The 115,343-nt window shown below is 71.7% G+C and carries 88 protein-coding genes, 1 pseudogene and 1 riboswitch; of the genes and pseudogenes, 24 read left to right on the top strand and 65 right to left on the bottom strand.

Annotated elements, in window-relative coordinates; genetic code table 11:
- Nucleotides 1-48: 48 nt before the first annotated feature.
- Nucleotides 49-1,023: a LysR family transcriptional regulator gene (locus IG78_RS0112765; RefSeq protein ID WP_404827723.1), complete on the bottom strand. Its 975-nt coding sequence runs from the start codon at nucleotides 1,021-1,023 to the stop codon at nucleotides 49-51.
- Nucleotides 1,024-1,128: 105 nt separating this feature from the next.
- Here IG78_RS0112765 and IG78_RS0112760 point away from each other — a divergent pair, with 105 nt between their 5' ends.
- A complete protein-coding gene (locus IG78_RS0112760) occupies nucleotides 1,129-2,610 on the top strand; it encodes an MFS transporter (RefSeq protein ID WP_037686029.1) in 1,482 nt (493 codons plus the stop codon).
- On the opposite strand, the gene IG78_RS52150 is transcribed toward IG78_RS0112760, so the two are convergent.
- From IG78_RS52150 to IG78_RS0112715, 9 genes are all read right to left on the bottom strand, one after another.
- Nucleotides 2,607-3,476 (bottom strand): hypothetical protein, encoded by an 870-nt coding sequence (locus IG78_RS52150; protein ID WP_051852581.1) that lies wholly within the window; start codon nucleotides 3,474-3,476, stop codon nucleotides 2,607-2,609. The two genes, IG78_RS0112760 and IG78_RS52150, sit on opposite strands and share 4 nt — an antisense overlap.
- Before the next feature lie 2 nt (nucleotides 3,477-3,478).
- Nucleotides 3,479-3,865 carry a hypothetical protein gene (locus IG78_RS0112750; RefSeq protein WP_051852580.1) on the bottom strand — a complete coding sequence of 129 codons (387 nt, stop codon included), beginning with the start codon at nucleotides 3,863-3,865 and terminating at the stop codon, nucleotides 3,479-3,481.
- A gap of 26 nt (nucleotides 3,866-3,891) precedes the next feature.
- The gene (locus IG78_RS0112745; protein WP_051852579.1) at nucleotides 3,892-5,844 is read right to left on the bottom strand and encodes a hypothetical protein; all 1,953 of its coding nucleotides are present in this window, start codon (nucleotides 5,842-5,844) and stop codon (nucleotides 3,892-3,894) included.
- Between the two features lie 181 nt (nucleotides 5,845-6,025).
- Nucleotides 6,026-7,015, bottom strand: coding sequence for a malate dehydrogenase (locus IG78_RS0112740; protein WP_030562313.1), 990 nt, complete (start codon nucleotides 7,013-7,015; stop codon nucleotides 6,026-6,028).
- Nucleotides 7,016-7,428: 413 nt separating this feature from the next.
- Nucleotides 7,429-8,736, bottom strand: coding sequence for a helix-turn-helix domain-containing protein (locus IG78_RS0112735; protein WP_030562310.1), 1,308 nt, complete (start codon nucleotides 8,734-8,736; stop codon nucleotides 7,429-7,431).
- Between the two features lie 449 nt (nucleotides 8,737-9,185).
- Nucleotides 9,186-9,881, bottom strand: coding sequence for a response regulator (locus tag IG78_RS0112730; protein ID WP_030562309.1), 696 nt, complete (start codon nucleotides 9,879-9,881; stop codon nucleotides 9,186-9,188).
- Nucleotides 9,878-11,047, bottom strand: coding sequence for a sensor histidine kinase (locus IG78_RS0112725; protein WP_030562307.1), 1,170 nt, complete (start codon nucleotides 11,045-11,047; stop codon nucleotides 9,878-9,880). Before IG78_RS0112725 ends, IG78_RS0112730 begins: the two co-directional genes overlap by 4 nt.
- A gap of 458 nt (nucleotides 11,048-11,505) precedes the next feature.
- Nucleotides 11,506-12,042, bottom strand: coding sequence for a DUF3017 domain-containing protein (locus IG78_RS0112720; protein WP_030562305.1), 537 nt, complete (start codon nucleotides 12,040-12,042; stop codon nucleotides 11,506-11,508).
- A gap of 19 nt (nucleotides 12,043-12,061) precedes the next feature.
- On the bottom strand, nucleotides 12,062-12,916 hold the full coding sequence (locus IG78_RS0112715; RefSeq protein WP_030562303.1) for a bifunctional methylenetetrahydrofolate dehydrogenase/methenyltetrahydrofolate cyclohydrolase: 855 nt from the start codon (nucleotides 12,914-12,916) through the stop codon (nucleotides 12,062-12,064).
- Between the two features lie 305 nt (nucleotides 12,917-13,221).
- Between IG78_RS0112715 and IG78_RS0112710 the strand changes: the two genes are divergently transcribed.
- Nucleotides 13,222-13,845, top strand: a complete 624-nt coding sequence (locus IG78_RS0112710; RefSeq protein ID WP_030562301.1) for an RDD family protein — start codon at nucleotides 13,222-13,224, stop codon at nucleotides 13,843-13,845.
- Between the two features lie 97 nt (nucleotides 13,846-13,942).
- Here IG78_RS0112710 and purH read toward each other — a convergent pair whose 3' ends face one another.
- Nucleotides 13,943-15,562 carry a bifunctional phosphoribosylaminoimidazolecarboxamide formyltransferase/IMP cyclohydrolase gene (gene purH, locus IG78_RS0112705; protein ID WP_030562299.1) on the bottom strand — a complete coding sequence of 540 codons (1,620 nt, stop codon included), beginning with the start codon at nucleotides 15,560-15,562 and terminating at the stop codon, nucleotides 13,943-13,945.
- Nucleotides 15,559-16,179, bottom strand: a complete 621-nt coding sequence (gene purN / locus IG78_RS0112700) for a phosphoribosylglycinamide formyltransferase (RefSeq protein ID WP_030562297.1) — start codon at nucleotides 16,177-16,179, stop codon at nucleotides 15,559-15,561. The genes purH and purN overlap by 4 nt, the downstream gene beginning before the upstream one ends.
- Nucleotides 16,180-16,530: 351 nt before the next feature.
- Here purN and IG78_RS0112695 point away from each other — a divergent pair, with 351 nt between their 5' ends.
- Nucleotides 16,531-17,559 (top strand): hypothetical protein, encoded by a 1,029-nt coding sequence (locus IG78_RS0112695; protein ID WP_037686026.1) that lies wholly within the window; start codon nucleotides 16,531-16,533, stop codon nucleotides 17,557-17,559.
- A gap of 280 nt (nucleotides 17,560-17,839) precedes the next feature.
- On the opposite strand, the gene IG78_RS52420 is transcribed toward IG78_RS0112695, so the two are convergent.
- Complete coding sequence (locus tag IG78_RS52420; RefSeq protein WP_211267707.1) at nucleotides 17,840-19,903, bottom strand: cell division protein PerM; 2,064 nt, start codon at nucleotides 19,901-19,903, stop codon at nucleotides 17,840-17,842.
- A gap of 53 nt (nucleotides 19,904-19,956) precedes the next feature.
- Between IG78_RS52420 and IG78_RS51265 the strand changes: the two are divergent.
- Both IG78_RS51265 and IG78_RS51260 read left to right on the top strand, forming a co-directional pair.
- A pseudogene (locus IG78_RS51265) lies at nucleotides 19,957-20,175 on the top strand (helix-turn-helix transcriptional regulator); the annotation flags it as partial.
- 504 nt (nucleotides 20,176-20,679) lie between these two features.
- Nucleotides 20,680-21,711: an RNA polymerase sigma factor gene (locus tag IG78_RS51260; RefSeq protein ID WP_430739014.1), complete on the top strand. Its 1,032-nt coding sequence runs from the start codon at nucleotides 20,680-20,682 to the stop codon at nucleotides 21,709-21,711.
- A 214-nt stretch (nucleotides 21,712-21,925) separates the two neighbouring features.
- On the opposite strand, the gene sucD is transcribed toward IG78_RS51260, so the two are convergent.
- The 5 genes from sucD to IG78_RS0112660 form a co-directional block, all read right to left on the bottom strand.
- Nucleotides 21,926-22,810, bottom strand: coding sequence for a succinate--CoA ligase subunit alpha (sucD, locus tag IG78_RS0112680; protein WP_030562289.1), 885 nt, complete (start codon nucleotides 22,808-22,810; stop codon nucleotides 21,926-21,928).
- Nucleotides 22,811-22,833: 23 nt separating this feature from the next.
- Entirely contained in the window at nucleotides 22,834-24,015 is a 1,182-nt protein-coding gene (gene sucC / locus IG78_RS0112675) for an ADP-forming succinate--CoA ligase subunit beta (RefSeq protein ID WP_030562287.1), read from the bottom strand.
- A 357-nt stretch (nucleotides 24,016-24,372) separates the two neighbouring features.
- Complete coding sequence (locus IG78_RS0112670; protein WP_430739013.1) at nucleotides 24,373-25,575, bottom strand: VWA domain-containing protein; 1,203 nt, start codon at nucleotides 25,573-25,575, stop codon at nucleotides 24,373-24,375.
- Between the two features lie 656 nt (nucleotides 25,576-26,231).
- Nucleotides 26,232-28,709 carry a DUF5682 family protein gene (locus IG78_RS0112665; RefSeq protein ID WP_051852578.1) on the bottom strand — a complete coding sequence of 826 codons (2,478 nt, stop codon included), beginning with the start codon at nucleotides 28,707-28,709 and terminating at the stop codon, nucleotides 26,232-26,234.
- Complete coding sequence (locus tag IG78_RS0112660) at nucleotides 28,706-29,965, bottom strand: ATP-binding protein (protein WP_078965515.1); 1,260 nt, start codon at nucleotides 29,963-29,965, stop codon at nucleotides 28,706-28,708. The genes IG78_RS0112665 and IG78_RS0112660 overlap by 4 nt, the downstream gene beginning before the upstream one ends.
- A gap of 223 nt (nucleotides 29,966-30,188) precedes the next feature.
- Between IG78_RS0112660 and IG78_RS0112655 the strand changes: the two genes are divergently transcribed.
- Nucleotides 30,189-31,574, top strand: coding sequence for an SWIM zinc finger family protein (locus IG78_RS0112655; RefSeq protein WP_030562280.1), 1,386 nt, complete (start codon nucleotides 30,189-30,191; stop codon nucleotides 31,572-31,574).
- A 100-nt stretch (nucleotides 31,575-31,674) separates the two neighbouring features.
- Entirely contained in the window at nucleotides 31,675-33,303 is a 1,629-nt protein-coding gene (locus tag IG78_RS0112650) for a DUF5691 domain-containing protein (protein WP_030562278.1), read from the top strand.
- Nucleotides 33,304-33,448: 145 nt separating this feature from the next.
- On the opposite strand, the gene icmB is transcribed toward IG78_RS0112650, so the two are convergent.
- Nucleotides 33,449-33,865 carry a coenzyme B12-dependent isobutyryl CoA mutase small subunit gene (gene icmB, locus IG78_RS0112645; protein ID WP_030562276.1) on the bottom strand — a complete coding sequence of 139 codons (417 nt, stop codon included), beginning with the start codon at nucleotides 33,863-33,865 and terminating at the stop codon, nucleotides 33,449-33,451.
- A 476-nt stretch (nucleotides 33,866-34,341) separates the two neighbouring features.
- Here icmB and IG78_RS0112640 point away from each other — a divergent pair, with 476 nt between their 5' ends.
- Together IG78_RS0112640 and IG78_RS0112635 are read left to right on the top strand one after the other, a co-directional pair.
- Nucleotides 34,342-35,196, top strand: a complete 855-nt coding sequence (locus tag IG78_RS0112640; protein ID WP_030562274.1) for an esterase/lipase family protein — start codon at nucleotides 34,342-34,344, stop codon at nucleotides 35,194-35,196.
- A 265-nt stretch (nucleotides 35,197-35,461) separates the two neighbouring features.
- A complete protein-coding gene (locus IG78_RS0112635) occupies nucleotides 35,462-37,183 on the top strand; it encodes a M23 family metallopeptidase (protein WP_030562271.1) in 1,722 nt (573 codons plus the stop codon).
- Nucleotides 37,184-37,357: 174 nt separating this feature from the next.
- On the opposite strand, the gene IG78_RS0112630 is transcribed toward IG78_RS0112635, so the two are convergent.
- Nucleotides 37,358-39,916 carry an ATP-dependent DNA helicase gene (locus IG78_RS0112630; RefSeq protein ID WP_030562269.1) on the bottom strand — a complete coding sequence of 853 codons (2,559 nt, stop codon included), beginning with the start codon at nucleotides 39,914-39,916 and terminating at the stop codon, nucleotides 37,358-37,360.
- 245 nt (nucleotides 39,917-40,161) lie between these two features.
- A riboswitch (cyclic di-AMP (ydaO/yuaA leader) is annotated at nucleotides 40,162-40,318 on the top strand.
- An 8-nt stretch (nucleotides 40,319-40,326) separates the two neighbouring features.
- On the opposite strand from IG78_RS0112630, the gene IG78_RS0112625 reads away from it, so the two are divergent.
- Entirely contained in the window at nucleotides 40,327-41,598 is a 1,272-nt protein-coding gene (locus tag IG78_RS0112625; protein WP_030562267.1) for a C40 family peptidase, read from the top strand.
- Between the two features lie 13 nt (nucleotides 41,599-41,611).
- Here the strand turns inward: IG78_RS0112625 and IG78_RS0112620 are convergent, their stop codons facing one another.
- Entirely contained in the window at nucleotides 41,612-41,965 is a 354-nt protein-coding gene (locus IG78_RS0112620; RefSeq protein WP_030562266.1) for a hypothetical protein, read from the bottom strand.
- A 463-nt stretch (nucleotides 41,966-42,428) separates the two neighbouring features.
- Between IG78_RS0112620 and IG78_RS0112615 the strand changes: the two genes are divergently transcribed.
- Nucleotides 42,429-43,505 carry a C40 family peptidase gene (locus IG78_RS0112615; protein ID WP_030562264.1) on the top strand — a complete coding sequence of 359 codons (1,077 nt, stop codon included), beginning with the start codon at nucleotides 42,429-42,431 and terminating at the stop codon, nucleotides 43,503-43,505.
- A 58-nt stretch (nucleotides 43,506-43,563) separates the two neighbouring features.
- Here IG78_RS0112615 and IG78_RS0112610 read toward each other — a convergent pair whose 3' ends face one another.
- The 5 genes from IG78_RS0112610 to IG78_RS0112590 form a co-directional block, all read right to left on the bottom strand.
- Nucleotides 43,564-44,349 carry a M48 family metallopeptidase gene (locus tag IG78_RS0112610; protein ID WP_225882212.1) on the bottom strand — a complete coding sequence of 262 codons (786 nt, stop codon included), beginning with the start codon at nucleotides 44,347-44,349 and terminating at the stop codon, nucleotides 43,564-43,566.
- Nucleotides 44,350-44,354: 5 nt separating this feature from the next.
- Entirely contained in the window at nucleotides 44,355-48,008 is a 3,654-nt protein-coding gene (locus IG78_RS0112605) for a type I restriction endonuclease subunit R (RefSeq protein WP_030562259.1), read from the bottom strand.
- 144 nt (nucleotides 48,009-48,152) lie between these two features.
- Nucleotides 48,153-49,100 (bottom strand): hypothetical protein, encoded by a 948-nt coding sequence (locus IG78_RS0112600; protein WP_030562257.1) that lies wholly within the window; start codon nucleotides 49,098-49,100, stop codon nucleotides 48,153-48,155.
- Nucleotides 49,101-49,338: 238 nt separating this feature from the next.
- The gene (locus tag IG78_RS0112595; RefSeq protein ID WP_030562255.1) at nucleotides 49,339-49,581 is read right to left on the bottom strand and encodes a DUF397 domain-containing protein; all 243 of its coding nucleotides are present in this window, start codon (nucleotides 49,579-49,581) and stop codon (nucleotides 49,339-49,341) included.
- Nucleotides 49,578-50,393: a helix-turn-helix domain-containing protein gene (locus tag IG78_RS0112590; RefSeq protein WP_030562253.1), complete on the bottom strand. Its 816-nt coding sequence runs from the start codon at nucleotides 50,391-50,393 to the stop codon at nucleotides 49,578-49,580. The genes IG78_RS0112595 and IG78_RS0112590 overlap by 4 nt, the downstream gene beginning before the upstream one ends.
- Nucleotides 50,394-50,528: 135 nt before the next feature.
- Here IG78_RS0112590 and IG78_RS0112585 point away from each other — a divergent pair, with 135 nt between their 5' ends.
- Nucleotides 50,529-50,963, top strand: coding sequence for an ATP-binding protein (locus IG78_RS0112585; protein ID WP_037686215.1), 435 nt, complete (start codon nucleotides 50,529-50,531; stop codon nucleotides 50,961-50,963).
- 2 nt (nucleotides 50,964-50,965) lie between these two features.
- Here IG78_RS0112585 and IG78_RS51255 read toward each other — a convergent pair whose 3' ends face one another.
- From IG78_RS51255 to IG78_RS0112550, 6 genes are all read right to left on the bottom strand, one after another.
- The gene (locus IG78_RS51255; protein ID WP_078965517.1) at nucleotides 50,966-52,201 is read right to left on the bottom strand and encodes a restriction endonuclease subunit S; all 1,236 of its coding nucleotides are present in this window, start codon (nucleotides 52,199-52,201) and stop codon (nucleotides 50,966-50,968) included.
- Nucleotides 52,191-54,995, bottom strand: coding sequence for a type I restriction-modification system subunit M (locus IG78_RS0112570; RefSeq protein WP_030562247.1), 2,805 nt, complete (start codon nucleotides 54,993-54,995; stop codon nucleotides 52,191-52,193). Before IG78_RS0112570 ends, IG78_RS51255 begins: the two co-directional genes overlap by 11 nt.
- Before the next feature lie 148 nt (nucleotides 54,996-55,143).
- The gene (locus IG78_RS0112565) at nucleotides 55,144-55,860 is read right to left on the bottom strand and encodes an RloB family protein (protein ID WP_030562245.1); all 717 of its coding nucleotides are present in this window, start codon (nucleotides 55,858-55,860) and stop codon (nucleotides 55,144-55,146) included.
- The gene (locus IG78_RS0112560; RefSeq protein ID WP_030562243.1) at nucleotides 55,860-57,116 is read right to left on the bottom strand and encodes an AAA family ATPase; all 1,257 of its coding nucleotides are present in this window, start codon (nucleotides 57,114-57,116) and stop codon (nucleotides 55,860-55,862) included. Before IG78_RS0112560 ends, IG78_RS0112565 begins: the two co-directional genes overlap by 1 nt.
- 93 nt (nucleotides 57,117-57,209) lie before the next feature.
- On the bottom strand, nucleotides 57,210-58,052 hold the full coding sequence (locus IG78_RS42045; RefSeq protein ID WP_030562241.1) for a LuxR C-terminal-related transcriptional regulator: 843 nt from the start codon (nucleotides 58,050-58,052) through the stop codon (nucleotides 57,210-57,212).
- Nucleotides 58,049-59,338, bottom strand: a complete 1,290-nt coding sequence (locus tag IG78_RS0112550) for an ATP-binding protein (protein ID WP_030562239.1) — start codon at nucleotides 59,336-59,338, stop codon at nucleotides 58,049-58,051. The genes IG78_RS42045 and IG78_RS0112550 overlap by 4 nt, the downstream gene beginning before the upstream one ends.
- A 242-nt stretch (nucleotides 59,339-59,580) precedes the next feature.
- Between IG78_RS0112550 and IG78_RS0112545 the strand changes: the two genes are divergently transcribed.
- Nucleotides 59,581-60,936, top strand: a complete 1,356-nt coding sequence (locus IG78_RS0112545; protein ID WP_030562237.1) for a PspC domain-containing protein — start codon at nucleotides 59,581-59,583, stop codon at nucleotides 60,934-60,936.
- Nucleotides 60,923-61,363: a hypothetical protein gene (locus IG78_RS47960; RefSeq protein ID WP_063760743.1), complete on the top strand. Its 441-nt coding sequence runs from the start codon at nucleotides 60,923-60,925 to the stop codon at nucleotides 61,361-61,363. Before IG78_RS0112545 ends, IG78_RS47960 begins: the two co-directional genes overlap by 14 nt.
- Nucleotides 61,364-61,455: 92 nt before the next feature.
- Here the strand turns inward: IG78_RS47960 and IG78_RS0112535 are convergent, their stop codons facing one another.
- From IG78_RS0112535 to IG78_RS0112525, 3 genes are all read right to left on the bottom strand, one after another.
- The gene (locus IG78_RS0112535; protein ID WP_030562233.1) at nucleotides 61,456-61,983 is read right to left on the bottom strand and encodes a DoxX family protein; all 528 of its coding nucleotides are present in this window, start codon (nucleotides 61,981-61,983) and stop codon (nucleotides 61,456-61,458) included.
- A gap of 210 nt (nucleotides 61,984-62,193) precedes the next feature.
- Entirely contained in the window at nucleotides 62,194-63,465 is a 1,272-nt protein-coding gene (locus IG78_RS0112530; RefSeq protein ID WP_030562231.1) for a hypothetical protein, read from the bottom strand.
- 220 nt (nucleotides 63,466-63,685) lie between these two features.
- Nucleotides 63,686-64,480 (bottom strand): class II aldolase/adducin family protein, encoded by a 795-nt coding sequence (locus tag IG78_RS0112525; protein WP_030562229.1) that lies wholly within the window; start codon nucleotides 64,478-64,480, stop codon nucleotides 63,686-63,688.
- Between the two features lie 187 nt (nucleotides 64,481-64,667).
- Here IG78_RS0112525 and IG78_RS0112520 point away from each other — a divergent pair, with 187 nt between their 5' ends.
- The gene (locus IG78_RS0112520) at nucleotides 64,668-65,147 is read left to right on the top strand and encodes a pyridoxamine 5'-phosphate oxidase family protein (protein ID WP_030562227.1); all 480 of its coding nucleotides are present in this window, start codon (nucleotides 64,668-64,670) and stop codon (nucleotides 65,145-65,147) included.
- Nucleotides 65,148-65,224: 77 nt separating this feature from the next.
- Here the strand turns inward: IG78_RS0112520 and guaA are convergent, their stop codons facing one another.
- A complete protein-coding gene (gene guaA, locus IG78_RS0112515; RefSeq protein WP_030562225.1) occupies nucleotides 65,225-66,805 on the bottom strand; it encodes a glutamine-hydrolyzing GMP synthase in 1,581 nt (526 codons plus the stop codon).
- A gap of 508 nt (nucleotides 66,806-67,313) precedes the next feature.
- On the opposite strand from guaA, the gene IG78_RS0112510 reads away from it, so the two are divergent.
- A complete protein-coding gene (locus IG78_RS0112510) occupies nucleotides 67,314-67,622 on the top strand; it encodes a chorismate mutase (RefSeq protein ID WP_030562223.1) in 309 nt (102 codons plus the stop codon).
- Between the two features lie 1,030 nt (nucleotides 67,623-68,652).
- Here the strand turns inward: IG78_RS0112510 and IG78_RS0112500 are convergent.
- Together IG78_RS0112500 and IG78_RS42035 are read right to left on the bottom strand one after the other, a co-directional pair.
- Complete coding sequence (locus IG78_RS0112500; RefSeq protein ID WP_157855784.1) at nucleotides 68,653-69,486, bottom strand: hypothetical protein; 834 nt, start codon at nucleotides 69,484-69,486, stop codon at nucleotides 68,653-68,655.
- A gap of 240 nt (nucleotides 69,487-69,726) precedes the next feature.
- Nucleotides 69,727-70,116, bottom strand: coding sequence for a hypothetical protein (locus IG78_RS42035; RefSeq protein ID WP_157855783.1), 390 nt, complete (start codon nucleotides 70,114-70,116; stop codon nucleotides 69,727-69,729).
- A gap of 337 nt (nucleotides 70,117-70,453) precedes the next feature.
- Between IG78_RS42035 and IG78_RS0112490 the strand changes: the two genes are divergently transcribed.
- Entirely contained in the window at nucleotides 70,454-71,656 is a 1,203-nt protein-coding gene (locus IG78_RS0112490) for a hypothetical protein (protein WP_030562217.1), read from the top strand.
- A gap of 121 nt (nucleotides 71,657-71,777) precedes the next feature.
- Here IG78_RS0112490 and IG78_RS0112485 read toward each other — a convergent pair whose 3' ends face one another.
- The 8 genes from IG78_RS0112485 to IG78_RS0112445 form a co-directional block, all read right to left on the bottom strand.
- The gene (locus IG78_RS0112485; protein ID WP_030562215.1) at nucleotides 71,778-73,658 is read right to left on the bottom strand and encodes a GMC family oxidoreductase; all 1,881 of its coding nucleotides are present in this window, start codon (nucleotides 73,656-73,658) and stop codon (nucleotides 71,778-71,780) included.
- A 196-nt stretch (nucleotides 73,659-73,854) separates the two neighbouring features.
- Nucleotides 73,855-75,471 carry a succinic semialdehyde dehydrogenase gene (locus IG78_RS0112480; RefSeq protein ID WP_030562214.1) on the bottom strand — a complete coding sequence of 539 codons (1,617 nt, stop codon included), beginning with the start codon at nucleotides 75,469-75,471 and terminating at the stop codon, nucleotides 73,855-73,857.
- Nucleotides 75,472-75,636: 165 nt separating this feature from the next.
- Nucleotides 75,637-77,355 carry a serine/threonine-protein kinase gene (locus tag IG78_RS0112475; RefSeq protein ID WP_030562213.1) on the bottom strand — a complete coding sequence of 573 codons (1,719 nt, stop codon included), beginning with the start codon at nucleotides 77,353-77,355 and terminating at the stop codon, nucleotides 75,637-75,639.
- Nucleotides 77,356-77,532: 177 nt separating this feature from the next.
- Nucleotides 77,533-79,686: a serine/threonine-protein kinase gene (locus IG78_RS44870; RefSeq protein WP_031129224.1), complete on the bottom strand. Its 2,154-nt coding sequence runs from the start codon at nucleotides 79,684-79,686 to the stop codon at nucleotides 77,533-77,535.
- A 92-nt stretch (nucleotides 79,687-79,778) separates the two neighbouring features.
- On the bottom strand, nucleotides 79,779-81,554 hold the full coding sequence (locus tag IG78_RS0112460; RefSeq protein WP_030562211.1) for a serine/threonine-protein kinase: 1,776 nt from the start codon (nucleotides 81,552-81,554) through the stop codon (nucleotides 79,779-79,781).
- Between the two features lie 305 nt (nucleotides 81,555-81,859).
- Entirely contained in the window at nucleotides 81,860-85,111 is a 3,252-nt protein-coding gene (locus tag IG78_RS0112455; RefSeq protein WP_030562209.1) for a protein kinase, read from the bottom strand.
- 144 nt (nucleotides 85,112-85,255) lie between these two features.
- The gene (locus tag IG78_RS0112450; RefSeq protein WP_030562207.1) at nucleotides 85,256-87,541 is read right to left on the bottom strand and encodes a serine/threonine-protein kinase; all 2,286 of its coding nucleotides are present in this window, start codon (nucleotides 87,539-87,541) and stop codon (nucleotides 85,256-85,258) included.
- A 312-nt stretch (nucleotides 87,542-87,853) separates the two neighbouring features.
- Entirely contained in the window at nucleotides 87,854-89,560 is a 1,707-nt protein-coding gene (locus tag IG78_RS0112445) for a glycerol-3-phosphate dehydrogenase/oxidase (protein ID WP_030562205.1), read from the bottom strand.
- A gap of 284 nt (nucleotides 89,561-89,844) precedes the next feature.
- Between IG78_RS0112445 and IG78_RS0112440 the strand changes: the two genes are divergently transcribed.
- Together IG78_RS0112440 and IG78_RS0112435 are read left to right on the top strand one after the other, a co-directional pair.
- On the top strand, nucleotides 89,845-91,098 hold the full coding sequence (locus IG78_RS0112440) for a nucleotide sugar dehydrogenase (RefSeq protein WP_030562203.1): 1,254 nt from the start codon (nucleotides 89,845-89,847) through the stop codon (nucleotides 91,096-91,098).
- A 101-nt stretch (nucleotides 91,099-91,199) separates the two neighbouring features.
- The gene (locus IG78_RS0112435) at nucleotides 91,200-91,820 is read left to right on the top strand and encodes a hypothetical protein (protein ID WP_030562201.1); all 621 of its coding nucleotides are present in this window, start codon (nucleotides 91,200-91,202) and stop codon (nucleotides 91,818-91,820) included.
- Nucleotides 91,821-91,952: 132 nt separating this feature from the next.
- On the opposite strand, the gene IG78_RS0112430 is transcribed toward IG78_RS0112435, so the two are convergent.
- From IG78_RS0112430 to IG78_RS0112415, 4 genes are all read right to left on the bottom strand, one after another.
- On the bottom strand, nucleotides 91,953-93,077 hold the full coding sequence (locus tag IG78_RS0112430) for a GuaB3 family IMP dehydrogenase-related protein (protein WP_030562200.1): 1,125 nt from the start codon (nucleotides 93,075-93,077) through the stop codon (nucleotides 91,953-91,955).
- A 265-nt stretch (nucleotides 93,078-93,342) separates the two neighbouring features.
- Nucleotides 93,343-94,854 (bottom strand): IMP dehydrogenase, encoded by a 1,512-nt coding sequence (guaB, locus tag IG78_RS0112425; RefSeq protein WP_030562198.1) that lies wholly within the window; start codon nucleotides 94,852-94,854, stop codon nucleotides 93,343-93,345.
- Nucleotides 94,855-95,781: 927 nt separating this feature from the next.
- On the bottom strand, nucleotides 95,782-96,357 hold the full coding sequence (locus tag IG78_RS0112420; RefSeq protein WP_030562196.1) for a sigma-70 family RNA polymerase sigma factor: 576 nt from the start codon (nucleotides 96,355-96,357) through the stop codon (nucleotides 95,782-95,784).
- Between the two features lie 266 nt (nucleotides 96,358-96,623).
- Nucleotides 96,624-97,235 carry a response regulator transcription factor gene (locus tag IG78_RS0112415; RefSeq protein WP_003948568.1) on the bottom strand — a complete coding sequence of 204 codons (612 nt, stop codon included), beginning with the start codon at nucleotides 97,233-97,235 and terminating at the stop codon, nucleotides 96,624-96,626.
- Between the two features lie 435 nt (nucleotides 97,236-97,670).
- On the opposite strand from IG78_RS0112415, the gene IG78_RS0112410 reads away from it, so the two are divergent.
- Nucleotides 97,671-97,985 carry a WhiB family transcriptional regulator gene (locus IG78_RS0112410; protein ID WP_030562194.1) on the top strand — a complete coding sequence of 105 codons (315 nt, stop codon included), beginning with the start codon at nucleotides 97,671-97,673 and terminating at the stop codon, nucleotides 97,983-97,985.
- A gap of 136 nt (nucleotides 97,986-98,121) precedes the next feature.
- Here the strand turns inward: IG78_RS0112410 and IG78_RS0112405 are convergent, their stop codons facing one another.
- Nucleotides 98,122-99,018 carry a LysR family transcriptional regulator gene (locus tag IG78_RS0112405; RefSeq protein WP_030562193.1) on the bottom strand — a complete coding sequence of 299 codons (897 nt, stop codon included), beginning with the start codon at nucleotides 99,016-99,018 and terminating at the stop codon, nucleotides 98,122-98,124.
- 90 nt (nucleotides 99,019-99,108) lie between these two features.
- Here IG78_RS0112405 and IG78_RS0112400 point away from each other — a divergent pair, with 90 nt between their 5' ends.
- Nucleotides 99,109-99,786 (top strand): MOSC domain-containing protein, encoded by a 678-nt coding sequence (locus tag IG78_RS0112400; protein WP_030562191.1) that lies wholly within the window; start codon nucleotides 99,109-99,111, stop codon nucleotides 99,784-99,786.
- An 89-nt stretch (nucleotides 99,787-99,875) separates the two neighbouring features.
- Nucleotides 99,876-100,649 carry an SDR family NAD(P)-dependent oxidoreductase gene (locus IG78_RS0112395; protein ID WP_030562189.1) on the top strand — a complete coding sequence of 258 codons (774 nt, stop codon included), beginning with the start codon at nucleotides 99,876-99,878 and terminating at the stop codon, nucleotides 100,647-100,649.
- A gap of 236 nt (nucleotides 100,650-100,885) precedes the next feature.
- Here IG78_RS0112395 and groL read toward each other — a convergent pair whose 3' ends face one another.
- The 3 genes from groL to IG78_RS0112380 all read right to left on the bottom strand — a co-directional run bounded on the left by groL (nucleotide 100,886) and on the right by IG78_RS0112380 (nucleotide 104,730).
- Nucleotides 100,886-102,514, bottom strand: coding sequence for a chaperonin GroEL (groL, locus tag IG78_RS0112390; RefSeq protein WP_030562186.1), 1,629 nt, complete (start codon nucleotides 102,512-102,514; stop codon nucleotides 100,886-100,888).
- Nucleotides 102,515-102,631: 117 nt separating this feature from the next.
- Nucleotides 102,632-102,940, bottom strand: coding sequence for a co-chaperone GroES (groES, locus tag IG78_RS0112385; protein WP_004955293.1), 309 nt, complete (start codon nucleotides 102,938-102,940; stop codon nucleotides 102,632-102,634).
- A gap of 788 nt (nucleotides 102,941-103,728) precedes the next feature.
- Nucleotides 103,729-104,730 carry a polysaccharide deacetylase family protein gene (locus IG78_RS0112380; RefSeq protein WP_078965520.1) on the bottom strand — a complete coding sequence of 334 codons (1,002 nt, stop codon included), beginning with the start codon at nucleotides 104,728-104,730 and terminating at the stop codon, nucleotides 103,729-103,731.
- 82 nt (nucleotides 104,731-104,812) lie between these two features.
- On the opposite strand from IG78_RS0112380, the gene IG78_RS0112375 reads away from it, so the two are divergent.
- On the top strand, nucleotides 104,813-106,030 hold the full coding sequence (locus tag IG78_RS0112375; RefSeq protein WP_030562181.1) for a class I SAM-dependent methyltransferase: 1,218 nt from the start codon (nucleotides 104,813-104,815) through the stop codon (nucleotides 106,028-106,030).
- 81 nt (nucleotides 106,031-106,111) lie between these two features.
- Here the strand turns inward: IG78_RS0112375 and IG78_RS0112370 are convergent, their stop codons facing one another.
- From IG78_RS0112370 to IG78_RS52145, 7 genes are all read right to left on the bottom strand, one after another.
- The gene (locus tag IG78_RS0112370) at nucleotides 106,112-107,416 is read right to left on the bottom strand and encodes an RNA polymerase sigma factor (RefSeq protein ID WP_030562179.1); all 1,305 of its coding nucleotides are present in this window, start codon (nucleotides 107,414-107,416) and stop codon (nucleotides 106,112-106,114) included.
- A 65-nt stretch (nucleotides 107,417-107,481) separates the two neighbouring features.
- Nucleotides 107,482-107,865 (bottom strand): YciI family protein, encoded by a 384-nt coding sequence (locus IG78_RS0112365; protein ID WP_030562177.1) that lies wholly within the window; start codon nucleotides 107,863-107,865, stop codon nucleotides 107,482-107,484.
- A gap of 347 nt (nucleotides 107,866-108,212) precedes the next feature.
- On the bottom strand, nucleotides 108,213-108,464 hold the full coding sequence (locus tag IG78_RS0112360; RefSeq protein ID WP_030562175.1) for a hypothetical protein: 252 nt from the start codon (nucleotides 108,462-108,464) through the stop codon (nucleotides 108,213-108,215).
- Nucleotides 108,461-109,576, bottom strand: coding sequence for a tRNA (adenosine(37)-N6)-threonylcarbamoyltransferase complex transferase subunit TsaD (gene tsaD, locus IG78_RS0112355; RefSeq protein WP_030562173.1), 1,116 nt, complete (start codon nucleotides 109,574-109,576; stop codon nucleotides 108,461-108,463). Before tsaD ends, IG78_RS0112360 begins: the two co-directional genes overlap by 4 nt.
- The gene (rimI, locus tag IG78_RS0112350) at nucleotides 109,569-110,165 is read right to left on the bottom strand and encodes a ribosomal protein S18-alanine N-acetyltransferase (protein ID WP_037686242.1); all 597 of its coding nucleotides are present in this window, start codon (nucleotides 110,163-110,165) and stop codon (nucleotides 109,569-109,571) included. The genes tsaD and rimI overlap by 8 nt, the downstream gene beginning before the upstream one ends.
- A gap of 74 nt (nucleotides 110,166-110,239) precedes the next feature.
- The gene (tsaB, locus tag IG78_RS0112345) at nucleotides 110,240-110,896 is read right to left on the bottom strand and encodes a tRNA (adenosine(37)-N6)-threonylcarbamoyltransferase complex dimerization subunit type 1 TsaB (protein WP_030562168.1); all 657 of its coding nucleotides are present in this window, start codon (nucleotides 110,894-110,896) and stop codon (nucleotides 110,240-110,242) included.
- A 9-nt stretch (nucleotides 110,897-110,905) separates the two neighbouring features.
- A complete protein-coding gene (locus IG78_RS52145; protein WP_263972734.1) occupies nucleotides 110,906-111,037 on the bottom strand; it encodes a hypothetical protein in 132 nt (43 codons plus the stop codon).
- Here IG78_RS52145 and IG78_RS0112340 point away from each other — a divergent pair.
- Entirely contained in the window at nucleotides 111,000-111,548 is a 549-nt protein-coding gene (locus IG78_RS0112340) for a hypothetical protein (protein ID WP_078965524.1), read from the top strand. The genes IG78_RS52145 and IG78_RS0112340 overlap by 38 nt on opposite strands.
- A 58-nt stretch (nucleotides 111,549-111,606) precedes the next feature.
- Here IG78_RS0112340 and IG78_RS0112335 read toward each other — a convergent pair whose 3' ends face one another.
- The 4 genes from IG78_RS0112335 to alr form a co-directional block, all read right to left on the bottom strand.
- The gene (locus IG78_RS0112335) at nucleotides 111,607-111,795 is read right to left on the bottom strand and encodes a hypothetical protein (RefSeq protein ID WP_030562164.1); all 189 of its coding nucleotides are present in this window, start codon (nucleotides 111,793-111,795) and stop codon (nucleotides 111,607-111,609) included.
- Between the two features lie 197 nt (nucleotides 111,796-111,992).
- Nucleotides 111,993-112,505, bottom strand: coding sequence for a tRNA (adenosine(37)-N6)-threonylcarbamoyltransferase complex ATPase subunit type 1 TsaE (tsaE, locus tag IG78_RS0112330; protein WP_030562162.1), 513 nt, complete (start codon nucleotides 112,503-112,505; stop codon nucleotides 111,993-111,995).
- A 71-nt stretch (nucleotides 112,506-112,576) separates the two neighbouring features.
- Complete coding sequence (locus tag IG78_RS0112325; protein WP_030562160.1) at nucleotides 112,577-113,836, bottom strand: alpha/beta fold hydrolase; 1,260 nt, start codon at nucleotides 113,834-113,836, stop codon at nucleotides 112,577-112,579.
- 13 nt (nucleotides 113,837-113,849) lie between these two features.
- Nucleotides 113,850-115,010, bottom strand: a complete 1,161-nt coding sequence (alr, locus tag IG78_RS0112320; protein WP_030562158.1) for an alanine racemase — start codon at nucleotides 115,008-115,010, stop codon at nucleotides 113,850-113,852.
- Between the last annotated feature and the right edge of the window lie 333 nt (nucleotides 115,011-115,343).

The following is a 115,343-nucleotide window of genomic DNA, read 5'->3' as shown; positions in this document are numbered from 1 at the left end:
GCATGCACGTTCGATGGCCGAAAGTGCGCTGTGTCACTCGACCCGCGGTTACGTGTCGTCACTCGGCTCGCGCGTATGTGTCGCCCCCGTCCGTGAACCCAGGTCCCGCACACACCCCCGCAGCCACGCGTGCGCCGGGTCCGCGTCGTTGCGGGGGTGCCAGGCCATGCCGAGGGTGAGCGGTGGCAGGTCGAGGGGCAGCGGGAAGGTCACAAGACCGAGGGTGTCCGTCAGGGGGCGCGCCCAGGACATGAAGAGGCCGACGAGGTCGGTGTGCAGCAGGATGAAGAGGGACGAGGGGTACGTCCCCACGCTCCCCACCACCTTGCGGCGCAGTCCGAGTTCCGTGAGGGCCGCGTCGACGGGACCGGACATCCGCCCCTTGCGCGACACCGCCAGGTGGTCCGCGGCGGCGAACCGCTCCGGCGTCACCTCGCCGTCGAGGAGCGGGTGCCCGGGGCGTACGACGCCCATCATCACGTCGTCGTGGAGGTGCTCGACCCGCACCTCGGGCGCGACCGTGTCGATCACGCCGACCTCCAGGTCCGCGGTGCCCTCGCGGAGCACGGGCGCGGCCAGATGGCTCTCCTGGAGGAAGCGCACCCGTACTCCCGGGGCCTCGGCCGCCGCACGGGCGAAGAGCTGGGGCGCCCACGCCGCGGCGAACGCGTCCTGGCCGACCACGGTGAGCGTGCGCGCGACCGTCCGCAGGTCCTGGGCGCCGGGACCGGCGAACACGGCCCGCGCCCGCTCCACCACCGCGCCCACCTCCGCCTGCACGGCGAGGGCGTACGGCGTCGGCACCATCCGGCGGCCCGCACGTACCAGGACCGGGTCGCCGAGTGCCTTGCGGAGCCTGCCGAGCGTGCGGCTCATCGCGGGCTCCGACAGATGCAGCCGGGCGGCGGCCCCGCGCACACTGCGCTCGTCGAGCAGCACATCGAGGGCGAGCAGCAGATTGAGGTCGACGCCGCCCCTGTCACCGGGAAGCTCCACCGGAAGCTGTCCTTGCGTCACACGCAATCACCTCTTGCACAAGTTGCACTGGAAAGCAGGTACGGGCTGAGCCTACGGTGACGGCATCCCCCTTCCGGACACTCCTGAGCCCGACGCTCCCCAGGAGGAGCCATGCCTGCGCCTGCCCACTCCCCGTCCACCACCCGCGCCACCGTGCCGCCCTCCCCCACGTCCCCGGGGCCGCCGGGGCCCCCGGGGCCGGGGCCCCTCAGACGCTCCACCCTCCTCGTCCTGTGCGTCTGCGTCCTCGTCGCCCAGAGCATGGTCGCCGCCATCAACCTGCTGCTCCCCCAGCTCAGCGCGTCCGGTCTGCACCTCACGGCCAGCGAACTCCTGTGGACCGTCGACGCCTACGTCATCGTCTTCGCGGGCCTGCTCATCCCGGCGGGCGCGCTCGGTGACCGGTACGGGCGCAAGGGCGCGCTGCTCGCGGGGCTCGGCCTGTTCGCCGCGGGCGCCACGCTGAGCGCGCTCGCCGTGTCCCCGGCCCTGCTCGTCGCGGGCCGCGGAGTCTCCGGCGCGGGCGCGGCGCTGATCATGCCCGCGACCATGTCGATCCTGGTGCGCGTGGCGCCGCCCGAGCAGCGGCCCCGCGCCCTGGCCTCCTGGACCCTCGCGCTCGGCCTCGGCGGCTTCGTGGGGAACGCCGGGGGCGGCCTGGTCGGCGAGTACCTTTCGTGGCGGGCGCTGTTCTGGGTGATGGTGCCGCTCGCCGCGGTCCTCGCGCTCGCCGTGGCCCGCGCGGTGCCCCGCACCGGCCACTCGGCGGGCACCCCCGCCGCGCCGTCCCTGGACCCCCTCGGCACGCTCCTGCTCACGGCGGGTCTCGTCGCCGTGCTCTTCGGCGTCATCGAGAGCCCGATGTACGGCTGGACCTCTCCCCGGATCCTGGGCGCCTTCGCGGCAGGTTCCGCCCTGCTCGCCCTGTTCACGGTGCACGCGCTGCGCTCCGCCGCCCCGCTGTTCGACCCGCGGGTCTTCCGCTCCGCGCAACTGCGCGCGGCGACCCTCGGCACGGCGGCCGGGTTCTTCGGCCTGTTCGCGCTGTTCTACGTCAACTCCCAGTACCTGCAGTACGTGCAGGGGTACGGGGCCGCGCGCGCCGGATTCGCCATCCTGCCGCTCACGGTGGGCATGGCCCTGGTGCCCCGGTTCGCGGCGCGCTGGGCCGCGTCGCCCCGGCCGGTGGTGGGCGCGGGCCTGCTGCTCATCGGGGCGGGACTGCTCGCCACCGCCACGGTCGACGCGGGCACCCCGTACGCGGTGTACGCCTGCTGGCTGCTCGTCATCTCCGCCGGTACGGGTCTGTGCATGCCCGCGCTGACGATGAGCGTGGTGTCCGCGCTGCCCCCGCACCAGGCGGGCCTCGGCTCCGGACTCGGCACCTCCGCACGGGAGATCGGCGCCGCCCTCGGCGTGGCCGTCACCGGCACGGTGCTCGCCGCCCACACCGGCACGGGACACGCGGGCGGCACGGCGGACTTCACGTCCGGGATGGCGGCGGCGCTGCGGGTGGTCGGGATCGTGGTGATCGTCGCGGCGGCCGTGGTGACGGCGGGGTTCCCTGGGCGGGACCGGGACGGCGAGGGCTAGGGCCTGTCGACTCCGGTGCCCCCGTCGGCTCCATCGGGCCCGGCAGCCCCGCCGGTCCCGGCAGCCCCATCCGCCCCGCCCGGCTCCGGGCAGTATGTGAGCGGCGGGCAGAACCACTTCAGGGCGGTCGCGACCAGCTCGCGTTCGTCCTGGGTGCCGTCCGCCTCCGCCCCGTAAGCGGCGATGGCGTAGATCTTGCCGTCCTCCGCCTCGAAGCGGTGGTCGACCACGTACCAGGTGCCGATCTCCGGCTCGTCCGTGATCCTGTCCGTGCGGTAGGCGAGCCGGGCTGCGGGGCGCGGGGCGGCCGGGTTCGTCAGGGAGAGCTGCTTGAAGCCCGCGGACTTCGGGACCTTGGTGTCGTCGAGGAACACTTGCAGCGAGGCCATCGGGGACGGCTCGCTCACCTCGTACACCTGGAGCCGTCGACTCCCGTCGGAGCTGCGGTAGTTGACGATGTCGATGGCCGTGCCGGTCTGGGCGCCCTGCCGGCCGCGGCTCCAGCCCCGCGGCACCGCGGTCCGGAAGCCCTCGTCGTCGAGGACGGACTCGTAGCCGGACGGCGGGCCGCCGTCGGGGGACGGCTGCGCGGCGTCCTCCGTGCCCGTCGTGTCCGTGCCCCCCGCGGCGCCCTCCGTGCCGGTGCGCTGCTCGGGCTGCCGGTGCGTCAGATACACGCTCGGCTTCGGCTCGTCCTTCCAGCCGAGCGCCCAGGTGCCGAAGGCGAGCCCGCACACCGCGAGCACCGCGACCGCCCCGCGCAGGGCGGTGCGCTGGCGCCCGGCGTCCCGGTCGTGGAGCGCCGCGATCGCCCGCTCCTGTTCCGGTCCGACCCACTCCTGCCGGTCACTGTCGTAGATCCGCACGTTCAGCCCAGGACCCCGGCCACGGCCTGGAGGAAGGCCGTCACGGACGCGGCCGTCGTGGCGGCGGGCGCGCACTCCGTGAGGGAGTCGCGCAGCCGTACGAGGACGCCGCGCTCCACGCGGCCGCCGCCCGTGATCTCGCCCTCGACCTCGTCGAGCTGGGCGGTGATCTCGTCGTCGGCGGGTGTGCGCTCGCCCTCGCCCTCGCCCAGCTCCCGGCGGAGCGTGCGGACGGCGCTCAGGAGGTCGCCGCGCGCCCGGTCGGCGACCACCGTCGTGTAGTTGGTGGACTCGGCCCTGCCGTGGTCGCCGAAGGCCAGGGAGCCGCCGTGGACGGCGCCGATGTGCACGCTCGCTCCGCCGCCCGGGGCCTTGTCGTCACTGCTCATGGGGTGTTCCTCCCGTAAAGGGCCGCTCACGCGGGGCTCTTGTCCATGTGGGTGGCCCGGCCGTGGGTGCCGGTGGCGAGGGCGCCGCCGGACATCTCCTTGATGTAGACACCGCTGTTGATCTGCGTGATGTGCTGCTCCAGGCGGTCGGTGCGGTAACCGCCCTCCCTGAGCGCGTCGCGCACGCCCTCGCCGATGCGGTCCTGGAGGGTGCGGGTGTAGCGGGCGACGTCCATCTCCTGGAACAGCGAGAGCTCGTCGGTGGCGGCGAGCTGGCGCAGCGAGACCAGCGGGGCATCGGGGGCGCGGCCGGGCTCCGGCCACAGTTGGGCGGCGCCGTGCCGCAGGAGACGGCCGAGGCTCCGCAGGGCACCGGCGGCTCCGGCGGGCACCCGCGCGGGGTCCGGGTCGGCCTCCGGCACCGTCAGCCACAGCCGCAGCGCGGTCCCGAGCGAGGGCAGCCAGCGCAGGGCGGTGATGCCGATGGCCACCGAGTGCGCGGGGGCGGCGACACAGGCGCGGGCCGCGGCGCGCAGCGGTCCTTCCGGCTCACCGCCCACGAGCCCGTCCACGGCGCGGAACTCGGCCCTGACCGGGCCGAGTACGTGCGGCACCACTTCCAGGACGAGCATGCCTCCTTGCGTGTGCACCCGGACCAGGAGCGAGACGACGACCTGCTCGTTCCAGGCGCCGACGCGGATGCGCAGGAAGTGGCGGCGCGCCTCGCCGCCCTCGCCCGCGGACTCGTCGAGGTGCCGGTCCGCCTGGTCCCGCGCGTACACGAGGGCCTGTCGCGCGCCCTCGCCCGTGTACACCTCCTCGTCGCGGCCGACGCCCGCCGGGAGATAGACGAACTCCTCGATCTCCAGTTGCCGCAGCCGGTCCCTGCTGGTGGCCGCCGCCGATGTGCGCAGGTCCTCCAGGCGGGGCTCGATCATCGTGATGACGTCGTTCGCGGTGAGCGCGACGGGAGCGGTCTGCTGCCGGGGCACACCGCCGTTCGCCCCGGGCGGGCCCGGCGCGGCACCGGCGGCCGGGGCGGCGTCGCCCTCGTCGGCGGCACGCTTCAGTTCCAGGACGACGGACCAGGGCTTGCGGGGCGTTCCGGCGCCGACGAAGGGGCGGTTGACGTCATACAGGGTGAGGGAGGCGTCCTGCTCGCGGCGGATGCACCGCTCGATGCGGCCGTACCGGGCGGGCAGGCGCGGCTGCTCGGTCTCGGCGAAGGTCTGCCGGGCCAACTGCGAGCGCAGTATCCGGGCGCGCAGGGAGGTGTGGCGCCAGACGACGGCCGCGATCAGGAGCGGGAAGATCACGGGGTACGGGGTGTCGGCGACCCCGTCGATCGCGGCCACCGCGTACGCGAGCGCCGCCGACCAGGCCGTGTACGTGAGCAGCCAGCCGAAGCGCCGCCGCAGCCAGGCGAGGGGCGCGGGCAGCGGCACCGGCCGCAGCGGCGCACCGACGCCCGTGTCCCGGCCCGCCACCATCCGCGCGCACCACAGCAGCAGCACCACGAGGGCGTACGCGAGGGCCCAGCCGCCGGGCACCATGCCGCCGAGCCCGCCGCCGGGCTCCGCGTCGCTTACGCCCGCGGCCTCGGTGCCGAACGGGAGCCAGGCGATGTCGGCGGCGGAGAGCCCCGCGTCGCCGCCCGCGCGGTCCTCCAGGGCGTCCCAGAGCAGCACGGCGTCCGTGATCAGGAACCCGGCCCAGACGGCGAGCAGCAGCAGCGCCGTCACCAGTTCGTCGCGCCGGGCGCGCAGCGCGTGCGCGAGCACCGGCAGCACATCGGCGCCGAGCGGAGGCGCCACCGGGCGCTCCGCGTGCCCGACGAGCTCTTCGACGACGCGTCTGCGGAACGCCGCGTTGAGGTGGGTGCCCGCGCTGAGCAGCCGGGTGGCCTCGGTGTGCGCGTACTGGCGGGGCGCCCGGCGTCGCTGCCGTCGGGACGGCCGCCGCGGCGGATCGGCTCGCATGCGGCGCAAGTTAGCGGAGGGGGCGGTGGGTGTCCGGCGAATGGGACAACTGTCCCCCGAAGGAATTCCGCGTACGCGAAAGCCCCCCGGGCCTTGGCTACGGCGTCGGGGGGCTTCGTCGTGCGCGCTCGCGTACGCGCGAACTCAGGTACGCGTACTACGGCGTGGTACTGCCGTGGTGCTAGATGAGGCCGAGGCCGCGGACCGCCTCGCGCTCCTCCTCCAGCTCCTTGACGGAGGCGTCGATGCGGGCGCGGGAGAAGTCGTTGACGTCCAGGCCCTGGACGATCTCGTACTTGCCGTCCTTGGCGGTGACGGGGAAGGAGGAGATGAGGCCCTCCGGCACACCGTACGAACCGTCGGACGGGATGCCCATGGAGGTCCAGTCACCGGCGGCCGTGCCGTTGACCCACGTGTGCACGTGGTCGATGGCGGCGTTGGCGGCCGAGGCGGCGGAGGACGCGCCGCGGGCCTCGATGATCGCGGCGCCGCGCTTGGCGACGGTCGGGATGAAGGTGTCGGCGAGCCACTGCTCGTCGTTCACGACCTCGGCGGCGTTCTTGCCGGCGATCTCCGCGTGGAAGATGTCCGGGTACTGGGTGGCGGAGTGGTTGCCCCAGATGGTGAGCCGCTTGATGTCGGCGACGGACGCGCCGGTCTTCTTCGCGAGCTGCGAGAGCGCGCGGTTGTGGTCCAGGCGCGTCATGGCGGTGAAGCGCTCGGCCGGTACGTCCGGGGCGGCGGCCTGCGCGATGAGCGCGTTGGTGTTGGCCGGGTTGCCGACGACGAGGACCTTGATGTCGTCCGCGGCGTGGTCGTTGATGGCCTTGCCCTGCGGCTTGAAGATGCCGCCGTTGGCCTCCAGGAGGTCACCGCGCTCCATGCCCTTGGTGCGGGGGCGGGCGCCGACGAGGAGGGCGACGTTGGCGCCGTCGAAGGCGACGTTCGGGTCGTCGCTGATCTCGATGCCCTTGAGCAGCGGGAAGGCGCAGTCGTCGAGCTCCATGGCGGTGCCCTCGGCGGCCTTGAGGGCGGGCGTGATCTCCAGGAGGCGCAGATTGACCGGCACGTCCGGGCCGAGCAGGTGGCCGGAGGCGATGCGGAAGAGCAGCGCGTAGCCGATCTGGCCGGCTGCGCCGGTGACGGTGACATTCACGGGAGTGCGGGTCATGGCGATCTCCGTAAGACGGCTGGCGGTGGGGGATTCCTGCCCCATGTGCTGGATCCCCACCGACGCCCTCGATGATCGATCTCTTGGCATCAAGAGAGATCCGGCGTCAGGTTACCGCGCCGTCGCCCGCCCGGAACGGTGGGGCCGTGTGGGCCACCCCACAAGCCCTGGCCCCTGGGCCTCGAACGGACACGGGTGGGCGGCCGCCACCTCGGGGGGACAAGGCGGCAGCCGCCGGGGGGTGTGACCACTCCCGTGGGGGTACGTACCGCCTGCCCCCGGATCGCCCCCGCATGCGCGCCCGCTGCCTTTTCTGTGGGCAACTGGTCCGCCAGGGGCGGAACGGGTGGGCACAGCGCACCCCTACGGCAGGCAAATGTGGGCAGAGGGGCACCCCTGCAAGCCGACGCCAGTCACTTCGTGCAGCCGGTCTCCCCGGTGGCGAGCGTCACGCACGCCTTGGCGGCGGCGGCGTCCCGCACGGCGACCATGGGCGTGTAGCCGTCGACCCCGTCGACGGTCCCCCGCTGCTGCGCCCCGGCCCCCGCACCGGACCCGGTGATCCGCACCTCGTCCCCCGGCGCGGCCAGGGTGACCCGGGCCCAGGCGGCCCCGCACGTCTTGCTGTACCGCACCTCGACGAGCGTCTTCGTCCCGATGGTCGCCCGGGACGTGGTCCTGGCGAACTCCCGGCCGCACCCCATGTTCTCGGGGTCCTTCCCGGCACAGTCGGCCCCACCGCACTCGACCCCCGCGGGCAGCTTCGCCGTGGACCTCGACGGCGCGGCGGACGGCTTCGCCTTCTCGTCGCCGTCGCCCTTGCCCACGTCCGTGAGGAACACCGCCGCCGCGATCACCACGAGCGCCCCCACCACACCGGCGAGGAACATCGTCAGCTTCCGCTTGCGCCGCTGCCCGTCGGGGGACTTCCCGTCGGACCCGGGCCCCCCGCCCGGGCGCACCGGCGCCACCGACGCCGTCGGGACCACCGATCCTGGCGGCGCCGACGCCTCGTACGAACGCGAGGCAGGCGTGGCCGGCGCCCCGCCCGACCCCGCCGGGGCCTGCGCCTGCGCCCCCTGCCGCACGGCCTCTGGCTCCCGTTCGGCGGGCTGCTGCCGCGGCACCGGCGGCACCGTCGGAGAGACCCCGGCGGGTCCGGCCACACCGGTCACGGTCCCGATGCCGCCCCGGGCCGCCCGCCCGGAACCACTGTTGTCCTTGGAGAGGTTGGGGGTCTGGGGTGCCTGGGGAGTCTGCGGAGTCTGTGGAGCCTTGACGGTCTTGGGAGCCTTGGAGGGCTTGCCCGCCCTGCCCGCCGCTGCGTCCCTGGACTCCTTGGACTCCTTGGACTCCTTGGAACTCCCCGGCGGGTTCGAGGCGAGCCCGCCGAGCGCGGCGCGGGCCTGGGAGATGCGTATGGCCTGCATCGTCATGTCGTGCCGCATCTCGGAGCGGCTCCAGGCGCGCTCCGCGAGCTCCCACATGGTGATGAGGTGCACCGGCGGTGTGCCGGTGACTTCGGCGAGCGCGACGATCGCACCCTTGGGGGCGAGCAGCCGACCGTTCAGATAGCGCTCCCACGACGTCTTGCTGTAGCCGGTCCTGTCCGACACCGCGGCGATGCTGAGCCCGCTGCGGTCGACCAGCGTGCGCAACTGACTCGCGAACTCCCTGACCTGTGGGTCGAGATCGTCCGGTAGCGCCTTCCAACGAGGCATTGCTCCCCCTGTTCCCCCCATACGTGCCTGTGCGCCCCCGCGCGTGAACTACCCAGAGGGATGCGCGGAACCGGGGCGTCAGTTCCCGGTGTGGGGGCGCACTGGAGCATTTGGGACAGAGTGTGCCCTGCCGTGCGCCCCGCGGTCCACGGCTCAGTGTCCCACCGCCGCTCCACCGCGCGTCACGGAACTCCCGCTCTCGCTCCCGCACGCCCCACGATCTTCCTGAATATGCCCTTTGACCAGGTCGTTTCTCATCCGTAGCGGGCCCAGAACACCGTTGCGGAATGGTCACTTCCGTGCCACAGGGGGCGGTCCCGACTTGTCGCCGCCATGGCGCGTCCATGACGCTTGACCACGGCGAGCACGGGGGCTCGCCCCACAGAGCGACGGCGCCCGTCCTCCCACGGGGGAGAGGACGGGCGCCGTCCCTGTGCGGCTCCACGAACTCAGATATTCGTTCCGCCCGGGATCACCAGACCCGTCTCGTACGCGATCACCACGGCCTGGGCCCTGGTGTCCAGGTCCAGTTTGTTCATGGTGCGGTTGAGGTGGGTCTTGACGGTCGCCTCGCTGATGTACAGACGGTCGGCTATCTCCGCGTTGGAGAGGCCCTGCGCGATCAGCTTCAGGACCTCCAGCTCGCGCCCGGTGAGCGCGGCGAGGTCGGCGGGCGGCGCGCCGGCCGGGGCGGGGGCGGCACCGGAACGCACCGCGAAGGCCTCCACCAGACGCCGTGTGACGCTCGGCGCGAACAGCGCGTCGCCGCTGGCCACCGCGGCCACGGCGGCCAGGAGCCGTTCGGGCCCCGAGTCCTTGAGCAGAAAACCGGCCGCGCCCGCGCGCAGCGCCCCGTACACGTACTCGTCGAGATCGAAGGTGGTGAGGACCAGGACGCGGGGCTGCGGCTCGGAGGCCGCGGCGAGGATGCGCTCGGTGGCCGTGATGCCGTTCATGCCGGGCATGCGGATGTCCATGAGGATCACGTCGGGGCGGGTCTCGGCGGCGAGCTCCACGGCTTCCGCGCCGTCACCGGCCTCGCCGACGACCTCGATCCCGGGCGCCGCCCGCAGCACACCGACGAGCCCGGCGCGGATGAGGAACTGGTCGTCCACGACGAGCACCTTGGTGTGGCTCTCGGTCATTCGGTGACATCGTCTCCCGCCGGTGCGGCCCGCGCCGATGTGGGCAGGGTCAGCCTGACGGCGAACCCTCCCGCGCTGCGCGGCCCGATGCTGATCGTTCCGCCGTAGAGCTTCGCTCGTTCACGCATACCAATCAACCCATGTCCACCACCACTCCTCACTCTGTCCGGAATCACCCCCTCCCCATCGTCGGTGACCGAGACCTCGATGCGGTCGCGGTGGTAGTGGAGTTCCACGGTCGCGCTGGCGTGGCGGGCGTGTTTGAGGACGTTGGTGAGGGCTTCCTGGACCACGCGGTACGCGCACAGTTCGACGCCGGGCGCGATCGGCCGCGGCGTCCCCGTGACCCGGAACTCCACGGGCACCCCGCCCGCCCTGACCCGGTCCGTCATGTCCTCGATGCGGGCGAGCCCCGGCATCGGCGCGTCCGGGACCACCCCGTCGTCCTCCTGGGCCCGCAGCACCCGCAGCATGCGCCGCATCTCCTCCAGGGCCTCGGTGCTGGTGGCGGAGATGGTGCCGAGCGCGGTGCGCGCGGTCTTGGCGTCGGAGTCGAAGACGAACTTGGCGAGCCCCGCCTGGACGGAGATCACCGACATGTGGTGGGCGACGACGTCGTGCAGCTCCCTGGCTATCCGGCCGCGCTCCTGAGCGACCGCGTGCCGGGCCCTCTCGTGCTGTTCGGCGTGGGTCTTGCGGGCGAGTTCCGCGGAGCGGCGGGCCAGGTACCCCATCCGCCACACCAGGGCGTTGATGCCGATGGCCTGTGAAGCGACCGTCGGCACCGACGGCATCGCGACGTTGTCCTGCCCCACGAGCCCGCCGTAGACCCAGATGGCCGCGAGCAGTCCCGCGCACCAGCCGGTGGCCTTCGTGGACTTCTGCAGGGCCACTGTGTAGAGACACAGCATCGGCCCGAAGGACGTCACCACGGGCCAGTAGCCGACGGCGACGTACAGGGTCCACAGCGAGTAGGTGAGCAGGCACGCCACCATGGGTGCCTTCCAGCGGAACATGGTCGGCAGGATCACCAGGGTGGCGAGCAGATAGCCGCGCGTATCGAGGGTGGACCAGCCCACCACATGGGCCTCCGGCCCCAGCAACGCGATCAGTGCTGCTTGCCCCAGTGCGAGCAGCACGTCGACTGCGAACGGGGGGAGGCGCATCGCCGCAGCGTAGCCCGCGTGCGGACGGGGGCACGTCCATCGGCTGCCGTACCGCGGAAGTTGTAGACGTCTCCCACGTACTCCGAAGGTGGTATACGAACGTCAACCCGGCACAGGACGACGGGGCACACCGGCGCCGCGTAGGTTCTTGCTCAGCACCACCACCCGCGCCGCCTTGAGAACACGGCGCGCCGGGGGAAGGGGGCGCGGGCCGCAAACGGGGGTTTGCACGGGGGACCAGGCCTGCGCCCCACCGCCCCCGGACACACAGACCACTGAGGTACGCGGCTTCGTGCGGGGGCGCACGAAGGAACGGGCCCGCGGCCGTCGGCACCACCCCCTGCCCCCACGGCCAACGGCCCGTACTCTCCTGGCGAGTACGGGCCGTTGGTGTGTGCCGTGGCCACCCGGCCGCGGTGCCATGGTCACCCGGCCGCGGTGGCCGCCGGGCCGCCCGGCTAGCTGCTGATCGTGAAGTGCAGCGCGTCGTCGAGGAACGGGATCTTCAGCCAGGGATTCGGCTGCGCCATCAACGCGAGCAGCACGATCACCAGGCCGAGACTGCCGTACGTCACCATGTCCGTGAACCGTGAGCGCACCGCCAGCATGCCGACGCCCGGCAGCCACCAGCGCAGCACGGCGCCCGCGAGCAGCGCGAGCCCGATCAGTATCGTGCCGACGCGGAACACGTCGAAGGCGGTCAGGAGCAGCCCGAGCCCCACCAGGGACACGACGCCGAGCAGCGGCCACTGGCGCGCGGGCGCGGGCGCGTCCCCGGACGCCGCGCGGCCGCCACCCTCGGGCCGTGCGGTGTCCCGGGTGAACAGCGGGAACCGCCGCGACACCTTGCGGGGTTCGCCGTCGGGCCCGGGGGCACTGACGGCACCCTTGGCGGTGGGCTCACCGTCGTCAGCCCCGCCGGTGTCGGCGGGCGCTGTGGCCGTGTGGGTGTCGGCGCGCGTGTCCGCGGGGTCACCCTTCGCCTCTGCGTTCATGGGCCAGCCCTTCCCTTGCTCAGCCGGCGCGGCGTTCCGCGGCCTCGACGACGTTGACCAGGAGCTGGGCGCGCGTCATCGGGCCCACCCCGCCGGGGTTGGGCGAGATCCACCCGGCGACCTCGGCGACTCCCGGGTGCACATCGCCGACGATCTTCCCGCTGTCGTCCCTGGAGACACCGACGTCGAGCACCGCGGCGCCCGGCTTCACGTCCTCGGGCTTGATGAGGTGCGGTACGCCGGCCGCCGCCACGATGATGTCGGCGCGCCGCAGGTGGGAGGAGAGGTCACGGGTGCCGGTGTGGCACTGGGTGACCGTCGCGTTCTCGGACTTGCGGGTGAGCAGCAGCGGCATCGGCCGCCCGATGGTCACCCCGCGCCCGACGACCACGACCTCCGCGCCCTTGATCTCGACGTCGTGCCGGCGCAGCAGCCGGATGATGCCGTACGGGGTGCAGGGCAGCGGCCCCGGCTCGTTCAGGACCAGGCGGCCCAGGTTGGTCGGGTGCAGGCCGTCCGCGTCCTTGGCCGGGTCCATCAGCTCCAGGATGCGGTTCTCGTCGATGCCCTTGGGGAGCGGCAGTTGCACGATGTAGCCGGTGCACGCCGGGTCGTCGTTCAGCTCCCGCACGACGGCCTCGATCTCCTCCTGCGAGGCGGTCGCGGGCAGTTCGCGCTGGATGGAGGCGATGCCGACCTGCGCGCAGTCGCGGTGCTTGCCCGCGACGTACTTCTGGCTGCCGGGGTCGTCGCCGACCAGGACAGTGCCGAGGCCGGGCGTGACGCCCTTCTCCTTCAGAGCCGCCACGCGGGCGGTCAGTTCGGACTTGATCGCTGCTGCGGTGGCCTTGCCATCGAGAATCTGGGCGGTCATGGCCCCATCCTCCCGGATGAGGGCGTCCGCGTACCAATCCGGGGCACCCGGGGTACAGGAGACACGCGCGGTAACACGGGGCGCACGGTCGGCCGGGACGACCCGTGGTGATTGCACTCGCACAACGCCAGGGGGGCGCGGCTGGACAAACACCGCAGCGCTGAAGAACGATATGGGCCACAGTGCCGCGGCCGGTGTCGGGGGGAACCGACGCATCTGTGAACGTTTTCTCCTCCGCGTGTGCCGCGTCGTCCCCGACAGTCCCCACACAGTCCCCGCACAGTCCCCGACGGAGGATCCCCGCCATGAGCAACCCCTACGGGCCGCCACCCCAGCAGCCCGGCCAGCCCGAACAAGCCGGTCAGCCCGGTTACGGCTACCCGCAGCAGGCCCCCCAGGGCGTACCGCCGCAGCAGGGCGGCTACCCGGGCCAGCACTACCCCTCCTACCCGCAGCAGCAGGGCGGCCAGTCCCCCTACGGCGCACCGCAGCAGGGGTACGACCCAAACGGCTACGGTGCCGCCCGGCCCGAGCTGGCGCACTGGGGTCTGCGCGTCGGCGCGTTCGCCGTGGACATGCTGGTGTTCGTCGGGATCTACATAGTGATGGTCGTCGGTCTCGTCATCGACGTGGCCGCCGTGCGGGCCGTCATCGTCGTGCTCGGCGTCGCCGCCCTGATCGGCATGGTGATCTACCAGCTCATCCAGGAGGGCCGTACGGGTCAGACCATCGGCAAGAAGGCGGTCGGCATCCGGCTGCTGCGTGAGCTGGACGGGCGTCCGGTCGGCGTCGGCATGGCGTTCGTGCGCCGCCTCGCCCACTTCCTGGACAGCCTGCCCTTCTACATCGGCTGGCTGTGGCCGCTGTGGGACTCCAAGAAGCAGACCTTCGCCGACAAGGTGTGCAGCACGGTCGTCATCAAGGGCTGACGTGACGGTTCATCAAGAACGACCATGACGGTCCATCGAGGCTGACGTGACGGTGGGGCGCACCCGGATCCGGGTGCGCCCCACCGTCACGTACCGCTCAGTGGAAGAAGTGCCGCGTCCCCGTGAGGTACATCGTCACGCCCGCCTTCTTCGCGGCCTCGACGACGAGTTCGTCGCGGACCGAACCGCCGGGCTGGACGACGGCCTTGACGCCCGCGGCGGTCAGGACCTCCAGACCGTCGGGGAAGGGGAAGAACGCGTCGGAGGCGGCGAAAGCACCGCGGGCCCGCTCCTCGCCGGCCCGTTCGACCGCGAGCTTCGCGGAGTCCACGCGGTTGACCTGGCCCATGCCGACGCCGACGGACGCCCCGTCCTTGGCGAGCAGGATCGCGTTGGACTTCACGGCACGGCAGGCGCGCCAGGCGAAGGACAGCTCGGCGAGCTCGCCCGCGGAGAGGGCGTCACCGGTGGCGAGGGTCCAGTTGGCCGGGTTGTCGCCCTCGGCCTGGAGCCTGTCGGTGACCTGGAGCAGCGCGCCGCCGTCGATGGGCTTGACCTCGACGGGGGCGGCGGGCGCCCGCGGGACGCGCAGGACCCGGATGTTCTTCTTCTTGGTGAGGGCTTCGAGCGCGCCGTCCTCGTAGTCGGGCGCGACGATGACCTCGGTGAAGATCTCGGCTACCTGCTCCGCCATCTCCGTGGTGACCGGCCGGTTCACGGCGATGACACCGCCGAACGCGGACAGCGGGTCACAGGCGTGCGCCTTGCGGTGCGCCTCGGCGACATTGCCGCCGATGGCGATGCCGCACGGGTTGGCGTGCTTGATGATCGCCACGCACGGGTCGTCGTGGTCGTACGCGGCACGGCGCGCGGCGTCCGTGTCCGTGAAGTTGTTGTACGACATCTCCTTGCCGTGCAACTGCTCGGCCTCGGCGAGGCCGCCCGTGCCGTCGACGTAGAGAGCGGCGCCCTGGTGCGGGTTCTCGCCGTAGCGGAGCACGTTCTTGCGGGTGTGCGTCGAACCGATGAACTCGGGGAGCCCGGAGTCGTCCGCGGTCGCGCCGTGCCCGTCAGCTCCGCCGTGGGTCTGCGCGAACCAGCTCGCCACGGCGACGTCGTACGCGGCCGTGTGCTGGAACGCCTCGCCCGCGAGCCGCTTGCGCGCCGCCAGGTCGAAGCCGCCCGCACGGACCGCGGCGAGCACGGCGTCGTACCGCGCGGGGCTGGTGACGACCGCCACGGAGGGGTGGTTCTTGGCGGCGGCGCGGACCATCGAGGGGCCGCCGATGTCGATCTGCTCCACGCACTCGTCGGGCGTCGCACCGGAGGCGACGGTCTCCTTGAACGGGTAGAGGTTCACGACGACGAGCTGGAACGGCTCCACGCCCAGCTCGGCGAGCTGCCGCCGGTGGTCCTCCAGGCGCAGGTCGGCGAGGATGCCGGCGTGCACGCGCGGGTGCAGCGTCTTGACCCGGCCGTCCAGGCACTCGGGGAAGCCGGTCAGCTCCTCGACCTTGGTGACCGGCACGCCCGTGGCGGCGATCCGCCCCGCGGTGGAGCCGGTCGACACCAGCTCCACGCCGGCCTCGTGCAGGCCGCGCGCGAGTTCTTCGAGCCCGGTCTTGTCGTAGACGCTGATGAGCGCGCGCCTGACGGGGCGCTGCGTACCCTCGGCGGTGGCCGTACCTGCTGCGGTGGCCGTACCTTCGGCGGTCACGGGATAACTACCTTTCGTCCCTCGATCGAGAAGCCGTCCCGGGCCAGGCGCCCGACGACTTCGACGAGCAGTCCTCGCTCGACTTCCTTGATGCGCTCGTGCAGCGCGCTCTCGTCGTCCTCGGCCCTGATCTCCACCACGCCCTGCGCGATGATCGGGCCGGTGTCGACGCCGTCGTCGACGAAGTGGACGGTGCAGCCGGTGACCTTCGCGCCGTACGCGAGTGCGTCGCGCACGCCGTGGGCCCCCGGAAAACTGGGCAGCAGGGCCGGGTGGGTGTTCACCGTGCGCCCGCCGAACCGGGCCAGGAACTCCTTCCCGACGATCTTCATGAACCCGGCGGACACGACCAGGTCCGGTTGGTACGCCGCGGTGGCGTCCGCGAGCGCGCGGTCCCACTCCTCGCGGCTCGCGTAGTCCTGCACGCGGCACACGAACGACGGCAGCCCCGCGCGCTCGGCGCGCTCCAGGCCCACGATGCCGGTGCGGTCGGCACCCACGGCCACGACCTCGGCGCCGTACGCGGCCGCCCCGTGCTCCGCGACGGCGTCGAGCAGTGCCTGCAAATTCGTACCTGATCCGGAGACCAGCACGACGAGGCGCTTGGCCTTGGCCACGGCGGGGCCCTTTCTCGGGTTCTTCTCGGGTTCTTCTGGGGTTGCTTCTCGGGTTCTCAGAAGTTCTCTTTGTACGACCATACGAAGGCTTCGCACTCCCCGATACGGGGAACTCTACGAAGCGGCCGACCGTCAGCAACGATACCGGCACACCGGGCCGCCCCTCACGGGACGGGGGCGCGGCCGGAAGGTAGCGTCTGTGGGGGCAGCCGCCCGAACAGCCGGTTGCCGAGCTCCACCACAGCCAGTCGCCAAGCTCCACCGCCGAGTTGCCGGCTCCGCCGAGTCGGCGGGTTCCACCAGCCGGGCTCTACCAAGGCCGAGCTCTACCAAGGGGAAGACGCACACCTGATGCCGGACCGCAGCCTCCGCCTCCCATCGACGCTCGCGCATGCCGCGCCCGGCCCGTCCCGCGCTCCCGGCGCGGGCGCCCCGACACGCGCCGGGCGGGACGGGACGACACTGCTGCGGGACGGCGGACGGTCCTCTTCGCCGCCTCGGGGGGCCGATGGGGCCGACGGGGCGGGTGGGTCCAGGGGCTCTGGGGGTTCCGGTGGGTCCGGGGGTTCCGGTGGTTCCGGGAGCTCCGGTGGTTCCGGTGGGTCCGGGGGCTCCGGGGGCCGGTCCGAGGACAATCCCTTCGCGCCGCCGCCCGAGGGCGCGCCCGAGCAGCCCTGGCGGCCGCGGCGGCCCAACGGCGGCCCCGGCTCCGACGCAGGCAACGGCCAGGACGGGTCCGGCGGTCACGGCGAATCGCCCTGGGGCAGCCAGTGGAGCGACCAGCAGCCGGGACGGTCGTCGGACGGCGGCTTCGGCGAGCGGCCGCGCGGCCAGGGGCAGGGGTCCGACAACTCCGGCTCCGGCGGATCGGGCGGCGGGACGCGCTGGGACCCGACCGACCCGGCCCAGCGCCGCGCGCGCTACGCCCTGCTCTCCGGCATGTGGGCGTTCTTCTTCGCACTCTTCGGCTGGCGGTACGTGGCACTGCTGCTCGGCGCGCTCGGCCTCCACTGGGCGATCAGCGCGCTGCGGGCCAAGCCGCGGGTGCCGGACCCGACGGCTCCGGCGGCTGCCCCGGCGACGTCAGGGGGGACGGCGGGTGCCGCCGGGGCGGGTGGCTCCGGTGGGCCAGGCGGCTCCGGGACCGCCGTCGCCCCGAAGGGCTCCGGGAGCGGATCGCGGCCGCAGACCACGGCGGCGATCAGCGGCCTCGTGACGGCCTCGCTCGCGCTGGTCATGGTGCTCGCGACGTTCGCCGCGCAGTTGATCTACCGGGACTACTACACGTGCCGTGACGACGCCCTGACCAACGCGTCCCAGGAGTCCTGCGAGGATCTGCTGCCCAAGGAGCTGCGGCCGCTCCTCACCGACCGCGACTGACGCCCGCGACCGCGACCGTGCGGCGTGCCTGACCCCGGTACCCGGGGGCGGGGGCGCCGCACAGCTCGTACACCTCGTACGACTCGTACAACGACGAAGGTCCCCTCACCCGTGAGTGAGGGGACCTTCGTTCTTGGAGCGCCCGGCAGGCCTTGCACCTACATTTCCCATCGGATGATGGGCGTCTTTCCTTGGACCACAGACGCGCGACTTCCGTGCTGTGCACCGAAGTTACGTCATGATCGTACACGAGGAGGCGGCGCTCTTTGAACCGCGTCGGCTATGCGTGCCGCTCAGGTTTTCCGTCCTGCCCGGGGCCGTTGTCGTCCTCCGGCCGGAAGAGGAAGTCGTACGGGTCGAGTTCGGGGGCGCGGGTGGGGGGCGGGGGTACGACCGGGGGTGTGGCCGGGGGTGTGGACGGGGGTGTGGGGGGAAGCTGGGGCGGGGGCGCGTCGCGCTTCCGCCATGGCCAGGCCCGGCTCCAGTCCCGGCTCCAGTCCCGGCTCCAGTCCCGGGGCTGGGACCTGGATCGGGCCCAGGACCAGGGGCGGGACCAGGGCCGGGTACGGGGCCGGGTACGGGGCTCGGGCCCGGACTCGGACTCTGGGCGGGGCTCGGACTCCGGGCGGGGCTCAGACCCCGGGCAGGGCTTGGGCGCGGGGCGGGGCTCGGACCCCGGGCGGGGCTTGGGCGCGGGGCGCGGCTCAGACCCCGAGCGCGGCTCGGACGCGGGGCGCGGCTCAGACCCCGGGCGCGGCTCAGACCCCGGGCGCGGCTCAGACCCCGGGCGCGGCTCAGACCCCGGGCGCGGCTCGGACGCGGGGCGCGGCTCGGACGCGGGGCGCAGTCGTGCCGCGGGGCGGGGCCAACGTCTGCTTCCTGCCTCGGGGGCCGCGGCTCCAGGGGGCGCCGGGCTGCCGGCCGCCGGGCTCGCCGGAGCCGTTGGACGCGCCGGACCCGCCGGACCCGACGGTCTCCCCGGCCCCGCCACCTGAAGCGCCTGCACCACCGCCGCCTCAAGTTGTGCCGCCTTCGCCCGGATCCGTGCCCGCGTACGCCACCAGCGCACCACCAGTGCCACCGGCACCCCCACCACCAGCGTCCAGCCCGTCGCCACCGCGCCCGTGAGCCACCACACCGGCCCGAAGTCGGCGAGCACCCGCACTCCCATCGGCCCCCCGGACAGCCCCGCGAGCACCGCGCTCAAGGCCCCGCACAGCACCGCCGCGAGGGTGGCGCCGAGTGCTGTCCGCCCCACCGGCCAGGACGCGTCCCCCGTCGACGAATCCCCTGCCGACGAATCCCCCGCCGTAGCCGCCCGCGCCACGAACCACCCGAGCGTCCACCCCGCGAGGACCGGCACCACCCCCGCCGCCCAGGTGAGCGGCGACCCGGGCCCCGCCTCCGGGACCGCCGCGAGCAGCGGGAACGGCGGCAGCAGCGGTGCCGCAGACGCGCCGAGGGGCGACACCACCGTCCCGGTCCCGAGTACGAAGCCGGGGCCGAGGCCGTACGCCGCGCCCCACACCGCCGCGTTCGGCACCAGCGCGAGTGCCAGCAGGAGCACCGCGAACCGTCCCGACCACACCGTGGTGACATCCAGGAACGACTCCCGTACGAGCCCCCCGTGCAGCACCACCGACAGCGCCACCAGCAGCGCTCCCCCGGCCACCAGGACGGCCGCCCCCGCGGCGGCGGCCCGCCCCACGGCGAGCGAGCGCTCGGGATCGAAGAAGCGACGCAGCACACCGGGTACCGGCAGCGCGCCCGCCGCCCGGCGCAGCGACCCCGGCAGCGGTCCGTACGGCCGCCCCTGTGCCGTCCACACGCCGAACCCGGCCGCCGCCACCGCGAGGAGCGGCACGTGCGCCGCCGCGCTCAGCCACGAGGGGCGCAGGCCGCCGCCCGCCGCGTACACCGTGGCCGCCGTCCCCACGAACACATAGCCGAGCACCACACCCGTCCACGCGGTGCGCACCCCGAGCGCCCGCTCCTCGGGGTCGGCCGCGTCCCGCGCCGCCCGGTGCACCAGCCAGGCGGGCAGCGCGAGCAGCAGCAACGGGGTGACGCCCACCGGCGCGGGCACGCCGGACAGCGTGTCGGTGCGGACGAGTTCCGTGCCGTGCGCCAGGAGCCACAGGGTGGCCGCTACGTGCAGCGCGCCGTCGGGTCCGCTGTCCGGGTACGGCGAGCTGATCCACAGTCCCATCACCAGGACCGCGAACACGCCGAGCCCGAGCCCCGCGGCGAGCGCGCCGCCGATCACACAGGTGCCGAGGCCCGGCGCCGTCTGCTTCCGGTAGAGCGTCAGAGAACCGGTGTCGGTCGTAGTCGGATGAGTCACACGGTCATGCTGCCAACGACACGCGCTTTCTTCGCGTAACGGGCGAATGCCGGATGTGTCGCCCAATATACGTTTATGTACTTTTTCGAAGGGTGGATCGGCTAGTCATGTCCCAGACTCCCCCGGCCCCCAAGCGCTCGGCCTCGTCCGGGCCAGGGGGAGCCCCCTCGCTGCCGTCCCCCAAGGAACGCCGCAGACTGCGCGAGGCGAAGTCGCTGAGCCAGGCCGAGGTCGCCGCGAAGCTGGGGGTCTCCCGCGCCACCGTCCGCGGCTGGGAGACGGGCCGCACCCAGCCCAGCGGCCGCCGCCGCGTGGCGTATGCCCGCTTTCTGGCGGGCATCGCGGCGGAGGCCGGGGCCCCGGGGGTCCCGGGGTCCGGCGCCGGTGCCCTCCGGGAGGGGGGCGTCCCGGACGGGGGCACCGCCCGGGGCGCCTCCCCGGGCGGGGGCGACGGCCAGGACGCCGTCCCGGGCGGGGGCGTCATCCCGGGCGGGGGCGCCCCGGACGCCGTCCCGGACCAGGATGGGAACACCCCGGGCACTGTCCCGGACCAGGGTGGGGGCGCCCTGGAGGCCGCCCGCGGGCAGGACGCCGATACCGCGGACACCGTCCGCCGGGAGGGCACGGGCACTCCGGACAAGGACGCCACCGAGGGGGGCCGCGACGCGGTGGGCGAGAGGGCGGCCCGCCACGCGGTGAGCGAAGCGGCTGTCCGCGACGCGGTGAGCCAGGAGGCCGCCCGCCACGCGGTGGACCAAGAGGCGGCCCGCCACGCGGTGGGCCAAGAGGCGACCCACGACGCGGTGGGCGAAGTGGCCGTCCGGGACGCGGTGAGCCAGGAGGCCGCCCGCCACGCGGTGGACCAGGAGGCGGCCCGCCACGCGGTGGGCGAAGTGGCCGTCCGGGACGCGGTGGGCCAGGAGGCGGTCCGCGACGCGGTTGGCCAGGAGGCCGCCCGTGACGTGGGCGAGGAGGTCGAGGGGCCCGGTGTCGGGGCCTCGGGACCGCCCCGTGGGCCCGAGGACGCCTTTGACGCGCTCTGTGCCGGCACGGCCCCCGCCCTGGTACGGCAGGCGTTCGCCCTGACGGGGCGCCGCGCCCTGGCCGAGGAGTCCGTCGAGCGCGCCTTCCAGCAGGCCTGGCAGCGCTGGCCGGAGGTGGCCGTGGACCGGGACCCGGCGGGCTGGGTACGCGCGGTCGCGCACGAGTACGCGCTGTCCCCCTGGCACCGGTTCCGTCCCGCCTACCGCCGTCCCGACGTACCGCCCGCCGAGGAAGCGGACCGCGCGCTGCTCCGCGTACTCCTCAGCCTGACGCCCGCGCAGCGCCGCACGCTGCTGCTCTACGACGGCGTCGGCCTCGACCTGCCGGAGACGGCGGCGGAGACGGAGGCGAGCACGCCCACCGCCGCCTACCGCCTCCTGAACGCCCGCGACGCCGTCGCCGAGCAGTTGCCCGCCACGGCGGGCCGCCCCGACGAACTGCACCGGGGCCTCGACGCCCTCGGCCGCACCGAGCGGCTGCGGCTGCCGCGTCCGGCGCGGGTACGGATCGGCAGCGAGCGCCGGGCCCGCGTCTGGACCCGGGCCGCCATCGCCTTCACCGCCCTGATCATCGGCGCCACGGCCCTCACCGTCCGCACCGCCCCCACCCGCTACGAGCCTCCCCAGTCCCCCGGCAGAGCCATCAGCGGCGTCCCCCCGCACATGGGCCCGGGCCCGCTCTCGTACGACGAGGAGTCCCTGCGCCAAAAACTCCGCGAGGAACCGGGCAACACCCCGGCAAGACTGACGCCACTGCCCCGCTAGCCACTTCGGGCAATCGTGCCGCGGGGCGGCACGGGTGGGCGCAGCACCCCGGTGCCGGGCGCCATGCCGGTACGCGCCAACCCCGCCGCCCCGGACGGGGCAACCGGCCGGTTCGGCCCGCCCCACCCCCGGCGGCCGGGGCAACAAGAACGCGGGCCCACACCCCTGGCGGAGGGGTGCGGGCCCGCGTTCGAGCGAACCGGACGTGCAGGCGCTAGCCGGCGAGAATCGCGCGGGCCAGCTTCGCCGTCTCGGTGGGCGTCTTGCCGACCTTCACACCGGCGGCCTCAAGGGCCTCCTTCTTCGCGGCAGCCGTGCCGGAGGAGCCGGAGACGATGGCACCGGCGTGGCCCATCGTCTTGCCCTCGGGCGCGGTGAAGCCCGCGACGTAACCGACGACCGGCTTCGTCACGTTCTCCTTGATGAAGTCCGCGGCACGCTCCTCGGCGTCACCACCGATCTCACCGATCATCACGATCAGGTCGGTCTCGGGGTCGGCCTCGAACGCGGCGAGCGCGTCGATGTGCGTCGTACCGATGACCGGGTCGCCACCGATGCCGACGGCCGACGAGAAGCCGATGTCACGGAGCTCGTACATCATCTGGTACGTCAGCGTGCCCGACTTCGAGACCAGACCGATGCGGCCCGGCTTCGTGATGTCGCCCGGGATGATGCCGGCGTTCGACTGACCCGGCGTGATCAGACCGGGGCAGTTCGGGCCGATGATGCGGGTCTTGTTGCCCTTGGACTTCGCGTACGCCCAGAAGGCGGCGGAGTCGTGGACGGCGATGCCCTCGGTGATGACGACCGCGAGCGGGATCTCGGCGTCGATGGCCTCGACGACGGCGGCCTTGGCGAAGGCCGGCGGCACGAAGAGGACGGAGACGTTGGCGCCCGTCTTCTCCATCGCCTCGGCGACCGTGCCGAAGACCGGGATGTCGTTGCCGTCGATGTCGACGGAGGTGCCCGCCTTGCGGGGGTTCACGCCACCGACGATGTTGGTGCCGTCACCCAGCATGAGCTTGGTGTGCTTCATGCCCGTGGCACCGGTCATGCCCTGGACGATGACCTTGCTGTCCTTGTTGAGGAAGATAGCCATGGTGGTCTGAGTCCCTTTATCCCTTACTTCGCAGCCGCGGCGAGCTCGGCGGCCTTGTCGGCCGCGCCGTCCATGGTGTCCACACGCTGCACGAGCGGGTGGTTGGCGTCGGACAGGATCTTGCGACCCAGCTCCGCGTTGTTGCCGTCGAGGCGCACGACCAGCGGCTTGGTGACCTCTTCACCCTTGGACTTCAGGAGCTCCAGGGCCTGCACGATGCCATTGGCGACCTCGTCGCAGGCGGTGATGCCGCCGAAGACGTTGACGAAGACGGACTTGACGTCCGGGTCGCCGAGGATGATCTCCAGGCCGTTCGCCATGACCTCGGCGGAGGCGCCGCCACCGATGTCGAGGAAGTTGGCGGGCTTCACGCTGCCGTGGTTCTCACCGGCGTACGCGACGACGTCCAGGGTGCTCATGACGAGACCCGCGCCGTTGCCGATGATGCCGACCTCGCCGTCGAGCTTGACGTAGTTGAGGTTCTTGGCCTTGGCGGCAGCCTCGAGCGGGTTGGCTGCGTCCTTGTCCTCAAGGGCCTCGTGCTCCAACTGGCGGAAGTCGGCGTTGGCGTCCAGGGACACCTTGCCGTCCAGCGCCAGGATGTCGCCGGAAGCGACCTTGGCCAGCGGGTTCACCTCGACGAGGAGCGCGTCCTCGGCGACGAAGGTGTCCCACAGGGTCACCATGACCTCGGCGACCTTCTCGGCGACCTCGGCCGGGAACTTCGCCTGCGCGACGATCTCGCGGGCCTTCTCGATCGTGACGCCCTCGTTGGAGTCGACCGGAACCTTGGCCAGCGCCTCGGGGGTCTTCTCCGCGACCTCCTCGATGTCCATGCCGCCCTGCACCGAGGCCATGGCCAGGAAGGTGCGGTTGGTGCGGTCGAGGAGGTACGAGACGTAGTACTCCTCAAGGATCTCGGGGGCCGTCTCGGCGATCATCACCTTGTGGACCGTGTGGCCCTTGATGTCCATGCCGAGGATGTCCGTCGCGCGGGCGACGGCCTCGTCCGGCGTCGCCGCCAGCTTCACACCGCCGGCCTTGCCGCGGCCTCCGACCTTCACCTGCGCCTTCACTACCGACTTGCCGCCAAGGCGATCAGTCGCCGCGCGCGCCGCCTCAGGCGTGTCGATGACTTCACCGGCCAGCACCGGTACACCGTGCTTGGCGAAGAGGTCCCTCGCCTGGTACTCGAACAGGTCCACGCGCGTCCGTCCCTTTTCAGTGATCTCGCGCCGCTGACGCTAGGCAGCGGCTTCAGTCTCTGCGTGCTCTGCGTGGGCGTGCCGCGAAGGGCAACGTGACTGCGCTGTCACAAGGGAGGCGTAGCCGAAAGTCCGGTACGCGGCATGTCCGTCTCGCAGGTTATCGCCGTGGGACGTGCGTCCCTAAATCGCAGGTCACATTTGCGCGGTGATGACGGTCACAGATCGTGGGGCCGGCCCGTTTGCTCGCGTGTGCTCACGTGATCAGTCGGTGTACGCGACCCGACGCGACGGCGCCCGCGGACGGGTGCTCCGGTGAACCGGCGAACCGGCGAACCGGTGAACCGATGGCCCCTGTCACCGAACCGCGGGCATGTCCGGTATGGGCAGGGGCCTCCGTTCGATCGCCGCCGCCATCACGTCCGGGAACAGGTCCGGCGTACACGCGAAGGCCGCCGCGTCCAGGGCGGAGAGCGCCGCCGCGTGCTCCCGGTCGTAGGCGGGTGCCCCTTCGTCGGACAGCGCGAGCAGCGTCACGAACTGCACGCCGGACGCCTTCATCGCCGCGACCCGCTTCAGCATCTCGTTCCGTATGCCGCCTTCGTAGAGGTCGGATATCAGCACGACGACGGTGTCCGCGGGACGGCTGATCCGCGCCTGGCAGTACGCGAGCGCCCGGTTGATGTCGGTGCCGCCGCCGAGCTGCGTACCGAAGAGGACGTCCACGGGATCGTCGATCTGGTCCGTCAGGTCCACGATGTTCGTGTCGAACACGACGAGCCGCGTGCTGATGGAGCGCATCGAGGCGAGCACCGCGCCGAAGACGGAGGCGTACACGACGGACGCCGCCATCGAACCGGACTGGTCGATGCAGAGGATGACGTCCTTCTTCACCGACTGCGCCGCCCTGCCGTACCCGATGAGCCGCTCGGGAACCACCGTCCTGTACTCGGGCAGGTAGTTCTTGAGGTTGGCCGCGATGGTGCGGTTCCAGTCGATGTCGCGGTGGCGCGGCCTGCTGACGCGTGCGCTGCGGTCGAGCGCCCCGGTGAGCGTGGCCCGGGTACGGGTCGCGAGCCGCTTCTCCAGGTCCTCGACCACCTTGCGTACGACGGCCCGCGCGGTCTCCTTCGTCGTCTCGGGCATCGCCTTGTTGAGGGAGAGCAGGGTGCCGACGAGGTGGACGTCCGCCTCGACGGCCGCCAGCATCTCGGGCTCCAGGAGCAGCGCGGAGAGGCCGAGCCGGTCGATGGCGTCACGCTGCATGACCTGGACCACGGACGTCGGGAAGTACGTCCGGATGTCCCCGAGCCACCGTGCGACCGACGGCGCCGAGACCCCGAGCCCGGCAGACCGTCCCTGCCCGCGCTCCTTCTTCCCCCCTCCCCCGTACAGCGCGGCGAGCGCCCCGTCCATCGCCACATCCCGCCCACCCAACGCACACCCGGTCCCGTCCGCCCCATCCCCCCCAAGCACCAACCGCCACCGCCGCAACCGCTCATCCCCGACCTCAGCCCCACTCACGCCCCCACCCTCACTCAGCCCCCCGCCCCCACTCACACCCTCAGCCCCGCTGCTCACACCCTCAACCCCGCTGCCGCCCCCGAGCCCACTCACACTCTCAGCCCTGCTGCCACCCGCTGCACCGTCGGCGCCCACCGCTGCGCTGACACCCTCAGCCCCGCTGCCGCCCCCGACCCCGCTCACACCCTCAGCCCCACGGCCACCCGCCGCACCACCGGCGCCCACCGCTGCGCTGGCACCCACCGCACCGCCCGCCTCCATCGCCCCACCCATATCTACGGCCCCCTTCACACCCGCCACCCCGCACACGTCGCCCCCAGCACTGACACCCGCGGCACCACTGACGCCCACCGCTCCGCTCACGCCCGCCGCACCACCGACACCCGCCGCCCCGCTCACGCCCGCCACCCCACTCGCCTCCGTCGAGAACGCCGGATCTGCCGGATCTGCCGGATCTGCCGGACCGGCTGCCGTCGCAGCGCAGGCCCCAGTCGCCCCAGTTGCCCCAGAAGTCACGGAACCCGCGGAGGAGACCGCGCAGGCGCTCAGGCCGCTCGCCTCCGCCACACCAGTCACGCCCGCAGCCCCACTCGCCTCCGCCGCCCCACCCATACCCGCCGGAGCGCTGACACCCGCCACACCACCGACACCCGCCGCCCCGCTCACGCCCTCCACACCCCTCACCCCCACCATCACGCCACCCCCACCAGCCAGTTCCCGCTCTGTCCGGCGCCGCCGCCCCGCCCGATCGGCCCGCCCCCGTCGGCACCGCCCCGCTCGGGCACCTCGTCGAGGTCGAGGGCGAGCAGCAGGCCGAGGACCGGGAGGACCGCGTCCGCACGGTCGCGGTCCAGCTCCGCCGCGAACCCCGGCGCGCCCTCGGTCGGCGATGTCGCGCCCGGCCGCCCCGGGCCCCTGCGCACCAGCTCGCCCAAGGACCGGCGCACGCCGGGCTCATACGCGGCGAACGTGCGCCGCAGCAGCGGCAGTACGTCGACGAAGGCGTCCCCCGGCACCCGCGTCAGCCACTGGTCGACGAGCCCGAGGAGGCGTTCGTCGTGCACGAGCAGCATCCCGCCCCCGGCGCCGCCCCCGACGAACCCCTCGATCCACGCTGCGGCCTCGGCCGGTTCGGTCCCGGGTGACAGGGCGAGCCCCATGAACCGCGCGGCCTCCCCCTCCTCCAGGCTCCCGTCGTCCATCAGAAGACGGGCGCACCGGCCGCGCACGACCCCGGCGACCCGCTCCCCCTCGACGAGCCCCCGCAGCACCCGCGCCCACCGAGGCCTGCCACCCCACCCGGTGTCCCCGTCGTCGGAACCGGGGCCCCCGGGCCCGTCCCCCTCGCCCCGGGCGATGAGGTCACCCAGCAGGCCCACGGCCAGGTGCACCGTGTCGATGTGCCCCCGCATGGCCGCCGCGGCGTCCGCGTCAAGGCCCGCGCACGCGGGCGGCAACCCGACGAACACCCGCTCGGCGAGCCCGCGCGCCACCTCCCCCAGCGCACCGGTGTCCGTGCCCCGCACATCCCCGTACCGCATCGAGCGCACGAGCGCGGGCAGTGCCTGCGCCAGATGACCGACGTCGGCGTCGAGCGCGGCACGGTCGGCGAGCACCCGCATCACCACCGGCAGCGCGTCGGGCAGCTCGGCCAGCAGGCACCGCTCGGCCAGCGCGGTGACCTCGGCGAGCGCCGGCGCCTCCACCGCGTCGGCCGCCGCCCTGGCGGTGGCCGCGCCCAGGACCGTCGTACCCCACACCCCGGCCTCGGCGACCCGCACCGAAAGCTCGGGCTCCCACCGCAGCCGCCAGGTCTCCCGGAACGTACCCGTGCTCCCGCGCGACTCGACCGGCTCCCCCCAGGCCACTCCGAGCAGCCGCAGTCGGTGCAGCAACCGGCTGCGGGCCGCGTCCGTGTCCTTGCGGAGGTCGAGTTCGACCTCCCGCTCCAGCGCCTCCGGCTTGAGCCGGAGCTTGCGCTGGATTCGGGTGAGGTCGCGCTGGAGCGGCACGGCCGGCGCGGACTCCGGCACCTCGCCGAGCACGTCCCCGACGACGAGCCGGTCGTGTACGAGCGCGAGCGGCACGTCCGAGCCCTCGCACAGCACGGCCCGCACCGCGTCCATCGTCTCGGTGAGCCCGGGCAGCGGCCGCCCGCGCATCACGGCGAGCGTGTCGGCGAGCCGCACCGCCTCGATGACGTGCGCGGACGACACGATCCGGTCCTCCTCCCTGAGCAGCCGCGCGACCTTCGTCAGCCAGCGTTCGACGGGCCGGTCGGGCGCGCCGAACAGATGGCCGTACCAGCCGGGTGAGTCGATGCCCGCCCCGTAACCGCTGTGCCGCGAGAGGCGGCGGTGCGTCCACGGCACCCACGTCATGTCGACCTTGACCTTCGGCAGCCCCTTCAGGAGGGCCCGGTCGGCGGTCACGGAGGCCTTCTGCCGCAGCGCGGGCACATGCCAGGCCCCGCACACCACGGCGACCCCCGCGGCCCCGAACTCCCGCTGGGCCGCCCGCACCTGGAGCCGCATGTACGCCTCGCGCACCAGATCCCGGTCGTGCCCGCCGCTGCCGTACGTCTCGCGCAGCGCTCCCATGGCCTCACCGAGCGCCTCGAAGGGCGCGTACGCGTCGCCACCGCCCGCGCGGTGTTCGACGACGTCCTCCCACCAGCGCTCCGGGTCGTCGTACCCGGCCGCTTCGGCGAGCGCCCCCAGCGGATCGATCCGCACGGTCTCCCCGGTACCGGTACCGGCGCCGGGCTCCTCGGCCCCCGTTTCCTCGTCCCCCGGCTCCTCGCGGCCCTGTGCCAACGTGTGCGCGGCCGGCAGGTCCATGAAGCGCACCGGCACCCCGTGCCGTACCGCCCACCGGATCGCCACCCACTCGGGCGAGAACTCGGCGAGCGGCCAGAACGCCGAGCGGCCCGGCTCGTCCACCACGTGTGCGAGCAGCGCGACCGGCGGCCGCATCCCGGCCTCGGCGGCGAGCCCCACCAGGCCGTCCGCCTCCGGCGGCCCTTCGACGAGGAGCACCTGCGGCCGCGCCGCGTCGAGCGCCGCGCGCACGGCCCGCGCGGACCCCGGGCCGTGATGCCGCACGCCGAGCAGCAGCGGCCCGTCCGCCCGGGCCCCGGTGCCCGCCGTCACCTGCGTGGCCGTCGTCATGCGCTCACCTCGCGGCACGCGCGGTAGAAGTCCTTCCACCCGTCGCGCTCGCGCACGACCGCCTCCAGATACTCCTGCCAGATCACCCGGTCCGCCGCGGGATCCCGCACCACCGCGCCGAGGATGCCCGCGGCCACGTCACCGGGGCGCAGCACTCCGTCCCCGAAGTGCGTGGCCAGGGCAAGGCCGTTGGTGACCACGGAGATCGCCTCGGCCGTCGACAGCGTCCCGCTCGGCGACTTCACCTTCGTACGGCCGTCCGCGGTCACGCCTGCGCGCAGCTCGCGGAACACGGTGACGACGCGACGGATCTCGTCGATGCCCTCGGGCCCGGTCGGCAGGTCGAGGGAGCGGCCGATCTGGTCGACGCGGCGCGAGACGATGTCGACCTCGGCCTCGGCGCTCTCGGGCAGCGGAAGGACGACGGTGTTGAAGCGGCGGCGCAGGGCGCTGGACAGGTCGTTGACGCCGCGGTCGCGGTCGTTGGCCGTGGCGATGAGGTTGAAGCCGCTCACGGCCTGCACCTCTTGGCCGAGCTCCGGTATGGGCAGGGTCTTCTCGGACAGGATCGTGATGAGCGTGTCCTGTACGTCGGCCGGGATGCGGGTCAGCTCCTCGACGCGTGCCGTCATGCCCTCGGACATGGCCCGCATCACCGGGCTCGGCACCAGCGCGTCGCGGCTCGGCCCGTGCGCGAGCAACCGCGCGTAGTTCCACCCGTACCGGATGGCCTCCTCGGGCGTGCCCGCCGTGCCCTGCACAAGGAGCGTCGAGTCGCCGCTGACCGCGGCGGCCAGGTGCTCGGACACCCAGGTCTTGGCGGTGCCCGGCACCCCGAGGAGGAGCAGGGCCCGGTCGGTGGCGAGCGTGGTGACGGCGACCTCGACGATGCGGCGCGGTCCCACGTACTTCGGTGTGATCACGGTGCCGTCGGGCAGCGTGCCACCCAGCAGATATGTCGCCACGGCCCAGGGCGAGAGCAGCCAGCGGGCGGGGCGTGGCCGGTCGTCGTGCGCGGCGAGCGCGGCCAGTTCGGCGGCGAAGGCGTCCTCGGCGTGCGGCCTGAGCGCCTGCGCGGTCTCCTCTGCGGCTTCCGTGACTTCTGGGGCGTCCGGGGCGTCCGGGGCATCTACGGCGGCTGGGGCCTGCGCGGCGACGGCAGCCGGACCGGCCGGTCCGACAGGTCCGGCAGGACTGGCAGATCCGGCAGGACCGGCAGGACTGGCAGATCCGGCGTTCTCGACGGAAACAGACATGGTGATCCCCCTCCAGCTCATGCATGCGCCGGCGTCACGGCAGGGCCGCGACGCGGGAATGCGGCAGCAACGATCAACAGCACGAGTCCTCGTGACGACGGTCTCGGCCGCGATGTGTTCCACCGTGCACCAAGCCACTGACAATCGACCCCGGAACGGATCTGACCTGCACCGATTGCTTGAGCGCGGGGGATTGTCAGTGCCGGGACCTACCTTCGGACTCATGACTCAGCAGGGGGTTCGCTGGACGGCGGACCAGGTGCTGGCACTGGCACCTGACGCGTCGTCGCAGAAGGCGGGAAGCAGGCTCGGCGTCGCCGGGCCGTGGTCGGAGACGGGCAGTTCGGGAGAGGGGGCCGTGTGGGGTCTGTGCAAGGGCAGCGGCAGCAAGCCGTACCGAACGGTGATCGCCACCGCGGACACCGCGGGCCCGGCGTACAAGTGCAGTTGCCCGAGCCGCAAGTTCCCGTGCAAACACGCGCTCGGCCTGCTGTTGCTGTGGGCCGAGGACCCGGGGGCGGGGAGCGGCGGGGCGGCGGTGCCGGACGGGGCCGCGCCACCGGACTGGGCGCGGGAGTGGCTGGACGCGCGGGGCAAGAGGTCCGAGGCGAAGCGGAGTTCGTCCGCCGAGGCAGGGGTGGTTACGGCCCCCGCCGACCCGGACGCGGCCCGCAGACGCGCCGAGCGCAGGGCGGAGCGGGTGACGGCGGGCACGACGGAACTGGAGCGGCGCCTCTCCGACCTGCTGCGCGGCGGCATGGCGGCCGCCGAGCAGGCGGGGTACGGACAGTGGGACGAGACGGCGGCCCGCATGGTGGACGCCCAGGCCCCCGGTCTCGCCGCCCGGGTACGGGAGTTGGGCGCCGTACCGGCCTCGGGCCCCGGCTGGCCCGCCCGCCTCCTGGAGGAGTGCGCGCTGCTGCATCTGCTCACCTCGGGCTGGCTGCGCCGCGACACCCTGCCGGACGCCCTGGCGGCGACGGTCCGTTCCCGCACTGGCCTGCCCGCCCCGGCTCAGGGTGCGCCGCTCCGCGACCACTGGCAGGTCCTCGCGCAGTACGACACGGCGGACAGCAAGCTGACCACACGCCGCATATGGGTGCACGGCGAGCGGTCCGGGCACACGGCCCTGCTCCTGTCGTACGGCGCGGCCGGCCGTGCCCCCGCCCTGTCCCTGCCGGTGGGCCTGACCCTGGACGCCGAGCTGACCCCGTACGCCGCCGATCCCGCGTCCCGGCAGCTCCGCGCGGACCTGGGTGAACAGTTCGCGGCCCCCGCGCCCAGCACGGGCCACCCGCGCGGGATACGCCCCGAGGAGGCGGCAGCCCGGTACGGCGACGCGCTGCGCGACGACCCCTGGCTCGACTCGTGGCCCGTCACGCTGAGCCGGGTCGTCCCGGTACCGCACGCCACCAACTGGCAACTGGCCGACGCCGACGGCGAGCTGGCCCTGCCCGTCGCCCCGTCCGCCGCGTCCCGCTCCGGCCTGTGGCGCCTGGTGTCCCTCTCCGGAGGTGCCCCACTCACGGTCTTCGGCGAATGCGGGCACCGCGGCTTCACCCCCCTCGCGGCGTGGGCGCACGACGGGGCGGAAACGGTCCGGCTGTGACCTCGGGCCTCAGGCAAGTACCGACGCACGCATGAGGCTGAAGGAAAAAGAAGAGCAAGAAAAGCAAGAAGCACAAGAAGAGACAGAGGAAGGAGGGGAGATGGCCTCGTCCACCGCCCCCGCGGAAGCAGCCGCACGGCACGCCCGTACCTCCTGGGAGGAGCTGGTCACGGCGGCGCTCCTGGGCACGGACCGGCGCACCCCGCCGGTCACCGTCCCCGGCCGGGAGGCCCCCGCGGCCCTCCTGGACGCCGCCGCCGTGCAGACCGTGCGGCGCCGGGCAGGCCTGCGCGCCGCCCCCGCGGCCGAGCGCCCCGCCCCCGCGCCCGCCGACCCCCGCCCCCCGGTGCCCGCGGCGGCCCGGCACCGCCTCGCGGCCCTGCTCGCCGACCACCCCCACGCGGGCGGCGGCCGCCGCGGCACTTCACCCGACCTGATGGAGCTGCTCCCCCAGTGGCTCGCCCTGGCCAACGACCGGGGCTACGCACCACCCCCGGAACTCCTGCCCGCCCTCCTGAACGCGGCCCGGGGACGCACCGACCTGCGCCCCCAGGCCCTGGCCTTCGCGGGCCCGCGCGCCCAGTGGCTGGCCCGGCTCAACCCGGACTGGAAGTTCGCGCTGCGCACAGCACAGGGCGGCGCCCGGGCGGCAGGCCTGCGGGACGCCGACCGGGCCGAGCGGGAACGGCGCTGGCAGGAGGGTTTGTTCGCCGAGCGCGTCGCGCTCCTCTCCGCACTCCGTGCCCATGACCCGCAGATGGCACGCGAGTTGCTCACGAGCACCTGGCCGACGGAGCGGGCCGAGGACCGGCTGATGTTCCTGGATTCGCTGCGCACGGGCCTGTCAGCGGCCGACGAGCCGTTCCTGGAGCAGGCGCTCGGCGACCGCAGTCGCAACGTCCGGGCGACGGCGGCCGAGCTGTTGTCCGCCCTGCCGCACTCGGCGCTCGCCGCCCGCATGGCCGACCGCGCATCCTCCTGCGTGGCCCTGGACCGGACCTCGGGCATACCGGCGCTCACCGTCGAGGCACCGCACGAGTGCGACGCGGGCATGGAGCGGGACGGCGTGGCGCCCAAGCCGCCCGCGGGACGGGGCGAACGCTCCTGGTGGCTGGGTCAGCTCGTGGAGGCCGCTCCCCTGGCCGCCTGGCGCGCCTGCCTCGGCGACCGTCCGCCCGCTGAGATCGTGGCGCTTCCCGTGGCCGACGGCTGGCGGGGCGAGCTGCACGCGGCCTGGTGCCGCGCCGCCGTCCGCCAGCGGGACGCGACCTGGGCGAGGGCGCTGCTCGGTGTCCCGTCGTCACCGGACGCCGCGGGGCCCGGCGCGGTGTCCCTCGCGGAGCGCGCCAAGCTCCTCACCACGCTGCCGGGGGTGGAACGGGCCGAGTGGGTCGCGGGCTTCATCGACGCGCACGGCCTGTCGGAGGCGTTCCAGTTGCTCGGCGTGTGCGCGGTGCCGTGGGCTCCCGCGCTGGGGCGCGCGGTGGTGGACGCGCTCAACATCGCCCGTGACGCGGGCAGCTACCCGTGGAGTTTCAGCGGCGTGATGGGCCTGGCGGAACGCTGCCTCGACCCGGCGGAGGCAGTACGCCTGGACGCGCTGACGGCCGTCCCTGACGAACGCGAGGACGCCGCCCCCGGGGCGGGCGGCTACTGGTCGGAGGCGTTCCAGCGCCTGGTCACCACGTTGCGGCTGCGCGCGGCCATGCGGGAGGAACTGAGAGGGTGAGGCGGGGCGGGCCAGGGCCCGCAGCCGCAACCCGCAGCCCGCAGCCCGCAGCCCGCAGCCCGCAGCCCGCGAGAACCCTCAAGCGCCCCCAAGCGCCCCCAAGCATGCTCAAGCATGCTCAAGCATGCTCAAGATCCGCCGAAGGCTACGCCTCCGTCGGCTGCCGCACGTTGTCCCGTACCCACTCCACGATCTCCGTCGTCGTCGCCCCCGGCGTGAAGAGCTCGGCGACACCCTTCTCCTTCAGAAGGGGAATGTCCTCCTCGGGGATGATCCCGCCGCCGAAGACCTTGATGTCCGCCGCGTCGCGCTCCTTGAGGAGTTCGATGACCCGGGCGAAGAGGGTGTTGTGCGCGCCGGACAGGATGGAGAGGCCGATCGCGTCGGCGTCCTCCTGGATCGCGGTGTCGACGACCTGCTCCGGCGTTTGGTGCAGGCCGGTGTAGATGACCTCCATGCCGGCGTCACGCAGTGCCCGCGCGATCACCTTGGCCCCGCGATCGTGGCCGTCGAGCCCCGGCTTGGCGACCACCACGCGGATCGGACCGGCTGCCACACCCATCACTGCCTCCATGTACAGAAAGCCGACTGCGGAATCCCACGCGCCCGGCCGGCCGGCGGCGCCGGCCCGGACACCCCGCGCCGCACCGGCCGGGTAGGTGAACGAACGTTATCTCCAGGATCGCTCAGCCCGCAGTTTCGTGGTGGAGAGCGAGGGGGAAATCACACGGTGGGACACGTTCACTGCGCGCCGCTCCCGTGATCACCCGGCACAGGGGCCGGATCAGCCCAGGCACCCGGGCCGCATCCGCCGCCTCGCCGCCGGGCCGCGGTCGGGGGTTGCGCAAGGGGAGCCGCCTCGAGGTCGCCGTACCACCGCGTCGTCAGCCGCACGACGCGGTGGCGTCGGCGCGTCGCCCACAAGCGCGCCGACGGGCGGCGCGCCGCACCACGGGAAGGACACGCCTCACTTCCGGTTTCCCATGAGAGGCACACGGGGGACAGAGGTGTCTTCCGCGTGCCGACCGGGAGGTCGACATGACGGACACGAGGGTCCAGCCCTTTCGTCGCTGCAGCACCCTGCTCCCCGCAAGGCTCGCGGGCCTGCCACTGGCACTGCTGAAGGCGACCGCGCTCGAACTCGCCATCCTCGCCGGACACCTCCTCCTGTATCCCTCGGGCATCACCCAGGAACGCCGCGCCGTACCCCCACCACCGCCACCGGACGCCCCGCGACTGCCCGCGCAGGACAAACCACCGGTCCTGCTCCTGCACGGTTTCATCGACAACCGTTCCGTGTTCGTGCTGCTGCGCCGCAATCTCGCCCAGCACGGCAGGCAGCATCTGGAATCCCTCAACTACTCGCCGCTGACCTGCGACATCCGCAGGGCCGCCGAGTTGCTCGGCCGCCATGTGGAGGAGATATGCGAACGCACGGGGCACTCCCGTGTCGACATCGTCGGCCACAGCCTCGGCGGCCTCATCGCCCGCTATTACGCGCAGCGGCTCGGCGGTGACGCCCGCGTACGCACTCTCGTCACGCTCGGCACGCCGCACGGGGGCACCCGGGCCGTGCCGCTCGCGGACGCACACCCGATCGTGCGCCAGATGCGCCCCGGCTCGGACGTGGTGCGGGAGCTGTGCGAGCCCGCGCCGGACTGTCGTACGCAGTTCGTGAGCTTCTGGAGCGAATTGGACCAGCTCATGGACCCGGTGAACACGGCCTGCGTCGACCACCCCGACCTGATCGCACAGAACGTACGCGTCTCGGGCATCGGTCATCTCGCCCTGCCGGTGCACCCCGCGGTGGCGAGCGCCATCCGTCAGGCCCTGGACCTCGCCGAGCCTGCCGTCGACACCGCCGCGTCCTCCGGCGGACTGACGGTCGCGTGACGGCGGCCTGACGAATCCCCTCCCGCCAGCCTGGATCACGACCCGGATCACGTTTTCGCGCGGCCCCGACTCCGGATTCCGCTTCTCGCAGTCGAACGAACCTCGAACACAAAACCAAAGCTGCGCCCGGGGACCGCCGAAAGGCGGCCGAATGCCCGTTTCCTGCGAGCGGGAAACCCAGCGAAGATTGTCGCGCCTGCGTACCGCCGGGTACAGTCGCGGCACTGCTCTGCCAGCCCATGCTGTCGAGGCGAAAGAGAAGTTGGTGAACGACCGTCACCCGCCGGGGCCCCCCACTCCGGTTCCGGCACCCGACGCCGACTACGCCCCCTTCGGGTCCTACGACCAGCAGGCCGGCTACACCGGGCACGACGGCTATGCCACCGGTACCTTCTCCGCCACCGGTTTCAACGCGCCCGGCGACTATGACGCAACGGGCGGTTTCGACACTTCCGGTTCCGGTTTCTCCGTGCCCACCTCGGGTTTCCCCGCCGATCCGCTCTTTGGCGCCCTGCCGGGCGACCACGACACGGGCCAGTGGGCCACGACGGGCCCGCAGCAGACCCTCACGTACGACGCGTACGCCGCCGACGCCGGATACGACACCGGCAGCCACGACACCACGGCCGTATGGGACGGCGGGTACCAGCCGCTCGCGGACATCCCGTCCCAGCCAGGCACCCCTTCCGGTGCCACCTGGGACGCCACCGCCTGGAACGAGGGCCCCGCCACCGGCCAGTGGGCCACCCAGGTCTTCGACAGCGGCGCCTACGACGCCACCGCGTGGAACTCCGGCGGCCACGAGACCTACGAAGGACCGCAGCAGGAGACGTACGAGGCCACACAGGAGCACGACGCCTACGAAGCCCCGCAGCAGCACGACGCGTACGAGGCCCCCGACTCCGCTTACGAGCTGCAGAACGGATACGCCACGCAGGATCCGTACGAGGCCGGGGCGTCCGCGGACTCCGACGGGTACGGGTCCGACGGGACCGCGTACGAAGGTGACGCCCGCGAGGGTGACGCCTACGAAGGCGACGCCTATGACAAGGGTGCGTACGACAAGGGCGCGTACGACAAGGGCACGTACGGATCCGAAGAGGCCGCGCACGCCTCCGCTCCCGAGGAGGGGCCCGCCGACCAGCTCGGCGGAATCGCCCCGGGCGCCGCTGACGCCGACGTCGCGGAGCACGCGCCGACAAGTCGCCAGGAACGTTCCCGCTCCGCCCGGCCCACCGCCTCCCGGGGTCGTGGCCGTTCGCGCCGCTCCCCCGCCAAGCGGTCCGCGCTGTTCACCGTCGCCGTGCCGTCGGCCTGCGTGATGGGCGTCGCCGGAGTGGCCGCCGCGTCCGTCGGTGACCTCGGCGGGGGCGACGACAAGGACGCGCGGGCCTCCGCCCCGGACCCGGCGACCGTGCAGCCGTCCACCGCCAACAACAAGCTGGACACCCAGCTCGCCAACCTCTCCGCGGACGCGGGCGACTTCGCCGACCGCGCGAGCCGCACGCAGGAGCGCATCGACCTCAAGGCCCAAAAGGTGGCGGCGCAGAAGAAGGCCGCCGCGGACGCCGCGCGCAAGGAACGGCTGCGGCCGAAGTTCGCGCTGCCGGTCGCCCAGCACGGTCTGAGCGCCTACTACGGGCAGGCGGGCATCAACTGGATGTCGGCGCACTCCGGCATCGACTTCCCGGTGTCGTACGGCTCGGAGGTCCGGGCCGCGACCGACGGCACGGTCTCCACGAAGTACAACAGCGCCTACGGCAACATGGCGATCGTCACCGCCAAGGACGGCACGGAGACCTGGTACTGCCACCTCTCCACGCACAAGATCGCGAGCGGCCCCGTGCGGGCCGGTGACACCATCGCCTTCTCGGGCAACTCCGGCAACTCCACCGGGCCGCACCTGCACTTCGAGGTCCGCCCGGGCGGCGGCTCCGCCATCGACCCCCTGCCGTGGCTGCGCAGCCACGGGCTCGACCCGACGTAGGCACAGCTCCCACCGCAGCGCGCGCACAGCTCCCAGCGCCGGGTGGGCACAGCTCCGATCGCCGCGTAGGCGCAGCCCGCCGCCGAGCCGCACCGGCGACCCCGAAAGATGCAACTCCAGCCCCCGTCGCTGGAGTTGCACCTGCCGAGTGTCCCCCGTGCCCCGGGGTGAGTGCTACAGCTTTTCCACCGGCGCGTACCTCAGCAGCAGCCGCTTCGGCTTCTCCTCGCCGAAGTCCACCGTCGCCTCGGCGTTCGCCCCCGTGCCCTTCACGCCGACCACCGTGCCGAGGCCGAACTGGTCGTGCGTCACACGGTCGCCGACCGCGAGCGCGACCACCGGCTTCTCCGTGGCCCTGCGGGTGGCGAAGCCCTGTGCGCCGCCCGCGCGCGAGCGCGACGACGACAGCGCGGCGGCCACCCCGCCCGCGGGACCCGACGAGGCGGGCGCGCCGACGGAGCCGGTCCGCTTCCAGTCCAGATGGGCCTCCGGGATCTCCTCCAGGAAGCGCGACGGCGGGTTGTACGAGGGCTGGCCCCAGGCGCTGCGCATGGAGGACCGGGTCAGATACAGCCGCTCCCGCGCGCGCGTGATCCCCACATAGGCCAGGCGCCGCTCCTCCTCCAGCTCCTTGACCTGCCCGAGGGCGCGCATGTGCGGGAAGACGCCGTCCTCCATGCCGGTCAGGAACACGACGGGGAACTCCAGGCCCTTGGCGGTGTGCAGCGTCATGAGCGTGATGACGCCGGAACCGTCGTCCTCCTCGTCGGGGATCTGGTCGGAGTCCGCGACGAGCGCGACCTGCTCCAGGAAGTCCGAGAGGGTGCCTGTGGGAGCCGGTGCCGCGTCGTCCGCGGGAGTGGCGTCGGGGGCGGCACCGGGTGCGGCCTCCGCAGCGGGAGCGGCTTCGGAGGCGGTGTCGGCGGCGGGGGCGGCACCGGCGGCCGTGCCGCGGTCCTGCTCGAACTCCAGGGCCACGGCGGCCAGCTCCTGGAGGTTCTCGATGCGCGTCTCGTCCTGCGGGTCGGTGGAGGACTGCAGCTCCGCGAGGTACCCGGTCCGCTCGAGCACGGCCTCCAGGACGACGGCGGGGCCCGCGCCGGACTCGACGATCGTGCGCAGCTCCTCCATGAGCGTGTTGAAGCGCTTCACGGCGTTCGCCGAGCGGGCCGCCATGCCGTACGCCTCGTCGACGCGGCGCAGTGCCTGCGGGAAGGAGATCTTCTCGCGCTGCGCGAGCGCGTCGATCATCGCTTCGGCGCGGTCCCCGATGCCGCGCTTGGGCACGTTCAGGATGCGGCGCAGCGGGACGGAGTCCTCGGGGTTGGCGAGGACCCGCAGATACGCGAGGACGTCGCGGACTTCCTTGCGCTCGTAGAAGCGGACTCCGCCGACGACCTTGTAGGGCAGGCCGACGCGGATGAAGATCTCTTCGAAGACACGGGACTGGGCGTTCGTGCGGTAGAAGATCGCCACGTCGCCGGCCTTGGCGTCACCGGCGTCGGTCAGGCGGTCGATCTCGTCGGCGACGAACTGGGCCTCGTCGTGCTCGGTGTCGGCGACGTACCCGGTGATGCGCGCGCCCGCGCCCGCGTTGGTCCACAGGTTCTTGGGGCGGCGGCTCTCGTTGCGCTCGATGACCGCGTTGGCGGCGGTCAGGATCGTCTGGGTGGAGCGGTAGTTCTGCTCCAGGAGGATGGTGGTCGCGTTCGGGTAGTCCTCCTCGAACTGGAGGATGTTGCGGATGGTGGCGCCGCGGAAGGCGTAGATGGACTGGTCGGCGTCACCGACGACGCACAGCTCGCCCGGCTCGTCGCCCTCTCCGGAGGGACCGACCAGCTCGCGTACGAGGGCGTACTGCGCGTGGTTGGTGTCCTGGTACTCGTCGACCATCACGTGGCGGAAGCGGCGGCGGTAGTGCTCGGCGACGTCCGGGAAGGCGCGCAGCAGATTCACCGTGGTCATGATCAGGTCGTCGAAGTCGAGGGCGTTGGCCTCGCGCAGCCGCGACTGGTACATCGCGTACGCCTGGGCGAGGGTCTTCTCGAAGCCGTCGGCGGCCTGGGCGGCGAAGTCCTCCTCGTCGATCAGCTCGTTCTTCAGGTTCGAGATCTTGGCGCTGAAGGACTTCGGCGGGAACTTCTTCGGGTCCAGGTCCAGGTCGCGGCAGACCAGGGCCATGAGGCGCTTGGAGTCCGCGGCGTCGTAGATCGAGAACGAGGACGTGAAGCCCAGCTTCTTGTACTCGCGGCGGAGGATGCGCACGCACGCGCTGTGGAACGTCGACACCCACATGGCGCCCGCGCGCGGGCCGACGAGCTGCTCGACGCGCTCCCTCATCTCGCCGGCGGCCTTGTTCGTGAACGTGATCGCGAGGATCTGGCCCGGGTGGGCACCGCGCTCCGCGAGGAGGTACGCGATGCGGTGCGTGAGCACGCGCGTCTTGCCGGAGCCGGCGCCGGCGACGATGAGCAGGGGTGCTCCGGCGTGCACGACGGCCGCGCGCTGGTTCTCGTTCAGGCCGTCGAGCAGCGCCGCAGGGTCGATCGCGGGGCGGTGCGCGCCGTCCCTGTAGTACGCGTCCCGGGGTGCGGGCGCGTCGAACCTCCCGTGGAACAGGTCGTCCGGAATGGGCTCCGGGGCACTGTCCTCGGGCGGCGGCGGGGGTTCCTCCTCGTGGCCCTGCGAGGGCTTGAGGTCCGCCAGGAAGCTGTCGTCAAAGAGGCTGCTCATCGCCTCCCGAGTCTAGGCGGCCCCACTGACAACCCGCGCCGGGTTCCGCGAGGCCGTCCTTGATCCGGCCACTCCGTACGCACCTCGCGACGTCGCGGACACGCCTCGTGAAGCCACGGGCACGCCTCGTCAAGACACGAAAATGTATCGGGCATATCGAACATCAACCTTCCCTCGCGCCACACCGGTTGGCTAGCGTGCTGCGCGGGCCGCACGTCCCCCCACCGGCGAACCCCGCCGGGCACGCGCGGCCTCCGCCGAGTCCGACGCGTTCGGAGCCGGGGACCCACCACGATCTCTGGGGTGAATCGGCCCCGTACCCAGTACGGAACCGTAGGGCAGCCTTCCGGATCATCCGCCCGAACCCGACAGCTAACCCGGTAGGCGGTCCACGGAAGGAGTCGCCAGTCTTGGCGTCGCACCGCAAGCCGCGCAGCCGACCGGCCCGCGTCCGCACGACCCCCGCACTCGGCATCACCACGGCCGCCCTGACGTCGGTGGCCCTGCTCTCGCAGAGCGCGCACGCCGCGCCGTCCGCCCCCACCGAGCCCGGCAAGCCGAGCCTCGAAGAGGTACAGAAGAAGGTCGACGACCTCTACCACCAGGCCGGGGTGGCCACACAGAAGTACAATTCCGCCAAGGAAAACACCGACAAACAGCGCAAAAAGGCCGACCGTCTCCTGGACGACGTGGCCAGGCGCACGGACCGCCTGAACGAGGCCCGCCAGGAACTCGGCTCCTTCGCCGCCGCGCAGTACCGGACCGGAGCCGTCTCCGAGACCGCCACGATGCTGCTCGCCGACGACCCGAAGGGCTTCTTCGACCAGAACCACCTCGCGGACCGGCTCACCAGCCGCCAGAAGAAGGCGGTCGACGACTACCAGACGCAGCAGGTCGCGGCGACCAAGCAGCGCGCGAAGGCCGCCAGGAGCCTGCGGACGCTGCAGGACTCGCGCGACGACCTCAGGACGAGCAAGCAGACCGTCCAGACCAAGCTCACCGCGGCGCGCTCGCTCCTGTCGAAGCTGACCGCCGAGGAGAAGGCGCGGCTTGCCGCGATCGAGAAGCGGAAGAAGGAGGCCGCCAACCGCAAGGCGGCCGAGGTCGCGCGCAAGCAGGCGGAGGCGGAGCGGAAGCGGAAGGCGGAGGAGGCCGCGGAGCGGCGCGAGCGGGAACATGAGCAGGGGCAGGAGCGGGACCAGGACCAGGGGTCCGGCGCGGGTTCGGGCTCCGGCTCCGACCCGGGCACCGGCTCAGGTGGGGGCTCGGGGGCGGGCTCCGGTTCGGGCTCGGGCTCCGGTTCGGGCTCGGGGAGCGCCGGCGGCAGCTACGCGGCGAAGGCCGAGAAGGTGATCGGCTTCGCCGAGAAGCAGATGGGCAAGCCCTACGTGTGGGGCGCCACAGGCCCCGACTCCTTCGACTGCTCCGGCCTCACCCAGGCCGCCTGGAAGACCGCGGGCATCTCCCTGCCGCGCACCACCTGGGACCAGGTGAAGACGGGCACGACCGTCTCGACGGCGAACGCCGAGCGGGGTGATCTCGTCTTCTTCTACGACGACATCAGCCACGTCGGCATCTACATGGGCGACGGCAAGATGATCCACGCCCCCAAGCCCGGCGCGAACGTCCGGGTCGAGTCGATCTACTACATGCCGATCCACAGCGTGGTGCGTCCGGCGTAGAGCTCCCCTACGTCTACGTCCACAGGACGGCGATGAAGATGTTCGCCACCGTCAATGCGCCGACGGTGGCGAACACGGCCTTGTCCACCTTCCCCTCGTCACGCTTCACGTACACAAGGCCGAGAATCACGATCAACAGTGCCAGTTTGACGCCGATCTTGACGTTATTGATCGTGTTGTCGTCGGCTTGATTCAGACCGACGAGAACGACGCCAGTGATCAACATGGTCAATGCGCCGTGCAGCATCGCGGGGCTGAACCGGGCCGTACCCTCACCCATCGCTTTCATCTGGGTCAAGAAGCCGCCCAGGAGTGAAGCGATGCCGATGATGTGCAGGCCGACGAAGAGATGGATGAGTACGTCCATGGGGCGGAGCCTAATTCCCGGCCCGCGGATCCGGCCGCACGGGGCACGGCTCCGGCCGCGCGAGTCACGGCACCGCGGGCACCCCGGGTAACTCGCCGCCCCTAGGGCGTTATCACTCCCACCGGACAAGCGGGCCACATGCACCACATCGGTCACGCACGTCGTGAACCCGTCGGCGAAGACGGGACGGAACGCTCGTATCCGTTCAGCCCTTGCGCCACATCCGCCGTTAGCGCACAACGGGTCACGAAGGGGTGACGGTGAGTTTAGCGTCCTCTGCCAGGTGACCGGCTCCCCACCGTCGTCCGGACCAGGGACGGCAGCCGGCCACCTCCGCCGAGAAAGTCCGGCGGCGTCCCGTCTCCCCTGTGCGGACGTCGCCGGACCGGTACCGGACCCCGGCCATCAAGGGCGGGCCCGGCCCACGAGGGCCCCGCCCCGCAAGGAAGGACGTGGAGCCTCCGTGGCAGCGCACCGCAAGCCCAAACGGCGCTCGCTCAGCGGCAATACGGCCCGTACGGCCGCGACCCTCGCCCTCGCGTCGGCAGCCACCGCGACCGCCTTCGAAGGCACCGGACACGCGGACCCGCGGCTCACCCCCGGTGAGGTGAAGGCCAAGGTCGACGAGCTCTACCGCGAGGCCGAGGTCGCCACCGAGAAGTACAACGGCGCCAAGGAGAAGGCCGACCGCGCCGAAACGGCCCTCGGCGACCTCCGCGACGAGGCGGCCCGTAAGACGGACCGGCTCAACACCGCACGCCAGGACCTGGGTTCACTGGCCGCCGCCCAGTACCGCAAGGGTGCCATCGACCCGTCCATGCAGTTCGTGCTCTCCTCCGACCCCGACACCTACCTAGACCGTGCCACCCGCGCCGACCGCGTCGGCCACCGCCAGGCCGCCGAGATCGCCGGCGTACGGCGTCAGATCCGCTCCCTCGACCAGCTCCGCACCGAGGCCGACGACACCCTCACGGACCTCAAGTCCCGTCAGGCGGACCTGCGGAAGCACAAGAAGACGGTGACCGGAAAGCTGGGCGAGGCCAGGCGGCTGCTCGCCCGGCTGACCGAGGAGGAGCGCGCCCGCGTGACCGGCGGTGACCGCACCGGCTCGCGGGGAGCGGCCGCGGAAGCCGCCAGGGCGTCACGCGCGGCCGCGCGCGGCACCGCGCCCGGCGGCATCAAGGCGCCCGACTCCCGCGCCGGGGCGGCCGTCTCGTACGCCTACAACGCCCTGGGCAGCCCCTACGTGTGGGGCGCCACAGGACCCAACGCCTTCGACTGCTCCGGCCTCACCCAGGCCGCGTACCGCGCCGCGGGGGTCTCTCTGCCGCGCACGACCTACGCCCAGATCGACACGGGCCGACGCGTCTCCCGCACCGAGCTCCAACCGGGCGACCTGGTCTTCTTCTACCCGGGCATCAGCCACGTCGGCCTCTACGTAGGCAACGGCAAAATGATCCACGCCCCGAACCCGAGCGCCCCGGTGCGGCTCGACCCCATCAGCCAGATGCCGTTCGCGGGGGCTGCCCGGGTGGCGTGAGGGCGTGGGCGGAGCCCGGACGTCTGCCCCCGTCCCGGCTCCGGCTCTACGGATTCGGCTACCCGAGCCAGAGTCGCCGCCCCAAGTCGTCCAACTCTTCCTTCCGCGCCTCGCACTCAGGGATGGCTCGCCTGAGGAGGGTCCAGTACTCCGGTCCGTGACCGGAGACCCGGATGTGAGCCAGCTCGTGCGCGATCACGTAATCGACGAGATGGGCGGGTAGCTGAAAGATCGCCCAGTGAAGGGCCATCTGCCCGGCACCTTGATCACCGGGCCGATACGTGCCCCAACGGTTCCCGACGTCCCGGACGGTGACGCCAGGCTCAGGCACCTCCATACGTGCCGCCCACGGCTGAAGACGCCGCTGTGACCAGCGCAGCCCGGACTTCCGGTACCACGCGACGATCTCGCGCCGGGCACGCCGAGGGTCCGTGGCGGCTCTCTTGTCGAGCCTCAGCCGCCCGGCGGCGAGCCGCACCGGGTCACCGCCCTCGTCCACCACGAGGAGCCGGTACTCACGCCCCAGGTAGCGGAAGACCTCGCCGTCCCTGAAGACACGAACCGGATGTGCGGGGCGATGCTCTGCCTGGATCCCCAGCTTGGCCTCGATCCAGCGGCGGCTCTGCCGCACAAAGCCCTCCGCCCGCGCCGTCTCGCACCCCACCGGGACCCGCAGGAGCAAGGAGCCGTCCCGCTCGACCGTGAGGCCCAGACGCTTACGCCGAGCGCTCACCACCACCTGATACTCCCGCCCGTCCACCGAAAGCCTCTGCCCGTCGACGAGCAGAGCACCGTCAGGGGCGGCGGAATCGGAGGCGGACGGAAGCTGATCAGCGGCGGGCACGCCCCCTATTGTCCCCGGCCGTGTGCCCGAAACGCGTCGGCGTGCTGCTGTGCGTACCCGGCGAGAACATTCGAGAGCTCACGCAAGGGCCCCCTGTCCCGCTCCGCTCGCGGCCTCAGCCCCGCGTCACGGAGCTTGTGCCAGATGTCGATCCGCAGATCCCCCAGACTCGCCTCGTTGTCGGACCAAGAGGCACGATTGACATGACCGGCGATGAGTGCGGCGAGGTCGACGGCCAGCTCACGCACGTACGCCTGCGCGGGCTGGTCGAACGCGTCACTCTCGCTCAACCGCTCCGTGACCTTCGTGTACAGCCGCTGCTCGACCGGCGTCAGGTCCGCCACGGCCGGGTCGGCCTGCTCGGCTTGCCGGGCTCGCTCGATCAGCGGTCCGATACGCGTCTTGATCTCGTCCCAGCGCCCGTCGAACTCCTCCAGGATCTTCTCCAGCTCCTCCGACAGCGTCCGGTGGACGGGCCGCCGCTCCTGCTCCTGACGCTCCTCCAGGTGGTAGCGCAACGCCTGCACCTGCTCGGCCGCCGACTCCCGCACATCCGGGATGCGTCCGACCACCTCGTCGAAGTCCGGTGCGAGGATGGACACGGGCGGGATGATCTGCGTGAGCTCGGGCAGGTCGAGATGGTCGGCGACCATCGCCCTGACCTTCCGGCCGTAGGCCCGGATGGAGAAGCTCCCGCCCTGCGCGTCCCTGTAGTGCCTGCGTACCCGCCGCTGGAGCACGACCCAGCGGCGGGCGTTCGGCACCTGCTTCAGCGCCGCCTCGTGCGGCAGCACGCGCTCCAGGGCGTTCATGAAGTCGCCGAGCTTCGTGTCGAACTCAGTGCGGTCGGCCTCGTCGCTCAGGGCCAGCATGCCGCGCGCCACACCACCCGGCGTGTCGAGACCGGTGATGCCCATGCCTTCCAGGAACCGCTCGAACTCCCGCGCCGCCTCCTCAAGCCCCGGCACCTCGCTCGCGAGACTCCGTACCGCGCTGAGCGCGGGCCCGTCACCCTTGTACGCGGGCAGGGTGACGGCGAGGTTGTTGAGCACTCCGTAGTAGTCCACGACGCGGCCCTCGCGCTTGCCGCGGCGGGGCCGGTTCACGCGGGCGATGGCTTGCAGCAGCTCGGCGTCCTGAATGGGGCGGTCCAGGTACAGGGCCTGCTCGATGGGGGCGTCGAACCCGGTCAGGAGCATGGACTTCACGATGAGGAAGGCGATGGGCCGCACCTCCTCCGGAGCGTCGGGGGCCGCGTCACTCCACGGATTCATACCGATCATGCCGCCGGGCACCGGATCGGGCTCCGGAGGGTGCTCCACGATCCACGGGTTGTCCGGCGGCAGCTCCGGGAACGGCTCCAGGAAGCGGTCGATGTTCTCCTGCTGCCGCTGCGGGTCGGTCCACTCCCGCCACCGCCCGTTCTTCTGATCCTTTCCGGCGGAGATCACGGGGACGAAGTCCATGCGTCGCAGCAGTTCCTGGTACTGCCAGGACCGCAGCAGTACCAGATCGTCCCATTCGTAGTCCTCCAGGCGCTTGTCGCGCAGTGTGGCCGGGTCGAAGTCCCGCACCCGGCCGAGCAGCTCGGCGCGGGCGTCGTTCAGCATGTGCCGGTACAGCACGGCCGCGCGGCGGCTCACCGCGGCCACCTGAGCCTTGAAGCCGCCGGTCAGCGGCCCGGTGACGTAGTGCTCCAGCATGTCCACGGCTTTGGCGCGGATCATCGACACGGACTCGGCGACGTCGCGGCTGGTGGGTTTCAGCCGCTTGCGGACCCGGTCCTGCTGCTCCTGCCGCAGCCGCGCGATCAAGTCCTCGAACTTGGCGTTGAGCTCCTGCTTGTCCCGTACCTCGGCCGACCCGGCACGCCCTTCGTACCGGACGGGGACCACGACCCTGTCCCGCTCCGCCTCGTCCATCAGATAGGCGTCCAGGAACTTGTCGTCCGGCTCAAGGCCGAAGATCCGCCCGGTGTCGGTGAGCTTGCCCTTCATGATCGGCGTACCGGTGAAGCCGATACGTGCGGCGTTCGGCACGGCGTCCCGCAGGCAGGCGTGCAGCACGGAGGTGTGCGAGCGGTGCGCCTCGTCCACGAGGACCAGTACGTGCGGGGAGGTACTGCATTCGGTGAACCGCCGCCGCACCTCCTCCACGACGTCCTCGTCCGGCACTGGGTCCGCGGCCTCCTCCGCGCTCCCGCCCTCCTCGATACGCGCCTGCGCCGCCGCGAACTCGGCACTCGGGTCCCGGTCGTCGTCCGCCGTCTCCTCGATGAGCCCCGGGATCCGCCCCAGATACTTTTGGATCATCGCGAAGATGACCGCTCGCCCGCCGGGCTGTCCGGCGCGCTCCAGCATCCCCTCCACGTCCGCCTGCGACTTGGCGATCCGCACGGGGCGGCCGCTGCTGCGCACCGCCGCCGAGAGCTGCTGTTCGAGCTGCTTGCGGTCGGTCACGACGAGGATCGTGAAACGGTTGAGTTCCGGGTCCCGGCTGTTCTGGAGCCGCCGCGCCAGGAACGCCATGGTCAGGCTCTTGCCGGACCCTTGCGTGTGCCAGATGACGCCGCCGCGCTGGTCGTCGTCCACAGCCGGGTCGAGCCGCGTCCGCCCGTTCCGGAGCTTCCGTACGATCTTCTCGACAGCCCGGAACTGCTGGTGCCGGCATACGGCCTTGACGGTGAGCGGCGGCTCGCCCTCCTTGGTCTTGACGGGCAGCTCGAAGACGTAATGCCGCATGATGTTGAGCAGATTGCGCGGCTTGAGGACGATCGCGACGAGCTTGTGCTGCTCGGTGAGGGGCTGCCCCTCTTCAAGGAGCCGCTTTCCTGCGTCGGTTCGCGTGGTCTGGAGGGAGCGGAGGAGATCGGCGTCGTCCTCGTAGTCGGGCGTCACGCTGCGCCAGGCGGCGAAGTGCTCCTCAGTGGATGTGATGGTGCCGAGCGCGGCGCTCTCCCCGCTCGCCGCGACGAGCAACTGAACGGACGCGAAGAGCTCGGGCAGCCCGCCCGGCCGCTCGTCCGCGCGGCGGGTGTCGTCGTCAAGCGGCACCCCGGCGTAGGCCCGCAGATCACGGACCGCGTCCCCTAGGGGGTCGTTGAGGTCGGGGCTCTTGCACTCGATGACGACGACGGGGACGCCGTTGACGAACAGCACAAGGTCGAGAACGGGGAACCCGCCGTCGGCCGCCTGGACGCGCAACTGGTCGACGACAAGGAAGTCGTTCCGCTCCAGGATCTCCTCGTCGTCGAGCCCTTCCAAGTCCCAGTCGATGTACTGCGCGTGCACGGTCCTGCCCTGGTGGTGCACCTCGTGCCCCGTCACAGGTGTGCCGCTGAGAAGCAGGCTCGTCACCTCACCGTTGACGTCCTTCAGCTTCGTCGTGGCCACGTTGTGCGCGGCTCGGCGCAGGTCCTCGATGGCGACGTCGTCGGCGCCGCTCTTGTCGTCGATCCAGGGCCGGCCGGTCATGGAGAGACGATTCACGCGGCGGATGGAGCGGCGCAGGCGCTCGGCGAGCAGGACATCGCCGTACGACCGCTCGCCGCCGGGCCCGGCGAGATCGGGACCGTGGATGTGCCGCCACCCCATCGACTTCAACTGCTCGATGATCGGCCGCTCCACCTCGTCCAGCTCGACGGTGCCCCGCGATCTCATACGCCTGCGCCTCTCCTGGTGCTCGCTGTGCCGCGTTGCCGCGTACTGGCTACGTCGCCCTGTGGTGCTCTGGCTGTTCTGGCTGTTCTCGTCGCCGTTCCATTCTGCGGCAGGCGGGGCGACAGCGGGGCGGGGAACGGCAGTTCAGACCAGGACGCGGACGGCGAGGGCGTGCCGGGCCTGGGCGGCGTGGCGGCGTACTGCGGCGGGGTCGGGGGTGGCGGGTACGGGCGGACGGCTGTCGTCCGGTGCCCGGCAGGCGCGGCAGAGGCCGCCGGGCAGGGCTTCGGCGCGGCCTGGTACACCGCAGGCGGTGCATTCCATGATCGTTCGGTGATGCGTACGGGGAGGGGGAACCGGCGGCATCTTGTCGCGCAGCCTCCGCTGGAGGAAGGCGCGGGGTGCGTGGACCTGGTCGGGGAGATTTGCGGTGAGGGCGTGCGTGAGCTGCGCTGCGGTGATGCCACGATCGAGCCACTGCGTGGCCAGGTCTTCCAGGGCGGCACAGTCGGCGGCAGAGAGAATGAATTGCGGTGTGGTCCAGCCGAGTTGGGCGAGGGCGTTGTACGCGGGTGAGGCTGGCGGCGTGGGCTGGGTCTTGGGCTGTTGCCGCTGTTCGGGTACGTCGCCGGGGGCGCTGCCCTGGGTATCAGTTACCGGGACACCGGTTGCCGTCGGCGCGTCACCGCCCGCGTCACCGTCGAGGAACTGATTCCACCAGTCGCTGTCACGTGCGGTACGGGACCAGTACGTACGGAACACCCAACGTGTGCCGGTCCCGGTGTCATCCTCGCCGTGGACGAGTCGCCGTACGCGCCGCAGGTGCCCGGTGCGGGACAGCTCGTTGAGGGCGGTGCGGACGGCCTGCTGGCCGTAGAGCGGCTGGGCCTTGGCGAGGGTCTTGGCGTCTATGGCGGCGCCTTCGGGGAGCCGGTCGACGAAGGCGGCGAGGTAGGCCGCGCGGGCCGGGAGGTGACCGAAGCCGCCGGAGCGGGCGGGGCCTTGATCAGGTGCGGAACGTTTGCCGTAACCCGGCTTGGCCATGGGGTGTGCGGGGGCGGGCAGGGCGGCGTTAGAGTTTTCGCAAGCCACGAGATCGCTCTTTTCGATCTTGAGGTGAGACCCCGGCGGGTGTTGGTAGCACCCGGTCGGGGTCGTTTGTTTGTTGCCGCGAACCTAGAGGTTCGCGACGGCGCGTGGCAAGCCGATCACGAAAAGTCATGTGCGGTGGCGTGAGCGGCAGTTGGGAGGGGTGGATGGTAGGTACCTAACCACCCAATCCTTACAAAAGGCGCTCGTGTCTCGGCTCTCGAACCCCGAAGCCCGGGGCTCAGCTCTGTGCGTACGCGACGAAGTGGGCCCAGGCGTGGGCGGGGAGGCCGAGTTGAGGACTACGGGACCCGAGCTTCGAGTCCCGGATGCGTATGGAGTGAGGGCACGCGGCCACTTCGACGCAGGCGTTGAAGGAGTCGTTGCTGTGGCTGGATTTGCGCCAGGTGTAGGCGACTTCGAGGCAGGCGCCCCCTGAGGAGTCGCTGTAGCTGGACTTGAACCACGACAGTTCGGCGTTCACAGTTCCTCCGCCACCTTCTTGATGAACCGAGCAGACTCCTCCACATTGAGCGCCTGCATTCGGATCATGCCATGGCGTTGGGTGAGCGTGCTCAGCCTGTCGCCTTCGACATAGAGCGCGCCGGTCTCTTGTCCTTCGACGAAACCGAATCGCTCGTGCTCGGCAGTTTCCACGAGCACCATGGGGCCGCTGAGCGCCACGGACGGCGCAAGCGCGAACGGCAGCACCTGGATCGACACGTTGCGCAACTTGCCGATCTCCAGCAAGTGGTGGAGCTGCCTCTTCATGACCCCCGGCTCCCCAACCGTGGCGCGCAGAGCCGCCTCGTGGATCACGTAGCTGAAGTGCGTCAGCGGGCGGCTGGTCAGCTTAGCCTGACGCTTCATCCGCGCCGCGACTCGCTCCTCCACCGTCTCCTCATCCAGCGGCGGGCAATCACTACTGATCAGCTCGTGCGCGTACTCCTTCGTTTGCAACAGTCCAGGGATCAACAGCGCCTCATACCACTGCACGACGATGGCGTCGGCTTCCACCTGCACATACTGCTGCGTTCGCTGCGGGAACGGCTCTGGCTTCAAATGCTCCTGCGCGGCCGTCAACTTGCCACCTGCACCGCACAATTGGTCGGCCACTTGCAGCAGCCGCAGGGTCGGCCGCCGCCGCCCGTTCTCCATGGACTTGACGTACTCGTAGTCGTACCCGACCTCGTCGGCCAGCGCCGCACGACTGACACCCGCCTCGGTACGCCACAGCTTGATCTGACTACCGCAGTACCGCCACGCGACCGGCGGCTGAGAGTTGGTTTCGCCCACAGCACCCACCTCACCTGGGTTCACGCCGGGTACAACCACTCTCTGTACCCGCGTCGATACTCCTGAGGCTACGCACGAGCAGCCACCGTGAGCTGAGCAAATGACGAAAGCTCACACGCAAGGAACGAGCCGCGCATGCCGACGCCGCCAGGAGAGTTCACGCCCCTCCCCCAGGACATCGAATGGCGCCTGCCACGCCACGCGAGGAGCGTGGGCCGAGCGAGAACTCTCCTACGGGAGCAGGCGACTTCATGGGAACTGTCATCCACCGTCACGGAGACGGCGACGCTCCTCCTGAGCGAGCTGCTGACGAACGCGTACCGTCACGCGACGGTCTCCCCGGGCAGAGAAATCTGGACCCGCTGCGTGCTGAAGGCGGACCGCCTCCACATCGCGGTAACGGACGCGAACGGGACGCTGCCCGCGCCAAGGCAGGCATCCCTGGAGGACGAGTCAGGCCGAGGCCTGACGCTGGTGGCCACGCTGTCGGACGACTGGGGCGCAGAACCCCGCCCGGAGGGCGTCGGCAAGACAGTCTGGTTCGAACTCACCGTCACGCAGGCCACGTAGCCTTACGCAACGTCACGCACCCGCACCTTCCCGGACAACAGATCGTCGGTCAGGCCCTGTTTCAGGCTCCGGAGCTTATCCAACGCCGCTTGCTCGCCTGCAATTCGGTCGTCCCACGCTGCCAGCATCGAGACAACACGCTGCTGCTCTTCCAATGAGATGAGCGGGAAGGGCAGACTCGCGAACCGGTCGCCACCGAGATGAGCGATACTCGTGGTCTTTTTGGCGATCGCGACGAAGACTCCCGTGGCCAACCAGTTCGAGAAGACAGCTTGCGCATACTCCGGCAAGAGTCCCTCTCCGGCCCTGAAACGAACCAACGTGTTCTGAAAGTAGAACTCCCCGGCGGGTCGACGGTAAATCGCACTCCGCCCAACGAGCTCAAGACTCTGCCCTTCGTTCAGGAGAATATCACCCGGCTGAAGTTGATATGCACGCCGGTCGACATCACTGAACCCCATCTTCTTTACGTCGGAGTAATCAATCCATCCGTTCAGGACATTCGCAACTCGCAAATAGGGAAGCTGAACCCCGAACTCACGACTACTCGGAGAAAGCTGCTTCCCCATGCGAACATCCCCGACCTCCCTCACTGGCCGCCAGAGGGAGTTGCGCAGATCTACAGCGGAGGGCACTTTAGGGACCATCGCCCCCAACACTCCGGACCGGACAGTCCGGAGCTTCTGAATGGCCGACTCGATGGAACGCTCTTCATTACGCAGAGCCGACACCATCCGAGCGAGGTGTTGTTGCTCGGCGAAGGACACCGCAGGAATACGAGCCGCTTTGAGGTCAGACGAGCTGATCGTTGCCAAGTTGGTCGTTTGTTTCGCCACACTCAGGAAATAGCAACGACCATAATGCGAAGCAAAGTAAATAGCAAGATACTCAGGCAAGAGTAGTCCGGGCTTGCAGCGGACACGAAATACATGGTTCTGGTGGAGACATGGATCAAGGCGCCCATCCCAAACAGCACCTCGGCCCAGTTTGTCAAAGTCTCCGCCCTCCGTGAGAAGCACATCACCGCGCCGGAGAGAGAATCGATTAACCTCAGACTTTAGAACCCGGACCGCTTTCATGTCACTGGTGTCAATGTACCCGTCCTGCACATTAGCCACGCGCAGGTACGGCAGTTCCACGCTCGCGCCTTCCGGAATCGATCGCCCAAGAGTGACTCCACCAGCAACGTCCGCCAGTTCCGACAAAGCCCGGTAAGGAAACACGTCGTTAGCCGACATAACCCAGCTCCTTCAGATAGCCGCCCACCACAGCAGCCGCCCGGTCCCGCTCCCCCTCAATATCCCGCAACGAAACCCCGTACTTCCCCTCCCAAACCCGATACCCCTCCGCCAACTCCCGCTGCCGCCTCACCACATGCCCACCCAGCTTCCCCGCCAGGTCATCCCGCAGAATCCCCAGAACCACGTCCCGGTCGCCACCAGCCTCGGCCAGCTCCAGCCGTACCCGCTCCAGCCCCGGCTTCCGTTCCACGGCGTCTTGACCATCGCCACCCTGGCCACCAGCCCCGATGGTCCCGCCGGTCCCGCCGGTCCCGCCGTCCCCCACACCCGGAAGCTCGACCAGCAGCATTTCCTGCTGAACCTGCGCCGCAGCCCGAGCCCCACCCTTCGAGGCGCCCGCGCCAGACTTCGCAGGCTTGCCCCTCTTCTTGCGGACCGAGGCCACCGGCCAGAAGTCGTCCTCCAGCTCCTCGATCACCTTCTTCGCAGCCGTACGCCGCTTCTTCAGGTCACGCATCACAGCCTCGCTGAGAACAGCCTCCACCAGCGCGGGATCCACCTCACCGGAAGCTCCACCGCCCTCGGCCTCGTCGCCCTCGGCAGCCTCGCCGTCCGTCAAAGCCTTTCGCGCAGCGGCCAGCGCGGCCTCCGCCTCAAGCCCCGCCTTGACCTTGCCGTCCAGCTCCGCGTACGTACGGTCCGCCGACGCCAGGTCCTCCAGGAACTTCGGGGCGATCGCCGCGACCACCTTGTGGTCGTACGCCTGCCGCCGCTCCGCCGCCGTACGCTCCCGCGCACCCCCGGTGCGTGGGTCCGGCTCGGGCGCGAGCCGCGTCACCACGGTCTCGACCCACCCGTCCACGACACCCGCGAAACCATTCACCGAGAGCGCCTTGAGCTCGTTCTTGGCCTCATGCCACCAACCGGCGACCGCGCCCGCCAGCGCGTACTCGTCGAGCAGCCCCACGCCCAGGAGCCGCTTCCGGAAGGAAGTAATCAAGTCGCGGCGCAGGCGGGCCAGTTGCTGCTTTCGCTCCCGCTCCGTGCGGTCGTCGTCCTCGGCCGGCTCCAGGGCCGCGATCTGCTCCGTCTCCGCCTTCCACCACTCCTCGAAGGCCTCCCACAGCTTCTGCTCACGCCCGCGCGCCAGCTCGGCGAGCCGCGCCGCGTCCGGGCGCTCGCCCGCCGGGAGGAAGTCCACGTACGCGGGATCGTCCTCCCGTACGGCAAAGAGGTCCCGCAACCCGATCTCGTACGCGTCGAGCAGCGACTTCTTCGCCTCGATCTCGGCGACCGGGACGCCACCCACCAGGTGCGCCCGCACGTCCTGCGGCTCAGGCGGCGGGGTGTTGTCCACGTACCGGCGGATGTTGAAGTTGAAGTCGTTGCGCTCCAGTTCCTCCCGCTTCACCGCCCGCGCGAAGCCCTCAACCTCCTGGAAGGGGCCGTCCCCGTCCTCGAAGGCGTGGAAGGTGGAGACGATCTTCTCAACGTGCTCGGGCAGGAGTACGTTCTGGGCGCGTTCCGCGTGGAACTCCCGGTCCGCGTTGATGAAGAGGACCTCGCCGCGTCGATCCCTCCGGACCGTCCGCTCCTGCGCCCGCAGCACGATCACGCAGGCCGGGATGCCCGTCCCGTAGAAGAGGTTCGGCGCGAGGCCGATGACGGCCTGGATCATGTCGCGCTGGAGCAGCTCCGCGCGGATCTTGCGCTCCTCGCCGCCACGGAACAGTACGCCGTGGGGCATGACGGTGAAGACCCGGCCTGCCTTCTTCCTCACCATGTCCAGCATGTGCTGGAGGAACATCAGGTCAGCCTTGCCGCGCTCGGACGTCTGCCCGTACGGCATCCGCTTCAGCAGGTCCGGCACCTCGGCCTGCTGATAGTCCATGGAGAAGGGCGGATTGCTGAGGACGAGGTCGAAGTCGCCCTCACGGTGGAGCGGGTTGGTGAGGGTGTCCCCCGTACGCAAGGAGAAGTGCTTCGCGCCGTGGAAGAGCATGTTCATGGTGGCCATGACCCAGGAGCCGCTGTTGGCGTCCTGCCCGGCGAGCATCAGGTCGTCGGAGTCGTCGCCGTGCTCGTCGATGTACTCCATGGCGTGGATGAGCATTCCGCCCGAGCCGACACACGGGTCGTAGATCCGCATGCCGCCGTGCGGCCGCGCCAGCTCCGCCATCATGCGGACGACCCAGCGCGGGGTGTAGAACTCGCCGCCCTTGCTTCCAGCCGAGTCCGCGAAGTCCTTGATCAGGTACTCGTACGCAGCGCCGATCATGTCGGGAAACTCGAAGTCCTCGCCGCGCAGCCGGACGCTGCCGAAGTGCTCGACCAGGGCCGCGAGCCGCTTGTCGGCGAGCGCCGCCGCCGAGCCCCTGCCGCCACCGCCGATACGGTTGAAGTTGACGTGGCTGAAGAGACCGCGGAGTTCGGTGTTGCCCTCCTGGCGTTCGAGCTCGTCGAGGGCGGGCTGGAGGTAGTCCGACGCGACATTGTCGATGGCCCCGGCCAGACGCTCCCAGCGCGCCTCCTTGGGAACGAAGATGACCCCGCGCGGACGGTAGTACTCGAACTGCTCCGCCTCGTCCTCGGCGTCCTCCCGCGAGTCCCCCGCCCTCAGCCGCTCCCCGATGATCTCCTCACGGGCCGCCTCGAACTCGTCGTTCACACGCTTGAGGAACAGCAGCACGAAGATGAAGTCGCGGTACTCGGCGGCGTCCATCGTGCCGCGCAGAATGTCCGCCGCCGCGAACAGATGGCGTTCGAGCTGCGCGAGCGTGAGCTTGGCCACGTGCGGCACTCCCCTGGGTCACTGGCTTCTTTTGTCCGGTTGCATCCGGAAGCCTAAGCCTTGAGCGGCCCGGGGAATCACCGGCTGCGCGAAGTCGGCACCTGCCTGGAGCCGTTACGCACCAGAACCGCACCAGCGCAGTATGTGATCAGTAGTCGATCACGTCCAGGCCCTCCTCCACGAAGCGCCAGACATCCGTGTAAGGGTCCCACTGCGTCTGGTCGGGTCCCGTGTGGACCGCGCTGAGCTGCTGGGCGAAACCGCGTGCCTTCTTGTAGCTCCCCAACATCTGTCCGGGCCTGATCCGCTTGGCGTCCTCCCGCGAGACCGTCCGCACATTCGAGCCGTACGACTGCACGAAGCCCGGCTTCTCCTTGAGTCGGTCCGCCGCGCTGTCGCAGACGCCGCCGAAGGTGCTCGTGTAGTTCTGGTAATGCAGCAGGCGCCACAGTTCGAAACAGGGGTGGGAGTACGCGATGTGCAGTTTCGCCTGCCTCGCGCGCGAGAAGGCGGTCGGGATGTCCTCGTGCTGATCTCGGTCGAAGAGGCACCACACCTGCGGCCAATTCCAGTCCGTCGGCTTGAGCTTCGCCTTCTTCGCCGCGCGCTCGACCTCACGCCATTTGACGATGGCCTCCTCCACGAGAGGGAGAGGTTTGCGGCGCTTCGACGGCGCGCTCTGGTTCTCGACGGTGCAGCGGACCGTGCGGCCCTGCTGCGCGCGCGTGCCGTGCCCCGTGACGAACTCGATGAATTCCGGCTCGGTGACTTCGCCCTCGGTGAAGACGAACACCTCGCGCGGCCTCTTGTCCGCGCGCGGCTGCTTGCTCCGGCTCGCCTGGTCCCGCCCCTTGTCCCTCGCCATCAGGAACGCTCTGCCTCCCCTGCCAGTGCCGTCAGCACTCTGCGCCCGATCTGCCCTTGCGTCACGTTCGGAACGCCGCCGAAGGCCCCCGCGAGGTAGGAGTCCATGAGGTCTTCCTCGGGACCGGGGTCCACGTCGCTTAGCGGATACAACTCGGTGGCACCCCCGTCGTCCTTCTCCGTGAGCCAGATCTGCCCGGGCTCCAGCGGGCGCCCGCCACGCGGACTTTTGAGCAACGACGAGTCGTGCGAGGTGAACACCAATTGCGCGCCTTTGGTGTTCACCCACGGAGCCTGGAAGAGCCGCACCACTTCGGCAGCGAACCGAGGATGAAGACTGGAGTCCAGCTCATCGATGAGCAGCACGGCCCCGGTGTCGAGGGCCAGCAGCAGCGGACCCAGCAGCGCGAACCACGAGCGCGTCCCGAACGACTCCCGCTTCCAGTCGAGCGCCACCGGCTCCTCCGCACCGCTGCCGTGAAGCAGCCGCACAAGAGGGCTCTGCTGCCCTGGTCTCCGCTCGACCTCGGCGCCACGAATACCGAGATCAGCGACACGGAGCAGCTCCTCGATCCGCCCACGTGCCGCGTCGTCCAGGAGCATTCTGGCGGTGTACGCCTCACGCTGCGCCCGCTCCGTCTCCGGCGTGACGTCCCAGAGGTTCCGCTTGAACCAGTCGTAGATCCTGGTCAGTTGCGGATGGTTGTCGTTCGCGGCTCGGCTGAGGAGGAGGGCGTCGGGGCGGGTCGTACGGACCAGCAGAGCTCGCTCATGGACGCGGTCACCAGGGAACTCGAAGACGTTTTGGCGCGCGGCATCGCGGTCCAGCCACACCTGCCTGCGCCCCTTGGGGTAGGCGTGGAGCCACTCCGACTCCACCCGCTGCGCCCCCAGCTCGAAGCCGTACGTCCAGCGAACTCCGTCATCCAGGACGAAGTCGGCCTCGTAGAAGGTGCTCTCAGCCGAAGCCTTCGGGTCGAGTGCGAACTCATCCCGCGGGATGCCCTGGTAGGAGGTCCACTGGGCGTACGAGCCGAGGACCGCCTCGCGCATCTTCTTGAGCGCGAAAACGACGTTGGACTTGCCGGATGCGTTCGCGCCGAAGATCCCAAGGAGTGGGTAGACCTGGAGGGACTTGCCGTCGGAGAGCTCTAGGCTGCGAGCGGCGTCCGACTCCTCACCCGCCGGCACGACGAAGGACAGCTCCTGCTCCTCACGCAACGACCGTACGTTCGCCGCGCGAAATCTCAGCAGCACACCCTCCTCCTCTCGTCGCGCACAGAGTAACCGCGTGATCGCGCAGGCGCCTACCGGACGGTCATAGTGCGTGCTGTCCGACCTTCAGCATCGCTAGACCAGGCGCCGCGCCGTCGCCCATCGCGTCAGCTCGTGCCGGTTGGAGAGCTGGAGCTTGCGCAGCACCGCCGACACATGCGACTCGACCGTCTTCACGGAGATGTAGAGCTGCTTGGCGATCTCCTTGTACGCGTACCCGCGCGCGATGAGGCGCAGCACCTCGCGCTCGCGCTGCGTGAGGCGGTCCAGGTCCTCGTCCACCGGGGCCGCGTCCGTGGAAGCGAAGGCGTCCAGGACGAAGCCCGCGAGCCGGGGCGAGAACACCGCGTCGCCCTCCTGGACCCGGAAGATCGAGTCCACCAGGTCGGTACCAGTGATCGTCTTGGTGACGTAACCGCGGGCACCGCCCCGGATGACCCCGATGACGTCCTCCGCCGCGTCCGACACCGAAAGCGCGAGAAACCGCACCGGGTTCTCCGCGTCCGCCATCAACGGCGCACATCTGCGCAGGACTTCGACCCCGCCGCCGCCCGGCAGATGCACGTCGAGCAGCACCACCTCGGGGCGCGTCGCCGTGATGACCGTGACCGCCTGGTCGACGTCGGCGGCCTCCCCGATCACCTCGACACCCGTACGTGCCGTCTGGCCGATCTCCGCCTGCACTCCCGTGCGGAACATCCGGTGGTCGTCGACCAGGACAACCTTCACCAGCCGCCCCGACTCACCCCCGGCCCCGACGCCCCCGCCCGCCCCGGCAGCCTCACTCGTCCTCGTGGTCCCGCCCGCCCCGGCGGCCCCACTCGCCCCAGCGGCGGCACCGGCTCCGGAGGCCGGGCCCGCGGCCCCCGCCGTCTCCGCCCGCTCCGCGGGCCCGCCCGCTTCGGTCGCGTCGCTCATGTCGCCGCCGTCCTCTCCATCTCCAGCTCGACTTCCGTGCCGCCGCCCGGCACCGCGCGCAACCGCGCCGTACCGCCGTTGCGCTGCATACGGCCGATGATCGATTCTCGTACGCCCATGCGGTCGTCGGGCACGGCATCCAGATCGAACCCCGGACCCCGGTCCCGCACGGACACGAAGACCGTCTCCCCCTCGACCTCGGCGAAGACCTGCACCGCGCCGCCCTCGCCACCGTACTTGGCGGCGTTCACCATTGCTTCCCGCGCGGCCTGCGTCTGTGCCGTCAGTCTCTCGTCGAGCGGGCAGTCCCCGACGACGACCACCTCGATGGGGACGCCGTGCTTGTCCTCCACCTCCGCGGCGTCGCGCCGGACCGCCTCGGCGAGGGTGTCGGGCTCCTCCGCCTCGTCCTTGCCGGTGCCCTCCGGCTTGTACAGCCAGGCACGCAGGTCACGCTCCTGGGCTCGGGCGAGGCGGCGCACCTCCCCGGCGCTGTCCGCGTTGCGCTGGATCAGCGTGAGGGTGTGCAGCACCGAGTCGTGCACGTGCGCGGCGACTTCCGCGCGCTCCTGGGCGCGGATGCGCATCAGCCGCTCCTCGGAGAGGTCCTGGGTCATGCGTACGAGATAGGGGCCCGCGAGCAGCGCGATGCCGACGAGCACGGCGAGCGCGGCCTGCAGCGCGGCCCCGAGGTCGGAGGCGGAGCCGCGCAGGACGAAGATGCCGGTGACGCCGACACCGACGAGGAGCACACCGGCGGCGGTGCGCGCGATGGTGAGGGTGCGGCGTCTTCGGCCGACCTCCATCCAGCGGGCCCTGCGCGCGTTGTCCGCCTGCCGCCAGACGAGCGCGACGCCCGCGGCGACGAACAGCGTGGGCCACAGATACGCCTGCGTCGGGGCGCCCAGGTCCACGCTGCCGACGAAGACCACGGCGACCACGACCATCGCGAGCAGCGCGACGATCTGGCCCTTGTCCGGCTTGCGGGTGACGAGCTTGCGGCGGCCGTCCGGCGCCGTCTCCGTGGTGACCACGGTCGGCCGCTGGGCCTGCGAGCCGACGCCGCCCACGCCCAGCGGGACGAAGAACCAGAACGCCGCGTACAGCAGCCCGCCCAGGCCGTTGGCGAGGAACAGGCCGATGAAGATGATCCGCACCCAGATGACGGGCAGGCCCAGATGCCCGGCGAGGCCGCGTGCGACCCCGCCGAGCAGGCGGCCCTCGCCGCTGCGATAGAGCTTCCGCAGCGGCCGCTCGTCTTCGATGGGTACTGCGGCTTCCGGCATGCTCCGATATTCACACGCGGGCGCAGGCGGGGGCATCAGGGTCGAGCCCCGAGACTCCCCTGATCTCTGCCCCTGCCTCGCGTGCCTCTCGCCGACGCCTTCCGCCGCCCCGCCGGGCGCCCCGCCTGGCCCCCCGCGGCCGGATCAGGGGCGGACGCTCCGGGATGGTCAGGGGTGATTTCAGGGTTCGGCCAGGGTTGTCCCGCCTGCCGCGGCGCGGCGCTGGAGGTCACCATGGAGTCATGACAGATCAGCAGCCCGCGCCGGGCCCGCAGGCCCCGCCGCGCGATCATCTCTCCGCCCCGGCCGAGGCGCCGGGCGGGCCGGAGGCCGTGCGTGAGCGCAAGTTCCGCCGCGACCGCCGGCACCGCAAGCTGGGCGGCGTGTGCGCGGGTCTGGGGCGGCACTGCGACCTGGACCCGGTGATCTTCCGCATCGGCCTCGCGGTCCTCGCGATCACGAGCGGCCTCGGCCTGGTGTTCTACGGCTTCGCGTGGCTGTTCATCCCCTATGAGGACGAGGAGGAGAACGAGGCGCGTCGATTGCTGACCGGCCGCGTGGACGGCCATGCGCTGACGGCCGTGCTGTTCTCTCTCGTGGGCTGCGGCGTCTTTCTGACCCTGCTGAACAACAGCAGTGCCCTGACCTTCGCCGCCGTCCTCGCCCTCCTGCTCGCGGGCGCGGGGTATTGGTCGCAGCAGCGGGGCGCCCCCGACCCGGACCCGGTGGCCGCCCATGCCGTGGCGGACGCACCGCCGGAGACCTTGGCCCCGCCGGTGGCCGGCGCCCCGTCCTGGTGGCGCGACCCCCTCACCAAGGGCGGCGCGCACGAAGGGGTGCCGAACTACTTCTGGGGCCCGGCCCCGGTAGCGGTGGAGTATCAACCGGACGCGCCGCACGCGCCCGTGGGACGGTGGGCCCCGGGCCCGGTGCCCACCGGACCGCCAGGACCCCGCGGGCCGCGCGGGCCGCGCTGGATCGGGGGCTGGGTGTTCCTCGCGATGGTGCTCGCGGGCTCGCTCGGCACGGCCCTGACCTGGGAGGACCAACCGCTCGGCACGAGTCTGCAAATGGGCTTCGCCTGCGGCCTCGCCGTGCTTGGCGTCGGCCTGGTGATCAGCTCCTTCGCCGGGCGTACGGGCGCGGGCTCGATCGTGCTCGCGCTGATCGTCGCGGCCCTGGTAGCGGGCTCGGCCGCCCTGCCCAAGAGCATCACCACAGACTGGATACGCACGGACTGGCACCCGGCGGCCACGGCGGACGTCCGCCCGAAGTACGAGCTGGGGACAGGCGTGGGCACGCTGGACCTGAGCCGGATCGCCCTGCGCAAGGACCAGACGCTGAAGACCGAGGCGGAAGTCGGCGCGGGCCGGTTGAAGGTGATCGTCCCGAAGGACGCCGAAGTGAAGCTGCGGGCCGAGGTGGGCGTCGGTGACATCCAGCTCCCTGACGAGAGGAACGAGGACGTGGACATCTCCCCGGCCCGGACGGAGACGAAGACCCTCGCCCCGCCCCGGGGCGCGAAGGACGGCGGCACGGTCGAGCTGCGGCTCGAAGTCGGCGTCGGACAGGTGGAGGTGGCACGTGCTGCGTCATGAGTTCCAGCCCGGCAGGCTCGTGGCGGGCCTCTTCCTGGCCGTGGCCGGGCTGGTGTACGCGGGGGACGCAGGTGGCCTTTGGGACACCCCTTGGTTCGCGATCATCCCGATCGTGGCGGGAGGCCTGTTCCTGGCAGCGGCGACAGCGGCGGCGACCCACCTCATACGCAGAGGTCGCGGCCCTCGGGCCGGGTCCCGGGCGGGCTCCCGGACCGGCTCCCCGACCCGCTCCCAGGCGGGAGGAGCCTCGGCGCGCGGCGACCTCTCCGGCGACCTGGAGCCCCCGCGCCGTCCGGACACCCCGGAGGGCAGTCCGCAGGGCACGTCGGCGGGCACGTCGGCGGGCACGTCGGTGGGACCGGAGGACGCGGCGAGACCCCTGGAGCGGCCGGACAGAGCGCCGACGTCCGGTCCGGGCGCGGGCTAGCGGCGCTCGGGCCCAGCCCAAGCCGAGTCGGCCCAACCCAAGCCCAGTCATCCCCGGTCAAGCCCAGTCATCCCCGGTCAAGCCCAGTCGGCCTAGCCCAGGCCGAGGCCTCTGGAGTTGCGGCGTGCTGCGAGCCATGCGTCGACGGACAGGTAGGACGCGCCGGCGAGGATCAGGGGCAGCCAGGCCATCAGGTAGGGGAGGTCGTTGCCGTAGTAGTAGGGCTCCTCGTGCCAGCTCATGGTGAGCCAGAGACTGAGGGAGATCAGGGCGCCGCCGAGTGCGGCGATGCGGGCGAGCAGACCGATCAGGATGCCGATGCCGACAGCGAGTTCACCGAAGGCGATGGCGTAGCCGAAGCCGACGGGGCTCTTCAGGGCGAGGTCGACGAGTTCGGGGAAGGCGGCGAGGTCGCGGACGCCGCGCATGGTCTCGCCGAGGGAACCGGTGCCCTTCGCCTTCATGAAGGCACTGTCGGTGATCTTGTCGAGGCCCGCGTAGATGAAGGTGACGCCGAGGAAGATCCTCAGCGGGAGCAGGGCGTAGTGGGTGGCGTTGTCCCGCCAGTCGTTCCGCCTGACGTAGTTGTTGTGGCTGTCCGTGCGCATGCCGTGAGCCATCGCTGTCCGCCGCCTCTCCGCACCTCGGCCGTTGCCTCGTCGACTGACGATACGTAGAGGAGGCACCCGCCGCTCAGTGGTGTGCGGCGGATTCCTCGGCGGATTCCTCGGCGGCTTTCACGAGGCCGCAGGGGGTCCCGGGATCTTGGGAGCAGGGGAGGGGGAAGCCATGCGTCCATTTGACGCGGGGCGGTTGGTGGCGTGGGTCGGTCAGTCGGTGACGTCGATGGTGCAACGGTTGGTCTCGGCACCGGCGGCGGTGATCACTTGGACGTCGACGCGGCCGGGTTCGACGTCGACGGGTACGGGCACGGTCAGGACGGCGTCCGTCGGGTTGGTGAAGCCGCCGGGGACGGGCACCAGGGGCACGTGGACGTGGACGGTGCCGATGCGGACAGCCATCTTGGCCAGGCGGTCGGCGCTGCCGGCGCCGGGCGGGACGAAGCCGGCGCCGCGGATCTCGATGTCGTCACCGGTGCGGATCGGCGCGTCCAGGTCTCCGGCCTCGCGGGAGCGGACGACGGACAGGATGACGGGCCGGCCGCCCTCGGCGTATTTGCCGGCGAGGTATGTGGCGGCGGACACGAGTACCAGCAGGGCGAGGCCCCAGGGCAGGTCCGGCAGCCGCTCGGGGCGGCGGGCGAGCCGGACGGCGGCGAAGACCACGGCGACGGCGCTGACGAGGACGTACTGGACGTCGGCGAAGTGGCCGCGGCCCGCGTCGTCGGTGAGCAGGTCGGCGGCGCGCGGCCGGTGGGCGCGTACCTTCTGCAGGCGCTGGGCGAGGACGCGCAGGCCGACGACGCGGCGTACGAGGACGGCGACGCCGCAGACGACGGCGAGGACGGTCACGAGGCCCGCGGCGCGGCCGAGCCTGAGCCCGTCGACGAGTTCGTCGCGGGCGCCGTGGCCGGAGGCCGCGGCGAGCTCGCAGGCGAGGACGAGCACGGCGAAGACGACGAACAGCACCCAGCAGGCGGCCACGGCGCGGGAGGTGGAGAGCCGGTTGTCCTCGCCGATGACGGGGGCGAGTACGCCGCCGCGGGCGCGGTGCAGATATGCGGCGCCGCTGAGGGTGACGCCCACGAGGAAGGCGGCGAGCAGCCCGGCCGTGCGTGCGGGAGTCCAGCCCGTGCCGATGGCGGTGAGGGCCTGGACGAGCACGAGGACGACGACCGCGGCCCAGACGACGACGAGTGTGCGCGGCCACAGGCGGGCGAGCCAGGCGTCGCCCTCGGCGCGGCCGCGTTCGGCGACGAGCCGCGCGGACTGGGTCAGTTCGTCCGACACCCACTGGCGGGATGCGCCCGCGGAGTGCACGACGGCCGCGGGCACTCCGTGCCCAGTTGCCAACTCGTCCCGTCTGGCGATGAATTCGGAGACGGCGCGCCGATGCCCCTCGCGCGCCCCGTGCGGGCTGCCACCGCACGCGCAACCACCTCCGTGCACCCCGGTCCCCTGCCTGGCTTCCTGCACCGCCACCGCGTACGCCGCCTTCCCCACCCTTGACCGGAGTCACCGCGGGATGCGCGTCCGGATCTCTGTTCGGGCGCGCGTCCGTGAACTTCCTTGCGGTGTATGGGAATTGTGCCGCACGGACGCCTGTACGTGCTCCACGGTTCAGGTCAGCGCGGGTGGTCCGGCGATCCGCGGGTTGACGCGGCGTCCGGTGTGGTACGCGTGTGCGGTGGCGGGGGCCGGGTCAGGTGAGCAGGTCGGGTTCGCTGCGGCTGATGTCCTGCCACAGGGACTGGTAGTTGATCCAGGCCACGAGGTCGCTGCCGAGTTGTTCGCGGGTCTCGACGGCCTCCTTGTGACCGATGAGGACGGGGCGGCCGGCGGCGCGGGCGGCGAGCTGGACCCGGCAGGAGCGTTCCATGGAGATGAACCACCAGGCGGCGGCGTCGACGGAGCCGCCGATGGTGAGCAGCCCGTGGTTGCGCAGGACCAGGGCCTTGTGGTCGTCGTGGTCGCCGAGGGCGGCGGCGACGCGGCGGCCTTCGTCGGTGTCGACGGTGACGCCGGTGTAGGCGTCGTACAGGGCGTGGCTCTGGTAGAAGGCGCAGGACTCCTGGGTGATCGGTTCGAGGAGTTCGCCGAGGGCGGCCAGGGCGCGGCCGTAGGTGGAGTGGCAGTGCGCGACGGCGACGGCGTCGGGCCGGGCGCGGTGGACCTGGGCGTGCACGGTGAAGGCGGCCTGGTTGACGTGGTGGCGGCCCTCGACGACCTGGCCGTCCCCATTGGCGAGGACGAGGTCGCCGACGGTGATGTGGCGGAAGGGCATGCCGAACGGGTTCACCCAGAAGCAGTCGTCGTACTCGGGGTCGCGGGCGGTGATGTGCCCGGAGACGCCGTCCTCGTACCCGAGTCGCCCGAAGATCCTGAGGGCACCGGCGAGCCGTTCCTTGCGGTGGCGGCGTTCGTCCTCCGGAGTCTCGTGCACCGGCGGCATCGCGAACTGCAACCGCTCGACGGGTATCGGTGTGGGCGCCTGCATGGGTCCTCCGTCTCTGGCATCCCTGGCCGTACGGAGCGGAAGTTACCTCCGGTCAGCGCAGGACAACAGGGGTCTCCTGGGGAGCGGGTACGGAATTGGGAGGGGTGGGCGGCGGGGCTCACGTGCCGGGGGCGACGGCGCGAAAAAGCAGACAGGGGGTGTCGGGTTTGCCCGCGAGGATCGTCGTATGACGAGCAACTGGGCGGCTTTCTCGGCTGCGGAACCGGAGCTGGCGCGGACGGTCGAGGACCGGTTCGGGCAGTTCACGCACCATGTCCTGGCGACGCTGCGCAAGGACGGGTCGCCGCGTACGACGGGCCTGGAAGTGCGGTTCCTGAACGGGGAGCTGTGGTTCGGGATGATGCCGGACTCGTTGAAGGCGCTGGACCTGCGCCGCGACGGACGGTTCGCGCTGCAGGCGAATCCGGGGGCGGGCACGGGGATGGCGGGCGGCGACGTACGCATCGCGGGACGGGCGGTGGAGGTGCGGGACCAGGAGACGATCGCGTCGTACGCGGACGAGGTGCGGCCGCCGGACCCGACGGCGTTCCACTTGTTCCGCACGGAGCTGACGGAGGTCGTGCGGACGTACATCGAGGAGAAGAAGTACCTGGCGGTGCAGCTCTGGCGGCCGGGGCGGCCGCTGAAGAAGACCAGGTGGATGTGAGAACGCCGGTGCCGCCGCCCGGATCGGGGACGGCGGCACCGGCGTTCAAGCCTGGAGGCAGGCCGGGGCCGCGGGGGCTACTCCCACTCGATGGTGCCCGGGGGCTTGCTGGTGACGTCGAGGACGACGCGGTTGACGTCGGCGACCTCGTTGGTGATGCGGGTGGAGATGCGGGCCAGGACGTCGTACGGCAGGCGGGACCAGTCGGCCGTCATGGCGTCTTCGGAGGACACGGGGCGCAGCACGATCGGGTGGCCGTAGGTGCGGCCGTCGCCCTGGACGCCGACGGAGCGGACATCGGCGAGCAGCACGACGGGGCACTGCCAGATGTCACGGTCGAGGCCGGCCGCGGTCAGCTCCTCGCGGGCGATGGCGTCGGCCTCGCGGAGCAGGTCGAGACGGTCCTTGGTGACCTCGCCGACGATGCGGATGCCGAGGCCCGGGCCCGGGAAGGGCTGACGCTGGACGATCTCGTCGGGCAGGCCGAGCTCCTGGCCGACCATGCGCACCTCGTCCTTGAAGAGCTTGCGCAGCGGCTCGATGAGCTGGAACTCAAGGTCCTCGGGGAGGCCGCCCACGTTGTGGTGGGACTTGATGTTGGCGGTGCCGGTGCCGCCGCCGGACTCCACCACGTCCGGGTACAGGGTGCCCTGGACCAGGAACTCGACGGGCTGGTCACCCGGCGCCTCGGCGACGATCTCGGCCTGAGCCTGCTCGAAGACGCGGATGAACTCGCGGCCGATGATCTTCCGCTTCTCCTCGGGGTCGGACACCCCGGCGAGCGCGGCGAGGAATCGCTCCTGGGCGTCGACGACCTTGAGCTGCACGCCGGTGGCGGCCACGAAGTCCTTCTCGACCTGCTCGGTCTCGTCCTTGCGCATCAGGCCGTGGTCGACGTACACGCAGGTGAGCTGGGAGCCGATGGCCTTCTGTACGAGGGCGGCGGCGACCGCGGAGTCCACGCCGCCGGACAGGCCGCAGATGGCGCGCTTGGTGCCGACCTGCTCGCGGATGGCGGCGACCTGCTCGTCGATGACGTTGCCGGTCGTCCAGGACGGCGTGAGGCCCGCGCCCCGGTACAGGAAGTGCTCAAGGACCTGCTGGCCGTGCGTGGAGTGCATGACCTCGGGGTGGTACTGGACGCCGTAGAGCTTCTTCTCGTCGTTCTCGAAGGCGGCGACCGGGACGACGTCCGTGGAGGCCGTGACGGCGAAGCCCTCGGGGGCGGCGCTGCACGCGTCGCCGTGCGACATCCACACCGGCTGCTCTGCGGGGGTGCCCTCGAAGAGGGTCGAGCCGGACTTGGACACGTGCAGCGGCGTGCGGCCGTACTCACGGGCGCCGGTGTTGTCGACCTGGCCGCCGAGGGACGTCGCCATCAACTGGAAGCCGTAGCACATGCCGAAGACGGGGACACCGGCCTCGAAGAGGGCACGGTCCACGACAGGAGCGTGCTCGGCGTACACCGAGGACGGGCCGCCGGAGAGGATTATCGCCGCGGGGTTCTTGGCGAGCATCTCGGCAACCGGCATGGTGCTCGGCACGATCTCGCTGTAGACCCGGGCCTCGCGGACGCGACGGGCGATGAGCTGGGCGTACTGCGCTCCGAAGTCGACGACCAGGACGGTGTCGGGGGCGGCGGGCGGCGCTACTGGCACGGTTTGCCTTCCGGCGGTGAGCAAGGGGTGACTGGTTTCGATTCTAACGGGGGCGGGGCGGGGGTGCCCGCAGCACTCTTGGCCCCCCCTGTGCAGGGGGGCTCCCGGGCTGTGCGGTGGGCTTGCGGCCCGTGCAGGGGGCTCTCGCTCCGTGCCGCCGGACCCCCACCCTGGGCCCCCACCCTGGACCCCCGTCCTGGGCCCCCACCCTGGGCCCTCACCCTGGACCCCCGTCCTGGGCCCTCACCCTGGACCCCCGTCCCGTACCGGCGCCGCCCGGACCCCGGGAGCCGCCCCCCGCTTCGTCGACTACACTCCCCGCCATGCGTAAGCACTCGACCTCCGTCTTTACCTATGGCACCCGGCCCGCCGGCTGCCATGGTCGAGCTGCTTGACGTAACGACAAGCGACTTCCCAGGCGCCCCGGGCCGACAAGGCCCGGGGCGTCCTGTCGTTTCCGGGCAATGTCGCCGCCCCGGGGCCCCGCACCCGAACGAGGAGCCCCACCATGAAAGCCAGCACCGCCACCGGCACCGCCACCACGCCCACCGACTCCGGCGCCCGCAGTCCCGGAGCCGCCGAAGTGATCGGTGGTGCCCGCGAGCGCATCGACGCGCTCGACGACCGGATCATCGGGCTCGTCCAGGAACGCATGGCCGTCTCCGCCGTCGTCCAGGAGGCCCGCATCGGCTCGGGCGGGCGGCGCGTGCACCTCGCCCGCGAGATGGAGATCCTCAGCCACTACCGGGACGCCCTCGGCAAGCCCGGCACGCAGCTCGCCATGACGCTCCTCGAACTGTGCCGGGGCCGCGTCTGAGCCCGGCGGGAAACCGGGGGTCACCGGCAGGCACGGGCAGGCACAGGGAAGCACCGGTTAGGCACTGGTAGGTGCAGGGAAGCACCGGCAGGCACCGGCAGGCACGGAACCGCTGCGCCACGGACCTGAGTTCGGATCCGCTCTCACCCGTACGGCGCGTGACCGGTTCCGGACGGGCTTCGTTGGTCCCGGTGTCCGTGCCAGCCAGGGGCGGGCCGCAAGAACCACGCGTGGCTCCGCTGGGGCGATGAGGCGTACGCGTCACGTGTACGCCGTGGGACCTCGTCCCAGAGAAGTGACCGGACGGCAGGGGACAGCAGCCCGGTCACCCAGGGAACGGTCGGCCCCGGGGACGCCCGGGGCCGGTCGGCCCGGTCCCCCTCCCCACCGCCCCGCCCCGCCCCTCACCAGCTTCCCGGGCGCCCCCCGGTCCCGCACGCTTCCCGGCGTCCCACGCTTCCCCGGCGCCCCCGGCCGCCGACATTCCCCCCGGTTTCCCGCGCTACCCGCGCACCCCCCACCGCTCATCAATCCGTTCTCACCGCTGCCCCACGCCCCACCGTCTTCGCAGCCCCGGCCATTCTCAGTCCCTCCTGTCGAGATGTCGTCGAAACGGTTGCGCGGAGAACGGGCCATCCTCCACGATGCGTAGAGGAGAGGGGCTCGCAGCCCCGTTCTTCACAACTCCATTGCCATTGGTCTAAACCAGTCGCGCTCCCCCGGCGCGCCGGGTAGGCCACCGGCTCGTTCAGCCAGCGGCGCACTCCCCCGGGCGCCGCTCTGAGGCACCGACGCTGCCCTGACGTCGGTGCTGACAGCCAAGGGCCCCGCGGATCCGTCCCGCGGGGCCCTTCGCTCCTTTTACGGCGCTTGAGGTGGCCGCGCACGCTTCGGGGTGTCCCTGCCAGGGCCTCCGTACGCTTCGGAGTGCCCTGGCCGGGGGCTCCCCGAGCCCGCCCCTTCCCGAAACTGGGGCTCCGCCCCGGACCCCGCTCCGCAAACGCCGGAGGGGCCGGAACTGGGCTGCGCCCTACCCCACCCTCCTCAGTTGCGCGTCCACCACCGTCGACGGAACCACCGGCTCCTCGTCCGCCCCGGCCGAGCCGGGAACATCCCCGCCCCCCGCCGCGCGGGACTCCTCACCGGCGGCCACCCCCTGCGGGTCGTAGAAGTTCTTCGCGGCGAAGGAGACGAGCGTCGAGCCGTCACGGACCACGACGACTGAGTGCCGCCGCACGTACGACTCCTCATGACTGCCGATCTTGTACGCCACCGCCTCCTCACCCCCGTCCGGGGCGGACCGGGGTGCGACACCGGTGTACCGCATGCCGCCCGCGCGGAACGCCGCGCACTTCTTCGACTTCACCGCCGACCGCAGGTCCCGCAGCGCGTCGCGCGCACCGTCCGCGCTGTCGTACGCGAACAGTTCGACGTCCGTCGCCCCACCCTCGGCCCGGCGGCTCTCCTGCGTCACCGTGCGCCCGGCGTGCGCCGTGGCCTTCGGCGGGGTGGCGGCCGCCAGCATGTCCGAAAGTGGTCGGCAGGCAGTTGGGTTCGCGGGAGCGCCGTCCGACACGGCCGCCAGCTTCGACCGCTCCCTGCGGCCGACGGAATACCCCTCCACGTCGCCCTTGGCCACCAGGGACGCCCTCAGCTCTTTCGCCGCCGCCGACCCGGAACCGCCCTCGCCGCCCTCGCCCTCGACGGAGCCCTTCGGATCCGACTTCGGCTTCGGCTTCGCCTGCGACGTCGAAGACCCACCGCCGTCACGCCCGGCACCGTCACCACCACCGCACGCGGCGGTCAGGCCCAGCGCGGCCGCGACCGAGACGGACACCACGACACGCGACACAGTTGTCTTCACGTTCCCCCGCTTCCCTTGGCGCGGCTGCGCCGACCACAGGGATCCCGGCACACCCACGCCTCACACATCCATGCGGAGTCACCCGCACCCCTTCTACGACTGAAGATCGCCGTCCGCGGTTCCGCACGGCCCGCACCGTCGTCCGGGCCAGTGATGGCCACCGGTTCCCTCACCGCGGGAGCAGCGTTCCCGCACCGCCGGAGGCAGCGTCCCCGCACCGCCGGAGGCGCCGCCGCCCCCTCACTGCCAGGGCCAGAACCGGTACGGGCTGAGGAGCGCGATCGCGAGGACCATGCAGCCCGCCACGATCACCACGCTGCGCACCTGGCGCCACCGCCCTGATCCGCCGCCGTGTACGGAACCCGTGGGTGCCGCGCGCCACTCGTCGGGGCGCCAGGGCTGCGCGGACTCCTCCCTGCGCTTGCGCCGCTTGCGGCCCACGACCCCCTGCGCCTGCCGCCGCGCCGCCTCCTCGTCCAGGCGGCGCAGCCGCTCGGCGACCATGCGCGCCCGCGCGGACGGCTCCTTGGGCGCCGACGCCCTGATGTCGCGCTCGCTGTCCTCCTCGAACCTGCGCCACACCTCGTCGGGTATGGACGCCTCGTCGTCGGGCTCACGCGGCGACTGCACGGACACTGTGCCCCCTCAATCTCTCTCGGCATGCTGAACCCCGTGGGGCCCCACAGACAAGCCCGCAGACGAGCCCACAACGAGCCCGCGGACGAGCCCCATCTCGCCTGCAAACGGGGGAAGTTCTACGACACCCCACGGCGGACGCACAAGCCAAGCACCTTCCCGAGGGTCGAACATGTGACTCAAGCCACATAAGAATTCTGTGAGCCCCAGGGCAACCATTCCCTGACGACGCAGGTCATTCATGCGTATCAACGGCCACTTCCGCGCCCGCCGCGGAGGCCTCCACCTCCGTATCGCGCGGCGCGCGGTGCGCCGGACTCTCTGAGGTCTTATGAAGCTTCGCCGTGCACTGGCCACCGCGGCCGCGACAGCCGCGATCGCCCCGCTCGCGCTGCTCTCGGCCCCGGCCGCGTTCGCAACTGGGGATGCGAACAGCGCGCCGTCCGCGAGCTCCGGCGAGACGCCTCCCGGCGTCACGCCCGCTCCGGGAGACACGACGAAGCCCGGCGCCCCCGAGCCCGGCGACCAGCCCCCCGCCCCCGGCGACACGACGAAGCCCGGGGACGACAACAAGCCCGGTGACGACACGAAGCCCGGCGACGACAACAGGCCGGGTGACGACACCAAGCCCGCCGACGGCAAGAAGCCCGGCGGCGACACCAAGCCCAAGGACGACGCGAAGCCGGGTGGCGACACCAAGCCGGGTGGCGACGCGAAGCCGGGCGACAAGGGCACCGGACCCCGCGAGGGCGGCAAGCCCACGGCGGAGCCCACCGAGTGCCCGTCCGACCCGAAGACCGGCGAGGACGCGGAGAGCAAGCTGGAGCTCCGGCTGACCGGCCTGCCCGGCAAGATCACCGCGGGCGGCGGCTGGCACGAGTTCAAGCTGACCGCGGCCAACCCGAGCGACGAGGAGCTCGGTGACGTCGAGTGGCTCGTGGCCGCGGACAACTTCTCGGAGAGCGAGAAGGAGAAGGACTGGCTGAGCACCTACGCGCGCATCCAGTTCTACGACCCCGAGGCCAAGGGCTGGAAGTCGATCGTCGACGAGGTCGAGGACGGTGTCGCCTTCGGCAGGACGACGCTCTCGGCCAAGGAGCAGGTCGAGATCAAGCTGCGGCTGAACATCAACGCCAAGGCTCCCGCGGGCGACAGCTACGCGCTCGGTCTCGGCGGTTACGTGGACTCCGAGCTGAACTGCCGCCACAACGCGTTCACGCTCTTCGAGTTCACCGTCCTGAAGGCCGGCAGCGACAACGAGGACCCCGGTGAGGCCACGCCCGTCCCGGACGCCACCGAGCCCCCGCACGTGCGGCCGCAGGGCATCGTCGTCAAGCCCGTCAAGTCCGCGAAGACGGTGAAGACGGTGAAGAAGACGACCGTGACGGACATCGCGCCCACCGGCAGCCTCGCCCAGACCGGCTCCAACTCCATGCTGCCGACCATCGGCGTCGTCGGTGGCATCGCCGTCGTCGCGGGCGCGGGCGCGGTGTTTGCCGTGCGCCGTCGCGCCCACTCGGACAGCGCCGCGTAAGCGACGCCGCCCACCGGCGACGTACGCGCCCCCGAGGTGCCGTACCCGCCGGAGAAAGCGAGGGACCTGCACTCGGAGGGGGGTGCAGGTCCTTTCGCGTACGGGGCGACCCCGGCCCCCGCTACTTCTTCGGCGGCACCGTCGGCACCCCGAGGAACGGCAGCCGCAACGCGCCGAAGGCGTGGTCCGGCACCGCAGGGCGCTCGGGCTCGACCGGCGCGAGCCGGACGTACGCGGCCCCCTGCGGCGGACGCGGGTCCTCGGCGCCCTTGTTGGGCCAGAACGACATGGCGCGCTCGGCCTGCGCGGTGATCGTCAGCGAGGGGTTCACGCCCAGGTTCGCCGAGACCGCGGCGCCGTCGACGACGGAGATGCCCGGGTGGCCGTACAGGCGGTGGTAGGCGTCGATGACGCCGGTGTCGGCGCGGTCGCCGATCGGGCAGCCGCCGAGGAAGTGCGCGGTCAGCGGCGTACCCATCAACTCGCCCACATTGGACCCGGCGAAGCCGTTGATCTCCTCGGCGATGAGGCTCGCGGCCCGGGTGGCCTCGGGGATCTGGCCGGGGTTGGGCGCGCCGTGGCCCTGCCGCGCGGTGAGCAGGCCCTTGCCGATGCCCTTCTCCTTGCGGTACGTGGTGAGCGAGTTGTCCAGGGTCTGCATGACCAGGCCGATGATCGTGCGCTCCGACCAGCGCCGGTTGGACAGGGAGCGGGCCGTCAGGACCGGGTGGCGCACGGAGTTGGCGAGCCAGCCGGCGACGCGGGCCTTGCCGCCCTTGAGGGTGTACGGGACCTGGAGCAGCGTCAGGCCGCCCATCGCGTTGGACTTCTTGCCGTAGCGGACGGGCTCGATGTGGGTCGTGGCGTTCGGGTGGATGGACGAGGTGATGGCAACGCCCCTGGTGAAGTCGACCTTGCCGCCCGGGGCGAGGAGGGCGCCGCCGTGGCGCTTGCGGTAGCGGCGGTCCGTGGTCTGGGCGCCCACCAGGGCCTCGGAGTTGGTACGGGTCAGCTCGCCGAGGCGGGGGGAGACGCGGGGCAGCAGATGGTTGTCCTTCATGCGGTGCAGGAGGGTCTGGGTGCCGTAGGTGCCCGCGGCGAGGACGACGCGACGGGCGCGGAAGGTGCGGCCCTTGCCCTTGCGCTTGTTGTCCGTGGGCAGCGTCCCCACCGCGTAGCCGCCGCGCGAGTCCTCGGTGAGGGCCACGACGGTCGTCATCGGGTGGATGACGGCTCCGGCCTTCTCCGCGAGGTAGAGGTAGTTCTCGGTGAGGGTGTTCTTCGCGCCGTGACGGCAGCCCGTCATGCACTCGCCGCACTCGTTGCAGGCCCGGCGGGTGGGGCCCGCACCACCGAAGTACGGGTCGGGAACTTCCCTGCCGGGGCCGGGCGTTGACTTGGTGTCGGCCGTCGCGGAGTCTCCGGCCGATGACTCGTCGGTGGCGTCCCGCCCGTCGCCGAAGAAGACGCCCACCGGCGCCATGTGGAAGCTGTCGCCCACTCCCATGGCCCGCGCGGCGGCCTGGAGATGAATGTCGGAGGGGGTGGTCGTGGGGTTGGTACGCACACCGAGCATGCGCTTGGCCTGCTCGTAGTACGGCCGCAGCTCGTCCTGCCAGTCGGTGATGTCCTTCCACTGCGGATCGTTGAAGAACGCCGCAGGCGGTACGTAGAGCGTGTTCGCGTAGTTCAGCGACCCGCCGCCCACGCCCGCGCCCGCCAGGACCATCACATTGCCGAGCAGATGGATGCGCTGGATGCCGTAGAGGCCGAGTGCCGGGGCCCACAGGTAGTTCTTGATGTCCCAGGAGTTCTTGGGCAGTTCCGCGCGCGTGAAGCGGCGGCCCGCCTCCAGGACGCCGACGCGGTAGCCCTTCTCCGTGAGCCGCAACGCCGATACGGAGCCGCCGAAGCCGGATCCGATGACGAGGACGTCGTAGTCGTACCCTTCGTCGGCACGATCGTCGTCGCCCGGGTTCTGGACAGAGCTCTCCTGTGCCATCGACTCTCCTCGTCGAGAACGGGTCACTGAAACGGGGTCGAGAACGGGTCACTGAAACGGGGTCGAGAACGGGTCACTGAAACGGGTCCGCCGAGATGGATCCGCTGGAACGGGTCCGCTGAAACGGGTCCGCCGGAGCGGATCCGCCGGGCCGGGCGCGCCAGACCCCGCCGGTCCGCGAGGCGCCCTGCTCGGCTCAGCGCAAGCGCAACGCCTTCATGAGCCGCAGGCTCGTCGTCATGAACGCCGCGTACTTCTCGTCGTCCATGCCGAAGGACGGCGCAAGCGGGACGATCCGCTGGTGAGCCACCGTCTGTGCCTCGGTGTACTTGAGGATGCCCTCGGAGCCGTGGCGGCGGCCGAGGCCGGAGTCCTTCATGCCGCCCATCGGCGACTGCACGCTGCCGTAGGCGGGCCCGTAGCCCTCGTTGACGTTGACGGTGCCGGTGCGCAGGCGGGCGGCGAGGTCCCGGCCGCGCCTGCCGTCCTTCGTCCAGACGGAGGAGTTGAGACCGTAGGAGGTGGAGTTGGCGAGCTCCACGGCCTCGTTCTCGTCGGTGAAGCGGTAGATCGCGACGACCGGGCCGAAGGTCTCCTCGGTGCAGACCGCCATCGGCGCCTCGACGCCTTCCAGGATGGTCGGCTCGTAGAAGTAGGGGCCGATGTCGGGCCGGGCCACGCCGCCCGCGACGACGGTGGCGCCCTTGGCGACGGCCTCGTCGACGTGGCGCCGGGTGGTCTCCAACTGCCGCTCGCCGACGAGCGAACCCATCTCGGCGCCGTAGGCGAGGGACCGGCCGAGCCGCATGGCCTTGGTCTTCTCCGCGAACCGCTCGACGAAGAGGTCCGCGACGGCCTCGTGCACATAGAGACGCTCGATGGAGATGCAGAGCTGGCCCGCGGAGGAGAAGCAGGCGCGCACCGCGCCCGCGGCGGCCTTCTCCACGTCGGCGTCGTGCAGGACCAGCATGGCGTTCTTGCCGCCGAGTTCCAGGGAGACGCCGACCAGGCGGGCCGCGGCGCCCGTCGCGACCTCACGGCCGGTGCGGGTGGAGCCGGTGAAGGAGACGAAGTCGGCGTGCTTGACGATCTCGGGGCCGATGACGGGCCCCTCGCCGAGCACCACCTGGAACACCTCGGCGGGCAGACCCGCCTCGATGATCAGGTCGCGGGCCCACAGCGCGGTCAGGGCGGTCTCGGTGTCGGGCTTCATCACCAGGGCGTTGCCCGCGACAAGGGCGGGCAGGGCGTCGCCGATGGACAGCTCCAGGGGGTAGTTCCACGGGGCTATCTGGCCGACGACGCCGCGCGGCTGGCGCAGTTCGGTGACCTTGGTGAGGACCGGTACGACGCCGGTGTGCCGCTTGGGGTTCAGATAGGCGGCGGCGCGGCGGCCGTAGTGGCGGGCCGCGACGGCGACGGCCTGGACCTCCTCGTGCGCGTGCAGCCGCGCCTTGCCGGTCTCCAGTTGGATGAGGTCGAGGACCTCGGCCTGGCGCTGGAGCACCAGGTCGTGGAAGCGAAGGAGCACGGCGGCGCGCTGCCGCACCGGCGTGCGCGCCCACGCGACCTGTGCGGCCCTGGCCCGCTCGAAGGCCGTCGCCACGTCCCGCGGGGCGGCCTCGGGCAGATCGGCCAGCTTCTCGCCGGTGAACGGCATGTGGTTGGCAGTCGTGCCCGAGCCGATCACCTCACGGGTGAGCTGGGCGACCAGCTCCGGCGTGACCACGTCGGCGGCGGTGCGTGCGCCGCTGGGTGCCGGGGCGACCGGGTTCGTACCGAGGGGCGTTGCGGGGGCCAGCGAGTCCGTCATGACGGTGAGCGTATGCCTGGTCGGACGCTTTGGGTACCCGTGGGTAATGAGGTTTCACCCCGCACACACACGGCGCCGCGGCCCCCTGCGTACGTTGCCAGTGTCTGCTGGCGACAAAGGTGCTGATCAGGGCGTTCCCGGGGCCGCGGCGGGATGTTCGGGGCCTCAGGGCCTGGCGATCTCCAAGTTGTCGATCGCCGTCTTCGCGACCTCGCGCCCGCGCTCGGTGAAGTCGCTCCTGGCCGGGTAGTCGATCCACAGCTTGTACATGTCGCCCGCCTTGGTCCTGTAGTAGAAGACCTTGGCTTCGCGCGGGTATGTGACGTCGGTTTCCTTGTTGGTGTACGGGATCAGGTTCTCGGCGGACTGCCCGCCCTGGTACTCCCCCTGCGTCGTCTTCTTGCCGCGCCCCAGCTCGTCCGGGCTGAACGCGCCCACCGAACCCCCGCCGTCCAGCGTCTTCATGTCCTCGTACGCCTCGGCCATCGACGTGCCCGCGATGTAGTTCAGTTCGTCCTCGGACTTCTTGGCGAGGTCCAGGGTGAGGGAGATGGCGCCGCTCGCGTCCGTGTACGTGACCCAGTGCTCCTTGGGCGTCTGGTCGTTCGTGGTCCTGTGGTAGCCCTCCGGCACCGAGAGCGTCGCCCCGAGGCTCTTCTCCTCGCGTTGCGTCCACCCTTCCGTGTCCGACGCGCCGCCGAACGGGTCCACCGCGAGCACCACCCCCGCGGCCACCGCGGCGACGACCACGGCACCGACGGCCGCCAGCGCCTTGGGGCCGAGGAACACGCCCTTGCCGCGGTCCGGCCCCGCGCCGCCCGCACCGGCCGCCCCACCGTCGCCGGAGAACCCGGTCACGAGCTGCGTGGCCGGCAGTTGCGGGGGCGCCGGTGGCTTGGCGGCGTCCTCCAGGAGCGCGCGTACCCGGGCGGCGTTCGGGCGGTGGGCGGGGTCCTTGTGCAGCAGGCCGTTGATGGCGTCGGCCAGCGGGCCCCGCGCGGACGCGGGCGCGGCGGGCGTCGCGTTCAGGACGGACTGGAGCGTGGCGGGGGTGTTGTTGCGGCGGAACGGCGAGACACCCTCGGTCGCCGCGTACAGCACCACGCCCAGCGACCACAGGTCGGACGCCGGGCCAGGACGCTGGCCGAGCACCCGCTCAGGGGCGATGAACTCGGGCGAGCCGACGAAGCCGCCGGTGTCGGTCAGATTGGTCTCGCCCTCGATCTGGGCGATGCCGAAGTCGGTGAGCACGACGCGGTCGTGTCTGCCGAGCATCACGTTGTCCGGCTTCACGTCGCGGTGCAGGACGCCCGCGGCGTGCGCGGCCTCCAGCGCGCCGAGCACCTCCAGGCCCACCCGGGCCGCGTCCCGCACCCCGAGCGTGCCCTCGTCCCGCAGCGCCGCGCCGAGCGAACGGCCCTGCACGAACTCCATCACGATCCACGGCCTGCCGTCCTCGACGACGACGTCGTGCACATTGACCACGGCCGGGTGGTCGAGCCGGGCGGCCGCCCGCGCCTCCCTGCGCATCCGCTCGAAGGCGTTGGCGCGCTCACGCTCCGGCAGGTGGTCCGGTACGCGCGGCTCCTTGACGGCCACCTCACGGTCCACCGTCTCGTCCTTGGCCCGCCACACCGTGCCCATGCCGCCGTGGCCCAGCTTGGAGAGCAGGCGGTAACGCCCGCCGACGAGACGGCCCGAACCGGGCTCGGCCCGTGTGACCTGGGTGGGCGAGGCGTGCTGCGGCGAAGGTGGCGAAGGTACGGAGGGTTGCGAAGGTACGGGGTGCGGGGAAGGTACGGGGTGCTGTGGGGGCTGCGGTGGTTGCAGGCCGTAGCTGGTGGTCTCGTTCGGGCCGTACGTGGATCCCCCGTCGTTACTCATGCCCCCATCCCTACCGTGCGGGGCACCCCGTATTCCAGCCACGGCCCCCAGTTGTGACCGGGGCGATGCACGATCCGGGAACTTCGGCGACGTACGCACGTGAACGCGGGGGCACGTACGCGAGCGAGGGTGACGACGGGGGCGACGACGGGGCGACCACTGGGGAGCGTGCGCACGTCAGCGGCGTACGAAGGTGTCCACCGCCGTGTCGAAGTACCGGCGTGCCTCGCGCACCCGGTCCACCGGCGAGGACACCCAGACGTGATACATCCGGCCGTTCTCCTCCCAGCACAGGTCGAAGGTGTGCCGGGCGCCGCCGTCGGCGCCGGAGCCGTCCCAGGTGTACTGCCACAGGGCGGCGGGCCTGCCGTTGCGGGTGGTCTCGGTGACCTCGCCGTCGCGGTAGCCGCGGAGGTCGCGCGGGCCCGCGGCGTCGGAGCGGCGCTGGGCGGCGAGTGGGTTCCCCGGCGCGGTGGTGTCCTTGTCGATGCCGATGCGGACGACTCCGCCCGGTGAGCTGTAGTAGGTGCGCGGGCCGTCCGTCTCCCGGACGTAGCCCTTGGGCACGGCGAGGGTGAAACCGCGCGGGTCCTTGGCTATGCGGTAGTTCTGGGGCGCCTCGGGGGTGGACGGGCGGGCGGTGTCCGGGGTCCTGGTGACCGTCGAGGTCGCCGTCGGCCGCGGCACGGAGTCGTCGGACGCGTCCGGGGCCACCGAACTGGGCGGCACGGTCCGCACCCCGTCCCCGTCCCGCCCGAGCAGCAGCACCGCGGCCGACACGGCACCGACCGCCACGGCGGCGACGAGGGCGGCGGCGATGAGCATGGTGCGGCCCCGTCGTAACGCCGGTACGGCGAGCGGGGCGGACGGGTGGGGCGGCCCGGGCCTGGCCCTGCGGCCGGGCGGATGCCAGGGCGGCGCGGCGCGCTTGGGCACGGAGGGGCCGCCCTGGGCGGGCGGGTCGCCTCGCGTGGGCGGGTCGCCTCGCGTGGGCGGAGCCCCCCAGGCGGGCGCGTCACCGCGGGCGGGCGGGTGCCCCCAGGCGGGCTCGTCACCGCGGGTGGGCGCGTCTTCGTGCGCGGGCGGGTGCCTCCAGGCGGGCTCGTCACCGCGGGTGGGCGCGTCTTCGTGGACGGGCGGATCACCCCAGGCATGCGGGTCACCACGGCCACGCGGCTCCCCCCAGCCGGGCGGGTCACCACGGGCAGGCGCGTCACCACGGGCAGGCACGTCACCGCGGGCAGCCGAGTCCCCCCGCTCAGGCCACTCAGGCACCTCACCGCGAGCAGACGGATCCCCCCGGTCACGCGCCTGGCCCCCGCCGGGCAGGGCGCCCCGGCCAAGCGGACGGCGACCAGGAAGCCCGTACAAACCGGAAAGTCGCGTCAACCGGGGGCGCGCCGCCCGCCCCGCACGCTCCGTGCGCCCCGCACGCCCCGCACGCAGTGCGAGCAGCCGCCACCCCGACCCCGGCTCCTCCCCGGGCAGCGGCGGCATCACCCCGGTGGCAACGTACTCGCGCAGCAACCGCTCCGCGCCGGCCGCGTCCAGGCGGCGCTCCGGGTCGCGTTGGAGGAGGCCGCGGACGACGGGTGCGATCGGCTCGGCGCCGGGAGGCGGCCGTATGTCGTCGAAGACGACGGCGTGCAGCACCCCGCCGATCGAATCGCGCCGGAACGGCGACTCGCCGCTGACCGCGGCCACCAACAGCGCGCCCAGCGACCACAGGTCGGACTTCGGACCGCTGCGCTCACCGGACATCCGCTCCGGCGCGGTGTACTCCGGTGAGCCGACGAACGTACCGCTCTCCGTGAGCGTCGTCGCGCCGGAGACCTGCGCGATACCGAAGTCCGTGAGCACGACCCGGCCCGTGGCTTCTTCCAGGAGGACGTTGGCGGGCTTGAGGTCACGGTGCAGGACGCCCGCGGCGTGCGCGGTGCCGAGGGCGCCGAGCAGGTCGAGGCCGATACGCGCGGCGGCCTGCGGGCCGATCGGCCCCGACCTGGCGATCCGCCCGGCGAGCGAACTGCCCTCGATCAACTCCATGACAATGTACGGACGTTCCTGATGGACGACGACGTCGTGCACCACGATGATGTGCGGATGCTGCAACTGCGCGACCGCACGCGCCTCGCGCAGGGTGCGCTCGCGCTGCTCCGCGGCCTCCTCCTCGGAGAGCGTCTCGCCCAGGGGCAGTTCCTTGACGGCGACACGGCGGCCGAGGAGCTGATCGGTCGCGCGCCACACGACGCCCATGCCACCCCCGCCGATCCGTACCTCCAAGCGGTACCGGCCGGCGATGACTCGGGTACGGTCACCCAGGCTCCCCATGCGGCCATCATGCCCCACAGGTCTGGCCGCGGATCCTCTCCGCCCGGGAAAGCGGCCAGTTCAGGCCCGTATGCGACGGTGAGCGGCCGGTGTCAGACGCGCCAGCCGCGCAGCACCGCGTCGAACTGTTTCCGGGCCTCGCCCCAGTTCTCCTCCGGCGCCGACATGTAGATCACGTATTCGACGTTGCCCGCGGTGACGTACGACTGCGAGACGGCGCGCCGCGGGCCCTTCGTGGTGTCGCTGGCCCCACCGTTCCAGGCGAATTCCCAGAGCGCGCCCGGCCGTTCGAGGAAGGTGTTGGAGCTCATGTGCAGACGCCGGTAGCCGGGCGACTTCTGCACCTGCTTCTCCAGGGCGAGCTGGTGCTGGTACGGATTGGCGTAGTCCGGGCTGCGGTCGATGCCGATGCGTAGGAAGCGGCGGCCGTCGTCGGGCGTGTAGTCGATCTGGCTGCCGTCCACGCGCCGTTCCCAGCCCTTGGGCAGCATGAGGCTGAAGCCCTCCACGTCGTTCACCCGGACCCAGTCCTCGGGCACACCGCCGACGACGTCGCCGCCCTTGCCCTTGCCGTCCTTCTCCTTGCCGCCGTCCTGCCCCTGGCTCACCTCCTTGCGGTCGCCGTCGCCACCGCCGAACTGCAGATAGCCGAACACCGCGCCACCACCGAGCAGCGCCGCCGCCGCGACCAGGGCGACCACCCGGGGCCAGTGACGGCGTCCGGCACCCGATCCGGTGGCTGTGGGGGCGGTGGTGGCGTACGGGGTTCCGGCGCCGTGTGTGGTCGCCGCGGTGTGCGTGGCGGCCGTGCCGTACGGGGCCTGGAGGTGCGGAGCGGAGGTGTGCGGCGTGTGCGGCGTGTGCTGCGCGGACGCGGCGTGCGGGGGCTGCTGGGCCTGGTAGGGCTGGTAGGCCTGCTGGGGTGGCTGGGGCTGCTGGGGTGGCTGGGGCTGGGAGTGCGGCGGCGTCGGCGAGTGCGGGGCCGGAGTATGACCCCCCGGTGGCGTCTCCTCGTGCACCCGCGTGGGCACGTACCCCTGCGCGGGGCCCGGATACCGCCCCTCCGCCGCCTCGGCCAGCATCCGCTCCGCCTCGGCCGCCGTCGGCCGCGCGTCCGGGTCCTTGCGAAGCAGCGCGGAGATGACGGGCCCGAGCGCGTCCGCGTACGTGGAGGGCTCGGGCTCCTCGGTCACCACGGCCTGCATCGTGCCGAGCGGCGAGGTGCGCCGGAACGGCGAGTTGCCCTCGACGGCCGTGTACAGCGTGGCGCCGAGCGCCCACAGGTCGGCGGCGGGACCCGGGTTCGCGCCGCTGACCCGCTCGGGCGCCAAGTAGTCCACGGAGCCGACGACTTCCCCGGTGCGGGTGATGGTCGAGTCGCCCTCGATCGCGGCGATGCCGAAGTCGGTGAGGAGGACCCGGCCGTCCTCGGAGAGCAGCACGTTGCCGGGCTTGATGTCACGGTGCAGCACCCCGGCGCCGTGCGCGGCGCGCAGGGCCCGCAGAACCCACAGGCCGATGCGGGCGGCCTCGCGCGGCTCGATGCGGCCCTGCTCCCTGACGGCGTCCGCGAGCGAGTGCCCCTCGACGAGCTCCATCACGATCCAGGGCCGGTCGTCGTACTCGAGCACGTCGTGGACCGTGACGACCGCGGAGTGGTTGATCTGCGCCTGAGCGCGCGCCTCCGTCTGCGTCCGGGTGAGCAGGACCTCGCGCTCGGCCTCCTGCACCCACTGTGCCGCCGTCAGCTCCTTGACGGCCACGACGCGGTGCAGCACCTCGTCGCGCGCACGCCATACGCGGCCCATGCCGCCGCTGCCGATGGACTCACCGAGCCGGTAACGGCCGGCGAGGAGCAGGCCCTGCATCTGATTCACGTTCCCCCGCAGTCGGTATTGACAGGGCCAGGTTCCTGAGGTTTGCCAGTGCCCAGATTAAGGAGCAGTGCACGCGCAGGGAAAGGGAGGGGGTTATCGGAGACAGCACTGTGACGCTGACGGAGGCCCGGCGCGGGTCGGGCGAGCGGCCGGACACGAGGCTGACGTGGACATTTGACGACCCGACACCGGACGGACGCGGTCGGTACATGACCTCCCAGCGGACGGTTGTGGCCGGTACGACCTTCCGGCGGACGGATGCGGTCGGTAGGCGACCTTCCTGCGGACAGGATCGGTCAGCCTGTGACCCGGTACGAACTCGACGCCTGCTCGTACAGCCGGGTCACCTCGTCCCGTTCGGCCTCCGGCCCACGCACCTGAAGGACGTGGTACTTCCCGTCCACGACCATCGCGAGATTGCGTACGTAGACCTCGGCGCCGTCGGCACCCTGCCAGGTGAACTGGCCCTCGGCCATGGAGCGGCCGCCCACGTCCACCCGGCGCAGACCGCTGGAGGTGGCCCAGGACGAGTCGCGGAACGGCTGGAGTTCGTGTTCGTCCTCCTTCTGGTACTTCATCGGGTCCGTGCCGTGGTCGCCGGTGCTGTCGCGGCCGGGAACGACGAGCAGTTCGAACCTTCCGTGCGTGTACACGACCTGGCCACGGCCGTTCTTCGGGTGCCGGTCCCAGCCGTTGGCCACGGCGACGCGGAAGCCCTCGGCGTCCTTGCGCACCGTGAAGCCCGCCGCGACATCGGGGTCGGTGGTCTGCGGCTCCTGCGAGCCGGGGGTCTCCTCCGGGGCGGGCGACTTGCCGGTCTCGCCGTCGGCGCCACCGGAACCGCCGCCTCCGGGTTCGCCGTCCGGGCTCGGGTGACCACCGACGGGTTCCGTGCTCGCCCCGCCCGCGTTGCCGGTGCGCCCCGCGCCCTCGTTCTCATCGGACTTGGGCATGAACAGCATCGCGTACGCGACAGCCGCCACCAGACCGGCGAGTATCACGACGATCAGCAGCCGCCCAAGCGAACGGGGGCCACTCGCCGGCCGTGGCGCGCGCTCGGGCCGCGGCGCGCGCACCGGCCTGGTGTCACGGGCCCGTTCGGCGCCGTGCTCCCGGCCGCGTGCCCTGTCCCGCTCCCTGCCGCGCTTGTGACGACCGTGCGCGGTGCCGTCGCCGGTCGGTACGGGGGCGGGCGGGCGTCGCTTGCGGACCATCTCGCCCCGACGGCGTACGACGGGCAGCCTGCCGCCGTCGTACGGGGGCGCGGGCACCACGTGCGCGCCCGCCTCGGGCTCCGGCGCCGACCGCACGAGGGAGCGCAGCCAGCCGCTCAGCTCCTCGAAGTCGATCCGCTCGGTGGGGTCCTGACGCAGCAGCGACTCGACGACGGGCCGCAGCGGACCGCACTCCTCCGCGAACGCGGGCGGCTCCGCGCACACCAACTGCACCAGCTCGGCCGTGCTGTCCTCCGGGTACGGCGCGTGGCCCTGGACGGCACGGAAGAGCAGCGCGCCGAGCGCCCACAGGTCGGTCGCGGGACCGATGGGCGCGGCCAACTGCCAGTTCTCGTGCACGGGGCCCGCCTGCTCCGGCGCCCACCGCTCGGTGACGGCGCCGACGACGGTCATCCGGGCGTGCCGGGCCCGCTCGGCGGCCAGCGCGGTGGCGGGACCACGGCGCGGCCTGCGCGCACCCGCCGGGTCGCCCCAGCCGCTCTCGCGCGGGTGGTCGTCGGTGGGGTTGGTGGCGTCGCCGTCGGGGGCGGCGGGGGCGGCTTGCGGAGCCGACGTGGAGGGCGCGGGCTGCCGTGCGGGCGGGACCTGCTTGGTCAGCGCCTTCGCCTGGGGCGGGCGTGCGCCCGGCGCGTACCGGGTTTCGTGCGCCTGCTGGGGGTCGTGTGCGCCGCGCGCGCCCGGGGTGCCCTGCGCGGGGACGGCCTCGGTGCGCGGCACGGCTCCGTGCCACGGCGTCTGCTGCCGCTCCCGGACGCCGTACGGGTCCGCGATGTGCCCCACCTGACCACCGGCGCCACTGTCCGCCTCCAGAGCGGCCGCGTCGGCGCCGCGCTCGGCCTCGCTCACCCGGGCCGCGGCACGCGCGGCACCCGCCCGGTACGCGGCGATGGCCCCGGCCCGCGCCGCCCGCAGATCCCGCTCGGCGGTGCCGTACGGCTTGGCTCCGGCGTAGGACTCCGGCCCGGCGGCACGCTCGCTTCCGGCGTATGACTCGGGGCCGCCCTGTTGCTCGGGCCCGGCGTAGGTCTCCGTCCCGCCGTAGGGCTCGGCCCCGGCCCCGCCCAGGGGGTCGTCCGCGCGCCGCGCCACCTCGATCGCGGCGTGCCCACGCGCCCCGATGCCCTCGCCCGGCCCGCCGTACTCGTACCCGTACCCGTCATGGCCGCCGTACTCGTACCCGTCGCGGTCGCCGTCGCGGTCGCCGTCGCGGTCGCCGTCGCGGTCGCCGTACCCGTCGCGGCCGCCGCCGCGGTCACTCTCGTACCCATCACCGCCGCTGTCGCGGTCACCGTACTCGTACCCGTCACGGCCGCCGTCGCCGTACCCGTACCCGTCACCGCCGCCGTCGCGGTCACCGTACTCGTCGACGCCGCCGTGCCCGTCATGCTCATCGGCGTGCCCGCGCCCCGCACGCCCCTCGTACGCGCTGTCTGCGTACTCGTCACGACCGCCGTACTCGTCACGACCGCCGTACTCGTCGCCCCCGGAAGCCCGTGCCTCCGGCGCAGGCGCGGACTCAGGCCCAAGCCCAGGCCCAGGCCCCTCAAGAGAGTGATCCGGCGCCTGCTCCAGCGGGCCGCCCCCCTCGGGCACCGTGAAGCCCGCGAAGTCGTCCTCCTCGGGCCGCGGGTCGTACCCGCACAGCGCCTCTTCCGCCGCGCCCGCGGCGAGGCCCGTCAGCATCACGCGGCCGTCGTCGCAGACGAGGACCGTGCGCGCGGTGATGTTCCGGTGCACCCAGCCATGTGCGTGCAGCACGCGCAGGGCCGTGACGACATCGGCCGCGAGCTCCGCGGCCCGGAACGGGTCCAGCGGCTTGTCGGCCAATAACGCCGCGAGCGGACGGGCCGCCACCCGTTCACTCACTATCCACAACGACCCGCCCTCGGCGAACACATCGAAGATCTGGTCGAGCCGGGGGTGGTCGGGGATGCGCGCGGCGGCCTGCGCGGCCTCTATGGCGCGCAGCACCGCGGGGTCGCTCGGCCTGCGCGTCGCGCGCGGCCCCGCGCGCCGGGCGCCACCCTGCGCCGCGCTCCCGCGCGCGCTACGGAACCCCTTGGGCAGCCCGCCGGGCAGGACGTCGCTCAGGTCACCGTCGCCATACGCCTCGTCGCCGTACGCCTGGTCCCCGTACGCCTCGTCGCCGAGCACCTCGGCCTCGACGATCTCGGGCAGCGGCACCTGCCTGACCAGGACTTCCTGGCCGCTGTAGGTGTCGAAGGCTCGGGTCTCTGCGAGTTCGTACTCGTCGGCCGGGGGCAGGGGCAGGCGGTAGCGGTCGGCGAGTACCCGTCCCGCATAGTCGTCCACGATGCCTCCCCCGATCCGCCCGGCGGTCAATTCCGTTCGTCTTACGGCTCGTTGCGGCTGCTTACCCTCCGCAAGCACTCACGATACGTGCCACAACCGAACCGTATTGAGGGGATGCGAGATCTCACCGGCCCCGCCCCGCCGTCACTTCTTGGGCTCGAAGGTCCGGGTGAACGTCTGCCAGGTGTCGCGACGCTGGTCGCTCCCCCAGTCGTCCGCCTTCGCGGTGTACATCATTCCGTAGCCCAGGCCGCCGTTCACTATGAAGCCGCGGTCCACCGAGCGGTACTTGGTGCCGCCGTCCACGTAGGTGAATTCCCAGTCCGCCGTGTTCCAGCCGCGGAAACCGACCTTCTCTATGCGGATGCGGTCGTACTGCGCCCTGCGCATGGCCGACTCCTGGTTCTTCCAGTCCGCCACCGGGTTGTCCTTGGGCGTCGTGGTCCAGCCGATCAGCAGCTTCTGGTCGTTCGGCCCGGTGAAGCGGGCGCCCGCGCGGTCGGTCGAACGGAACTTCCAGCCCTTCGGCAGACCGATCGAGAAGCCCTGGGAGTGCTTGTACGTCTCCTCGGCGCCGTCTTGCGAACCCTTGCCGCCGCCGATGGCCGAACCCTGCCCGGAGTCGTCCTTGCCGGAGTCCGGGTCGGAGTCGTCCTCCTTCTCCTTGCCCTGGCCGCCCTGGTCGCCCTTGCCCTTGTCGGCACCGGAGCCGGAGTCCTCGTCCTTGCCGGAACCCTTGTCCTCGCCCTCGCCGCCCGCGGTGGCGCCGCTGGACGAGGACGAGTCTCCGTTCTTGTCGCCCTTGCCGCTGTTCGAGCTGTCATCGCCACTGAGGGCGAAGGCGAGGACCGTGCCGAGGACGGCGAGTGCGACGGCCACCGCGATGATCACCAGGGTGCGCCGGGGCACCACGTCGGTGAGCGGCGCCCGGGCCGGCGGCCTCGGCGACCCGCCAGGCTGCGCCGGGACCCGGGCAGCGCCGTGCGAACCCGATCCGGCGCCGACGGAGTGCACGCCGCCCCCGACACCCGCACCGGCCGCCCCTGCGCCCGTACCCGCGCCCTTGCCCGTACCCGCGCCCTTGCCCGAGGCCGGACCCGAACCGCCCCCCAGCGCCGCACCCGCGCCCGCGCCCGTGCTCGTACCCGTACCAGCACCAGCACCAGCACCAGCACCACGCTTGCCGCCCCGCTCACCCGCACCGGCCCCGCGGTCGCCCACGCCGACCGCCCCGGACGAAGCAGCCACTCCGGACCCCGCGGCACCGGCACCCGCACCGGCGCCCGCGCCACGAGCCGTCGCCGCGGCCGCCTTCTTGCGCACCGAGCGGAACGCGCCCTTCAGCCGTTCCGCGGCCTCCTCGCCCTTACGGATTCCCGAAGCACCCGCGGAACCCGAAGAACCGGCAGAACCCGCCGATCCCACGGGACCCGGGGAACCCGAGGAACCCTTGGGACCCTTGGCACCCGTAGAACCCGGCGCACGATCCCCCGGCGCCTGCGGCGGAATCGGCGGCAGCGGCACCACCTTCGTCGCGTCCAACGGCTCGTCCTGCGCCTTGGGCTCAGGAAGGTCGGGCGCGTTGATGACTTCCTGGAGCATCGCCCGCGCGCTCGCGTCGTCGAGCCGCTGCTCGGGGTCCTTGGCGAGCAGGCCGTAGATGACCTTCTCCAGCAACGGCCCGGCGTTCTTCGGGGGTTCGACCGCCTCGGTCATCACGGCGGTGAGGGTCGCTATGGCCGAGCCCTTGTCGTACGGAGGCACGCCCTCCACGGCCGCGTAGATCAGACCGCCGAGCGACCACATGTCGGCCGCGGGGCCAGGCTTGTGGCCGCGGGCACGCTCCGGCGAGATGTACGAGGGGGCGCCGACGAGCATGCCCGTCGACGTGATGGACGGGTCGCCCTCGACCTGCGCGATGCCGAAGTCCGTGAGGACGACGCGGCCGTCCTCGGCGATGAGCACGTTGGACGGCTTCACGTCGCGGTGCAGGATGCCCTCGCGGTGGGCAGAGCGCAGCACGTCGAGCACGGCGAGGCCGACCTCCGCGGCCCGCCGCGGCGTCAGGAGCCCGTCCTCGCGGACGGCTTCGGCGAGGGACTTGCCCTCGACGAGCTCCATCACGATCCAGGGGCGGTCGTCCTCGTCGACCACGTCGTAGACCGTCACGGCGCTGGTGTTGCGGATCCGGGCGATCGCCTTGGCCTCGCGCAGCGTGCGCGTGATGAGGCGCCGCTTCTCGTCCTCGTCGATGCTCGACGGGAAGCGCAGCTCCTTCACCGCGACCGTGCGGCCGAGCGTCTCGTCCTTGGCCCGCCAGACGGTGCCCATGCCGCCACGGCCGAGCACGTCACCGAGCCGGTACCGCCCCGCGAGGAGACGTGCGCTCTGATCCTGACGAGCCTCGCCCGCCTGCTCCGCCTCCGACATGCGTCCCCTCAACTACCCGCACAACCCGCCCTGACAGAGCCTTCATTGTCCCTCACCCGGGGACCGGTCAATGCCGCGGGTCCGGCGTCCCACATCATGGACACCCGGGGCCGCCCCACCCCTGCACACCAGCCCAAACCACCCCACCCATAACTCCCTTGGCCGCCCTCCTCGGGTCAAACCGCCCAGAACCCCTGACCACTCCTTGACTGCTTGCTGACAACCTGCCTACTTGTTGACAGTCCCGGCCCTGGCGTGTCACCGAGCTGTCGGGCCCCGCGGTGGGCTCGTCGGCCCACCGCGGCCCACGGGTCACAGCGGCACGATGTCCGGCGCCCCGAGCCGCGCCGCGTCCGCCGTCAGGTCGTCGGGCTGGCGCTGCGATTCGCGCTCGGCCTCCACCCGCTTCTCGTAGTGCTGCACTTCGCGCTCGATCTGGTCCTTGTCCCAGCCGAGCACCGGCGCCATCAGGTCCGCGCACTCACGGGCGCTGCGGGTGCCGCGGTCGAAGGTCTCGATGGAGATGCGCGTGCGGCGCGTGAGGACGTCGTCGAGATGGCGGGCGCCTTCGTGGGACGCGGCGTAGACGACTTCGGCGCGCAGATAGTCGTCGGCCGCGCCGAGGGGGTTGCCCAGGGACGGGTCGGCGGCGACCAGTTCGAGCACTTCCTCCGCCAGTGCGCCGTACCGGTTCAACAGGTGTTCCACGCGGACCACATGCAGGCCCGTGCGGGCGGCGATGCCGGCGCGGGCGTTCCACAGGGCGCGATATCCCTCGGCCCCGACGAGCGGGACGTCCTCCGTGACGCACTCCGCGACGCGCTGGTCCAGACCGTGCACCGCCTCGTCCACGGCGTCCTTGGCCATCACGCGGTACGTCGTGTACTTGCCGCCCGCGATGACGACCAGGCCCGGGGCGGGGTGCGCGACCGTGTGCTCGCGCGACAGCTTGCTGGTGGCCTCCGACTCGCCGGCGAGCAGGGGCCGCAGGCCCGCGTACACACCCTGGACGTCGTCGCGGGAGAGCGGGACCGCGAGCACCGAGTTCACATGCTCCAGGAGATAGTCGATGTCCGCGCTGGAGGCCGCGGGGTGGGCCTTGTCCAGGTCCCAGTCGGTGTCCGTCGTCCCGATGATCCAGTGCCGGCCCCAGGGGATGACGAAGAGGACGCTCTTCTCCGTGCGCAGGATCAGGCCCGTGGAGGAGTTGATGCGGTCCTTGGGGACCACCAGGTGGATGCCCTTGGACGCGCGGACGTGGAACTGGCCGCGCTCGCCGACCATCGCCTGGGTGTCGTCGGTCCACACGCCCGTGGCGTTCACTACCTGTTTGGCCCGGACCTCGTACTCCCCGCCGGCCTCGACGTCCTGCACCCGGGCGCCGACCACACGCTCGCCCTCGCGCAGGAACCCGGTGACACGGGCACGGTTGGCGACCTTCGCCCCATAGGCCGCGGCGGTGCGCACCAGCGTGGCCACATAGCGGGCGTCGTCCATCTGGGCGTCGTAGTACTGCAGGGCGCCGACGAGGGCTTCCTTCTTCAGGCACGGGGCCACGCGCTGGGCGTGACGCCGGGTCAGGTGGCGGTGGCCCGGCAGGCCCCGGCCGTGGCCGCGGGCCATCGACATGGCGTCGTACAGGGCTACGCCCGAGCCCGCGTACAACCGCTCCCAGCCCTTGTGCTGGAGCGGATACAGGAACGGGACGGGCTTCACCAGATGGGGTGCGAGCCGTTCGAGCAGCAGGCCGCGCTCCTTGAGGGCCTCGCGGACCAGGGCGAAGTCCAGCATCTCCAGATAGCGCAGGCCGCCGTGGATCAGCTTGCTCGACCGGCTCGACGTGCCCGACGCCCAGTCCCTGGCCTCCACCAGGCCCGTGCTCAGGCCGCGGGTGACCGCGTCGAGGGCTGTGCCCGCGCCGACCACGCCCGCGCCCACGACCAGGACGTCCAGCTCGTGCTCGGCCATGCCCGCCAGTGCCCCGGCGCGCTCCGCCGGGCCAAGAGTCGCTGTCCTCACCGCTGCCTCCCGTGCTGTTCGGGTGTGGTCGCGCTCACATCATGCCCAGATTCCCGCCGGGTCCGCCGGGCGAGGGCGCCGCCTGTGGATAAACCCCGGCCTCCCGGCCCCGGTGCCGGTCCCCGCGCCGACAACACTCCGAGTTTCTGAGCAGCCCAATCCCGCAAATCGGTCATATTTACTCCTAGTCTGACATTGCGGTCGCCCGTTCTGTCCACAGGACTTGCGCGATCGACACGCTTTGGCTACATCCGCTCGGCTATTGGGAAGGACGGCTCACCGCCATGCCAGCTGACCTCGCCGTCATCGGCCTCGGCCACCTCGGCCTCCCCCTCGCCCAGGCCGCCGCCGCAGGCGGCGTCGCCACCGTCGGCTACGACCCCGCCCGCGCACCCGACCTGGCCTGCGGGCGCCTTCCGGGCGACGGCACCGAAGGGACGCTCACCGCCGCCGACGTCCGCCGGATGCTCGCGGGGGGCTTCCGGCCGACCACCGACCCCGCCGAGCTCGGCCGCGTCCGCACCGCCGTCATCTGCGCGCCCACGCCCCCGGCCGCGGACGGATCACTGGACCTCGGCCAGGTGGCCGAGGCCGCCCGCGCCCTGGCCGCGCGCCTGCGCCCGCACACCACGGTCATCCTGGAGTCACCCGCGTACCCCGGAACCACAGAGGAATTCCTGCGCCCCCTCCTCGAAGAGGGCTCGGGCCTGCGCGCCGGACGCGACTTCCACCTCGCCTACTCCCCCGGCCGCATCGACCCGGGCAACCGCACCCACGGCTACGCCGGCACCCCCAAGGTCATCGGCGGCCTCACCCCCGCCTGCACGGAGTCCGCAGCCGCCTTCTACGGCCGCCTCACCGACAAGGTCGTCCGCGCGCGCGGGCCGCGGGAGGCCGAGACCGTGCACCTCCTGGAGACCAACTACCGGCACGTGAACATGGCCCTGGTCAACGAGATGGCCGTGCTCTGCCACGACCTCGGCATCGACCTGTGGGACGTCATCCGCTGCGCCGAGACCAAGCCGTTCGGCTTCCAGGCGTTCCGGCCGGGACCCGGCGTCGGCGGCCACGGGCTCCCCCTGGACGTGCCAGGACCCACACGCGGCATCCGCCCGCTGCGCATGGTCGAACTCGCCCAGCAGGTCAACGACCGCATGCCGGGCTATGTGATCCAGCGTGCCGCGACCCTGCTCAACGAGCACGGCAAGTCCGCGCGCGGCGCCCGCGTCCTGCTTCTCGGCGTCACCTACAAGCCGGACGTCGCCGACCAGGCGGGCGCCCCCGCCCAGGAGATCGCCGTCCGCCTCCGGGAGCTCGGCGCGGCCGTCAGTTATCACGATCCCTACGTCGGCCACTGGAACGTTCTCGGCCATCCCGTGCCCCGCGCGGACACCCTCTACGAAGCGGCCGCCGACGCCGATCTGACGATCCTGCTCCAGCACCACCGCACCTACGATCTCCAGGGCCTGGCCGTGAAGGCCCAGCTCCTGCTTGACACCAGGGGTGCCACTCCGGCGGGCGCCGCGCACCGCCTCTGATCCTTCACCGATCCCCCTGGGGGCCATGACCCGCTGCTGCTACCGTGCGGAACCAGTCACTTACCGCACACCAGTGCACCGATGTCCCAGGGGGAAATCTCATGACCCAGCCCACGCCTCCAGGCCAGGGCGGCCAGCAGCCCTACGGCCAGCCGCAGCAGCCTTACGGCCAGCCCCAGCAGCCCTACGGCGGCCAGCCCGGCTACGGCTACCCGCAGCAGCCCCAGCAGCCTTACGGCCAGCAGCCGCAGCAGCCGTACAACCCCTTCCCGCAGCAGCCGCAGCCCGGCGGCTTCCCGCCGCCGCCCGGTCCGGCCGCCCGGAACAACATCGGCCTCGGCGTGGCCGTCGCCCTGGTGGCAGCCCTGGTGGCCGCGGGCATCTACGGAGCGATCATCGGTGCCACCGAGCACGAGATCGGCTGGGCCGCCGTCGGCGTCGGCTTCGTCGTGGGTCTGGCTGCGGGCAAGACGGGCGGCGCCAACCCGGCGCTCGGGGTCCTCAGTGCCCTCTTCTCGCTCGGCGCGGTCTACCTCGGCCAGCTCATCGGCGCGGCGATGGTCATCGCCGACAAGACCGGCCTGGCGTTCTCCGACATCTTTTTCGACCACTTCGACGCGCTCCAGGAGGCGTGGTCGAACGACGCCGACGCGATGACCTTCGTGTTCTTCGCGATAGCCGCCATCGCGGCGTTCGGCGGCGCGAAGCGAGCCGCTCAGTAGCGCGACACGCGCCGACGTCACCGGCACCCGCCGGAACGCACGTCACCGGAACACACGTCACCGGAACGCACGGGAGCCCGGGCCGCCTGACAAGGCGGCCCGGGCTCCTCGCTGTTCAGCGCCCCGAAGGGATCAGCGGCTGTGCTCCGAGTCCGCGACCGTGACCTCGACCCGCTGGAACTCCTTGAGCTCGCTGTAGCCCGTCGTGGCCATGGCCCGGCGCAGCGCCCCGAAGAAGTTCATGGAACCGTCGGGGATGTGTGAGGGTCCGGTGAGGATCTCCTCGGTGGTGCCGACCGTGCCGAGGTCGACCTTCATGCCGCGCGGCACGTCCTCGTGGACGGCCTCCATGCCCCAGTGGTGGCCCTGGCCGGGCGCGTCGGTGGCGCGGGCGAGCGGGGAGCCCATCATCACGGCGTCCGCACCGCAGGCCACGGCCTTGGGCAGGTCGCCGGACCAGCCCACGCCGCCGTCGGCGATGACGTGGACGTAGCGGCCGCCGGACTCGTCCATGTAGTCGCGGCGGGCGGCGGCCACGTCGGCCACGGCCGTCGCCATCGGCACCTGGATGCCGAGGACGTTGCGCGTGGTGTGCGCGGCGCCACCGCCGAAGCCGACGAGGACACCGGCCGCGCCGGTGCGCATCAGGTGCAGCGCGGCCGTGTACGTGGCGCAGCCGCCGACGATCACCGGGACGTCGAGTTCGTAGATGAACTGCTTCAGGTTCAGCGGCTCGGCGGCACCGGAGACGTGCTCGGCCGACACCGTCGTACCGCGGATCACGAAGATGTCCACGCCCGCGTCCACGACGGCCTTGGAGAACTCCGCGGTGCGCTGCGGCGACAGGGCGGCGGCGGTGACGACGCCGGAGTCGCGCACCTCCTTGATGCGCTGGCCGATGAGCTCCTCGCGGATGGGCGCGGAGTAGATCTCCTGGAGGCGTCGCGTCGCCGCCTCGGTGGGCAGTGCGGCGATCTCGTCGAGCAGCGGCCGCGGGTCGTCGTGGCGCGTCCACAGGCCTTCGAGGTTCAGCACGCCGAGGCCGCCGAGCTCACCGATGCGGATGGCCGTCGCGGGCGAGACCACCGAGTCCATGGGGGCGGCGAGGAAGGGCAGCTCGAAGCGGTAGGCGTCGATCTGCCAGGCGATCGAGACCTCCTTGGGGTCCCGGGTGCGCCGACTCGGTACGACGGCGATGTCGTCGAAGGCGTACGCCCGGCGGCCGCGCTTGCCGCGCCCGATCTCGATCTCAGTCACGTGTGTGGCCCATCGCTTTCTTCCGCACTCACTCGGCCCGTCTCGGGCACTCACTCGCCCCGTCGTCGGGCACTGCGTCGGCCCGCCGTCCGGTACTCGGTCTGCCCGTCCAGTATCACCGACACACGGGAAGGGGGCGGCCCCGGGAATACCCGGGCCGCCCCCACGCGCGCGTGCGTCGCACCGTCGCGGGCCCGCAACCGCGGTTGCGGCAGCGGCTGGGCATGCGGCGGGACCGGCACCGGCCGGTCCCCGTCCGGCTTCGTCAGCCGCGCTTGTTCGCGTAGTTCGGCGCCTCGACCGTCATCTGGATGTCGTGCGGGTGGCTCTCCTTGAGGCCCGCCGAGGTGATCCGTACGAACCGGCCGCGCTCCTGGAGCTCGGGCACCGTGCTCCCGCCCACGTAGAACATCGACTGGCGCAGACCGCCCACCAACTGGTGCACGACCGCCGACAGCGGACCGCGGTACGGCACCTGGCCCTCGATGCCCTCGGGCACCAGCTTCTCGTCGGAGGCGACGCCCTCTTGGAAGTAGCGGTCCTTGGAGAACGACTTCGTCTCGCCGCGCGACTGCATGGCACCCAGCGAGCCCATGCCCCGGTAGGACTTGAACTGCTTGCCGTTGATGAAGAGCAGCTCGCCGGGGGACTCCTCGCAGCCCGCGAGCAGCGAGCCCAGCATGACCGTGTCCGCACCGGCGACGAGCGCCTTGGCGATGTCTCCGGAGTACTGCAGTCCACCGTCGCCGATCACCGGGACACCGGCCGCCTTGGCGGCGAGCGACGCTTCGTAGATAGCCGTTACCTGCGGTACGCCGATACCGGCGACCACGCGGGTGGTGCAGATGGAGCCCGGTCCGACGCCCACCTTGATGCCGTCGACACCGGCGTCGATCAGCGCCTTGGCGCCGTCGCGCGTGGCGATGTTGCCGCCGATGACGTCCACGCCGCCGGAGTTCGACTTGATCTTGGCGACCATGTCGCCGACGAGCCGGGAGTGGCCGTGCGCGGTGTCGACGACGATGAAGTCGACGCCCGCCTCGATCAGCGCCTGCGCGCGCTCGAAGGCGTCCCCGGCGACGCCGACGGCGGCACCTACGAGGAGGCGGCCCTCGGCGTCCTTAGCGGCGTTCGGGTACTTCTCCGCCTTCACGAAGTCCTTGACCGTGATGAGGCCCTTCAGGACACCGGCGTCGTCGACGAGCGGCAGCTTCTCGATCTTGTGCCGGCGCAGCAGTTCCATGGCGTCGACACCGCTGATGCCGACCTTGCCGGTGACGAGCGGCATCGGCGTCATGACCTCGCGGACCTGGCGCGAGCGGTCCGCCTCGAAGGCCATGTCGCGGTTGGTGACGATGCCGAGCAGCTTGCCCGCGGCGTCGGTCACCGGGACGCCGCTGATGCGGAACTTGGCGCAGATCGCGTCCGCCTCGGCGAGCGTGGCGTCCGGGTGCACGGTGATCGGGTCCGTGACCATGCCGGACTCCGACCGCTTCACCAGGTCGACCTGGTTGGCCTGGTCGGCGATCGACAGGTTCCGGTGCAGCACGCCGACGCCGCCCTGGCGGGCCATGGCGATCGCCATCCGGGACTCGGTGACCTTGTCCATCGCCGCCGAGAGCAGCGGGACGTTCACCCGGACGTTCTTCGAGATGTACGAGGCGGTGTCGATGTCACCCGGCGCCATGTCGGACGCGCCGGGCAGCAGCAGCACGTCGTCGTAGGTCAGCCCGAGTGTCGCGAATTTCTCGGGCACTCCGTCGACGTTTGCAGTCATGACACCTTCCCCAAATGGCCTTGCTCGGTGCGGATGTCCATGCTAACGGGAAGCATGGCTCTCTCATTCCACGGTGCCCGTGGGGCCGCGGGTTCGTAGGTTTCTACAGCTACGCTGCGGCGCAGACCTGGCGGACCGCCGCGGCGGCCACGGAAGGCCCCCCCGGCTCCGCCGGGCGCGGACCTCCGCCGGGCTCGGCACCGCCGGAGTGCGCCGTAGCTGATCACCGCTGCGGCGGACAAAATCTTCTCCCGGCTCCGCCACCAGGCACGGACCATGGCCTGGCCCGGCACCGCCGGAATGCGTCGTAGCGGCTGATCGCCGCTGCGGCGGACAAGGACTACCCCGGCTCCGCCGGGCACGGGCCTTGGCCGGGCTCGGCACCGCCGAAGTGCGCCGCAGCGGCTGATCACCGCTGCGGCGGAGAAGAACCCGCCGGACGGCGTTTCCCTCCCCGGAGTGGCGAATGTCTCCAAGCCCCCACTACGAACGAGGTGCGTTCACCGCAGCACAGATAAAGCCCGTCCGGCGTTTGAGGACGAGCGCGCCAGCGCGACACCCACCCCACGAGCGGCACCTCCCCAACCACCCACGGCACGAGATCAAGCCCGTCCGGCGATTAAGGACGAGCGCGCCAGCGCGACAATCCACCCCACGAGCCGCACCTCCCCAGCCACCCACGGCACGAGATAAAGCCCGTCCGGCGATTGAGGACGAGCGCGCCAGCGCGACAATCCACCCCACGAGCGGCACCTCCCCAGCCACCCACGGCACGAGATAAAGCCCGTCCTGCGATTGAGGACGAGCGCGCCAGCGCGACAATCCACCCACCAGCCGCTCCTCCCCAACCGCCCACGGCGCGAGATAGAGCCCGTCCTGCGATTGAGGACAGCGTGGTGGAAAGGGCGGGTGGGCGGGGGAGAAAAGCTACTGCCCGGCCAGCGCGCGCAGGCGGCTCAGGGCGCGGTGCTGAGCAACCCGCACCGCCCCGGGCGACATACCGAGCATCTGCCCGGTCTCCTCGGCCGTGAGCCCAACGGCGACCCGCAACAGAAGCAGCTCCCGCTGATTCTCCGGCAGATTAGCGAGCAGCTTCTTGGCCCACTCGGCATCACTGCTGAGCAGCGCCCGCTCCTCGGGCCCGAGCGAGTCATCAGGCCGCTCGGGCATCTCATCCGAGGGCACAGCGGTGGACCCGGGATGCCGCATCGCCGCCCGCTGCAGATCGGCGACCTTGTGCGCGGCGATCGCGAAGACGAAGGCTTCGAAGGGCCGCCCGGTGTCCCGATAGCGCGGCAGCGCGAGCAGCACCGCGACACAGACTTCCTGCGCGAGGTCCTCGACGAAGTGCCGTGCGTCACCGGGAAGTCGGGACAGGCGGGTGCGGCAGTACCGCAGCGCGAGCGGGTGGACGTGGGCAAGCAGGTCGTGTGTGGCCTGCTCGTCCCCCTCCACGGCGCGTAGGACGAGGGCACCGATCACCGTCGTCTTGTCATCGCGCATCGGTCCATGGTGCCTCGGCGCCGACTGATCCGTGGCACCGCGTCCGTAGTTGTGCACTGAAGCGTTATGAGCGGGTGCGCCGGAACTCATCTCCCGCACCCTCCCCTCCCGCTCGGCCGACTCGTCCCCAAGGAACTCCACACCTCAAGGATGCGGCATCGGCGGCGAAGCGCCACAAGCCGTTCCTCAAGAGGACTCCGACGGGCCTCCATGGCCCCGCCCGCCGCAGGGCGGGCGGGAGACACCGTGCCCCCGCCGGGGCCCGCTCAGCGAACCAGACCCCAGCGGAAGCCGAGTGCCACCGCGTGCGCGCGGTCCGAGGCGCCGAGCTTCTTGAACAGGCGCCTGGCGTGCGTCTTCACCGTGTCCTCGGAGAGGAAGAGCTCGCGGCCGATCTCGGCGTTCGACCGGCCGTGGCTCATCCCTTCGAGTACTTGGATCTCACGCGCGGTGAGCGTCGGGGCCGCGCCCATCTCGGCCGAGCGGAGCCGGCGCGGGGCGAGCCGCCAGGTCGGATCGGCGAGCGCCTGCGTGACGGTCGCGCGCAGCTCGGCGCGCGAGGCGTCCTTGTGCAGATATCCGCGGGCGCCCGCGGCGACGGCGAGCGCGACGCCGTCGAGGTCCTCGGCGACCGTGAGCATGATGATGCGCGCCCCCGGGTCGGCGGAGAGCAGTCTCCGCACGGTCTCCACACCGCCGAGACCGGGCATGCGTACGTCCATCAGAATCAGATCCGAGCGGTCGGCACCCCAGCGGCGGAGAACCTCCTCGCCGTTGGCCGCTGTCGTCACGCGCTCGACGCCGGGCACGGTCGCGACCGCGCGGCGCAGCGCCTCTCGGGCGAGCGGGGAGTCGTCGCAGACGAGGACGGATGTCATGGCCGTCCTCCGCAGCTGATGCGCGTCACCTTGAGCCTCCAGGCTGGTACAAGTCGTCACCTGTGCGATTGACGCACTCGGACACCTGCCCGAGCGCTTGTTCTTTCAACCGCTTCCGCACTCTCAACGACGGTCACTCGAAAGAGTTACGGGGCACTCAGACACCTTCGGCACTCTACGTGAGGGCGCGGACACGGCACAGGCGGCGCGTGCCGAAGCGCCTTCCCGCCGGTCACCGACAGGCCGCGCGGCGCGGCGTCCGAAGCGCGTGCGACGTACGCCCTTCGAGGCCTATGCCCCATTTAGCGGCTTTTCTTCCCTTTTGCTGGTGTCTGTGGCTAGATTCGTAATGAGTCATATTTTCATCTCCTTAGACAGTAGATGTACTGTCATGGGCACCGTATCCGCGTCAGAACGGCTACCAGGAGACACGCAATGGCAGATTTCTCCCGCCTTCCCGGACCGAACGCAGATCTATGGGACTGGCAGCTCCTCGCGGCCTGTCGCGGAGTGGACAGCTCGCTCTTCTTCCACCCGGAGGGCGAGCGCGGCGCGGCACGGAGCGCGCGCGAGAACTCGGCCAAAGAGGTCTGCATGCGATGCCCGGTGCGCGCGGAGTGCGCCGCGCACGCACTCGCGGTCCGCGAGCCGTACGGCGTGTGGGGCGGCCTCACGGAGGACGAGCGCGAGGAACTCATGGGCCGCGCCCGCAACCGTCTGGTGACGGCGGGCAGTGGCGGCACTCCCTGAAGGAACGTTTCTTCACAGCCTCGGCGGCACAGTCTCGGTGGGACAACCTCGGCGGGACGGCCCCAGCAGCACAGCCCGGCAGCACGGCCCCGGCAGCAGGGCCCGGCGCACATCCGGGCGCACAGCCGTGCCCCGCTCAGCGCGCGGCGGCCCGCGCCAGGTGGTCGAGCGTGGCGGCCACCGCAGGCACCTGCGCCAGGTCCGGCAGCGTCAGGGCGACGATCTCCCGGCGCACGGGGGGCTCCACCGTGACCGCACGGGCGCCCTTGGGCCGTACCGACTCGATGGCGAGCTCGGGCAGCACCGCGACTCCGAGGCCCGCCCCGACAAGGCCGACCACCGCCGGATAGTCGTCCGTGGCGAAGTCGATCCGGGGCGCGAAGCCCGCGCCCTCGCACACCTCCACCAACTGCCGGCGGCAGCGCGGACAGCCCGCGATCCAGGACTCGTCGGCCAGCTCCCCGATGGTGACGCTCCCGGCCTTCGCCAGCGGGTGCTCCTCCGGTACGAGGCCGACGAGCCGGTCGTCGAGAAGGGGCCGTACGACGAGGTCGTCCCACTCCTCCGCACCCGCGGCCCCCGCGTACCGGAAGGCGAGCGCCACGTCGCAGTCGCCCTCGCGCAGCATCTCCACCGAGCGCGGCGGCTCGGCCTCCTCCAGGGAGACACGGGTGCCGGGATGCGCGGCACGCAGGGCGGCGAGCGCGCCAGGGACGAGACTGGAGGAGCCGCTCGGGAAGGAGACGAGGCGGACCCGGCCCGCGCGCAGACCGGCGATGGCGGCGACCTCCTCCTCGGCCGCGGTGAGCCCCGCGAGGATCCCGGCGGCGTGCCGGACCAGGGACTCACCGGCCTGGGTGAGCCGCATCTCGCGACCGGTGCGGATGAGCAGCGGCGTGCCCACCGACCCTTCGAGGGCCTTCATCTGCTGGCTGACGGCGGGCTGGGTGCAGCCGAGCTCGCGGGCCGCCGCCGAGAAGGAGCCGGTGGCGGCCACGGCGCGCAGGACACGGAGATGACGGGCCTCGATCACGAGTCGAGCATAAGGGATTCTTGGGAGCACCGGCCAATACCGCGCGGAAACTTTGAGAGGATTTCGAGGCCGCTCACTTAGCCTGACCGGATGAAGCTTCTCTCCGTGAACGCGGGCCGGGCCAGAGCCGTCGACTACACCGACTCCCCCACAGGCAGCACCGGAATCGACAAACTGCCCGCCGAAGGCCCCGTCCGGGTGACCGCCCCCGGCCCGAAGGGCACCGCGGGCAGCGGCGTCGCCGGCGACACGGTCTGCGACCTGCGCCACCACGGCGGCAACGACCAGGCGGTGTACGCCTTCGCCCGCGAGGACCTCGACGAGTGGGAGCGCCGCCTCGGCCGGACGCTGCGCAACGGCGGCTTCGGCGAGAACCTCACGACGTCCGGCGTCGACGTGAACGGCGCCCTGATAGGCGAGCGCTGGCGGGTCGGCCCCGACCTGCTCCTCGAGGTGACCTCCTCGCGCATCCCGTGCCGTACGTTCCAGGGGCACCTGGGTGAGCGGGGCTGGGTGCGGCGGTTCACCCAGGCCGTGCTGCCCGGCGCCTATCTGCGGGTCGTCGAGCCGGGCACGATCCAGGCGGGCGACCCGGTCGAGGTCGTGCACCGACCGGACCACGAGGTCACCGTCGCCCTCCAGTTCCGGGCCGTGACGACGGAGCGCGCGCTGCTGCCGGAACTGCTCGCCGCCGGGGACGCGCTGCACCCCGCCGCCAGGGCGAAGGCGCTCAAGTTCGTCAAGCAGCGGCAGGCGCAGGGGAACTGACGACGGATCGGCGCGGCGCGCGGCCCGCGGGGCCAGGGCGCGCCGGGCTCGTGGCAGACGCACGCCCCTGGCCTCACTAGCCTTGGTCCATGACTACGGCTCTCATCACGGGTTCGACCGCGGGCATCGGCGCGGCTTTCGCGCGCCGCCTCGCCGCCGACGGGCACAATCTCGTCCTGGTCGCGCGCGACACGAAGCGGCTGCGGGAGCAGGCGACCGAGTTGCACGACCGGCACGGCATCGAGGCGGAGGTCCTCACCGCGGACCTCGCCACGGAGGACGGCATCGGTGCCGTCGAAGAGCGGCTCGGCCGCCGCCGCGACGGCGTCGACCTGCTCGTCAACAACGCCGGCTTCGGCAACAAGGGCCGCTATCTGGAAGTGCCGCTCGCCGACGAGCTGACGATGCTGAAGGTGCACTGCGAGGCGGTGCTCCGGCTGACATCGGCGGCGACGGACGCCATGCGCGAGCGGGGCCGCGGCGGCGTCGTGAACGTGGCGTCGGTCGCCGCGTTCGTGCCGCGCGGCACCTACGGCGCGTCCAAGGCGTGGGTCGTGCAGTTCACGCAGGGCGCCGCGCGGGACCTGGCGGGGTCCGGGGTGCGGCTGATGGCGCTGTGCCCCGGCTTCGTCCGTACGGAGTTCCACGAGCGGGCCGGCATGGGCACCGACAACATCCCCAACTGGATGTGGCTCGACGCCGACAAACTGGTCGCCACGGCCCTCGCCGACCTGGCCCGCGGGAAGTCCCTGTCGGTCCCGGACCCGCGGTACAAGGCCCTGATGGGCGTCGTGAAGATGACACCGAGAGCGCTCCTCGGCGGCGTCACGTCCAGAACGGGCCGCAAGTACGGACCTCAGTAGTCCTCGTAAGGCCCGATAGTCCTCGTAAGGCCCGACCGGAGCGCCTTTAAAGTGGCGCGGGGAACTGCGCGAGGACGGACCACGGTCCGCACCCGGCGACCGGAAGCAACCCGGCAGACGCAGAGCCGAAAGCGCGAAGGCCCGACCCCCCGCGACGGGGAGTCGGGCCTTAGTGGCAGCTCGGGCCAGCCGACCGCTCGGGCCAGCCGACCGCTCAGGTCAGCCGACAGCTCAGGTCAGTGCGAGTGACCGTGGCCGTGGCCGTGCCCGGCGTCGCCCTCTTCCTCAGCCGGCTTCTCGACGACCAGCGTCTCGGTCGTGAGCAGCAGCGAGGCGATGGACGCGGCGTTCTCCAGGGCGGAGCGCGTCACCTTGACCGGGTCGATGACGCCGGCCTTGACGAGGTCGACGTACTCACCGGTCGCGGCGTTGAAGCCGAAGCCCTTGTCCAGCTCGCTCACCTTGGTGGTGATGACGTAGCCCTCGAGGCCGGCGTTCTCGGCGATCCAGCGCAGCGGCTCGACGACGGCGCGGCGCACGACCGCGACACCGGTGGCCTCGTCGCCGGTCAGGTCGAGGTTGCCCTCGAGCACCTTCGCGGCGTGCACAAGGGCGGAGCCACCACCGGAGACGATGCCCTCCTCGACCGCGGCGCGGGTCGCGGAGATGGCGTCCTCCAGACGGTGCTTCTTCTCCTTCAGCTCCACCTCGGTGGCGGCGCCGACCTTGATGACGCACACGCCGCCGGCCAGCTTCGCGAGGCGCTCCTGGAGCTTCTCGCGGTCCCAGTCGGAGTCCGTGGCCTCGATCTCGGCCTTGATCTGCGCGACGCGGCCCTCGACGTCGCCGGAGTTGCCGCCACCGTCGACGATGGTGGTGTCGTCCTTGGTGATCGTCACGCGGCGGGCGCTGCCGAGCACGTCGAGGCCGACCTGGTCGAGCTTGAGGCCGACCTCCTCGGCGACGACGGTGGCACCGGTGAGCGAGGCCATGTCGCCGAGCATCGCCTTGCGGCGGTCGCCGAAGCCGGGGGCCTTCACCGCGACGGCGTTGAAGGTGCCGCGGATCTTGTTCACGACCAGGGTCGACAGGGCCTCGCCCTCGACGTCCTCGGCGATGATCAGGAGCGGCTTGGAGGAACCGGCCTGGATGACCTTCTCCAGGAGCGGCAGCAGGTCCTGGATGGAGGAGATCTTGCCCTGGTGGATCAGGATGTACGGGTCGTCGAGGACGGCCTCCATACGCTCCTGGTCGGACACCATGTACGGCGACAGGTAGCCCTTGTCGAAGGCCATGCCCTCGGTGAAGTCCAGCTCCAGGCCGAAGGTGTTGGACTCCTCGACGGTGATGACACCGTCCTTGCCGACCTTGTCCATCGCCTCGGCGATGAGCTCGCCGACCTGCTGGTCCTGGGCGGAGAGCCCGGCCACGGCGGCGATGTCGGACTTGTCGTCGATCGGACGGGCGGTGGCGAGGAGGTCCTCGGAGACCGCCTTGACCGCGGCGTCGATGCCCTTCTTCAGGGCGGCCGGGGAGGCGCCGGCGGCGACGTTGCGCAGGCCTTCCTTGACCAGGGCCTGGGCGAGCACGGTGGCGGTGGTGGTGCCGTCACCAGCGATGTCGTTGGTCTTGGTCGCCACCTCCTTCACGAGCTGGGCGCCGAGGTTCTCGTACGGGTCCTCGACCTCGACCTCGCGGGCGATGGTGACACCGTCGTTGGTGATGGTGGGAGCGCCGAACTTCTTGTCGATGACGACGTTGCGGCCCTTGGGACCGATCGTCACCTTGACCGTGTCGGCAAGCTTGTTGACGCCGCGCTCGAGGGCGCGACGGGCGTCCTCGTCGAACTTCAGGATCTTCGCCATGGGAGCGGTTCAGCCCTCTCGGATACTCGGGTTCAACGGGCTACGCCCCTCGCCGCCCGGCAATCAGCGGGGTGACCAGGGGCGCAGCTCGAAAGCAAAACTGGTGAAGCAGGTGAATTACTTCTCGATGATCGCGAGCACGTCGCGGGCCGAGAGGACGAGGTACTCGTCGCCGTTGTACTTCACCTCGGTGCCGCCGTACTTGCTGTAGAGCACGACGTCGCCGACCTTCACGTCGAGCGGCAGGCGCTCGCCGTTCTCGAAACGGCCCGGGCCCACGGCAAGGACAGCGCCCTCCTGGGGCTTCTCCTTCGCGGTGTCCGGAATGACCAGGCCAGAGGCCGTGGTCTGCTCGGCGTCGAGCGGCTGGACCACAATGCGGTCCTCAAGCGGCTTGATGGCAACCTTGGAGCTGGCGGTCGTCACGATCCGACCTCCCCCTTCGGAGATCTCGCGGGGTTAACTGATCTGAGGTGGCGACCAGGTGGATCCGTCGTCGCGGGTGCCGGACCTGCCCGTCGCTGTTGGCACTCTCCAGTGGGGAGTGCCAGGCCTGAGACTAGGACGACGATTAGCACTCGGTCAAGCGGAGTGCCAATGGACGCGGCTCACGGGCGAGCGTGGCTGGTCTCCGGGACCGGTTTTCCCGGGTCGGGATCCGGCGCTCCCGCGCCCCGGCCCGGGGGTTTCGTGGCCGCGTCCAGGGGTTTCACGCCCACGTCCGGCGCCCACGTCCGGCGGTTTCGTGCCCACGTCCAGGGGTTTCGTGTCCGTTTCCGGCAGCTTCGGGTCCGCGTCCGGCGGTTTCCTCGCCGGGCGTGGCGTTCTCGCGTCCCGGCAACGTCCGGACCCGGCCGCAGGTTCCGTGGCGGGCGGCGTGGCTGGATCCTTGGCCGGTTCGGTGGCGGGTTTCGTGGGCACGGACTCCGTGGCCGGTTTTGTGACCGGTTCCCTGGGCGCGGGTTCCGTGTCCGGCTCCGCGGGGGAGGGTTTCGCGGGCGGCGGGGCGGCGCCGGGGCGCCCCGTGTGCGGGGGCGTGTCCGTCCGCCCGCAGTCTCTGCCGGGGTCCGCCCTCTTCGAGGGCATCTTTTCGGCCGCTTTCCGGCCGAGTCGCTCGATCGGGTCGACCGACTGCGCGCAACCGGTCAGCAGCATGGCGGGGGCCAGTACCCCCGCCGCGAAAGCCGCCGCCGCCCGGCCGCGCGCCGGGCGGCTCACAAGTAGTCCTCCAGCCGCGCGACCGCGTACCCCTTGGCCGTGACCTTCTTCAGGACCGTGCGGACCATGTCGGTCATCGTGCCGTTCCAGTCCTCACGCCCGCGGAAGTGCGTGAGGATGATGTCGCCCCGGTGCAGGTCCTTGTCCCACTCCCGCCACTCCATGTGGTCGGCGAAGCCCTCGGAGGCCCACAGCGGCACCGCCTTGATGCCGCAGGACTTGGCGGCGCGCAGGGTGTTGCGGTTGTAGTTCCCGTACGGCGGCCGGAACAGCTCGGGCCGCTTGCCGTACCGCTTCTCGATGGTGTCCTGCATCCCGCAGATCTCCCGCCGCTGCTTCTTGTAGGAGAGCCCCGGCATATAGCGGTGGTTGAGCGTGTGGTTGTTCAGTACGACGCCACGGTCCTGCATCTGCTTGAAGTAGCCGTAGTCCTCCCTGACCAGGTAGTCGCTGAGGAACGCGGTGTACGGGATCTGCAGGTCGCTCATCATCCGCAGGAACGCCGGACTCTTCTCGGCGCCGTCGTCGACCGTCAGGAAGACGACCTTGTGCTTGGTCGGAATCGTGGTGAACACCGGCGGCAACTTCGCCTGCCCCTTGACCCCGAAGCCCTTACGGGTGGTGAGGCGCGGCTTCACGGCAGGCGCGGGGGGTGCCACGAGCGGGGTGCGCTTCAGCCCCCAGCGCTTCGCGGCGGCGGCGCGCGCGGCCTGTCTCGCCCGCAGGTCGTCGGCGTACTCGCGCAGCGCACGGGCGGGCGGGCCGAGCTCCGGCTGCTGACCGTGTGCGCCGGAGCCGCCCCAGTTGTCGCCGTCGAAGGAACAGCCGGAGACGATCGTGGTGGCGACGATGGTGGTGCTCAGGACTCCTGCGGCGAGCGTTCCCTTACGGGACTTCCCTTTTCTACGGGGCTTCCCTTTTCTGCGGGGCTTCCCGTGACGGGGCTCCCCCGTCCAGGGCTTTTCCCTTGATTGTTCGTTTTGTCGTACTTGTCGCATGGCGCCGGATCCTCGCAGTTCAGCCGCCCCGTACGGCACCGACACCGCCGCCGCACGCGCACCTTCCTCCGACTGGCCCACAATGGGCGGCGTGAACGATCCGCTTGCCTCCTTCGCCGCGCTCCGCACCGACGAGGGCCGCGCCCTCCTGGAATCCGTACGGGACGTCGAACCGAGCCGGGAACTGGCGGTCGCCACCCAACTGCGCCGCGAGCACCCCGCCGACCTCGTCTCCGCCGCGCTCGCGCAGGGGCGCCTCCGGCAGCGGGCGGTCGCGAAGTTCGGCGCCGCCGACGCCGCCCGGATGTTCTTCACCCCCCACGGCGTCGAACAGTCCACGCGCACCTCCGTCGCGACCCACCGCGCCCGGCGCTTCCGCGACCCGGCCGGGCTCGGCGGACTCGGCGTACGTTCCGTCGCCGACCTCTGCTGCGGCATCGGCGGCGACGCGATCGCCCTCGCCCGCGCCGGCATCTCCGTCCTCGCCGTCGACCGCGACCCGCTGACCTGCGCCGTCGCCCGTGCCAACGCCGAAGCCCTCGGCCTTGCCGACCTCATCGAGGTCCGCGAGGCCGATGTGGCCGACGTGGACACCTCCCCGTACGACGCCGTCTTCGTCGACCCCGCACGGCGCGGTGGACGCGGCCGGATCTTCGACCCCGAGGCCTACTCGCCGCCCTTGTCCTGGGCCGTCGAAGCCGCCCGCAAGGCGCCGCGCGCCGCCCTGAAGATCGCACCCGGCGTTCCGCACGACGCCGTGCCCGAGGAGGCGGAGGCCGAGTGGATCTCCGACGGGGGTGACGTCAAGGAAGCCGTCCTGTGGTTCGGCACCGACACCCCCGCCGCGCACCGGGCCACCCTCCTCCCCGGCGGGGACACACTGGTCTCCCCGCGCGCCACCATGCTCCCCGACCCCGGCGTCCGGCCCGTCGGCCGTTTCCTCCACGAACCCGACGGCGCCGTCATCCGCGCCCACCTCGTCGCCGAGGTCGCCGCCCGCGTCGAGGGCGGCCTCATCGACGAGACCATCGCCTACGTCACCTCCGACACCGCCGTCACCACGCCGTACGCCACCACGTACGAGATCACCGACCAACTCCCCTTCAACGTCAAGAAACTGAAGGCTCTGCTGCGGGAGCGGGGAGTCGGTGTCCTCACCGTCAAGAAGCGGGGGTCCGCGGTCGAGCCCGAGGAACTCCGCCGCAAAGTGAAGCCCCAGGGGCCTGGGGCCGCGACCGTCTTCCTGACCCGGGTCGCGGGCTCACCCACCATGCTGGTGGGGCACCCGCACCGGTCTTAGCCCCTCCGGCGTTTGAGAAGCGGGGTCTGGGGCGGAGCCCCAGGATCGGGAAGGGGCGGGACCGGGCGCCCCCGCGAGGGCTTACCCCCGCACCCCCTTCAACTTCCGCAACAACAGCTCCCGCTCCCGCGCGTTGCGGGCGAGCCCCGCCGCCCGCTCGAACTCCACGCGGGCCTCCGCACAGCGGCCCAGTCGGGCCAGGAAGTCCCCCCGCACACTGGGCAGCAAGTGATACCCCCGCAGGGCGGGTTCGCCCACCAACGCGTCCACGAGCGCCAGCGCCTCCTCGGGCCCCTGCGCCATGGACACCGCGACCGCCCGGTTCAACTCGACCACCGGCGACGGCGCCCGCACCGCCAACAGCCCGTACAGCGCGGTGATCCGCCCCCAGTCCGTCTCCTCGTACGACGCCGCGTGCGCATGGCACGCCGCGATCGCCGCCTGGAGTACGTACGGCCCGTGCCCCGTCCCGTCGGCCACCCCCTCCGCCCGCTCCAGCGCCGCGAACCCCCGCCGGATCAGCATCCGGTTCCAGCGGCCCCGGCTCTGGTCCTTGAGCAGTACGGGCTCCCCACCGGGCCCCGACCGCGCGGCGGTGCGCGACGCCTGCAGTTCCAACAGCGCCACGAGCCCGTGCACTTCGGGTTCCTTCGGCATCAGGGCGGCGAGCCGCCTGGCAAGGCGCAGAGCGTCCTCGCACAGGGCGGGACGCACGTAGTCGTCGCCCGTCGTCGCCGCGTACCCCTCGTTGAAAATCAGGTAGATGACGTCCAGGACCGAGCCGAGCCGGGCCTCCCGGTCCGGGCCGTAGGGCACTTCGAACGGAACGTTCCTCGCGGCCAGCGTGCGCTTGGCGCGGACCACGCGCTGGGCGACCGTCGGTTCGGGGGCCAGCACGGCGCGGGCGATCTCCGCCGTGGTGAGGCCGCCCAGCAGGCGGAGCGTGAGGGCGACCCTGGCCTCCGGCGAAAGGACCGGGTGGCACGCCGTGAAGACCAGGCGCAGCAGGTCGTCGTCGATGGCCTCCGGGTCCTCGACGAGCTCCGGGATCTCGTCCAGGTGCGGCGGCGCGGTCTCCAGGTCGCGGCCCATCTCGGCGAGCTTGCGCGCGTAGCGCTCGCGCCTGCGTACCAGGTCGACGGCGCGGTGCTTGGCCGCGGTCGTGAGCCAGGCGCCCGGGTTGTCGGGGACGCCCGAAGCGGGCCACTGCTCCAGGGCCGCCACCAGCGCGTCCTGCGCCAGCTCCTCGGCGATGCCCACGTCCCGTACGATCCGGGCGGCGCCGGCGATCACTCGTGGGGCCTCCATGCGGAAGACCGTCTCGATGGTGCGCTCGACGCTGTGCTCGGGGTGGCGGGGGTGCTCAGACGCGTGGTCCACGGCCATCCATCAGAGCACCCCTGGCCCCTCTGCGCAAAGGATCTCCGCGCAGAGGATCTCCGCGCAGAGGATCAGGCGTCCGGGCCCACGCCGGGGATGCCTGCCTCGCCGATCTCCCTGACCTCCACGGTGATCGTCCAGTAGTCCTCGTGGACCTTCAGGAACCGCTTGGTCCACTCGACCGCCTCGGCGCTGTCCCTGGCCTGGAGGATGGAGTAGCCGCCGATGACCTCCTTGGCCTCCGTGAACGGGCCGTCCGTGACGGACAGGTGGCCGTCCTGCCAGTGGACCCTGGTTCCTTCCGAGGTCGGTGCCAGGCCTGCCGTGTCGAGCAGTACGCCCTCCTTGGCCATGCCTTCGAGCAGCTCACCCATGCGCTGCTGCAGTTCGGGGCTCGGGCCGGTTCCGTGCGTCTCGTTCTCGTCGATGCGGATCATCGCCAGGTAGCGCGGCATGGTGGTGCCTCTCGTTCGTTCGGTGGGCAGGCGGTCTCGCCCGGCCTCTCACCCCTGCGTCGAACGGCAGGCCCCCCTATCGACATGCTCTCGGGACTTTTTCGCCTTTCCGGTTGTGGGGGTGGCGGGGTCGTGGCGGTATGGCCGTGCTCGCGTAGTGGACACTGCCTGGTTTCACCGCGCCGTAAGTGTGTTGCTTGGCACGCTGCGCTCGGTCATACCGCCACGACCCCTCCGGTCGCGACAGCGTCTGCGGGCCGGTGCCTCTTGCGGCTTCCGCCGCCCGGCTGTTCCCCTCTGTGGGGGCAGGGCATGACCCAGGCACCGGGCTCCCGTTACGTGGGGGTTCAGTCCACCGGCTCGAAGCGCCAGCGGTGCGGCGGGCGGGACACCAGCTCGGGCGGGGGGTCCGGGAGTTCGGGGAGCTTCGCTTCGTACGGGGCGTCCCACCAGGTGATCACGAGCACCCGGTCCGCGGGGGCCCGGAAGGTCTCCCGCCGCACCGGGCCAGGATCGAGCACCTGCCCCCGCGCCCAGTCGAGAAGCTCAGGCCCCCGCCCGGCCTCCGCCCGGGCCTCCCACATCAGCGCGACGCTCATGAGTACAGGTTGCCCTTCGCGACCTCGTGCACGTGATCGTGCGAGTGAGCGTGAGTGTGGGCGCCGGGGACGTGGGGCTCCGTCACGGGGAGGGACGAGTCCGCCGACAGGGCCAGGTCGGAGGACGCCCGGTTACGGGCAACCATCTCGGCGCCCAGCGCAGCCACCATCGCCCCGTTGTCCGTACAGAGCTTGGGCCGCGGCACACGGAGCCGGATCCCGGCGGCCTCGCACCGCTCCTGCGCGAGGGCCCGCAGCCGCGTGTTCGCCGCCACCCCGCCACCGATCATCAGGTGGTCCACGCCCTCGTCCTTGCAGGCCCGCACCGCCTTGCGGGTCAGCACGTCCACGACGGCTTCCTGGAAGGACGCCGCCACGTCCCGTACCGGAACCTCCTCGCCCGCTGCCCGCTTCGCCTCGATCCAGCGCGCCACCGCCGTCTTGAGGCCGGAGAAGGAGAAGTCGTACGCCGCGTCGCGCGGGCCCGTCAGGCCCCGTGGGAACGCGATGGCGTCGGGGTCGCCCTCGCGCGCGTAGCGGTCGATGACCGGGCCGCCGGGGAAGCCCAGGTTCAGGACGCGCGCGATCTTGTCGAACGCCTCCCCCGCCGCGTCGTCGATCGTCGCCCCGAGGGGTCGTACGTCGGAGGTGATGTCGGTGGACAGGAGCAGGGAGGAGTGGCCGCCGGAGACCAGGAGGGCCATCGTCGGCTCCGGGAGCGCGCCGTGCTCCAACTGGTCCACGCAGATGTGCGACGCCAGGTGGTTCACTCCGTAGAGGGGCTTGCCGAGGGCGTACGCGTACGCCTTCGCCGCCGAGACCCCGACGAGCAGCGCGCCCGCGAGGCCGGGGCCCGCCGTCACCGCGATGCCGTCCAGGTCGGAGGCCGCGACACCGGCGTCCTTCAGGGCGCGCTGGATGGTCGGGACCATCGCCTCCAGGTGCGCGCGGGACGCCACCTCGGGGACGACGCCGCCGAAGCGCGCGTGCTCGTCGACGCTGGACGCCACCGCGTCCGCAAGCAGGGTCGTACCGCGCACGACGCCTACGCCCGTCTCGTCGCAGGAGGTCTCGATGCCGAGGACGAGGGGCTCGTCACGGGAGTCAGCCATGGATCTCGGTTCCTTGTACGCCGTTCAGCGGGCCAGGTGCCGCCTGGCCGTCGGTCGAGGGTTCGGGGGTGCCGTTCACGGAGGCCGGGACGGCGGAGGGGTCGGACAGCCGCATCACAAGCGCGTCCACGTTGCCGGGCTGGTAGTAGCCGCGCCGGAAGCCGATCGGTTCGAAGCCGAAGCGCTCGTACAGCTTCTGCGCCCGGGTGTTGTCCACGCGCACCTCGAGCATCACCTCGGTGGCCTCGAACGCGCTGGCGTGCCGCAGCAGCTCCGTGAGCAGGGCCGCGCCGAGGCCGGTGCCCCAGTGGTCCCGGGCGACGGCGATCGTCTGCACGTCGGCGGCCACCGCGGCGCCGTCGCCGGAGTCGCTGCCCGCGACCGCGACGCCGCCGTAGCCGACGAGGCGCTCGCCCTCGTACGCCACCAGATAGCGGCGCGTGGAGCCGGGACCGCGCGCGTGCGCCAGTTCCGACCAGAACATGCCGCGTGACCACGCGTCGTCCGGGAACAGCTCCTTCTCCAGGGCGAGCACGGGGTCGATGTCCCACCAGCGCATCTCGCGCACCACGGTGGCGGCCCGGTGCATCGTCCCGTGAGGCCCGGAAGGCTCGGTGGGCTCGGTGGGCTCGGTGGGTTCGACGGGCTCCGTCGGCTCCGTGGTCACTTGGGGGTGACCACCTTGTAGTTCTTGGGGACCTGCGCGTCGGGGCGGCGCAGGTACAGCGGGCGCGGTTCGGGGAGTTCCCCGCCCGCGGCCAGCTTCTCCGCCGCGAGGGACGCGAGGGCGGCTGCCGCCACGTGCTCGGGGGCGCGCACGTCGGTGAACGTGTCCGGGTAGAGCGCGGCGCCCGCGCCGACCGCGGGCAGGCCCGCGACCTCGGCCGCGATGTCCGCGGGGCGGTCCACCGCGGGACCGCCGGTCCGGGTGCGCGCGTTCTCGTACCGCGCCCAGTAGACCTCCTTGCGGCGGGCGTCCGTCGCCACGACGAACGGGCCGTCCTCGATGCCGGAGGCGTACGCGAGCCCGTCGAGGGTGCACACGCCGTACACCGGGACGCCGAGCGCGAGGCCGAAGGTGTCGGCCGTCATCAGGCCGACGCGCAGGCCCGTGTAGGGGCCGGGTCCGATGCCTGCGACCACGGCTGTGACGGCGTCGAGTCTCAGGCCCGCGTCGGCGAGCACGCGGTCCACGGCGGGGAGCAGCAGCTCACCGTGGCGGCGGGCGTCGACCTGGCTCGATGCGGCGATGACGGTCGTGCCGTCGTGCAGGGCGACGGTCACGGCGGGGGTGGCGGTATCCAGAGCGAGCAAGAGCACACAAACAGCCTACGGCTCCGGCGCCCGGCGTACGGCCGCCCCGGCGATGAGCACACCTGCTGCTACCGTCACCCAGTAGCCGTACGCACGGGAGGTGGCGCAGGTGTCAAGGAGCAGCTCGGGGTTCGTGGCCGGCCTCACCGCGGCAGCCCTTGCCGTGGTCGGATTCCTCGCCTACCAGGCCTCCGCCAGCGCCCCTGACGACCTCGGTGCCCGCCCCGACAAGTCCCCCACGGCCCCCTCGGCCCCGGAGAAGGGCAAGACCGACCCGCTCGCGCTGCCCGGCGGCTCGGGCTCCGGGAAGCGGGTCGTCTACTCCCTGGCGGGCGACCGGGTCTGGCTCGTCGGCGACTCCGACAAGGTGAAGCGCACGTACAAGGTGACGCCGAGCAGCGTGGACCCCGCGGCCGGTTCGTACACCGTGACCTCGCGCTCCGGCCAGGTCGTCGGGTCCGACGGGACGCAGATCGAGCACGTCGTACGGTTCGCGGACGTGAACGGCATAGCGATCGGGTTCAGTGCGGCGCTCAACGGCTCCACGGAGAAGCCGGACCCCGCGAAGAAGACCGGCGGCATCCGCTCGTCCCGCGCGGACGGCAACGCGATGTGGGACTTCGCGCTGATGGACGTCAAGGTCGTCGTCGTCCCCTGAGACGCCGCCCTCTGAGGCAACCCTCGATCGACCTCTGAGGCACCCCTCGATCGACGGCTCAGGCCGCGTCCCGCCGCCGTTCGTCCGCCCTGTTCACGGCCGTCGGGTGCTGCGGGGGCGCGGCCGGGGGCGTGGAGACCGCGTTCGCGGCGGCGCACGACGCCAGCAGATCGCTCATCGACCAGGCCGACGGCACCGAGGGGCGTGGGAGCGCCTTGGGCTGCGCATCGCGTTCTGAAGCCGGCATGGACGCCTCCTGGGGCTTCGGGGCAGACGTGGTTAGGTAGACCTAACCAGGACCTGGTATCCATGTGACCACGGACGACGCTTGCCGCGCAACATCTTGCCGACGGCTTGTCGGAAAGTTAGGGCGACCCTACAAGAACCCGGGAATTCGTGAACCCGGGAATGCGGGAACCCGGGAACCCCGGAACGCCGGAGCACTCAGGCCGAGAGCACCGTGAGGTCCGCCGCGGCCCAGCGTCCGCCGATGCCGTGCAGCGTGACCTCGCGCACCTCGTCCGTGGTGTCGCCGACGGCCCGGTCGATGACGATGTGCAGCCGGTCGTCCGAGAGCTCCTCGACCTTGCCGTCGCCCCACTCCACGACGATCACGGACTCCGGCAGGGAGACGTCGAGGTCCAGGTCCTCCATCTCGTCGAGGCCGCCGCCCAGGCGGTACGCGTCGACGTGGACCAGCGGCGGACCGTCGCCGAGGGAGGGGTGCACGCGGGCGATGACGAACGTCGGCGAGGTGACGGCGCCGCGCACGCCGAGGCCCGCTCCGAGGCCGCGGGTCAGCGTCGTCTTGCCCGCGCCGAGCTCACCGGTGAGCATGACGAGGTCTCCGGGGCGCAGGATCTTGGCCAGACGGCGGCCCAACTCGCCCATCTGGTCCGGCGAGTTGACAGTGATCTTGAGGGTGGTGGCGGGGGCCGGGCTGTGCGGTGCTTCCATGACGGCCACGTTAGCCGCTCGTGGGCCGTGCTCCGGCCGCCCCGCCACGGCACCCGGCTGTACCGGACGGGCTACATGGCGGCGTCGCGCACCTGCTCCTTGGCCCTGACGAGCAGGTCGGCGATGCGGTCGACGACCACCTCGGGGTGCTCCATCATCACCAGGTGCCCAGCGTCAGGGACGAGCACCAGTTCGGCGTCGGGCAGCAGGTCCGCGATGGCCTCGCTGTGCTCACTGGGGGTGACGAGGTCCTTGTCGCCCGCGAGGACGAGCACGGGCAGCCCGGCGAAGCGCTCCAGGGCCGCCGTCTTGTCGTGCTCGGCGAAGGCCGGGTAGAACTCCGCGACGACGTCGATCGGGGTGGACTCGATGAGCCGCTCCGCGAACCGCGCCACGGCCGGGTCGATGTCCCTGGTGGCGAACGAGTAGCGCTTGATGATGCCCGCGAACAGGTCGGCGGTGGCCCGCCGCCCCTTCTCCACCAGCTCCGCCTGCGAACCGAGCGCCTTCAGGACACCGGGCAGCACCCGCCGCACGGCGTTCATCCCCGCCACCGGCAACCCGAAGTTGACCTCGCCGAGCCGCCCGGAGGACGTACCGATGAGGACGACGCCCGCGACGCGTTCGCGGATCAGGTCCGGGAACTGGTCGGCGAGGGCCATGGTGGTCATGCCGCCCATGGAGTGCCCGACGAGCACGAGCGGCCCTTCCGGCGCGGCCGCGTCGATGACGGCTTTGAGGTCCTTGCCGAGCTGGTCGATGGAGACGGGCCTGCCGTCCTGGACCTGGGCAACGCCGCGACCGGAGCGGCCGTGGCTGCGCTGGTCCCAGTAGACGCAGCGCACCACGCCCCGCAGCGCGGCGCGCTGGAAGTGCCAGGAGTCCTGACCGAGGCAGTAGCCGTGGCTGAAGACGACGGTGACGGGCGCGGGAACCTTGCGCCCGAAGAGCCGAAGCCGCCGACCGTCCCGAGCGCCACCCGAGAAGCCCCGCCCCCCTACCTCCGCGTCCACGTCCGTGTCCGCCCGCACATAGGCCTCATCCACCTCATCGACTTCGTACGCGAGCTCCGTGCCGTCGTCCGCGTACGCCTTGCCGGGCATGCCGCGCAGGGAGCCGTAGGGCCCCGAGGAGTCGAGGGCGAGGCGGGCCTTCTTGCGCATGCCGCGCCCGACCGTCAGACGCTCAAGCGCGACACCGGCCGCGGCGCCCGCGGCGATGACGCCTATCGCGACACCGGCGATCCCGGCCCGCCGCCAGGAGGCGCCCGCCGAGACGGCCACTTCGGTCACCACGTCCACGGCGGCCGCCCCCGTGCTGCCCTCGCTCACGTACCGCTCCTCTTCAGTCGTCGGTGCCGTTCGGACCCTTGTTCACATGGACGCGAGGAACGCGGGAACCGATGCGTGTGACGATCTCGTACCCGATGGTGCCTGCCGCACGGGCCCAGTCCTCCGCCGTCGGCTCACCCTGGTCGCCGGGCCCGAAGAGCACGGCCTCCGAGCCGACTTCGGGCTCGTCGCCGCCGAGGTCGACGACGAACTGGTCCATCGCGATCCGTCCCGCGACGGTACGCAACTTGCCCCCGACGAGCACGGGCCCGGTGCCGGAGGCGTGCCGCGGGATGCCGTCGCCGTAGCCCGCGGGGACCAGGCCGAGGGTGGTGGCGCCCGGGGTGGTGTAGTGGTGCCCGTAGCTCACGCCGTGCTGCGCCGGGGCGTGCTTGACCGAGGCCAGGGCGGCGGTGAGCGTCATGACGGGCCGCAGACCGAAGTCCTGGGGAGCGCCGATCTCGGGGCTGGGCGAGATGCCGTACATGGCGATGCCGGGCCGTACGAGGTCGAAGTGGGTCTCCGGGAGCGTGAGGGTGGCCGGGGAGTTGGCGATGTGCCGCACCTCGGGCCGGATCCCCTGTTCCTCCGCGTACGCCACCATGTCGCGGAAGACGTCGAGCTGGGCCTTGATGGACGGATGTCCCGGCTCGTCGGCACACGCGAAGTGGGACCAGAGCCCGGTGACCTCGACCAGGCCGTCGGCCTCGGCGCGCAGTGCCTTGGCGACGAGCTCGGGCCAGTCGTCCGGCATGCAGCCGTTGCGGCCGAGTCCGGTGTCGGCCTTGAGCTGGACGCGGGCGGTACGAGTCGCCGCGCGGGCGGCGGCGGTGACCTCGCGCAGGGCCCAGGGGCCGCTGACCGAGATGTCGAGGCCGGCCTCGACGGCTTCGCGCCAGGGGCCGCCCGGGGTCCAGAGCCAGCACATCAGGGGGGCGTCGATGCCGGCCGCGCGGAGCGCGAGGGCCTCTTCCGGGGTCGCGGTGCCCACCCAGGTGGCGCCTGCTTCCAGGGCGGCGCGGGCGCACGGCAGCATTCCGTGGCCGTAGCCGTCCGCCTTCACCACCGCCATGAAGGCGGCGGTGGGGGCGTGGGCGCGCAGGGTCCGTACGTTCGCCCGAAGGGCGGCGAGGTCGATCTCGGCGCGGACGCGCGGCGGTGCAGTCTCAGTCATCGCCCCCAAGTCTCTCAGAGCCGCCCCCCACCCCCACATCAGCCACTACGGGCCGGTACAGGCCATGCCCTACGCCCACAGGACGGGGGAAACGGCAGGGCGGCGGAACCCGCAAAAGGCAGCGAACCGCGAGAGCCATCGACCGCAAGAGGCAGCGAACCGCGAGAACCATCGACCGCAAGAGGCACCGAGCCGCAGACGCTGGACGAACCGGAGGGGTCGTGGCGGGATGACCGAGCGCAGCGTGCCAAGCAACACACTTACGGCGCGATGAACGAGGCAGTGTCCACTACGCGAGCACGGCCATCCCGCCACGACCCCGCCACCCCCACA

Origin of the sequence: Streptomyces aureocirculatus (genome assembly GCF_000720475.1) — a bacterium.
Classification (GTDB): Bacteria; Actinomycetota; Actinomycetes; order Streptomycetales; family Streptomycetaceae; genus Streptomyces; species Streptomyces aureocirculatus.
The sequence above is the reverse complement of the archived record's forward strand: the minus strand, read 5'-3'. Positions and strand labels throughout refer to the sequence as shown.

Bases quoted from the DNA above. Each gene is read 5' to 3' on its own strand.
- IG78_RS0112760 (WP_037686029.1), top strand. From the start codon at position 1,129: ATGCCTGCGCCTGCCCACTCCCCGTCCACCACCCGCGCCACCGTGCCG.
- IG78_RS0112750 (WP_051852580.1), bottom strand. From the start codon at position 3,865: ATGAGCAGTGACGACAAGGCCCCGGGCGGCGGAGCGAGCGTGCACATC.
- IG78_RS0112745 (WP_051852579.1), bottom strand. From the start codon at position 5,844: ATGCGAGCCGATCCGCCGCGGCGGCCGTCCCGACGGCAGCGACGCCGG.
- IG78_RS0112740 (WP_030562313.1), bottom strand. From the start codon at position 7,015: ATGACCCGCACTCCCGTGAATGTCACCGTCACCGGCGCAGCCGGCCAG.
- IG78_RS0112735 (WP_030562310.1), bottom strand. From the start codon at position 8,736: ATGCCTCGTTGGAAGGCGCTACCGGACGATCTCGACCCACAGGTCAGG.
- IG78_RS0112730 (WP_030562309.1), bottom strand. From the start codon at position 9,881: ATGACCGAGAGCCACACCAAGGTGCTCGTCGTGGACGACCAGTTCCTC.
- IG78_RS0112725 (WP_030562307.1), bottom strand. From the start codon at position 11,047: ATGCGCCTCCCCCCGTTCGCAGTCGACGTGCTGCTCGCACTGGGGCAA.
- IG78_RS0112720 (WP_030562305.1), bottom strand. From the start codon at position 12,042: ATGAACGCAGAGGCGAAGGGTGACCCCGCGGACACGCGCGCCGACACC.
- IG78_RS0112715 (WP_030562303.1), bottom strand. From the start codon at position 12,916: ATGACCGCCCAGATTCTCGATGGCAAGGCCACCGCAGCAGCGATCAAG.
- IG78_RS0112710 (WP_030562301.1), top strand. From the start codon at position 13,222: ATGAGCAACCCCTACGGGCCGCCACCCCAGCAGCCCGGCCAGCCCGAA.
- IG78_RS0112695 (WP_037686026.1), top strand. From the start codon at position 16,531: ATGCCGGACCGCAGCCTCCGCCTCCCATCGACGCTCGCGCATGCCGCG.
- sucD (WP_030562289.1), bottom strand. From the start codon at position 22,810: ATGGCTATCTTCCTCAACAAGGACAGCAAGGTCATCGTCCAGGGCATG.
- IG78_RS0112665 (WP_051852578.1), bottom strand. From the start codon at position 28,709: ATGACGACGGCCACGCAGGTGACGGCGGGCACCGGGGCCCGGGCGGAC.
- IG78_RS0112660 (WP_078965515.1), bottom strand. From the start codon at position 29,965: ATGTCTGTTTCCGTCGAGAACGCCGGATCTGCCAGTCCTGCCGGTCCT.
- IG78_RS0112655 (WP_030562280.1), top strand. From the start codon at position 30,189: ATGACTCAGCAGGGGGTTCGCTGGACGGCGGACCAGGTGCTGGCACTG.
- IG78_RS0112650 (WP_030562278.1), top strand. From the start codon at position 31,675: ATGGCCTCGTCCACCGCCCCCGCGGAAGCAGCCGCACGGCACGCCCGT.
- icmB (WP_030562276.1), bottom strand. From the start codon at position 33,865: ATGGGTGTGGCAGCCGGTCCGATCCGCGTGGTGGTCGCCAAGCCGGGG.
- IG78_RS0112640 (WP_030562274.1), top strand. From the start codon at position 34,342: ATGACGGACACGAGGGTCCAGCCCTTTCGTCGCTGCAGCACCCTGCTC.
- IG78_RS0112630 (WP_030562269.1), bottom strand. From the start codon at position 39,916: ATGAGCAGCCTCTTTGACGACAGCTTCCTGGCGGACCTCAAGCCCTCG.
- IG78_RS0112620 (WP_030562266.1), bottom strand. From the start codon at position 41,965: ATGGACGTACTCATCCATCTCTTCGTCGGCCTGCACATCATCGGCATC.
- IG78_RS0112605 (WP_030562259.1), bottom strand. From the start codon at position 48,008: ATGAGATCGCGGGGCACCGTCGAGCTGGACGAGGTGGAGCGGCCGATC.
- IG78_RS0112585 (WP_037686215.1), top strand. From the start codon at position 50,529: ATGCCGACGCCGCCAGGAGAGTTCACGCCCCTCCCCCAGGACATCGAA.
- IG78_RS51255 (WP_078965517.1), bottom strand. From the start codon at position 52,201: ATGTCGGCTAACGACGTGTTTCCTTACCGGGCTTTGTCGGAACTGGCG.
- IG78_RS0112565 (WP_030562245.1), bottom strand. From the start codon at position 55,860: ATGGCGAGGGACAAGGGGCGGGACCAGGCGAGCCGGAGCAAGCAGCCG.
- IG78_RS42045 (WP_030562241.1), bottom strand. From the start codon at position 58,052: ATGAGCGACGCGACCGAAGCGGGCGGGCCCGCGGAGCGGGCGGAGACG.
- IG78_RS0112550 (WP_030562239.1), bottom strand. From the start codon at position 59,338: ATGCCGGAAGCCGCAGTACCCATCGAAGACGAGCGGCCGCTGCGGAAG.
- IG78_RS0112545 (WP_030562237.1), top strand. From the start codon at position 59,581: ATGACAGATCAGCAGCCCGCGCCGGGCCCGCAGGCCCCGCCGCGCGAT.
- IG78_RS0112535 (WP_030562233.1), bottom strand. From the start codon at position 61,983: ATGGCTCACGGCATGCGCACGGACAGCCACAACAACTACGTCAGGCGG.
- IG78_RS0112525 (WP_030562229.1), bottom strand. From the start codon at position 64,480: ATGCAGGCGCCCACACCGATACCCGTCGAGCGGTTGCAGTTCGCGATG.
- IG78_RS0112520 (WP_030562227.1), top strand. From the start codon at position 64,668: ATGACGAGCAACTGGGCGGCTTTCTCGGCTGCGGAACCGGAGCTGGCG.
- IG78_RS0112510 (WP_030562223.1), top strand. From the start codon at position 67,314: ATGAAAGCCAGCACCGCCACCGGCACCGCCACCACGCCCACCGACTCC.
- IG78_RS0112490 (WP_030562217.1), top strand. From the start codon at position 70,454: ATGAAGCTTCGCCGTGCACTGGCCACCGCGGCCGCGACAGCCGCGATC.
- IG78_RS0112485 (WP_030562215.1), bottom strand. From the start codon at position 73,658: ATGGCACAGGAGAGCTCTGTCCAGAACCCGGGCGACGACGATCGTGCC.
- IG78_RS0112480 (WP_030562214.1), bottom strand. From the start codon at position 75,471: ATGACGGACTCGCTGGCCCCCGCAACGCCCCTCGGTACGAACCCGGTC.
- IG78_RS0112475 (WP_030562213.1), bottom strand. From the start codon at position 77,355: ATGAGTAACGACGGGGGATCCACGTACGGCCCGAACGAGACCACCAGC.
- IG78_RS44870 (WP_031129224.1), bottom strand. From the start codon at position 79,686: ATGGGGAGCCTGGGTGACCGTACCCGAGTCATCGCCGGCCGGTACCGC.
- IG78_RS0112460 (WP_030562211.1), bottom strand. From the start codon at position 81,554: ATGCAGGGCCTGCTCCTCGCCGGCCGTTACCGGCTCGGTGAGTCCATC.
- IG78_RS0112450 (WP_030562207.1), bottom strand. From the start codon at position 87,541: ATGTCGGAGGCGGAGCAGGCGGGCGAGGCTCGTCAGGATCAGAGCGCA.
- IG78_RS0112440 (WP_030562203.1), top strand. From the start codon at position 89,845: ATGCCAGCTGACCTCGCCGTCATCGGCCTCGGCCACCTCGGCCTCCCC.
- IG78_RS0112435 (WP_030562201.1), top strand. From the start codon at position 91,200: ATGACCCAGCCCACGCCTCCAGGCCAGGGCGGCCAGCAGCCCTACGGC.
- guaB (WP_030562198.1), bottom strand. From the start codon at position 94,854: ATGACTGCAAACGTCGACGGAGTGCCCGAGAAATTCGCGACACTCGGG.
- IG78_RS0112420 (WP_030562196.1), bottom strand. From the start codon at position 96,357: ATGCGCGATGACAAGACGACGGTGATCGGTGCCCTCGTCCTACGCGCC.
- IG78_RS0112415 (WP_003948568.1), bottom strand. From the start codon at position 97,235: ATGACATCCGTCCTCGTCTGCGACGACTCCCCGCTCGCCCGAGAGGCG.
- IG78_RS0112410 (WP_030562194.1), top strand. From the start codon at position 97,671: ATGGCAGATTTCTCCCGCCTTCCCGGACCGAACGCAGATCTATGGGAC.
- IG78_RS0112400 (WP_030562191.1), top strand. From the start codon at position 99,109: ATGAAGCTTCTCTCCGTGAACGCGGGCCGGGCCAGAGCCGTCGACTAC.
- IG78_RS0112395 (WP_030562189.1), top strand. From the start codon at position 99,876: ATGACTACGGCTCTCATCACGGGTTCGACCGCGGGCATCGGCGCGGCT.
- groL (WP_030562186.1), bottom strand. From the start codon at position 102,514: ATGGCGAAGATCCTGAAGTTCGACGAGGACGCCCGTCGCGCCCTCGAG.
- IG78_RS0112380 (WP_078965520.1), bottom strand. From the start codon at position 104,730: ATGCGACAAGTACGACAAAACGAACAATCAAGGGAAAAGCCCTGGACG.
- IG78_RS0112375 (WP_030562181.1), top strand. From the start codon at position 104,813: ATGGGCGGCGTGAACGATCCGCTTGCCTCCTTCGCCGCGCTCCGCACC.
- IG78_RS0112370 (WP_030562179.1), bottom strand. From the start codon at position 107,416: ATGGCCGTGGACCACGCGTCTGAGCACCCCCGCCACCCCGAGCACAGC.
- IG78_RS0112365 (WP_030562177.1), bottom strand. From the start codon at position 107,865: ATGCCGCGCTACCTGGCGATGATCCGCATCGACGAGAACGAGACGCAC.
- IG78_RS0112360 (WP_030562175.1), bottom strand. From the start codon at position 108,464: ATGAGCGTCGCGCTGATGTGGGAGGCCCGGGCGGAGGCCGGGCGGGGG.
- tsaD (WP_030562173.1), bottom strand. From the start codon at position 109,576: ATGGCTGACTCCCGTGACGAGCCCCTCGTCCTCGGCATCGAGACCTCC.
- rimI (WP_037686242.1), bottom strand. From the start codon at position 110,165: ATGCACCGGGCCGCCACCGTGGTGCGCGAGATGCGCTGGTGGGACATC.
- IG78_RS0112335 (WP_030562164.1), bottom strand. From the start codon at position 111,795: ATGCCGGCTTCAGAACGCGATGCGCAGCCCAAGGCGCTCCCACGCCCC.
- tsaE (WP_030562162.1), bottom strand. From the start codon at position 112,505: ATGGAAGCACCGCACAGCCCGGCCCCCGCCACCACCCTCAAGATCACT.
- alr (WP_030562158.1), bottom strand. From the start codon at position 115,010: ATGACTGAGACTGCACCGCCGCGCGTCCGCGCCGAGATCGACCTCGCC.